Annotated in this window: 104 protein-coding genes and 1 CRISPR repeat array; of the genes, 60 read left to right on the top strand and 44 right to left on the bottom strand. The window is 73.6% G+C overall.

Annotated elements, in window-relative coordinates; genetic code table 11:
* Positions 1 to 70: 70 nt before the first annotated feature.
* Entirely contained in the window at positions 71 to 673 is a 603-nt protein-coding gene (locus tag BUE43_RS15970) for an AAA family ATPase (RefSeq protein WP_083959718.1), read from the bottom strand.
* Positions 674 to 1,015: 342 nt separating this feature from the next.
* Between BUE43_RS15970 and BUE43_RS15965 the strand changes: the two genes are divergently transcribed.
* Positions 1,016 to 1,240, top strand: coding sequence for a hypothetical protein (locus tag BUE43_RS15965; protein WP_143174183.1), 225 nt, complete (start codon positions 1,016 to 1,018; stop codon positions 1,238 to 1,240).
* 82 nt (positions 1,241 to 1,322) lie between these two features.
* Complete coding sequence (locus BUE43_RS15960) at positions 1,323 to 1,808, top strand: hypothetical protein (protein ID WP_143174182.1); 486 nt, start codon at positions 1,323 to 1,325, stop codon at positions 1,806 to 1,808.
* A gap of 496 nt (positions 1,809 to 2,304) precedes the next feature.
* Here the strand turns inward: BUE43_RS15960 and dapA are convergent, their stop codons facing one another.
* Complete coding sequence (dapA, locus tag BUE43_RS15950) at positions 2,305 to 3,213, bottom strand: 4-hydroxy-tetrahydrodipicolinate synthase (RefSeq protein ID WP_073483771.1); 909 nt, start codon at positions 3,211 to 3,213, stop codon at positions 2,305 to 2,307.
* A 73-nt stretch (positions 3,214 to 3,286) separates the two neighbouring features.
* Between dapA and BUE43_RS15945 the strand changes: the two genes are divergently transcribed.
* The 3 genes from BUE43_RS15945 (at position 3,287) to BUE43_RS15935 (ending at position 6,240) form a co-directional block, all read left to right on the top strand.
* Complete coding sequence (locus BUE43_RS15945; RefSeq protein WP_073483769.1) at positions 3,287 to 4,204, top strand: LysR family transcriptional regulator; 918 nt, start codon at positions 3,287 to 3,289, stop codon at positions 4,202 to 4,204.
* 377 nt (positions 4,205 to 4,581) lie between these two features.
* Positions 4,582 to 5,484 (top strand): universal stress protein, encoded by a 903-nt coding sequence (locus tag BUE43_RS15940; protein ID WP_073483767.1) that lies wholly within the window; start codon positions 4,582 to 4,584, stop codon positions 5,482 to 5,484.
* A gap of 150 nt (positions 5,485 to 5,634) precedes the next feature.
* A complete protein-coding gene (locus tag BUE43_RS15935) occupies positions 5,635 to 6,240 on the top strand; it encodes a PEP/pyruvate-binding domain-containing protein (RefSeq protein WP_073483765.1) in 606 nt (201 codons plus the stop codon).
* 108 nt (positions 6,241 to 6,348) lie between these two features.
* Here BUE43_RS15935 and BUE43_RS15930 read toward each other — a convergent pair whose 3' ends face one another.
* Positions 6,349 to 7,668, bottom strand: a complete 1,320-nt coding sequence (locus tag BUE43_RS15930) for a universal stress protein (RefSeq protein WP_073483763.1) — start codon at positions 7,666 to 7,668, stop codon at positions 6,349 to 6,351.
* A gap of 185 nt (positions 7,669 to 7,853) precedes the next feature.
* On the opposite strand from BUE43_RS15930, the gene BUE43_RS15925 reads away from it, so the two are divergent.
* Complete coding sequence (locus tag BUE43_RS15925) at positions 7,854 to 8,507, top strand: response regulator (protein WP_073483761.1); 654 nt, start codon at positions 7,854 to 7,856, stop codon at positions 8,505 to 8,507.
* An 11-nt stretch (positions 8,508 to 8,518) separates the two neighbouring features.
* Here the strand turns inward: BUE43_RS15925 and BUE43_RS15920 are convergent, their stop codons facing one another.
* Positions 8,519 to 10,243: a sensor histidine kinase gene (locus BUE43_RS15920; protein WP_073483759.1), complete on the bottom strand. Its 1,725-nt coding sequence runs from the start codon at positions 10,241 to 10,243 to the stop codon at positions 8,519 to 8,521.
* Positions 10,244 to 11,048: 805 nt separating this feature from the next.
* Here BUE43_RS15920 and BUE43_RS15915 point away from each other — a divergent pair.
* Positions 11,049 to 11,669, top strand: coding sequence for a CBS domain-containing protein (locus BUE43_RS15915; RefSeq protein WP_073483757.1), 621 nt, complete (start codon positions 11,049 to 11,051; stop codon positions 11,667 to 11,669).
* Positions 11,669 to 14,107, top strand: a complete 2,439-nt coding sequence (locus BUE43_RS15910) for a phosphoketolase family protein (protein ID WP_073483755.1) — start codon at positions 11,669 to 11,671, stop codon at positions 14,105 to 14,107. The genes BUE43_RS15915 and BUE43_RS15910 overlap by 1 nt, the downstream gene beginning before the upstream one ends.
* A gap of 91 nt (positions 14,108 to 14,198) precedes the next feature.
* Here the strand turns inward: BUE43_RS15910 and BUE43_RS15905 are convergent, their stop codons facing one another.
* The 4 genes from BUE43_RS15905 to BUE43_RS15890 are packed head-to-tail and all read right to left on the bottom strand — an operon-like array spanning position 14,199 to position 18,623.
* Positions 14,199 to 15,122, bottom strand: a complete 924-nt coding sequence (locus BUE43_RS15905) for a universal stress protein (protein WP_073483753.1) — start codon at positions 15,120 to 15,122, stop codon at positions 14,199 to 14,201.
* Positions 15,119 to 16,213, bottom strand: coding sequence for a galactose-1-phosphate uridylyltransferase (locus BUE43_RS15900; protein ID WP_073483751.1), 1,095 nt, complete (start codon positions 16,211 to 16,213; stop codon positions 15,119 to 15,121). The genes BUE43_RS15905 and BUE43_RS15900 overlap by 4 nt, the downstream gene beginning before the upstream one ends.
* A gap of 1 nt (position 16,214) precedes the next feature.
* Positions 16,215 to 17,633 (bottom strand): glycosyltransferase, encoded by a 1,419-nt coding sequence (locus BUE43_RS15895; protein ID WP_073483749.1) that lies wholly within the window; start codon positions 17,631 to 17,633, stop codon positions 16,215 to 16,217.
* An 18-nt stretch (positions 17,634 to 17,651) separates the two neighbouring features.
* Positions 17,652 to 18,623 (bottom strand): universal stress protein, encoded by a 972-nt coding sequence (locus BUE43_RS15890; protein WP_073483747.1) that lies wholly within the window; start codon positions 18,621 to 18,623, stop codon positions 17,652 to 17,654.
* Positions 18,624 to 18,811: 188 nt separating this feature from the next.
* On the opposite strand from BUE43_RS15890, the gene BUE43_RS15885 reads away from it, so the two are divergent.
* The 5 genes from BUE43_RS15885 to BUE43_RS35970 all read left to right on the top strand — a co-directional run bounded on the left by BUE43_RS15885 (position 18,812) and on the right by BUE43_RS35970 (position 24,292).
* A complete protein-coding gene (locus tag BUE43_RS15885; RefSeq protein ID WP_073483745.1) occupies positions 18,812 to 19,033 on the top strand; it encodes a DUF1918 domain-containing protein in 222 nt (73 codons plus the stop codon).
* Positions 19,034 to 19,120: 87 nt separating this feature from the next.
* Positions 19,121 to 20,170, top strand: a complete 1,050-nt coding sequence (locus tag BUE43_RS15880) for a P-type ATPase actuator domain-containing protein (protein ID WP_073483743.1) — start codon at positions 19,121 to 19,123, stop codon at positions 20,168 to 20,170.
* Positions 20,171 to 20,286: 116 nt separating this feature from the next.
* On the top strand, positions 20,287 to 22,962 hold the full coding sequence (locus BUE43_RS15875; RefSeq protein ID WP_073483741.1) for a cation-translocating P-type ATPase: 2,676 nt from the start codon (positions 20,287 to 20,289) through the stop codon (positions 22,960 to 22,962).
* A gap of 78 nt (positions 22,963 to 23,040) precedes the next feature.
* Positions 23,041 to 23,955, top strand: coding sequence for a universal stress protein (locus BUE43_RS15870; RefSeq protein WP_073483739.1), 915 nt, complete (start codon positions 23,041 to 23,043; stop codon positions 23,953 to 23,955).
* 148 nt (positions 23,956 to 24,103) lie between these two features.
* Positions 24,104 to 24,292, top strand: a complete 189-nt coding sequence (locus BUE43_RS35970; protein ID WP_200797553.1) for a transposase — start codon at positions 24,104 to 24,106, stop codon at positions 24,290 to 24,292.
* Between the two features lie 381 nt (positions 24,293 to 24,673).
* Here BUE43_RS35970 and BUE43_RS15860 read toward each other — a convergent pair whose 3' ends face one another.
* The 15 genes from BUE43_RS15860 to BUE43_RS15790 all read right to left on the bottom strand — a co-directional run bounded on the left by BUE43_RS15860 (position 24,674) and on the right by BUE43_RS15790 (position 41,142).
* Complete coding sequence (locus BUE43_RS15860; RefSeq protein WP_200797528.1) at positions 24,674 to 25,678, bottom strand: Acg family FMN-binding oxidoreductase; 1,005 nt, start codon at positions 25,676 to 25,678, stop codon at positions 24,674 to 24,676.
* Positions 25,679 to 25,827: 149 nt separating this feature from the next.
* Positions 25,828 to 26,736, bottom strand: coding sequence for a universal stress protein (locus tag BUE43_RS15855; RefSeq protein ID WP_073483737.1), 909 nt, complete (start codon positions 26,734 to 26,736; stop codon positions 25,828 to 25,830).
* Positions 26,737 to 26,822: 86 nt separating this feature from the next.
* Positions 26,823 to 27,296 carry a hydrogenase maturation protease gene (locus BUE43_RS15850; protein ID WP_073483735.1) on the bottom strand — a complete coding sequence of 158 codons (474 nt, stop codon included), beginning with the start codon at positions 27,294 to 27,296 and terminating at the stop codon, positions 26,823 to 26,825.
* Positions 27,293 to 28,588 carry a Ni/Fe hydrogenase subunit alpha gene (locus BUE43_RS15845; protein ID WP_073483733.1) on the bottom strand — a complete coding sequence of 432 codons (1,296 nt, stop codon included), beginning with the start codon at positions 28,586 to 28,588 and terminating at the stop codon, positions 27,293 to 27,295. Before BUE43_RS15845 ends, BUE43_RS15850 begins: the two co-directional genes overlap by 4 nt.
* A complete protein-coding gene (locus tag BUE43_RS15840) occupies positions 28,572 to 29,360 on the bottom strand; it encodes an NADH-quinone oxidoreductase subunit B family protein (protein WP_073483731.1) in 789 nt (262 codons plus the stop codon). Before BUE43_RS15840 ends, BUE43_RS15845 begins: the two co-directional genes overlap by 17 nt.
* Positions 29,360 to 30,220 (bottom strand): FAD/NAD(P)-binding protein, encoded by an 861-nt coding sequence (locus BUE43_RS15835; protein ID WP_073483729.1) that lies wholly within the window; start codon positions 30,218 to 30,220, stop codon positions 29,360 to 29,362. The genes BUE43_RS15840 and BUE43_RS15835 overlap by 1 nt, the downstream gene beginning before the upstream one ends.
* Positions 30,217 to 31,347 carry a 4Fe-4S dicluster domain-containing protein gene (locus BUE43_RS15830; protein WP_073483727.1) on the bottom strand — a complete coding sequence of 377 codons (1,131 nt, stop codon included), beginning with the start codon at positions 31,345 to 31,347 and terminating at the stop codon, positions 30,217 to 30,219. The genes BUE43_RS15835 and BUE43_RS15830 overlap by 4 nt, the downstream gene beginning before the upstream one ends.
* A gap of 75 nt (positions 31,348 to 31,422) precedes the next feature.
* Positions 31,423 to 32,472: a hydrogenase expression/formation protein HypE gene (hypE, locus tag BUE43_RS15825; RefSeq protein ID WP_073483725.1), complete on the bottom strand. Its 1,050-nt coding sequence runs from the start codon at positions 32,470 to 32,472 to the stop codon at positions 31,423 to 31,425.
* A 1-nt stretch (position 32,473) separates the two neighbouring features.
* Positions 32,474 to 33,589: a hydrogenase formation protein HypD gene (gene hypD, locus BUE43_RS15820; RefSeq protein ID WP_073483723.1), complete on the bottom strand. Its 1,116-nt coding sequence runs from the start codon at positions 33,587 to 33,589 to the stop codon at positions 32,474 to 32,476.
* Positions 33,586 to 33,864, bottom strand: a complete 279-nt coding sequence (locus BUE43_RS15815; RefSeq protein ID WP_073483721.1) for a HypC/HybG/HupF family hydrogenase formation chaperone — start codon at positions 33,862 to 33,864, stop codon at positions 33,586 to 33,588. The genes hypD and BUE43_RS15815 overlap by 4 nt, the downstream gene beginning before the upstream one ends.
* A gap of 5 nt (positions 33,865 to 33,869) precedes the next feature.
* Entirely contained in the window at positions 33,870 to 36,185 is a 2,316-nt protein-coding gene (gene hypF / locus BUE43_RS15810) for a carbamoyltransferase HypF (protein ID WP_073483719.1), read from the bottom strand.
* A 400-nt stretch (positions 36,186 to 36,585) separates the two neighbouring features.
* On the bottom strand, positions 36,586 to 37,488 hold the full coding sequence (locus tag BUE43_RS15805; RefSeq protein ID WP_073483952.1) for a carbamate kinase: 903 nt from the start codon (positions 37,486 to 37,488) through the stop codon (positions 36,586 to 36,588).
* Positions 37,485 to 38,429 (bottom strand): ornithine carbamoyltransferase, encoded by a 945-nt coding sequence (argF, locus tag BUE43_RS15800; RefSeq protein WP_073483717.1) that lies wholly within the window; start codon positions 38,427 to 38,429, stop codon positions 37,485 to 37,487. Before argF ends, BUE43_RS15805 begins: the two co-directional genes overlap by 4 nt.
* Positions 38,430 to 38,447: 18 nt before the next feature.
* Entirely contained in the window at positions 38,448 to 39,689 is a 1,242-nt protein-coding gene (locus BUE43_RS15795; protein WP_073483715.1) for an arginine deiminase, read from the bottom strand.
* A gap of 31 nt (positions 39,690 to 39,720) precedes the next feature.
* Positions 39,721 to 41,142 carry an amino acid permease gene (locus BUE43_RS15790; RefSeq protein WP_073483713.1) on the bottom strand — a complete coding sequence of 474 codons (1,422 nt, stop codon included), beginning with the start codon at positions 41,140 to 41,142 and terminating at the stop codon, positions 39,721 to 39,723.
* 314 nt (positions 41,143 to 41,456) lie between these two features.
* On the opposite strand from BUE43_RS15790, the gene BUE43_RS15785 reads away from it, so the two are divergent.
* From BUE43_RS15785 to BUE43_RS15695, 16 genes are all read left to right on the top strand, one after another.
* On the top strand, positions 41,457 to 41,696 hold the full coding sequence (locus BUE43_RS15785; RefSeq protein ID WP_073483711.1) for a hypothetical protein: 240 nt from the start codon (positions 41,457 to 41,459) through the stop codon (positions 41,694 to 41,696).
* A gap of 128 nt (positions 41,697 to 41,824) precedes the next feature.
* Entirely contained in the window at positions 41,825 to 44,938 is a 3,114-nt protein-coding gene (locus BUE43_RS15780) for a cation-translocating P-type ATPase (RefSeq protein ID WP_073483709.1), read from the top strand.
* On the top strand, positions 44,901 to 46,496 hold the full coding sequence (locus BUE43_RS32775; protein WP_083959716.1) for a universal stress protein: 1,596 nt from the start codon (positions 44,901 to 44,903) through the stop codon (positions 46,494 to 46,496). The genes BUE43_RS15780 and BUE43_RS32775 overlap by 38 nt, the downstream gene beginning before the upstream one ends.
* A 158-nt stretch (positions 46,497 to 46,654) precedes the next feature.
* Entirely contained in the window at positions 46,655 to 47,272 is a 618-nt protein-coding gene (locus tag BUE43_RS15755) for a CBS domain-containing protein (protein ID WP_073483707.1), read from the top strand.
* Between the two features lie 191 nt (positions 47,273 to 47,463).
* A complete protein-coding gene (locus tag BUE43_RS15750; RefSeq protein WP_073483704.1) occupies positions 47,464 to 48,465 on the top strand; it encodes an Acg family FMN-binding oxidoreductase in 1,002 nt (333 codons plus the stop codon).
* A 218-nt stretch (positions 48,466 to 48,683) separates the two neighbouring features.
* Complete coding sequence (locus tag BUE43_RS35770; RefSeq protein ID WP_073483702.1) at positions 48,684 to 49,082, top strand: hypothetical protein; 399 nt, start codon at positions 48,684 to 48,686, stop codon at positions 49,080 to 49,082.
* The gene (locus BUE43_RS15740; protein ID WP_073483700.1) at positions 49,079 to 51,775 is read left to right on the top strand and encodes a bifunctional acetate--CoA ligase family protein/GNAT family N-acetyltransferase; all 2,697 of its coding nucleotides are present in this window, start codon (positions 49,079 to 49,081) and stop codon (positions 51,773 to 51,775) included. The genes BUE43_RS35770 and BUE43_RS15740 overlap by 4 nt, the downstream gene beginning before the upstream one ends.
* Before the next feature lie 591 nt (positions 51,776 to 52,366).
* Positions 52,367 to 53,122, top strand: coding sequence for a CoA transferase subunit A (locus BUE43_RS15735; RefSeq protein ID WP_073483698.1), 756 nt, complete (start codon positions 52,367 to 52,369; stop codon positions 53,120 to 53,122).
* Positions 53,122 to 53,856 carry a CoA transferase subunit B gene (locus BUE43_RS15730; protein WP_083959715.1) on the top strand — a complete coding sequence of 245 codons (735 nt, stop codon included), beginning with the start codon at positions 53,122 to 53,124 and terminating at the stop codon, positions 53,854 to 53,856. The genes BUE43_RS15735 and BUE43_RS15730 overlap by 1 nt, the downstream gene beginning before the upstream one ends.
* The gene (locus tag BUE43_RS15725) at positions 53,856 to 55,046 is read left to right on the top strand and encodes a thiolase family protein (RefSeq protein ID WP_073483696.1); all 1,191 of its coding nucleotides are present in this window, start codon (positions 53,856 to 53,858) and stop codon (positions 55,044 to 55,046) included. Before BUE43_RS15730 ends, BUE43_RS15725 begins: the two co-directional genes overlap by 1 nt.
* Positions 55,047 to 55,077: 31 nt before the next feature.
* Positions 55,078 to 55,884, top strand: coding sequence for a protocatechuate 3,4-dioxygenase subunit beta (pcaH, locus tag BUE43_RS15720; RefSeq protein WP_073483694.1), 807 nt, complete (start codon positions 55,078 to 55,080; stop codon positions 55,882 to 55,884).
* Positions 55,881 to 56,477, top strand: a complete 597-nt coding sequence (pcaG, locus tag BUE43_RS15715) for a protocatechuate 3,4-dioxygenase subunit alpha (RefSeq protein ID WP_073483692.1) — start codon at positions 55,881 to 55,883, stop codon at positions 56,475 to 56,477. Before pcaH ends, pcaG begins: the two co-directional genes overlap by 4 nt.
* Positions 56,478 to 56,622: 145 nt before the next feature.
* Positions 56,623 to 58,041, top strand: coding sequence for a 3-carboxy-cis,cis-muconate cycloisomerase (gene pcaB / locus BUE43_RS15710; RefSeq protein WP_407697125.1), 1,419 nt, complete (start codon positions 56,623 to 56,625; stop codon positions 58,039 to 58,041).
* Positions 58,038 to 59,309: a bifunctional 3-oxoadipate enol-lactonase/4-carboxymuconolactone decarboxylase PcaDC gene (gene pcaDC / locus BUE43_RS36100; RefSeq protein ID WP_073483690.1), complete on the top strand. Its 1,272-nt coding sequence runs from the start codon at positions 58,038 to 58,040 to the stop codon at positions 59,307 to 59,309. The genes pcaB and pcaDC overlap by 4 nt, the downstream gene beginning before the upstream one ends.
* A complete protein-coding gene (locus tag BUE43_RS15700) occupies positions 59,306 to 60,493 on the top strand; it encodes a 4-hydroxybenzoate 3-monooxygenase (protein ID WP_073483688.1) in 1,188 nt (395 codons plus the stop codon). Before pcaDC ends, BUE43_RS15700 begins: the two co-directional genes overlap by 4 nt.
* Positions 60,494 to 61,112: 619 nt before the next feature.
* Positions 61,113 to 62,303 (top strand): S8 family peptidase, encoded by a 1,191-nt coding sequence (locus BUE43_RS15695; RefSeq protein WP_234995746.1) that lies wholly within the window; start codon positions 61,113 to 61,115, stop codon positions 62,301 to 62,303.
* A gap of 158 nt (positions 62,304 to 62,461) precedes the next feature.
* On the opposite strand, the gene BUE43_RS15690 is transcribed toward BUE43_RS15695, so the two are convergent.
* Both BUE43_RS15690 and BUE43_RS15685 read right to left on the bottom strand, forming a co-directional pair.
* Positions 62,462 to 62,779, bottom strand: coding sequence for a hypothetical protein (locus BUE43_RS15690; protein ID WP_073483684.1), 318 nt, complete (start codon positions 62,777 to 62,779; stop codon positions 62,462 to 62,464).
* A gap of 134 nt (positions 62,780 to 62,913) precedes the next feature.
* Complete coding sequence (locus tag BUE43_RS15685) at positions 62,914 to 63,573, bottom strand: response regulator (protein ID WP_073483682.1); 660 nt, start codon at positions 63,571 to 63,573, stop codon at positions 62,914 to 62,916.
* Between the two features lie 184 nt (positions 63,574 to 63,757).
* Between BUE43_RS15685 and BUE43_RS15680 the strand changes: the two genes are divergently transcribed.
* The 5 genes from BUE43_RS15680 (at position 63,758) to BUE43_RS15660 (ending at position 69,362) form a co-directional block, all read left to right on the top strand.
* Positions 63,758 to 64,729, top strand: a complete 972-nt coding sequence (locus tag BUE43_RS15680; protein WP_073483680.1) for an ABC transporter ATP-binding protein — start codon at positions 63,758 to 63,760, stop codon at positions 64,727 to 64,729.
* Between the two features lie 3 nt (positions 64,730 to 64,732).
* Positions 64,733 to 65,518, top strand: a complete 786-nt coding sequence (locus BUE43_RS15675) for an ABC transporter permease (RefSeq protein ID WP_073483678.1) — start codon at positions 64,733 to 64,735, stop codon at positions 65,516 to 65,518.
* A 210-nt stretch (positions 65,519 to 65,728) separates the two neighbouring features.
* Positions 65,729 to 67,351, top strand: a complete 1,623-nt coding sequence (locus tag BUE43_RS15670) for a sensor histidine kinase (protein ID WP_200797527.1) — start codon at positions 65,729 to 65,731, stop codon at positions 67,349 to 67,351.
* 142 nt (positions 67,352 to 67,493) lie between these two features.
* The gene (locus tag BUE43_RS15665) at positions 67,494 to 68,546 is read left to right on the top strand and encodes a helix-turn-helix transcriptional regulator (RefSeq protein ID WP_234995745.1); all 1,053 of its coding nucleotides are present in this window, start codon (positions 67,494 to 67,496) and stop codon (positions 68,544 to 68,546) included.
* A 63-nt stretch (positions 68,547 to 68,609) separates the two neighbouring features.
* The gene (locus tag BUE43_RS15660; protein ID WP_083959713.1) at positions 68,610 to 69,362 is read left to right on the top strand and encodes a hypothetical protein; all 753 of its coding nucleotides are present in this window, start codon (positions 68,610 to 68,612) and stop codon (positions 69,360 to 69,362) included.
* 9 nt (positions 69,363 to 69,371) lie between these two features.
* Here BUE43_RS15660 and BUE43_RS15655 read toward each other — a convergent pair whose 3' ends face one another.
* Positions 69,372 to 70,448 carry an NAD-dependent epimerase/dehydratase family protein gene (locus BUE43_RS15655; RefSeq protein WP_073483672.1) on the bottom strand — a complete coding sequence of 359 codons (1,077 nt, stop codon included), beginning with the start codon at positions 70,446 to 70,448 and terminating at the stop codon, positions 69,372 to 69,374.
* A 91-nt stretch (positions 70,449 to 70,539) separates the two neighbouring features.
* Positions 70,540 to 71,370: an oxygenase MpaB family protein gene (locus BUE43_RS15650; RefSeq protein WP_073483669.1), complete on the bottom strand. Its 831-nt coding sequence runs from the start codon at positions 71,368 to 71,370 to the stop codon at positions 70,540 to 70,542.
* A gap of 252 nt (positions 71,371 to 71,622) precedes the next feature.
* On the opposite strand from BUE43_RS15650, the gene BUE43_RS15645 reads away from it, so the two are divergent.
* Positions 71,623 to 72,507, top strand: a complete 885-nt coding sequence (locus BUE43_RS15645) for an NAD(P)-binding domain-containing protein (RefSeq protein ID WP_143174181.1) — start codon at positions 71,623 to 71,625, stop codon at positions 72,505 to 72,507.
* A 97-nt stretch (positions 72,508 to 72,604) separates the two neighbouring features.
* Here BUE43_RS15645 and BUE43_RS15640 read toward each other — a convergent pair whose 3' ends face one another.
* Positions 72,605 to 73,867 carry an MFS transporter gene (locus BUE43_RS15640; protein ID WP_073483666.1) on the bottom strand — a complete coding sequence of 421 codons (1,263 nt, stop codon included), beginning with the start codon at positions 73,865 to 73,867 and terminating at the stop codon, positions 72,605 to 72,607.
* A gap of 88 nt (positions 73,868 to 73,955) precedes the next feature.
* Here BUE43_RS15640 and BUE43_RS15635 point away from each other — a divergent pair, with 88 nt between their 5' ends.
* Positions 73,956 to 74,336 (top strand): ArsR/SmtB family transcription factor, encoded by a 381-nt coding sequence (locus BUE43_RS15635; RefSeq protein WP_073483664.1) that lies wholly within the window; start codon positions 73,956 to 73,958, stop codon positions 74,334 to 74,336.
* Between the two features lie 206 nt (positions 74,337 to 74,542).
* Here the strand turns inward: BUE43_RS15635 and BUE43_RS15630 are convergent, their stop codons facing one another.
* Complete coding sequence (locus tag BUE43_RS15630) at positions 74,543 to 74,962, bottom strand: HIT family protein (protein WP_200797526.1); 420 nt, start codon at positions 74,960 to 74,962, stop codon at positions 74,543 to 74,545.
* 215 nt (positions 74,963 to 75,177) lie between these two features.
* On the opposite strand from BUE43_RS15630, the gene BUE43_RS34220 reads away from it, so the two are divergent.
* The gene (locus BUE43_RS34220) at positions 75,178 to 75,354 is read left to right on the top strand and encodes a hypothetical protein (protein WP_159447741.1); all 177 of its coding nucleotides are present in this window, start codon (positions 75,178 to 75,180) and stop codon (positions 75,352 to 75,354) included.
* 155 nt (positions 75,355 to 75,509) lie between these two features.
* On the opposite strand, the gene BUE43_RS15625 is transcribed toward BUE43_RS34220, so the two are convergent.
* From BUE43_RS15625 to BUE43_RS15600, 6 genes are all read right to left on the bottom strand, one after another.
* Positions 75,510 to 76,040: a DUF6879 family protein gene (locus BUE43_RS15625; RefSeq protein WP_327083455.1), complete on the bottom strand. Its 531-nt coding sequence runs from the start codon at positions 76,038 to 76,040 to the stop codon at positions 75,510 to 75,512.
* Between the two features lie 8 nt (positions 76,041 to 76,048).
* Positions 76,049 to 76,201 (bottom strand): hypothetical protein, encoded by a 153-nt coding sequence (locus BUE43_RS35150; protein ID WP_234995743.1) that lies wholly within the window; start codon positions 76,199 to 76,201, stop codon positions 76,049 to 76,051.
* A gap of 258 nt (positions 76,202 to 76,459) precedes the next feature.
* On the bottom strand, positions 76,460 to 76,657 hold the full coding sequence (locus BUE43_RS15615; protein ID WP_073483658.1) for a DUF397 domain-containing protein: 198 nt from the start codon (positions 76,655 to 76,657) through the stop codon (positions 76,460 to 76,462).
* A gap of 162 nt (positions 76,658 to 76,819) precedes the next feature.
* On the bottom strand, positions 76,820 to 77,008 hold the full coding sequence (locus tag BUE43_RS15610; RefSeq protein WP_073483656.1) for a DUF397 domain-containing protein: 189 nt from the start codon (positions 77,006 to 77,008) through the stop codon (positions 76,820 to 76,822).
* 174 nt (positions 77,009 to 77,182) lie between these two features.
* Positions 77,183 to 77,383 (bottom strand): DUF397 domain-containing protein, encoded by a 201-nt coding sequence (locus BUE43_RS15605; RefSeq protein WP_073483654.1) that lies wholly within the window; start codon positions 77,381 to 77,383, stop codon positions 77,183 to 77,185.
* The gene (locus BUE43_RS15600) at positions 77,380 to 78,240 is read right to left on the bottom strand and encodes a helix-turn-helix domain-containing protein (protein ID WP_143174180.1); all 861 of its coding nucleotides are present in this window, start codon (positions 78,238 to 78,240) and stop codon (positions 77,380 to 77,382) included. Before BUE43_RS15600 ends, BUE43_RS15605 begins: the two co-directional genes overlap by 4 nt.
* Positions 78,241 to 78,674: 434 nt before the next feature.
* On the opposite strand from BUE43_RS15600, the gene BUE43_RS15595 reads away from it, so the two are divergent.
* The 6 genes from BUE43_RS15595 to BUE43_RS34210 all read left to right on the top strand — a co-directional run bounded on the left by BUE43_RS15595 (position 78,675) and on the right by BUE43_RS34210 (position 82,413).
* Complete coding sequence (locus BUE43_RS15595) at positions 78,675 to 78,884, top strand: hypothetical protein (RefSeq protein ID WP_073483650.1); 210 nt, start codon at positions 78,675 to 78,677, stop codon at positions 78,882 to 78,884.
* Positions 78,885 to 79,104: 220 nt separating this feature from the next.
* Positions 79,105 to 79,398, top strand: coding sequence for an HC3 family zinc finger protein (locus BUE43_RS15590; RefSeq protein ID WP_073483649.1), 294 nt, complete (start codon positions 79,105 to 79,107; stop codon positions 79,396 to 79,398).
* A 44-nt stretch (positions 79,399 to 79,442) separates the two neighbouring features.
* Positions 79,443 to 79,751, top strand: coding sequence for a hypothetical protein (locus tag BUE43_RS34215; RefSeq protein WP_159447740.1), 309 nt, complete (start codon positions 79,443 to 79,445; stop codon positions 79,749 to 79,751).
* On the top strand, positions 79,748 to 80,887 hold the full coding sequence (locus BUE43_RS15585) for a methyltransferase domain-containing protein (RefSeq protein WP_073483648.1): 1,140 nt from the start codon (positions 79,748 to 79,750) through the stop codon (positions 80,885 to 80,887). The genes BUE43_RS34215 and BUE43_RS15585 overlap by 4 nt, the downstream gene beginning before the upstream one ends.
* A 66-nt stretch (positions 80,888 to 80,953) precedes the next feature.
* Positions 80,954 to 82,246 (top strand): methyltransferase, FxLD system, encoded by a 1,293-nt coding sequence (gene fxlM, locus BUE43_RS15580; protein ID WP_073483647.1) that lies wholly within the window; start codon positions 80,954 to 80,956, stop codon positions 82,244 to 82,246.
* Positions 82,243 to 82,413 carry a hypothetical protein gene (locus BUE43_RS34210; RefSeq protein ID WP_159447739.1) on the top strand — a complete coding sequence of 57 codons (171 nt, stop codon included), beginning with the start codon at positions 82,243 to 82,245 and terminating at the stop codon, positions 82,411 to 82,413. The genes fxlM and BUE43_RS34210 overlap by 4 nt, the downstream gene beginning before the upstream one ends.
* A 293-nt stretch (positions 82,414 to 82,706) precedes the next feature.
* Positions 82,707 to 83,161: direct repeats of the CRISPR family, unit length 28 nt; unit sequence GAGCTACCCCCGCGTGCGCGGGGACGAC.
* Between the two features lie 173 nt (positions 83,162 to 83,334).
* Here the strand turns inward: BUE43_RS34210 and BUE43_RS15575 are convergent.
* Both BUE43_RS15575 and BUE43_RS15570 read right to left on the bottom strand, forming a co-directional pair.
* A complete protein-coding gene (locus tag BUE43_RS15575) occupies positions 83,335 to 85,017 on the bottom strand; it encodes a chitinase (protein ID WP_073483646.1) in 1,683 nt (560 codons plus the stop codon).
* Positions 85,018 to 85,206: 189 nt separating this feature from the next.
* Positions 85,207 to 86,757 (bottom strand): FAD-dependent monooxygenase, encoded by a 1,551-nt coding sequence (locus tag BUE43_RS15570; RefSeq protein WP_073483645.1) that lies wholly within the window; start codon positions 86,755 to 86,757, stop codon positions 85,207 to 85,209.
* 82 nt (positions 86,758 to 86,839) lie between these two features.
* On the opposite strand from BUE43_RS15570, the gene BUE43_RS15565 reads away from it, so the two are divergent.
* The 4 genes from BUE43_RS15565 to BUE43_RS15550 all read left to right on the top strand — a co-directional run bounded on the left by BUE43_RS15565 (position 86,840) and on the right by BUE43_RS15550 (position 91,217).
* A complete protein-coding gene (locus BUE43_RS15565; RefSeq protein ID WP_073483643.1) occupies positions 86,840 to 87,583 on the top strand; it encodes a TetR/AcrR family transcriptional regulator in 744 nt (247 codons plus the stop codon).
* Positions 87,584 to 87,619: 36 nt separating this feature from the next.
* The gene (locus BUE43_RS15560) at positions 87,620 to 88,477 is read left to right on the top strand and encodes a hypothetical protein (protein ID WP_073483641.1); all 858 of its coding nucleotides are present in this window, start codon (positions 87,620 to 87,622) and stop codon (positions 88,475 to 88,477) included.
* A 129-nt stretch (positions 88,478 to 88,606) separates the two neighbouring features.
* Positions 88,607 to 89,878, top strand: coding sequence for a serine hydrolase domain-containing protein (locus BUE43_RS15555; RefSeq protein WP_234995742.1), 1,272 nt, complete (start codon positions 88,607 to 88,609; stop codon positions 89,876 to 89,878).
* Positions 89,879 to 90,053: 175 nt separating this feature from the next.
* A complete protein-coding gene (locus tag BUE43_RS15550) occupies positions 90,054 to 91,217 on the top strand; it encodes a hypothetical protein (protein ID WP_143174178.1) in 1,164 nt (387 codons plus the stop codon).
* Between the two features lie 156 nt (positions 91,218 to 91,373).
* Here the strand turns inward: BUE43_RS15550 and BUE43_RS15545 are convergent, their stop codons facing one another.
* Entirely contained in the window at positions 91,374 to 92,564 is a 1,191-nt protein-coding gene (locus tag BUE43_RS15545) for an MFS transporter (RefSeq protein ID WP_073483634.1), read from the bottom strand.
* A gap of 134 nt (positions 92,565 to 92,698) precedes the next feature.
* Here BUE43_RS15545 and BUE43_RS15540 point away from each other — a divergent pair, with 134 nt between their 5' ends.
* Both BUE43_RS15540 and BUE43_RS15530 read left to right on the top strand, forming a co-directional pair.
* Positions 92,699 to 93,187 (top strand): MarR family winged helix-turn-helix transcriptional regulator, encoded by a 489-nt coding sequence (locus BUE43_RS15540; protein WP_073483632.1) that lies wholly within the window; start codon positions 92,699 to 92,701, stop codon positions 93,185 to 93,187.
* Positions 93,188 to 93,708: 521 nt separating this feature from the next.
* Positions 93,709 to 94,155, top strand: a complete 447-nt coding sequence (locus tag BUE43_RS15530) for a hypothetical protein (RefSeq protein WP_073483630.1) — start codon at positions 93,709 to 93,711, stop codon at positions 94,153 to 94,155.
* A gap of 15 nt (positions 94,156 to 94,170) precedes the next feature.
* On the opposite strand, the gene BUE43_RS15525 is transcribed toward BUE43_RS15530, so the two are convergent.
* Positions 94,171 to 94,785, bottom strand: coding sequence for a LysE family translocator (locus tag BUE43_RS15525; protein ID WP_073483628.1), 615 nt, complete (start codon positions 94,783 to 94,785; stop codon positions 94,171 to 94,173).
* Between the two features lie 112 nt (positions 94,786 to 94,897).
* On the opposite strand from BUE43_RS15525, the gene BUE43_RS15520 reads away from it, so the two are divergent.
* Positions 94,898 to 95,353 carry an Lrp/AsnC family transcriptional regulator gene (locus BUE43_RS15520; protein WP_073483626.1) on the top strand — a complete coding sequence of 152 codons (456 nt, stop codon included), beginning with the start codon at positions 94,898 to 94,900 and terminating at the stop codon, positions 95,351 to 95,353.
* A gap of 62 nt (positions 95,354 to 95,415) precedes the next feature.
* Positions 95,416 to 96,033, top strand: coding sequence for an SMI1/KNR4 family protein (locus BUE43_RS15515; protein WP_073483943.1), 618 nt, complete (start codon positions 95,416 to 95,418; stop codon positions 96,031 to 96,033).
* 45 nt (positions 96,034 to 96,078) lie between these two features.
* Here the strand turns inward: BUE43_RS15515 and BUE43_RS15510 are convergent, their stop codons facing one another.
* Positions 96,079 to 96,801 (bottom strand): helix-turn-helix domain-containing protein, encoded by a 723-nt coding sequence (locus tag BUE43_RS15510; protein WP_073483624.1) that lies wholly within the window; start codon positions 96,799 to 96,801, stop codon positions 96,079 to 96,081.
* Between the two features lie 558 nt (positions 96,802 to 97,359).
* Here BUE43_RS15510 and BUE43_RS15505 point away from each other — a divergent pair.
* Together BUE43_RS15505 and BUE43_RS15500 are read left to right on the top strand one after the other, a co-directional pair.
* Positions 97,360 to 97,812, top strand: a complete 453-nt coding sequence (locus tag BUE43_RS15505) for an NUDIX hydrolase (protein WP_073483622.1) — start codon at positions 97,360 to 97,362, stop codon at positions 97,810 to 97,812.
* Between the two features lie 370 nt (positions 97,813 to 98,182).
* On the top strand, positions 98,183 to 98,551 hold the full coding sequence (locus BUE43_RS15500; protein ID WP_234995741.1) for a hypothetical protein: 369 nt from the start codon (positions 98,183 to 98,185) through the stop codon (positions 98,549 to 98,551).
* On the opposite strand, the gene BUE43_RS15495 is transcribed toward BUE43_RS15500, so the two are convergent.
* On the bottom strand, positions 98,514 to 99,248 hold the full coding sequence (locus tag BUE43_RS15495; protein WP_073483618.1) for a sugar isomerase domain-containing protein: 735 nt from the start codon (positions 99,246 to 99,248) through the stop codon (positions 98,514 to 98,516). The genes BUE43_RS15500 and BUE43_RS15495 overlap by 38 nt on opposite strands.
* A 111-nt stretch (positions 99,249 to 99,359) precedes the next feature.
* Here BUE43_RS15495 and BUE43_RS15490 point away from each other — a divergent pair, with 111 nt between their 5' ends.
* The 4 genes from BUE43_RS15490 (at position 99,360) to BUE43_RS15475 (ending at position 103,002) form a co-directional block, all read left to right on the top strand.
* Complete coding sequence (locus BUE43_RS15490; protein WP_143174177.1) at positions 99,360 to 99,815, top strand: GNAT family N-acetyltransferase; 456 nt, start codon at positions 99,360 to 99,362, stop codon at positions 99,813 to 99,815.
* Between the two features lie 62 nt (positions 99,816 to 99,877).
* Entirely contained in the window at positions 99,878 to 100,633 is a 756-nt protein-coding gene (locus BUE43_RS15485) for a DeoR/GlpR family DNA-binding transcription regulator (RefSeq protein ID WP_073483616.1), read from the top strand.
* Entirely contained in the window at positions 100,626 to 101,804 is a 1,179-nt protein-coding gene (locus BUE43_RS15480) for an MFS transporter (protein WP_234995740.1), read from the top strand. Before BUE43_RS15485 ends, BUE43_RS15480 begins: the two co-directional genes overlap by 8 nt.
* Before the next feature lie 274 nt (positions 101,805 to 102,078).
* Complete coding sequence (locus tag BUE43_RS15475) at positions 102,079 to 103,002, top strand: phosphatidylinositol mannoside acyltransferase (RefSeq protein ID WP_073483614.1); 924 nt, start codon at positions 102,079 to 102,081, stop codon at positions 103,000 to 103,002.
* A gap of 770 nt (positions 103,003 to 103,772) precedes the next feature.
* Here the strand turns inward: BUE43_RS15475 and BUE43_RS15470 are convergent.
* Positions 103,773 to 105,887 (bottom strand): phosphocholine-specific phospholipase C, encoded by a 2,115-nt coding sequence (locus BUE43_RS15470; RefSeq protein ID WP_073483612.1) that lies wholly within the window; start codon positions 105,885 to 105,887, stop codon positions 103,773 to 103,775.
* Between the two features lie 247 nt (positions 105,888 to 106,134).
* Here BUE43_RS15470 and BUE43_RS15465 point away from each other — a divergent pair, with 247 nt between their 5' ends.
* The 3 genes from BUE43_RS15465 to BUE43_RS15455 all read left to right on the top strand — a co-directional run bounded on the left by BUE43_RS15465 (position 106,135) and on the right by BUE43_RS15455 (position 108,890).
* Complete coding sequence (locus tag BUE43_RS15465) at positions 106,135 to 106,878, top strand: class I SAM-dependent methyltransferase (RefSeq protein WP_200797525.1); 744 nt, start codon at positions 106,135 to 106,137, stop codon at positions 106,876 to 106,878.
* 94 nt (positions 106,879 to 106,972) lie between these two features.
* Positions 106,973 to 107,545, top strand: a complete 573-nt coding sequence (locus tag BUE43_RS15460; protein ID WP_073483607.1) for a TetR/AcrR family transcriptional regulator — start codon at positions 106,973 to 106,975, stop codon at positions 107,543 to 107,545.
* A 121-nt stretch (positions 107,546 to 107,666) separates the two neighbouring features.
* On the top strand, positions 107,667 to 108,890 hold the full coding sequence (locus BUE43_RS15455) for a Cmx/CmrA family chloramphenicol efflux MFS transporter (RefSeq protein WP_073483605.1): 1,224 nt from the start codon (positions 107,667 to 107,669) through the stop codon (positions 108,888 to 108,890).
* Here the strand turns inward: BUE43_RS15455 and BUE43_RS15450 are convergent.
* Positions 108,880 to 109,293 carry a ribonuclease domain-containing protein gene (locus tag BUE43_RS15450; protein WP_073483603.1) on the bottom strand — a complete coding sequence of 138 codons (414 nt, stop codon included), beginning with the start codon at positions 109,291 to 109,293 and terminating at the stop codon, positions 108,880 to 108,882. The two genes, BUE43_RS15455 and BUE43_RS15450, sit on opposite strands and share 11 nt — an antisense overlap.
* Positions 109,294 to 109,537: 244 nt before the next feature.
* Positions 109,538 to 109,696: a hypothetical protein gene (locus BUE43_RS34205; RefSeq protein ID WP_159447738.1), complete on the bottom strand. Its 159-nt coding sequence runs from the start codon at positions 109,694 to 109,696 to the stop codon at positions 109,538 to 109,540.
* Positions 109,697 to 109,824: the final 128 nt, after the last annotated feature.

The following is a 109,824-nucleotide window of genomic DNA, read 5'->3' as shown; positions in this document are numbered from 1 at the left end:
TCGGCGGCGTGATGGGCGTCAGACGGCCTGACGACGGCCTGAGGAGATCAACAAGATGCAAACGGCCTGGTCAGGGGTAGAGCGTGAACCAGATCTTCAGGTAGTGGTCGTGCTTGAACGGGACTTTCCCCCGGTCCGGGTCCTGGAGGTCAGTCCACATGCGCTCGGCCATGGGGAGCACGATCTGGGCGAGCTGGTCGTGCTCGTGTTCCTCGCTGATGCCCTTGGGCCAGGGCACGTGCTGGTGGGTGAGGACGTCGTCGGCGGAGTAGCAGTACTGCTGCACCGTGTCCCGGGCGATCGAGCACAGCGTGGGGGGATGCAGCTTGCGGGCGCCGATCGTCACGCGCATGTCGATTTTCAGCAGCTGCGCCAGCTTCGCGGTGGCCATGCGCGGACGGTCCATCCGGTCCTGGAAGCGGTGGCCGACGGCTTGGAACGCCAGGCTGTGTGCGGTCGAGCAGACGACGTTGCCCGGGAACCTGCGCTGTGCTTCCTGGGCGATCGACTTGTTGAACGCCAGATACCGGCCCCGTCGGCGGGACGCCGCGGCCAGCATCGTCAGTGTTGTGGTCTTCCCGGTCCCCGCGCCCGCTTGCAGGACGAGATCGTCGCCGCGGCGGAACGCCTCCACCGCAGCATCCTGTTCGGGGGTTGGGCGACGTAGGGGCATCGGCTCTCCTGCGAGGTAACCAACGGGTCGTCACACAATCACACAGAGGAACAACATCTCGCGGGATTTCGGTGAACGACCCACCGCTGTCGCTGGCACGTGTACGTGTCAGCGACTCCGCCCGCTGGAGGGTGTACTTGGCGGCTGCCAGCCGAAAGGGGTCCGCCTTCTGGTCGAATCCAGAAGGAGGATCATCGGCAGGACCGGTTGATCAGCCCGGTAAGTCCTGCTGGGGCGCGGCCAAGTAGTGGTGGGTTCGGGTCGACCTTGCCGCACGCTTCGTACACCACGAACAACCAGATTCACACGCGCGTTGAGTCCTTCCGCAACGGCACCACGATCGTGAACAACACGATTACCGACAAGAGCTACCGTTCGCGCTGGTACGGAGGGGAACACCAGAAGACCAGGACCGAGGGCCCCAAGACCGCCCGGAGAGTGCGGGTCACGGTGGACGTGGGCTGCGGGTACGGCACGTGGCACCGGTGGCGCACCGAGGGGTTCGGCGGCGGCATCCTCGACGGGCGGTCCGTGAGGTCCTGGGCCGTTCGGATCGACAGGGGGTGAGGACCTGATGTCGCTGGAGATCGCATCATGGTTGGCGCGAGTGACCCGCAGCTCGGTCAGCGCGACCGCGAGGTGCGATGTGGTGGGGGAGGACGGCTCCGTGCGGGAGCGGTCCGAGCACGTGCTGGAAGCCGACGACCTGCTGCGCTGGTCCTACACGGCACGCGGAGGTGGGGACGAACTGCTCCAGTCCTGCGACGGCGAGGAACTGGTGCACTCCGAGCACGGCCGCACGACCCGAACGCCGCTACCAACCCCGAGCGCCTCCCCGGACGATCCGCTGTACTTCTACTCCTGGCCGGGCGTGGTCGACGCCTGGCTGGTGGAGATGGTGCGCCCGGTCGATCTGCTCGCCCGTGTGACGGTGTCCAGCATCTCTGGTGACACACCGGTGCGAATCACCGCGCGGCCCCTGGGCAACGAGCGCTCCCCCTACAACGGGTTCTCGGTCCCGGACGGGCGCCTGCTGGCCATGGTGCTCGACGTCGAGCGCGGCTGCTTCACCGACGTCACCGTCACCCGTCCCGGCCACGACATGCTGACCTTCACGTTGACCCGCCTGCCGTAACCCGCGCAGCACTTCCTCGCAGGGGCGTCCTCGGCTGTGGTCGTGGTGATATTCGCGGGGGTGTGGGTATCTGCGAGACACCACCGAGGGGAGGACCCGCCCTGGGGTGGGTGGAAGCACCCGGAGTGCGAAGTCCGGGCGGGTGCGCTCAACCACGCCGATCTGGACCCGGTGCTCGATCAGGTCGGCCGGATTCCGTGGCGCTGCCCCCGCGCCGTTCAGGTCTTCCTGATGGACCAGGAGCAGATGTTCTTCCGGCTGTGGATGTTCCGTGATGGACGCCTGCGGCAGTACGCGCCGACCTCACCCACTGAGAGCGATCCGGACTTCGACCCGCCCGACCTGTGACAGGAGGTCCTGCCTGGTGCGTCCGCAGAAACATATGGGCGCACCAAGTGCGAATCACATGTCTAACGACCGATCGTGTGCATTGTCCACAGATTCTGCTCGCGTGAATGGCGAACCGGTCTCGCGCACATACGCGGCGTGAGGGGCGTCAGGCTGGCACGGTGAGGGTGGTCAGGGCGTTGGTGAGCTGCTGACGGTGGTGGTGCGGCGCTTCGAGGAGCGGGAGGCGCACCGTCGCGTGGGGGATGATCCCGAGTTCGGCCAGGGCGGCCTTGGCCATGACGGCCGCGGGGGAGGTTCGCATGACGGCTTCCACCAGGGGGATCAGTGAGACGTGGATCGACCGCGCCGTGTCGAGATCGCCGTCGCGGACCGCGTGGATCAGCGCGGCGTTGCGGTCGGCGACGATGTTGCCCACGGCGCTGACCACGCCGGTGGCGCCGGAGGCGAGGTAGGGCAGGTTGAGCTCGTCGATGCCGCAGTAGTAGGCCAGGGACGTGCTGGCCATGACCGACATCGCTTCGAACAGGTCGCCCTTGGCGTCCTTGACCGCCCGGATGCGCGGGTGGTCGGCGAGTTCGACCAGGGTCGGCGCTTCCATGGCGATGCCCGCGCGTGCGGGGATGTCGTAGAGCATCACGGGCAGCTCGGTGGCGTCGGCCACCGCCAGGCAGTGCGCCACCACTCCGGCCTGGGTCGGCTTGGAGTAGTAGGGGCAGACCAGCAGCAGGGCGTCCGCTCCCGCGGCCTCGACCTGGCGGGCGCGGCGGATGCTGGCGGCGGTGTCGTAGGTGCCGACACCGGCGATCACCCGGGCTCGGCCCTGTACCTGGGTTGCCACCGCGCGGACCAGGCGGGTCAGCTCGGCGTCGGTCAGGGTGGGCGCCTCGCCGGTGGTGCCCCCGACGACGATGCCGTCGCACCCCCTGGCCAGCAGGTGGTCGACGAGGCTGACGAGCCCGGGCTCGCTGATCGCGCCGTCGGGCTGCAGGGGGGTCACCATGGCGACCAGGTTGGAGCCGAAGAGGAGCTCGGCCGGGTGCTGCGGATCGGTCATGAAGTGATCGTGTCCGGTGCCGACCGGTGTGGTCCAGCGATGCTTTTTCACCGGTATTGCATAGTCTGGCTTCATGGTCGAGATCGGGGCTCTGCGGGCGTTGCGGTCGGTGGCCGCGCTGGGGACGTTGGCGCGGGCGGCCGAGGAGCTCGGGTTCACGCCCTCGGCGGTGTCGCAGCAGATCAAACGGTTGGAGCGCCAGATCGGGGTGCCCGTGCTCGCGCCGGCGGGGCGCGGGGTGGTGCTCACCCCGGCCGGGCAGGCCATCGTGGACGCGGCGCCCGAGGTGTTCCAGGCGCTGGAGCGCTGCGCCGAGGCGGCCCGGTCGGTCGCGGAGGGCGCTCCGCGCGGCACGCTCCGCGTGGTCGCCTTCTCGACAGGGATTCGCGGGCTGCTCGCGCCGATGATCCCGCGACTGTCGGCGCGCTGTCCTGACCTGCGGCTGCACATCACGGAGCAGGACCCCGAGCAGGCCCTGCACAGCATCCACAGCGGCGCGGCCGATCTCGCGCTCGTCCACGACGCCGACGGGCTGCCGGCCCCGCTGCCCGTGCCCCTGGCCCAGCACCACGTCCACACCGACATCGGCGACGTCGTGATGCGGCGAACCCATCCGCTCGCGCGGCTCGACCGGCCGTTGACCAGCGCCGACCTCGCCGGCCAGACGTGGGTGACCAGCCCGCCCGGCACGGTGTGCCACCAGTGGTTCCGGCGGCTGGTCGCCGACGTGCCCGACGACCCCGACGTGCGCCACCTGGTCGACGACTTCTCCACCCAGTTGTCACTGGTGCGCGCGAACCAGGTCATCGCCCTGGTTCCCCGCCTCGCCCGCCCGCCCCTGGGGGAGGGGCTCGTCTCCCGACCGCTGGGGCGACCGCCGAAACGCGAGATCCACGCGGCGTGGCGGCGCAGCGCCGACGCCAGCCCCGCGATCCAGGCGGTGCTCGCCGAACTGGGCCGCACGGACACCCCGACGTCATCACCTGACTGAACACTCGCCGCTCGACACGTCGTTCTCCCAGGGCCGCCGAGCTGATGGAGACCCGTGCCCAGCGCCTCGCCCGCTGTGTCGTCCGCGTAGCGTTCCCAGCTCAGCACACCGCCCCAGATTCCCGGCGCCCTGCGCTCCGCCAGTCCCGTCAACCTGCGGAAACGGCGTCCGGCGGCGCGCCCTCGCGGCGGCTGGGACGCGGGGTCCTTCGTCCCTGGGGGTTGCTGACTTTCGCCGGCGTTTGTCCGGTGGGGACGCGCCTACCGTGCTGGTTAGTGACGTAGTGGTCTGATGACACGTTGTCGGCCCGCCCATCCATCCGGGGCACGCCACCGTCCATTTCGGACTCAAGAAGCGCCAATTCCCTGGAGGACGCCATGAACGAGCAGTACGACGGCGCGGTGGTCGCGGGAATCTCCGGTGTCGGGGACGACGACGCGAAGGTGGTGGCGTGGGCCGCCGCGGAGGCGGCGCGCCGGCAGGTTCGCTTGTGCCTGCTGCACGCCTACGTGCCCATGCCCTACGAGATCCCGTTGACCCTGGGCGGTTATGTTCCGCCCGCCAACGACCTGTCGGTGCGCGCGGCCGGGCGGGCCGCGCTCGACGCGGCGGCCGCTCAGGCCCGCGCGGCCCACCCGGACCTGGCCGTGAACACCGTTCTGGCCACCGGCCGCCCCGACCTCGTGTTGGGGACGGCGTCCCGGCACGCGGCGTTGTTGGTTCTCGGCAGCAGTCCGCACAGCGCGTTCGCGGAGACGGTCCTCGGTTGTCTGGCCACGGAGATGAGCGTCGCCGCGACCTGCCCGGTCGTGGCGGTGCCCCTGGGTGACACCCCGGTCCGGCCGGGCGGCCCGGTGACGGTGGGGATCGACGACGACGCCGCGGCCCCGGCGGTGCTGGAGTTCGCCTTCGCCGAGGCGGAGCGTCGGCAGGCCCCGTTGCACGTGGTGCACTGCTGGCCGCGTCGGGACGCGGGCGGGGACTGGGACGGCCAGCGGGCGGCCCAGCACCACCTCAACCAGGTCGCCGTCGACGTGTCCCTCCGGTGGCCCCAGGTGTCGATGTGGGTGTCGATCGTCGCGGCGGACGCCCTCACCGAGCTGCGGCGTCGCGCCGAGACGTCCGCGCTGCTGGTCGTGGGCACCCACGGGCGGCGCCGGCTGGGCGCGCTGGTGCTCGGCTCGGTGAGTCGGGCGCTGCTGCGCTCGGCCGCGTGCCCGGTGGCCGTCGTGCGGCCCGCCACGGCGATGGTCCCGGCCACTCCGGTCGGCCAGAACTGAGGGCTTTCGGCCCAGCGCGGGCGCAGCTCACGGGGCCGGCGTCGCGGGCCTGCCCGTCGACCGCGTCCCGGGCGCCCGCGCTGGGCCACAGCCCGGATCTGTTCCACCGTCCAGCGCCGCGTGCGCGGCGATGTCGCAAGGGAGTGCGAGATGAGCTTCGTCCGGCGGTTCGACCAGCTCTGTCCGACCGAAGAGGGCAACATCGGGAGCACCGCGGTGTGGTTGGCGCACCTGGCCTCGGCCGGGGCGCGATTACCGACCGGTTTCGTCGTGTCGGGAGAGGCGTACCTGCGGTCGATGAGTGATGCCGGAGTGCGTGACGAGTTGCGGCGCACCGTGCACGACGCGCTCACGCTCGTCGACCACTCCGAGCAGCTCGCCCTGCACTGCCGGCAGTTGCGCGAGCTGGTCCACGCGGCAGGCGTCGCTCCCGCCGTCGAAGCGGCGGCGCGACAGGCCTATCGGGAGATGGACTGGCGCGGGTCGGCGCTCGTCCTGGCCTCGACGACGGATGGGGACACCAGCGCGGTGGGCGCCCTGGTGGTGGTGTCGGACGAAACCGAGCTGGAGTGGGCGCTGTCCGCGGCCTGGGCCGGCCTGTTCACTCCACGCAACCTCGCCGAGCGCGCCCTCCGCGACGTTCGGGGGGAGCCGGTGCTGGCTGCCGTCGTGCTCGCGGTGGGACGGCCCGGGAAACCGGCCGCAACCGGCGACACGAGCCACTTCCGCGCGGACCACCTGGTCACGGCCGGCTGAACCCGTCCAGGGTCCGACCCCTGATCGACAGGCGAAACGCCCTCACCCCGGTCGAGTCCCTTCGACCGGGGTGAGGGCGTGGAATCGCTCGTAGCTCCGGGGCGTCACCTAGACGGACGCGGAGGGTGGGACCACGACGACGGGGCAGTGGGCGTGCCGCACGCTGTAGTCGCTGGTGGAGCCCAGCAGAGCCGACATCACGCGCCCGTGGCCGTGGCTGCCCACCACCAGCATCGCGGCGTCCTCGGCGAGCGCGCACAGCACCGGGCCGGGCTCGCCGTGGGCCACGACCTGGTCGGGGGAAACCCGTCGGGCCACATCTCCCGCCTGCTCGACGGCGGAGGCGAGCACGGTGTGGTGTCGCTCGTCCAGCGCGTTGTCGGTGCTGGTCACGGGCAGGGGGACGGACGAGGGGAGCACGGGCGAGACCGGGCAGACCGAGACCACGCGGACCTGCGCGCCGGTCCGCTCCGCGTGGTGCAACGTCCAGCGCAGGGCGGCGAGGCCGCAGGGGGAGTCGTCGACCCCCACGACCAGCGTCCTGCGCCGCGTGGCGTTCCGCCGGCGCGTGCTCGGGCCGGGTTCGGCGGACCCCGCCGGCGGGTGGGCGAGCAGGGCCAGCACGTCGGCGGTGGTCAGGATGCCCACGACCTGGTCGCCGTCGGTGACGAGCAGGCCGTCGCCGTCGGTGTCGCGCATCTGGCTCGCGGCCTGGCCCAGCGTGGAGTTCGCGGGGACGTGGGGGAGTGGGCGCTGGGCCACCTGCGCGGCCGTGGCGGTGGGGCCGGAGAGCGAGCGGTCCGCGGTGAGCCGCCACAGCGCGTCCGCCTCGGACAGCAGGCCGGTGCACACGCCCTCGTCGACGACCGGCAGGTGCCGGACCGCGCACGACGCCATGAGACGCAGCGCGTCGGGCAGGGGCGTGTCGGGCCGCACGGCGAGCACGAACCGGCTCATGACCGCCGACACGGCGGTGTCCTGGACCGGTGGCGTCGAGGGCGCGGCAGGGGACTCGACGGCGGAGGTGGTGGCGGTGGCGGGTTCGGGCTGGGGTGGCACTACCGCGACGGGGCAGGCCGCCTCGCGCAGGCAGTGGGCGGTGACCGACGTGGTCCACCGCCGCTGGGGGTGGCCGCCCAGGACGAGCAGGCGGGCCGAGCGGGCCTGCTCGACCAGCTCCACCGCCGGGCGCCCGGCCAGCACGACGTGGCTGACCCGGGCCGTGAGCACCTCGGGCGGGAGGGCGGCGGTGGCGCGGGACAGCCGCTCGGCGCCCTGCCGCGTCGCCTCCCGCCCGTCCTCGGGGTGGACGAGGACCGCGCGGAGCGGGGCGTCCAGCGACTCGGCCTCCCGCGCCGCCCACGTCAGCGCGGCAACACTGGGCGGGGACCCGTCGACACCGACAACGACCAGCTCTGACCTGTTCATGACCTACCGCCTCCGGCTCTCCTGGGCAACCAGCATCGCCCCGGAGCGCCGCCCGCGGCAGGGCATGACGACCCGGCCACCCAGGAGGGAGGACCCTGTCCCGCCGGAGGCCCCGACAGGGACTTTCGGCCCGGGTCAGCAGGAGTGCGAACGCGTAGGTTCTGACAGGAGAAGGGTGGTGGCGGATGGGCATCCGAGTGTTCCTGGTCGACGACCACGAGATCGTGCGGCGCGGGATCGCCGATCTCCTCGATTCGGATGCGGGTCTCGCCGTGGCCGGAGAAGCCGCTTCGGTGGCGGAGGCGTTGGCCCGGGTGCCGGCGACGCGGCCGGATGTGGCCGTGCTCGACGTGCGGCTGCCGGACGGCAACGGGGTGGAGTTGTGCCGGGAGCTGCGGTCGCAGCTTCCGGAGCTGCGGTGTCTGATGTTGACGTCGTTCGCCGACGACGAAGCTCTGCTGGACGCGATCATGGCTGGCGCGTCGGGTTTCGTGCTCAAGCAGGTGTTGGGCGGCGACCTGGTGGCGGCGATCCGCACCGTCGGGGCCGGGCAGTCCCTGCTGGACACCCGGACGACCTCGGCGTTGCTGGCCCGGCTGCGTCGCGACCAGGAGCGCGCGGACCCGTTGCGGGAGCTGACCGAGCAGGAGCGGACGGTCCTGGATCTGATCGGTGAGGGGCTGACGAACCGGCAGATCGCGGAGCGGATGTTCCTGGCGGAGAAGACGGTGAAGAACTACGTGTCGCACCTGTTGGCGAAGCTGGGGATGCAGCGCCGGACGCAGGTCGCGGTGCTGGCCACCGAGATGCGTCGGGAAAGCTCAGGCCGACGGCGGTGAACCCGTCGCCGTCATCGACCCGACGTGAGCGGTGCGCGCCAGCGCAGGACGGTGCCTCCGCCGGGTTCGGCCTGGACGACGAGGGACCCGCCGACCTCGTTCGCGCGGTTCTCCAGGTTCCGCAGACCGCTGCGGGCCACCTCGGGGTCGATGCCCACGCCGTCGTCGGCGACCTCCAGCACGAGGTCGTTGGCCGCGTCGACGGTCACGACCACCTGGCTGCCGCCGGAGTGGCGGACGGCGTTGCTGACCGCCTCGCGCAGCACCGCCACCGTGTGTTCGGCCAGCTCGGCCTCGACCAGCGTGTCGATCGGGCCGGACAGCCGCACGGAGGAGGACAGCGCGGTGTTCGCGGTGGCTTCGGCGACGATGTCCAGCAGCCTCCGCCGCAGTTCGGAGTTGACCTCCTCCTCGTGGGTGTGCAGGTCGAAGATCGAGGTGCGGATCTCGCGCACGGTCTGGTCCAGTTGTTCGACCGCGTCGCGGACCCGCCGGCGGATCTCCCCGTCGGTGGTGCGGTGCATGGTGCTCTGCAGGCCCAGGCCGGTGGCGAACAGTCGCTGGATGACGTGGTCGTGCAGGTCGCGGGCGATGCGGTCACGGTCGGTGAAGACGGCGAGTTGGCGTTGCGCCTGGTTCTTGGCCGCGAGTTCGAGCGCGAGCGCGGCCTGGTCGGCGAAGGAGGACAACAGGGGAACCTCGTGGGGCAGGAAGGGCTCGGCGCCCTTGCCGCGCAGGGCGAGCACGACGCCCGTGGTGCGGTCGCCCGCGCGGAGCGGGACCGCGACGAGCGGGCCGACCTCCGGCAACGTGCGTCGGATCTCCCCGATCTCCTCGTCGCCCCGCCCGGCGGCCAGCACCGGCGCGCCCTGCCGCAGGGCCTGCCCCACCACCGGCTCCTCCGCGGTCAGCCGGAGGCCCTGCGCCGCCGCGGCCTGCCCGGCCGCCGCGGAGACCACGAGGTCAGGGCCGTCGGAGTCGACGCGGAGCACGATCAGCGCGCCGTCGGCCTCGGCCAGTTCCAGTGACCGCTGGGCGATCAGCCGCAGCGCGTCGGCGGAGCCCGCGCCGGACAGCAGCTCGGTGGTGATCTCCCCGGCCGCCTCCAGCCAGCGTTGCCGCAGCTTGGCCTGCTCGAACAGCCGGGCGTTGTCCACCGCGATGCCGGCGGCGGCGGCCAGGGCCTGGATGACGACCTCGTCGTCGGCGGTGAAGGTCCCGCCGTCCCGCTTCTCGCTCAGGTAGAGGTTGCCGAACACCTCGTCGCGCACCCGGACCGGGACGCCGAGGAAGGTGCGCATCGGCGGGTGGTTCGCGGGGAAGCCGACCGACGCCGGGTGCTGGGTCAGGTCCTCCAGGCGCAGGGGGTGGGGATCGCGGATCAGCTGGCCGAGCAGGCCCCTGCCCTCGGGCAGGTGGCCCATGCGGGCCCTGGTCTCGGCGTCGATGCCCACGTACACGAACCGGGACAGCGTCGGGCCGCTGCCCAGGACACCCAGGGCGGCGTAGCGGGCGTCGGCGAGGTCGGCCGCGGCGGTGGCGATCCGCTGCAGGGTGGTGTCCAGGTCCAGCCCGGTGGCCACGGCGAGGATCGCGTCGAGCAGGCCCTGGAGCCGGTCCCGGGTGCGCACGATCTCGCTCAGCCGCTCCTGGACCTGGCCGAGCAGCTCGTCCAGCCGCAGCCCGGACAACGAGATTCCCACGCCGGCGGGTGCGCCCCGGCTCTCTTCCGCCATGCGTGCCTCTCCCTCCGGCTGGAGTGCTTTCAGGCTGTCATCGCCGGGTCATCGGAGGCAACGGCCGACACGGTGGAGCGGCAGTGCCCGGCCGGATGGGGACTTTCGCCCGTGGGCCGGGCCCCGGACCAGGGGCGACGCTGGATCGTACAACGTTCGGCACCCCATCCGGCCTGCTCGTCAAGCAGGAGTGAGGTTCGCCATGAGGGCGGTTCCCGAGGTGCAGGGGCTGCGGCCCGGCCGGGTCGAGGCGGCGTTCGCGGCCGTCGGGGCGGCCTCCGCCATCCACAGCGCCCCACCCCGGCGGTCCCGGGTCAGGGCTGAGGGCTCCGCGCCGCCCGCTGGCCGGACGCGCCCGCTGCCGGCGACCGATCGGGAGGACCGGGAGCTGTGGCCGACCCACCGGCTCCCGTTTCTCGAACAGCCCGTAACTCCTGGCCACCGCCAGGCGTTGGTGCGGACCGCGCGGGCGGAGCGGTCCTGGCCGCACGTGGTGGACGGTCCGGAGGCAGCGGGCTCGGTTGCGGGTGTTGGCGACCTGGGGCCACGAGGCCCTGTGCTCCGAACCGGGATGTCGAGGTGCCGAGACGTCCGGTCGCCGACCCGCTGGTGCGGTACAGCACGGTCGGCTGAGCCGGACACCGGGGCGGGAGCGTGAACCACCCCTGCCGCTCCCGCCCCTCCCCACCTCCTAGACCACCGCTCCCACATCACCGCCTGTCACGCCGGGCAGTGCCGGGGCCACGGACAGCACGGCCGACAGCGGGCACGCGCTGACAGGACCACCGACAACCAGGAGAACAGGATGCGCGCCAAGGACGTCATGACCAGTCCAGTCATCACCGTGAGCCCGGCGACACCCGTCAAGGCCGCGGCCGCGCTGCTCGCCGCACACGGCCTCACCGCGCTGCCCGTCGTGGACGACGACGAGCGCCTCGTCGGCATCGTCAGCGAGGCCGACGTGGTCCGCGACCGGATCCCGCCCGACCCCCGGACCCGCCTGTACCGCGACACGTCGCCGAGCTCGCCGGCCCCGCCCACGGTCGGCGAGGTCATGACCACCCCGGTCTCGGCCGTGCCCGCGGGGGCCGACCTCGCCGACGTCGCGTCGATGATGCTGAGCGAGGGCATCCGCAGCGTTCCCGTCGTCGGGGGCCCGCGCCTCGTGGGCATTGTCACCCGCCGGGACCTGGTGCGGGTCCTGGCCAGGGACGACGCCGCGATCGCCGCTGACGTGCGCCACAGGCTGGAGATTTACGGTGGTTTCGACCGGTGGACCGTGCGGGTCGAGCACGGTGTGGTCACCATCGAGGACGAGTTCGACGACCCCTCCGACCAGCGGGTGGCCCGGACGCTGGCGCTGGCCGTCCCCGGGGCGCAGGACGTGCGGACGCCGGCGCGGCAGCTCGCGGAGGGACGGAGCTGATGGAGACCACGACGAACACCGACAGGACCGCCCACACCACCCCCTCGGCCGGGGCGGCCCCCGTTGCCCGTGAGGACGAGTTGCGGCAGGTGGACGCCTACTGGCGGGCGGCGAACTACCTCTCGGTCGGTCAGATCTACCTCATGGACAACCCGCTGCTCACCGAGCCGTTGCGCGTCGAGCACGTCAAGCCGCGCCTGCTCGGCCACTGGGGGACCACTCCCGGTCTCAACCTCGTGCTCGCCCATCTCAACCGGGTGATCAATGCCAGGGGCGCCGAGGTGCTCTACGTCCTCGGGCCGGGCCACGGCGGGCCGGCCGCGCTGGCCACCGCCTGGCTGGACGGCACCTACGGCGAGGTGTACCCGGCGGTGGGGCAGGACCTCGACGGCATGCGGACGCTGTTCCGCCAGTTCTCCTTCCCCGGAGGGGTGCCCAGCCACGTCGCCCCCGAGACGCCCGGCTCGATCCACGAGGGCGGCGAGCTGGGGTACGCGCTGACCCACGCCTACGGCGCCGCCTTCGACAACCCCGACCTCGTGGTGGCCTGCGTCATCGGGGACGGCGAGGCCGAGACCGGGCCGCTGGCGGCGAGCTGGCACGCCAACAAGGTGCTCGACCCGGTCAGGGACGGCGCCGTGCTGCCGATCCTGCACCTCAACGGGTACAAGATCGCCAACCCGGCCGTGTTGGCCCGCGTCCCCGAGTCCGAGCTGGTCGACCTGCTGCGCGGCTACGGCCACGACCCGCTGTTCGTCTCCGGCGACGACCCGGCCGTGGTGCACCGGCGGATGGCCGAGGTCATGGACACCGCCTTCGACCGGATCGGCGAGATCCAGCGCGCCGCCCGCGAGGACGGCGCCCGGCGGCGCCCGCGCTGGCCGGTGGTCGTGCTGCGCACGCCCAAGGGCTGGACCGGGCCGCACGTGGTGGACGGCGTCCCGGTCGAGGGCACCTGGCGGGCGCACCAGGTGCCGCTGCACCAGGTGCGGGAGGACCCGGAGCACCTGGCGATGCTGGAGTCCTGGATGCGCGGCTACCGGCCCGAGGAGCTGTTCGACGCGACCGGCCGGCCGCGCGAGCTCGTGACCGCCCTGGCGCCGCGGGGGACCGCCCGGATGAGCGCCTCTCCCCACGCCAACGGCGGTCTCCTCCTGCGCGACCTGCGGCTGCCCGACTTCCGCGACTTCGCCGTCGACGTGCCCGAGCCGGCGGTGGGCCGGAGCGAGCCGACCCGGGTGCTGGGCGGCTGGCTGCGCGAGGTGATGCGGGCCAACCAGGACAACTTCCGGCTGTTCGGCCCGGACGAGACGGCCTCCAACCGGCTCGACGCGGTCTTCGAGGTGACCGACCGGGCGTGGACCGCCGCGGTGCTGCCCACCGACGAGCACCTGTCCCCGGACGGCCGGGTGGTGGAGGTGCTGTCGGAGCACCTGTGCCAGGGATGGCTGGAGGGCTACCTGTTGACCGGCCGGCACGGCCTGTTCAACTGCTACGAGGCGTTCATCCACATCATCGACGCGATGTTCAACCAGCACGCCAAGTGGCTGAAGGTGGCGCGCCAGCTCCCGTGGCGCCGCCCGATCGCCTCCCTCAACTACCTGCTGACCTCGCACGTGTGGCGGCAGGACCACAACGGCTTCTCCCACCAGGACCCCGGTTTCCTCGACCACGTCGTGAACAAGAAGGCCGAGGTCGTCCGGGTGTACCTGCCGCCGGACGCGAACACCCTGCTGTCCACAGTGGACCACTGCCTGCGGTCGCGGGACTACGTCAACGTCGTCGTGGCCGGCAAGCAACCCACGCTCAACCTGTTCCCGATGCCCCAGGCGATCCGGCACTGCACCAGGGGCGCCGGAATCCTGGAGTGGGCCAGCGGCGACCAGGGCCGGGAGCCCGACGTCGTTTTGGCCTGCGCCGGCGACGTGCCCACCCTGGAGGTGCTGGCCGCGGCGGCGATCCTGCGGGAGGAGCTGCCCGAACTGGCGGTGCGGGTGGTCAACGTGGTCGACCTGATGCGGCTGCAACCACCCACCGAGCACCCGCACGGCATGACCGACGCCGAGTTCGACGCCCTGTTCACCGTGGACCGGCCCGTCATCTTCGCGTTCCACGGCTACCCGTGGCTGATCCACCGGCTGGCCTACCGCCGGCACGGCCACCCGAACCTGCACGTGCGCGGGTACAAGGAGGAGGGCACCACCACCACGCCGTTCGACATGGTCATGCTCAACGACCTCGACCGGTTCCGGCTGGTGGTCGACGCGATCGACCGGGTGCCCGGGCTGCCCGGGCGTGCGGCGCACCTGCGCCAGCGGATGCTCGACGAGCGCCTGCGCTGCCGGGCGTACACGCGTGAGCACGGGGAGGACCCGTCCGACATCCGCGACTGGCGGTGGCCGCACGCCGCCGGTGTCCCCGCCGAGCCATCGGCGTGATCGACTCCTCCGACTCCTCTCGGCACGGCTGCGGGGGACGACAGGTCCAGGACTGTCGTCCCCCGCAGCCGAGGATCGCCCGGTCGAGCGCTCAGGTCGTCGCGGGCGGCGGAGCCACCACGACCGGGCATCCCGGGCGCGCGAGGAGCAGGTCGACCAGGTGCAGCGGCCACGAGGGGTGGCGTGGGCGGCCGAGCACCAGCAGCCGGGCGCCGAGGGCGGCCTGCCGCAGCACCTCGGGCAGCGGACCCCGGAACGCGGCCCGGCGGACGGGCACCTCCGGGTACCGGTGCCGGCCCGGTTCGACGGCCGCCTGGAGCAGGGCGTGGTCGGCAGGGAACGGGACGACGCCGACCTCCAGGGTCCGCTCGTCCACCGTCACCCCCTCGACCTCCCCGTGCTCGCGCTGGACGTGCACCACGGCGAGAGGGCAGTCGTGGACGGCGGCCTCCGCGTAGGCCAGCTCGACGACGCCGGCGCTGGCCGCACCGGTGTCCACGGCGGCGACGACGTGCCCGGCGAACGGCCCCCTCCCCGTGTCCGCCGCGCCCGGCCCGAGCGCGGCCACCGCGCACGGCGCGTGCGCCAGCAGAAAGCTGGACGTGGAGCCGAGAAGTCGCGCGGCGACCCGGTGTCTGCTGTGCGGCGCGAGCACCAGGAGGTCGCCGGGGAGGGCGGCCGCGCTCAGCGCTGGGCCGGGCTGGCCCCGGAGCAACTCACCCCGCACCGTCAACCCGGGATGTGACGACTCGACCTCGCCCACGAGCGCCTTCAGCATCGCCTCGGCGGTGGGGGAGGGCCGCTGTTCGGGCCGCTGTTCGGCGGTGGCGACGGGAAGCACGGCCCCGTCCGGCGCGCAGGACACCTCGGGTGTGCCCCGCACACAGTGGCGCACGACCAGCGGGACGCGGTGGGCCGCTGCCTCCTCGGTCGCCCAGTCCAGCGCACGCCTGTCGTCGACACCACCCACACCGACCACCACGCGGTCGACGGGCTTCGGGCCGTCGGGGCTCATCGCGGTGCTCCCGTGGGTCTCGGGGCGGCGAGCGCGTCGCGCGGGCCGGTGCGCGCAGGCGTGGGCGCGGGTGGTGCCGCGGCGCGGAGTCGGGTCACCGCCTCCTCCGGGGAGAGGGTGAGGACCGGCACGCCGGTGGCCAGCTCGAAGCCCGCGAGGGTGGTCAGTCGGGGCACGATCCGGATCTGCCAGGACAGGTAGTCCGCCCCCTCCCAGCCGCGGGGGGCGGTGTCCACGACCAGGTTGTAGGGCGGGTCGTCGAACGCCGTGCGCAGTGCCGCGAGCGCCTGGCGCAGGCACGCCGCGATGTCGGCGAGCTCGCTGTCCGGGACGGTGGTGACGTCGGCCCGGGGAGTTCGCGGTTGGAGCCACAGCTCGGCGTTGGACGTGCCGGCGAAGGGCGCCAGGACGACGACGTCGGGGGTCTCCAGCAGGATTCGCCGTCCGTCGGCCAGCTCGCGGTCCAGGACGTCGGAGCCGAGCGGGCGGCCGGTGCGGCGGTGATGCTCGCGGGCGGCGTGGATTCGCCGCCGCGTGTGGGCCGGCAGGACGGGCAGGGACACGACCTGCGAGTGCGGGTGGCTCAACGAGGTGCCGGAGGCGGCGCCGTGGTTGCGGAACAGCACGACCTGGGCGGAGCGGGCGCGCAGGGCACGCGCCCGCTCGCGCCACGTCAGCAGGACGTCGAGGACCTCGTCGTCGCCGGCCGTGGCGAGGTCCCAGTCGTGGCGCGGCGACTCGATCACCACCTCGTGGTGGCCGCGCCCGGCGCGTCGGCGGAAGCCGCCGTGCCCCGACGACAGCAGCGGCGGCGGCGTCGTCGTCGGCGGCGGTGGCGTTGTCGTCGCGTCGGGTGCCGCGATGGGGTAGCGGTTCGGGACGACCCGCACGCGCCAGCCCTGCCCGTCCGACAGCCGCCAGATCTCGGCGGGGGTGTCCTCGGTGGGGCCCGGGCAGAAGGGGCAGCCCGCCCCGCCCGCGTCGTGGGGGCGGCGGGTGCGGTCGGCGGCGACCACCACCCAGTCCCGGCGCGCGGGGTCCCAGCGCAGTTCGGCGCCGGACGCCGGGCCGGAGGTCGTCGCGGGGTCCACGTCAGCCGACCTTCCGCGGCGACGTGGCGGTCCCGACCGAGGCGTCCCGGCACTGCCGTGAGCAGAAGCGGCGGTGGTGGCCGTCGACGTCGGCGGTGAGGGCGGGCAGGCCGGCGGGCAGGCTGATCCCGCAGCACGGGTCCTGGTCGACCCGCTGGTCCGCGGGGCCGCCGTTGACCAGCTCGTCCAGCATCGTCAGCTCGTCCAGCAGGAGCCGGGGGAGCAGGAAGTGCCGGCGCACCCGCTCCTGGCCGGCGGCGCCGAGGGCGCGCGCCCGGTCCGGGTCGGCCAGCAGCGCGACCATGCCGGCGGCGCACTCCTCGACCGAGTCGACCAGGAGCCCGCCCGCGCCGTCGGCCATCTGCAGGGGGATGCCGCCGGCGCGTCCCGCCACCACCGGCGTCCCCTTCCACAGCGACTCCGACACGACCAGGCCGAACCCCTCCCGCAGCGACTTCTGCACCATGACGCCGGAGAGCCGTTGGAAGGCGTTGACCTCCACGTTGCCCACGCCGGTGAGGTTGGTGAACACGTGGACGTCGGGGTCGTTGTCGCTGACGGCGGTGATCTCGCGGTAGATCTCCCACGCCTCGGGGTCGTCCAGCGCCATCGAGCCGACCAGGGCGAGCTGGAGGCCGGGAACCTCGGCCCTGGCCAGCCGGTAGGCGCGGATGACCCCGAGCGGGTCCTTCCACGGGTCGAACCGCGACACCTGGGTGACCAGCGGTCGGTCCGCTTCGATGCCGATCCAGTTCAGCACCGAGGCCGCCGTCGCGCGGTCCAGGGGCATGTTCTTCGGGCTCAACGGGTCGATGGCCGGCGGCATGATCCGCACGCGCTCCGCCGGCAGGTCCGGCGGGACGAACTCGGCCGAGGTGAAGACCGTCCTGTCGTGGCGCAGGACGAAGTCGCGGAGGTAGGACCAGGTGTGCGGGTCGGGCTCGGCGGTGTCGATGTGGCAGCGCCAGACCCAGCGCGCGGGGGAGCTGTCCACGAACGACCTGATCGCGCTCGGTTGGGGGTCGTGCGCGACCACGACGTCGAAGTCGTCGAAGTCCGCGTCCGCGCCCAGCATCGCGGCGTTGCGCCGCGAGGTGTCCTCGTACACCCGGCGTTCGGCGGGGGTCGGGGTCGACGCCGCACCCTGCAGCGCGTTGTGCATCTTCTTGGTGACGGTGAAGAACGCCTCGTTCCCCGCGATGATCTTCCAGCGGGTGGGGATGTCGAGGTCGTTGCAGAGGGGCACCGCCGAGCGCAGCAGCTCGGACACCCCGCCGCCGTACGGGGTGGCGTTGAGGTGCAGCACGCGCAGCCCCCGGAGTCGGGCCGCCACCGCGGCGAGCGCGTCGAGCACCTCCTCCGGCGCCACCCCTCGATAGCTGGCCAGGGAGAACTCACCGACATCGACCGTATGCAGCACAGCTCCTCCTGGTCCGGCTCAGTGGTGCTCGACGGGCGGGACGCCGGGAACGCCAGGAACGCCGGGAACGCCGGTGCCGTGCGGGGTCGACGGCGGCGACGGGGCCACCGCGACCGGGCAACCGGCCCTGCCCAGCACGAGGTCGACCACCCGGACCGGGAGCCACGGGTGGCGGGGACGGCCGAGCACGACCAGGCGCGCTCCCGCGGTGCTGTCGGCGAGCACGTCCGGCACCGCGCCGCGCAGCGCGGCCTGGCGCACCGCGACGTCGGGGTAGCGCTCCCGCCACGGGGCGAGCGCGTCGCGCAGCAGCGGGTAGTCGTTGGGGAACGGGACGACCTCGGCCTCCTGACGCGGCTCGCGGCGGGTGGCGCCGATGACGTCGCTGCCGAGGCGTTCGACGTGGACCACGGCCAGCGGCCAGTGGTGGGTGGCGGCCTCGGCGAACCCCAGCCCGAGCGCGGGCGCCGAGTGGGCGCTGCCGTTGACCGCCACCACCACGTGGCCGGTGAACGGGCCGTCCCCGACCGGGATGCGCGGGGGAACGGCGACGACCGCGCAGGGCGCGTGGGTGAGGAGGTCGCTCGCCGTCGAGCCGAGGAACCGGGCGGCCACCCGGTTGCGCTCGCGCAACCCCAGCACCAGCACGTCGCCCGGTCGGGCCACGGCGCGCAGCGCGGCGGCCGGGAAGCCCTCAAGCAGGTGCGCCGCACGGGGGATGTCGGGCCGTTCCGCCTCGACCACGCGGAGCGCCTCGGTCAGCACGGCCACGGCGGCCCGGCTCGGCGCGACCGGGCTGGCGGCGACGGGCAGCACCGCCCCGCCCGGCGACGAGTAGGCGCGGGGCGCCGGTCGCCAGCAGTGGTAGATCCGCAACGTCCTGCCGTGGGCGGCGGCCTCCTCGGCCGCCCACCGCACCGCCGGCCAACCGGCCTCGGTGCCGTCCACCCCGACCACGATGCGTCCCGGTCCCGCGTCGTCCACGTCCATCGCCGGCCCTTCCGGTTGGCGTCGGCCTATCCTGAGGTTCCCCGCTGGGTGCGTGGTTCATCAGGGGCTTTCGGCCCGGTCCACGACGTCTGTTGGACGGTGTCGGCGCCCCGTGCCGGCGACCTAGCGTCAGGACGTGATCAGCGGGTCCGCCGTCGGCGGCCCCGCGCGTCCCGAAGGAGCTCGACATGCGAGCACGTGTCGGAAACTGGCTGGTCGTCGAGGGAACCCGGGTCGACGACGGTCGCAGGGAGGGCCAGATCATCGAGCTGCGCCACTCCGACGGCTCCCCGCCGTACGTGGTGCGGTGGCTGGACAACGGCCACGTGAGCCTGGTGTTCCCCGGGCCGGACGCCCGGGTGGTCGAGGGGCCGCCCCACGCCGTGTCCCACGCCGACCGCGCCGGATGACCGCTCCGGGCGTGGCGACAGCCGAGGTGAGCAGCGATCGAGGCTTGACCGCGCGCCCTTGACGCGCGGTCGGGGCGGAGGTGTCCCGTGAACGCCATCAACGCCGCGCGGCGACGGACGTCGGGCCGACGGCCTGTCCGACGCGACCGGCTCGGACTGGCCGCCGCGGTCGTGCTCGGCCTGCCCGCTCTGGGTCTGGCCGCGGTGGCGGGCGGGGCGCCGCTGTTCGCCGTGGCCGGCCTCGTGCTCGTCGGCGGTCTCGCGCTCGGGGAGGCGGCTCGCCGCTGGGCGGAGCAGGACCTGCGCCGGGTGTGGAGGGCCGCGCCGCGATGGGCGAACCAGCGGATGACCCGCGGGGTGCGCACCGTTCCCGCCGCGCGGGTCGGGCCGGGCGACCTGGTGGTGGTCCGGCAGGGCGAGATGGTCCCGGTCGACGGGCGGATCGCCGGCGTGGGGCTGTTCGACGAGTCGGCGCTCGGCGCGGGAACCCGGCCCCGGTGGCGCTCACCCGGGGGCGCTGTCCTGGCCGGCGCCACCAATCTCGGTCCCGACGTCGAGCTGTGGGCCACCACGGGCGCCGACGACAGCGCCCACGCGGCCCTGCGGAACGCGGTCGTCGCGTTGCGGGTGGCCGAGGAAGCGCTGGTCAACGCCCTGCGTCGGCTCGGGTTCGGGCTCGGCGTCGCGGGCCTGCTGGCCGCCGCGGTCGTCTGGGCGCTGACCGGGGAGCCGGCGCGGGCCGCGTCGGTGCTGCTGGTCGCGACGCCGCTCCCGCTGCTGACGGCCTCGGTGGTGGCGATGACCGCCGGAGCGTCCCGGGCGGCCCGACGCGGGGTTCTCCGGGACACCGCGAACCCGCTGGCCGGCGCCGTCGCCCGACGCGCCAGGCGGTGCGCGGTCGGCGCCGGCTGCCTGGCGCTCGTGCCGGGCCTGGCGGGTGTCGCCGCGGCCTTCGGCCACCTCGCGCCGATGACCGCGTTGCTCGTGCGCGCCGTCGTCGACGCGACCGCTCTCGGTGTCGCGCTCCTGGCGCTGTTCCCGCCGCTGTGCCCGTCGCTGCGGGGGCGGGCGCGGGGGAGCGAGCGCCACGACGGTCCCGGGACGTCTCTCAACGCGCTTCTGGGTCTGCCCGGCTGAGGGCTCGCCGCCGTCGCGTCCGCCGCGACGCCGACCGCCGCAACCCCTCGGGCCGTGTGGGCTCTGACCACAACCTGTGCCGCGTCGGCGGCGAGCCGGACGGAAGGTGATGGCACATGAGCGTGGTGGGGTCCACCCCCGACCAGCGGGAGGCCACCGACGAACAGCTCGGCCTGACCTCCGCCGAGGCCAGGCGACGGTTGGGGCGGGACGGGCCCAACGTGCTGCCCGCGGCGCGGCGTCCGCACCCGGTGCTGATGCTGGCCGCGCAGCTCGTGCACTTCTTCGCCCTCATGCTCTGGGCGGCGGCCGGGCTCGCCCTGCTGGCCGGGATGCCGGCGCTGGCCGTCGCGATCGCCGTGGTCGTCCTGCTCAACGGCGTGTTCGCGTTCGTCCAGGAGTACCGGGCCGACCTCGCCGCCCAACGCCTGCGCGAGCTGTTGCCGAGTCGGGTGACGGTCCGGCGCGACGGGCGCGCGGTCGTCGTCGACGCGGCCGACCTGGTCACCGGCGACGTCGTGCTGCTGGATGCCGGCGACCGGGTCTGCGCCGACCTCTCGCTGCTGCGCGCCCACCGCCTGGCCGTCGACGAGTCGCTGCTGACCGGGGAGAGCGTCCCGGTCCGCCCCGAACCCGGCGCCACCCTGCACGCCGGCACCCACGTCGTGGAGGGGCAGGCGGTCGGGCTGGTGTCCGCCACCGGCTCCGGGACCCGCCTGGCCGGCATCGCCGTGGTCACCCAGCGCGCCCACCGGCCCCGCAGCCCCCTGTCCGCCCAGCTCCACCGCGTGGTCACCGTCGTCGGCGCGATCGCGGTGGGCGTGGGCGTCCTCTTCTTCGGCGTGGCGGTCGCGCTCGGGTTCGACGCCACCTCGGGTTTCCTGTTCGCCATCGGGGTGACCGTCGCGCTGGTCCCGGAAGGGCTGCTGCCCACCGTGACGTTGTCGCTGGCCCGCGCGGCCCAGCGGATGGCCGGGCGCAACGCGCTCGTGCGGCGGCTGGAGTCGGTGGAGACCCTGGGCGCGACGACCTTCATCTGCAGCGACAAGACCGGCACGCTCACCCGCAACGAGATGACCGTGGTCCGGGTGTGGACCCCGCGGGGCGAGGCCCGGGTCAGGGGAGAGGGCTACGACCCGGACGGCGAGGTCCTCGCGTCGGAGGCCGTGCGCGAGGCGGTCCGCGCGGTGGCCGACAGCGCCGCGCGCTGCTCCCCCGACGCGCACGCCGTGCGGAAGCAGGACGCGTGGCGTCCCGTCGGCGACCCGATGGAGGTGGCGCTGCACGTCCTGGCCGCGCGCGCCGGCGTGCCCGAGCCACCCCGCGCCCGGGAACGCCACCCGTTCGACCCCCGGCGTCGCCGCTCCTCGGTCGTCGACGTCGACGGCGTGCACGTCACCGGGGCCATGGACTCGGTGCTGCCGCGCTGCGCCGCCCCACCCGAGGCCGCCGAGGACGCCGAGGCCGCCGCCCTGCGGATGAGCCGAACCGGGCTGCGCGTGCTGGCCGTCGCGCGTCGGCGCGCCCCCGTCCCGGCCGCGGCCGACGACCCCGAGCACGACCTGGAGTTGCTGGGGCTGGTCGGGCTGGAGGACCCGCCCCGACCCGACGTCGCCGCTGCCATCGCCTCCTGCCGCCGCGCCGGCATCCGGGTCGCGATGATCACCGGCGACCACCCGGCCACCGCCGCCGCCATCGCCCGCGAGGTGGGCCTGCTCGGCCAGGACGAGCTGGTGGTGGCGGGCGGGGACCTGCCACCCGACGAGGCCGCCCTGGGGCGCCTGCTGGACCGCGACGGCGTGGTGGTCGCCCGGGTCACGCCCGAGGACAAGCTCCGCATCGCGCGGGCGCTCCAGGCCAGGGGGCACGTCGTGGCGATGACCGGGGACGGGGTCAACGACGGCCCCGCCCTGCGCGCCGCCGACATCGGCGTCGCCATGGGGGCCTCCGGGACCGACGTGGCCAGGGAGGCGGCCGACCTGGTGCTGCTGGACGACCACTTCGCCACGATCGTCGGCGCGGTGGAGCTGGGCAGGGCCACCTTCGCCAACATCCGACGCTTCCTGACCTACCACCTGACCGACAACGTGGCCGAGCTGGCGCCGTTCGTCGTGTGGGCGCTCTCGGGCGGGTCCGTCCCGCTGGCGCTGTCGGTCCTGCAGATCCTCGCCCTGGACATCGGCACCGACCTGCTGCCCGCCCTCGCGCTCGGCGCCGAGCCGCCGCACTCCCGCACGATGGCCGGGCCGGCCCGTCGCGGCCGCCTGATCGACGGGGGCGTGGTGCGCCGCGCCTTCGCCGTCCTCGGCCCGACCGAGGCCCTGGTCGCGGTGGGCGCGTTCGTGCTGGTGCTGCTCGGCGGCGGGTGGCGGCTGGGGCAGGACGCCCCGGCCGGCCTGCTCGCCACGGCCTCCGGCACCGCCTTCGCCGCGGTCGTGTTCGGCCAGCTCGCCAACGCCTTCGCCTGCCGCAGCGAGACCCGCTGGGTCGGGCGGGTGGGCCTGCGGGGCAACACCCTGCTGTGGTTCGCGGTGGTGTTCGAACTGGCCGTGTTGCTGGCGGTGCTGTCCGCGCCGTACGTGCCCGCCCTGCTGGGCGGCACCACGCCGAGCCCGTGGGGTTGGGCGCTGGCGCTGTGCGCGGTTCCCGCCGTCCTGCTCGCGGACGGCGCCGACAAGGCCGTGCGGGCGCTCTCGACGCGGCGACGGACAGCGGGCGCCAGCTCGGGGCGAGCGCCTCGCCGGCGGCCGGCGGCCCGGCCCGTCCCGGCGCCGGAAGAGCGGGACGCCTGAAGGGCGGGGGACCTTCTGCCCTGCCGACCTGGACGGGGTCGCCGCATGCTGGGCACGTCGAGACGGAGGAGGCGGGCCATGCGCGCGGTGGGACCGGTCGTGGTCGGGGTGGACGGTTCGACGAGCGCGCAGCGGGCGGCGCGGTGGGCGGCCCGAGAGGCGGGCCGCCGGAAGGCCCCGCTGGACGTGGTGCACGCGTCGCTGTGGCCGGTGGTGCGCACTCCCGGTGGCTGGCTGGTCCAGGGCGGCCACCAGGCCCTGCGGGACGCGGCGAACGCCGTGCTGGCCGAGGCCGTGGCGACGTGCCGGGCGGAGGAGCCGTCCGTCGAGGTGCGGGGCCACCTGGTGACCGCGTCGCCGACGGCGGTGCTCATCGACCGGTCCCGGGAGGCGCGGCTCGTGGTGGTGGGCAGTCGGGGGCTGGGTGGCTTCACGGGCCTGATGGTGGGGTCGGTGGGAGTGGCTCTGGCGTCGGCGGGGCACTGCCCGGTGGTCGTGGTGCGCACGGGCGCGGACGCCACGGCATCGTTGACGGAGGGGGCGCCGGCGGAGGGGCCGGTGATGGTGGGGGTGGACCTCTCACCCCTGAGCGACGCGGCGGTGGACTTCGCCCTGCGCGCCGCGACCGACCGGAACGTGCCGCTCCTGGCCGTCCACGCCTGGCACAACCCGGTGGACAGCGACTTCCTCACGCACCTGCTGACCGCCGACGTCGGCTGGGACGAGCAGCGCCACCGCGCCGAACAGGCCCTGCTGGACCGGCTGGTGCGGTGGCGCGAGGAGTATCCCGAGGTCCCCGTCGAGGTGCGGGTGGTGCCGGAACGGCCCGCCAGGGCGCTGTTGACGACGGCTGGGAGCGAGCACGCCCAGCTCCTGGTCCTCGGAGCCCGCGGCCGGGGCAGCGTCACCGGCATGCTGCTCGGCTCGACCAGCCACGCGGCCCTGCACCACGCGCCCTGCCCGGTGGCGGTGGTGCGCAACCCGGTCGGCTGAACCCCGCGCTCCGCGTGGTTTCTCGACGCGGACTCGGCGAGTCGTCATGGAAAGCCGGACCACTCACGCCTGTGAGGGCTTGGGCGGTGTCCTGTGAGTCGGAGATCGGGGTGTCTGGTGGTTCTGGCGCACGGTTGGGCGTGGTGAGCTGACCGATCGGGCGTGGGCGGCGGTCGAGCCGCTGTTACCGGTGTCGGGGTGTGGTCGCGGGTGGCGGGATCACCGCCAGGTGATCAACGCGATCCTGTGGTGGCTGCGCCCCGGCGCTCCGTGGTGGGACCTGCCCGACCGGTGCGAACCGTGGAAGGTTGCGCACGAGCGGCCCGGGGCGGACTGAGCACCAAGATCCACCTCGTGGTCGACGGACGCGCCTCTGCCGTTGCGCATCCTGATCACACCCGGTCAGGCCGGGGACAACCCGCAACCGCTGCCACTGCTCGACGGCATCCGTGTTGCCCGCCCCCGGGCCGGGACCCCCGCGTCCGGCCCGAGGCGGTGATCGCGGACAAGGCGTACTCGCACCGGTCAACCCGCACAGCGCTGCGCACCCGGCGCATCGCGTTCACCTGACCGGAACGCGACGACCAGATCGCCCACCGCGCGAGCCTGGGTCGCGTGGCGGGCGGCCACCGACCTTCGACGTCGTGGCCCCCTCGCCGACAGTCCCCGGCGCGCCACGAGCCGGGCTCGTCCGGCGCGTCGAAGCCGGTCACCGCGGTCACCAGGGAGGGGGCACGGAGACCGTCTCGGCGAGGGGGCGCCGGGCGGTGGCGGGGATGCCCAGGGGGTCGCCGGCCGGCCAGCCCAGCCGCAGGACGATCTGGGGTTGGCCGGAGCCACCCAGGGCCGCCGTCCGGACCAGGTCCCGAGCCGGCTCGACCTCGGGCACCTGGCTGAGGGGGCAGGTGGCCAACCCGCTGTCGGTCGCGGCCAGCAGGACGGCGCTGAGGGACTCCCCGGCGGCCAGCCAGGAGCCCTGGTCGTCGCCGTCGGTGGCCAGCACGCCCAGCGCCGCGCCGTCGTCGACGGCGTGGGGCGCCGCCAGCGAACCGAGCCCGGCCTGCTGGAAGTCCCGGGCGGGCATGCCCCGGTCCCCTGGCCGCCGGTCCGGGAGGTTGGCGGCGGGCACGCCCTCGTCGGCCACGCCGGAGCGGCCGGCCCACGCGGCGAGTTCGGTGCGGTAGGCGGGATCGGCCCGCTGGGTGGCGTCGGCGTGGCCGATGGCGACCACGAGCTCGCGACGCGCGGTGGGTTGGTCGACGACGACCCACCGCGCGCCCTGTTCGGCGGCGGCGCTCGTCAACCGGTCCAGCACCGGACGCGGGACGGCGTCGGGCAGGAACGGCCGCCGGTCGGTGTGGCGCCGGGAGGCGGCCAACGCCAACGCCACCTCGTCCGGGTCGATCTCGGGGTGGCGGACGAACTCCAGGGTGGCCAGGTGGTCCGGCTGGTCGGGGCGGGGCAGTCGGTGCGCCGTCACGCGCCAGCCCAGCGCGGCGAAGGCGACCCGGGCGTGGTGGAGGGCGGCCCCGCAACTGATGACGAGCTGCCGCCCGGCGGGGTCGGTCGCGGGGAGCTGCCGGGACCGGTCGGCGTGCAGGCGCACCGAGTGCGCGTCGACCTCCCACCGCCAGGGCTGGGTGTTGTGCAGCGAGGGCGCCCGGCCGGCGACGGCCAACGCCGAGTGGATGGTGCGACGGTCCGGTGTGCTCCTACCGGTCATGGCTGCTCCCTGTGGAGTGCGGTCGTCTCTCGACTGTGGCCCGCGCGGCGCGGGCCGGCCCAGGGCACAACGGCACGGTGGGCGAGGCCGTTCAGCCCGTTCAGTCCGTTCCGCGTCGCCGCGTGCGGTCCGCCGCGGTCGTGGCGCGGTCACGGCTCCGACCGCGCGTGCGGTCGCACGACCGCCACGGGGCACGGCGCGTACCGGAGCAGGGTGTGGCTGACCGAGCCCAGCAGGACCCGGCGGACCGCACCGCGGCCGTGGCTGCCCACCACGACGAGGTCGGCGTCCTGGGCCTCCCGCAGCAGCGCCTCGGCGGGCCGCTGCTCGCCGACCACCCGCCGCACCTCGACGTCGGGGTGGCGGTCGGACCAGCCGGCCAGCGAGCGGGACAGGGTGTCCTGGGCCTCCTCCCGCAGCGCCGCCCAGTCGACGCCCCAGGCGCGGGCGGGGTCGAGCGCGTCGAAGGGGAGCGTGGGCCAGGCGTGCACCGCGACGAGTCCGGCGCGGTGGCGGGCGCAGAACTCCACCGCGAACCCGACGGCCTCGACGCTGGTCGGGGAGCCGTCGACGCCGACGACGACCCGACCGGCCGCCACCGGCCGCTCCCGCGGCTCGCCCCGCACGAGCACCATCGGCGTGACGACGCGTCGCGCCAGGTCGGTGGCGGTCGAGCCGACCAGCATCGTGACGGCCGAGTTCACCTCCGAGGCCCCCAGCACGAGGAGCTCGGCGTCACCCGCCACGGCGTCCAGCGCCGCCACCGGTTCGCCCGAGACGACCTCGGTGCGCACCCGCAGCCCGGGCACGGCGAGCCGGCACTGCTCGGCGACGTCGTCGAGTTCGGCCGCCATCGCCCTGCGCAGCGGCTCCTCCGACACCGCCGAGACCGGCAGCCGGAGCCAGGCCAGCTCCGCCAGCGGCCAGCGGAAGGCGTGCGCCACCAGCAGCGGCCTGCCCCGGCTCCCCGCCTCCGCCGCGGCCCAGCGAGCCGCCCGGCGGGCGGACTCCGACCCGTCGAACCCCACCACGACGGCGCCGTGCGACCTGGCGGTCATTCCGCATCACGCTCCCTGACGGGTCCTCGTGCGGCACGCCTCGTCCGGGCCCGGCCTGGACGGTGGCGCGGTGCTCAGCGCCGTGCTCAGCGCGGTGCCCCGTCGCCCGCCGTGGCGGCCCCGACCTCGCGCAGCACCGTCTCGGCGACCTCCGGCACCGCCCGGGCGACCGGAGGGGACAGGCCGAGGCCGAAGCCCACGTCAGCGACCTCGATGGTGAGCACGACCAGCCGCTCCGGCAACCCGTCCAGCGCCCTGGCCAGCTCCACCGCCTCCGGCAGCCCCATCCCGTGCGAGCTGGTGGGGCCGCCGGGCAGCCGGTTCACCGCGCTGTGGTGCACCCGGCCCGGGCGAGCGGGTTCGGCGGTGGCGGCGTCGACCACGACCGCCAGCCGCACGCCCCGCCACGCGTCCAGCAGCCGGGAGGGCTCGCCGTCGGTGCCCACCACCCGCACCCCCCGGGGCAGGAGCGGGCGCACCCGGGAGACGACGGCGAGGCCGACCCCGTCGTCGCGGCGGAACTCGTTGCCCACCCCGATCACGACCGCCCAGTCGCTCACGCCCGCTCCACGGTGAGGTCGAGGAAGTGCGCCGAGCAGGAGATGCACGGATCGTGGTTGCGGATCGCGCGCTCGCACAGTTTCGTCAGCTCGCCGTCGTCCAGGTCCAGGTTGTCCTGCACCACGCGGCGGAGGTCGTCCTCGATGGCCAACTGGTTCTGCGCCGTGGGCGGCACCATGTCGACGGAGTCGAGCAGGCCCGCGTCGTTCAGCACGTACCGGTGGTAGAGCACCCCGCGCGGTGCCTCGGTGGCGCCGTGCCCGACCGCGGCGCGGGCCGGCACCGGGACGTGCGGCGCGGCGGGCGGTTGGTAGTGGTCCAGGACGTGCAGCGCCTCCTCGACGGCGTGGACGACCTCCACCGCCCGCACGACGATGCTGCGGAACGGGTTGCGGCACGGGCCGTCCAGGCCGGCCGCCCTCGCCGCCTCCGCCGCGGCCGGTCGCAGCCACTGCGCGTTGAGCGCGTACCGGGCGAGCGGGCCGGTCAGGTGGCGACGTCCGTCCAAAGTGGACTGAAGTGCGGTGGAGTGCGCGACCTGCCGCTCCACGACGTGGTCGAGGAACTCCTCGACGGGGAACTCCAGCCCGCCGCTGGTGCGCAGGACACCGCGGTCGACGGCGTACTCGCCCGGCTCGTGCAGCGCCAGCAGCTCGTGGTCGGTCTCCACGTCGGGGAAGTCGAACGTGGCGACCCAGGCCGCGGTGGCGACCGCGTCGTCGAGGGCCTGCCGGAGCTGCTCGCGCAGCCGGCGGAGGTCGGCGGGGTCGGGCAGCCGGTAGAAGCCGCCGAGACGCACGTTGATCGGGTGGATGGCGCGCCCGCCGAGCAGCTCCATCACCGCGTTGCCGGCCCGCTTGAGCGCGAGACCGCGCTCCACCACCGCCCGGTCGCGCCGGGCCAGCGTGATGGCGTCGGGAACGCCGAGGAAGTCCGGCGCGTGCAGGAGGTGGATGTGCAGGGTGTGGCTCTCGATCCACTCCCCGCAGTACAACAGCCGGCGCAGGTCGGCGACCCCGGCGGCCACCCGCACCCCGCAGGCGCGCTCGATCGCCTGGCAGGCGCTCATCTGGTAGGCGACCGGGCAGATGCCGCAGACGCGCGCGGTGATGTCCGGGGGCTCGGTGTGCGCCCGCCCGCGCAGGAACGCCTCGAAGAAGCGGGGCGGCTCGTAGATGCGGAGCTGGACCTCCTCGACCCGCCCGTCGCGGACGCGCACCCGCAGGGCGCCCTCGCCCTCCACGCGGGACAGCGCGCCCACCCGCAGGTGCCGGCTACTGCGATGGCTCATCGGTCTCTCCCCTGGCGGAGGCGAATCCCGGCGCGGCGGCGTTGAAGGTGTGGAAGACCCGGTCCAGCTCGGCGTCGCCCATCCCGCAGACGCGGAGCTGGCGGATGAGGGACCTGGTGTTGGGCGCGCGGACCGGCCCGAAGCAGCCGTAGCAGCCCCGGCGGTAGGTGGGGCACAGCGCGCCGCACCCGGCGTGGGTGACCGGGCCGAGGCAGGGCGTGCCGTCGGCCACCATCACGCAGGTGTTGCCGCGGCGCTTGCACTCGGTGCACACGCTGTCGTCGGGCAGGTCGGGTTCGCGCCCGGCGAGGAAGGCGGACAGCACCGCGACGAGCTGTCGGCGGTCGATGGGGCAGCCCCGCAGCTCGTAGTCGACGCGGACGTGCGCCGCGATCGGGGTCGACGTCGCCAGGGTGTCCACATAGGACGGTGTGGCGTAGACGACCGAGCGGAACTCCTCGACGTCGGCGAAGTTGCGCAGCGCCTGCACCCCGCCGGCCGTGGCGCACGCGCCGATGGTCACCAGCACGCGGGACCACTCGCGCACCTGCCTGATCAGCCGCTCCTGCTCGGCCGTGGTGATCGACCCCTCGACCAGGGAGACGTCGTACGGTCCGGGGTCGGCGCGGCTCGACGCCTCCAGGAAGTGCCGGATCTCGACCTGCCCGGTGAGGGCGAGCAGGTCCTCCTCGCAGTCCAGCAGGGTCAGCTGACAGCCGTCGCAGGAGGTGAACTTCCAGACGGCCAGCGTGGGCGTGCTCCGCTCGGCCATCACAGCTCCCGCACGGCCAGCTGGGGAGCGGCCGCGGAGTACGGCACGACCGGCCCGTCCCGGCACAGCAGCAGCGGCCCGAGCTGGCAGTGTCCACAGTGGCCTATTCCGCACTTCATGTTGCGCTCCAACGACACCCGCACCCGCGTGGCGGGCACTCCTCGGTCAAGCAGCAGCGCCGCGCAGCGGCGGATCATCACCTCGGGGCCGCACAGCAGGGCCACGGTGCGCGCGGGCTCCAGCGCGGTCTCGGCGAGCGGCGCGGTGACCAGGTCGACCCGGCCCGGCCAGTCCGGGCCCGCCCGGTCCACGGTGACGTGGACCTCGACGTCGGCGCGACGCCGCCACCGCGCCATCTGGTCGGCGAACACCAGGTTCTCCGGGTCGCGCGCGCCGAGGACGGCCACCACCCGGCGGTAGTGGGCGCGGTGCGCGAGCGCCTCCAACAGCGCGGGGCGGAGCGGGGCTAGCCCGCACCCGCCGCCGACGAGCACCAGGTCGCCGCCCCGGGCCGAGGGGACGTCCCACTCGGTGCCGTAGGGGCCGCGAGCCCCGACGACCCCGCCCACCGGGGTCCCGGTCAGCGCCCTGGTGACCGCGCCGACCACCCGGATCGTCTGCTCCAGGACGCCGTCGGTGGCGGTCGGGTCCCCGCTGACCGAGATGGGCACCTCGCCGACGCCGGGGGCGAGCAGCATGGTGAACTGCCCCGGCCGGAACGGGGGCAGGGCGCTCCCCGTGGGGGCCAGGCGCAGGGTCACGGTGTCGTGGGTCTCCCGCCGTCGTTCGATCACGCGGTGGGGGACCGGCGTCATGGGGTCGGGACGTCGGGCGTGGGTGGGGGCTGCCGCGGTCGTCATGTCCCGACCTCCCGGGAGGCGAGGGCGGTGAGGCTGGCCGCCTCCTCGGTGATGTCGATGCCCACCGGGCACCACACGATGCAGCGCCCGCACCCCACGCACCCGGAGCTGCCGAACTGGTCGTACCAGGTGCTCAGCTTGTGGGTCATCCACTGCCGGTAGCGGCTCTGCCTGCTGGTGCGCACCTCGCCGCCGTGCAGGTAGGAGAAGTCCAGGTCGAAGCAGGAGGACCAGCGCTGCCACCGCTCGCCGTGCTCGCCGGTGAGGTCGGTGACCTCCTCGGTGGTGGTGCAGAAGCAGGTCGGGCACACCATCGTGCAGTTGCCGCAGGCCAGGCACCGGGAGGCGACCTCGGCCCAGTGCGGGGACTCCCGGCTGTCCACCAGCAGCGCCCGCAGGTCGACCTCGGGCATGGCGCGTCCCATGTGCTCGGCGGCGTCGGCCAGGTCGTCGTCGGCCACGCGCAGGTCGGCGTCGGTGGCGGCCCGGTGCGGCAGGGCCGCCAGGAGCTCCTCGCCGGCGGCGCTGCCGACCTCGACGAGGAACCGGTGGCCGGCGTCGTCCACCCGCTCGGTCAACGCCAGGTCGAATCCGGCGGGGGCGCGGGGTCCGCCGCCCATGGACACGCAGAAGCAGGTCGCGCCGGGCTCGGTGCAGTTGGCCACGATGACCAGGACGCCGTCCCGCCGGGCGGTGTAGCCGGGGTCCGGGTACCGGCCACCGGCCAGGACCCGGTCCAGCACGCCGATGGCGACCAGGTCGCAGGGCCGCACACCCAGGAACGCCATGCGGCGCGACGGCTCCGGCTCGGGCTCCACGGTGAGGTCTCCGTCGGAGGTGTCGGTCGACAGCAGCCGCCGCCGCGCCGGGTGCAGGAACGACTTCCACGACTGCGGCCCGGCGGAGTGCGCGAACACCGCGTCGTCCGCGCGCCGCACCACCCGGTAGCGCCCGGCCTCGGTGTCCACTCCCCAGCCGGAGACCAGGTCGTCGCCGTCGTCGAGTTCGGCGAGCACGATCGCGTTCTCGCGCAGGGTGGGACCCACCACCACGTAGCCCTCGGCGTGGAGCAGCCCCACCAGCTCGACCAGGGCCGAGTGGTCGATCACCGCGACACGGTCCGTCATGTGTCGACCCTGCTCTCTGCGCGCCAACCCGGCCAGGGCCCTCCGGCCCGGTTCGCCGGGCCGGAGGGCACCGGTTCAGCAGATACGGGGAAGCTGCTCGCCGACGAGCACGTCGACGACGCGGTGCGACCCGACGAGGGTCCGGGCGCGCACCCGGTGCGCCGGGTCGTCGACGACCCGGCCGACGACCACGGCCGAGGCGCCCTCCGGCCGCGCCCGCATCGCGTCCAGGACGGCCGGCGCGACCGCCGGGTCGACCACCGCCACCAGGCAGCCCTCGTTGGCCACCTGCAGCGGGTCGAGGCCGAGCAGGTCGCAGGCGGCGGCCACCGGCGGGGGCACCGGGAGGTCGGCCTCGACGAGCTCGACGCCCACCGCCGAGGCCGCGGCGATCTCGGTGAGGGCGCTGGCCAGCCCGCCGCGGGTGGGGTCGCGCAGGGCGTGCACCCCCCGGCCGCCGGCGGCGAGCATGGCCGCCACCAGCCGGTGCAGCGGCCGGGTGTCGGAGGCGATCTCCGCCTCGAAGCCCAGCCCCTCGCGGGCGGACAGGATCGCCGTGCCGTGCAGGCCGATCGGGCCGGACAGCAGGACCAGGTCGCCGGGGCGGGCGCCCCGCGCCGACGGATCGGCGTCGGCCGTCGGGACGCCGAGTCCGGTGGTGGTCAGGTAGATCCCGTCGGCTCCGCCGCGCTCCACCACCTTGGTGTCCCCGGTGACCACCGGGACGCCGGCGGCGCGGGAGGCGTCGGCGACCGAGGTGGTGATCCTGCGCAGTTCCTCGATCGGCAGCCCCTCCTCCAGCACGTAGGCCAGGCACAGCGCCACCGGGCGCGCGCCCCGCATGGCCAGGTCGTTGATGGTGCCGTGCACGGCGAGCGCGCCGATGTCCCCGCCGGGGAAGAACCGGGGGGTGACGACGAAGCTGTCGGTGGTCAGCACCACGCGGGCCGGGCCGAGGTCCAGCGCGGCGGCGTCCTCCACCAACTCCGCGCCGCCCAGGGCCGGGGCGATGACCTCACGCAGCAGCTCGGCCATCAGCTGACCGCCGGACCCGTGCCCGAGTCGCACGTGTTCGGTCTCCGGCTGGCTCGTGGGGCAGCTCGTCGTCAGGGCGGAGGTGCTCATCTCACTCTCCTGCTCGCGCGGGGGCGGGCTCGGGGCGACGCCCGGCGTTGTGGAAGGCCGCGCAGGTGCCCTCGCTGGACACCATCGGCGCCCCCAGCGGGGTGCGCGGGGTGCAGCGCGTGCCGTAGGCGGCGCACTGGGTGGGCAGCACGGTGCCGAGCAGGATCTCCCCGGCGATGCAGTCCGGGTTCTCGCGGGTGGTCAGCCCGGCGGGGGCGAAGCGCCGCTGGGCGTCGAAGGCCGCGTACTCGTCGGTCAGCGTCAGACCGCTGCCGGGAATGGAGCCGATGCCCCGCCAGTCCCGGTCGGTGACCCGGAAGACCCGGCGCACGGCCCGCTGCGCCTCGGTGTTGCCGGTGCGGCGCACCGAGCGGACGTACTGGTTCTCGACCTCCGCGCGGCCCCGCTCCAACTGCCGGGTGGCCATGAGGATGCCCTCCAGCAGGTCGAGGGGCTCGAACCCGGTGACCACGATCGGCACCCGGTAGGCGGCCGCGATGGGCTCGTACTCGGTCCAGCCCATCACCGTGCACACGTGGCCCGCCGCCAGGAACGCCTGCACCTGGTTGTCCGGGGAGTCCAGGATCGCGGTGATCGCCGGGGGCACGAGGACGTGGCTGACCAGCACGCTGAAGTTGTCGATGCCGGCGGCCGCCGCGCGCAGGACGGCCATGGCGTTGGCCGGCGCGGTCGTCTCGAACCCCACGGCGAAGAAGACCACCTGCCGGTCGGGGTGCCGCTCGGCGACGCGCACCGCGTCCAGCGGGGTGTAGACGACCCGGACGTCGCCGCCGCGGGCGCGGACCCCGAGCAGGTCGCCGTGGGTGCCCGGGACCCGCAGCATGTCGCCGTAGCTGGTGAGGACCACCCCGGGCCGCGCGGCGATGTCGACGGCCCGGTCGACCATCGCCAGCGGGGTGACGCACACCGGGCAGCCCGGCCCGTGGATCATGCGCATCCCGGCGGGCAGCAGCTCGTCGATGCCCTGCCGCACGAGGGTGTGGGTCTGCCCGCCGCAGACCTCCATGATCGCCCAGGGCCGGGTCGCGGTGGCCGCCAGCTCGGCGAGCAGCCGGCGGGCCAGCACCGGGTCGCGGTACTCCGCCAGGTACCTCATGTTCCGCCCTCCTCGGGTTCCGGGCCCAGTTCGGCGTCCAGGGCGTCGGGCATCGCGCGGAGCACGGCCAGGGTGCGGGCGGCCTCGGCCTCGTCCACCCGGCTGATCGCGAACCCGACGTGGACGATCACGTGGTCGCCGACCTCCGCCTCCGGTGTGTAGGCCAGGCAGACCGCTCTGCGCACACCCCCGAAGTCGACCGTCCCCGTGCGCAGGTCGGGACGGTCCGGCGGGGCGTCGACGGTCACGATCCGTCCGGGCACGCCCAGGCACATGCGCCTCACCCTCCCGTGAGCACGGCCGCCGCCACGGCCGCCTGGCCGAAGCTGAGCCCGCCGTCGTTGGTCGGCACCTGCCCCGGCAGGTGGGTGGTCAGGTCGAGGGCGGCGAGGCGGTCCAGCACCAGCCGGGTCAGCCGCTGGTTCTGGAACACCCCGCCGCCCAGGCACACCGTCCGCACGCCCGTCGCGGCGGCGGCCTGCTCCACCAGGGCCGCGGTCGCCTCGGCGACCGCGGTGTGGAAGCGCGCGGCCACCTCGGCCACCGGCGCCTCCCGGGACGCCGTCAGCACGTCGCGCAGGGTCGGCAGCGGGTCGTACACCCACAGCCCGTCCCGCCGGACCAGGCGCCAGGCCAACGCGCGGAGATCGCCGCGCCCGTGGGCGGCGGCCTCCAGCCGGACCGCGGCCTCGCCCTCGTAGCTGACCGCGCCGCCCAGGCCGAGCAGGCAGGCCACGGCGTCGAACAGCCGTCCGGCGCTGGAGGCCGGTGGGCAGTTGACCCCTCGGTCGATCATGCGCCGGACCAGCTCGACCTCGCCGCGGGGCAGGCGGCCCAGCGGCCCGTCGGCCGGGAGCTCCGGAGCCGGCGAGCCCAGCGGCTCGGCGCCGAGGAGGTAGCCCAGCGCCGTCCGGGCCGGGCGGCGGACCGCCGCCTCGCCGCCCGGCAGCGGGGCCCGGCCGAACCGGCCCACGCGCCGGTAGCCGGTGAGCGAGGCGAGCAGGATCTCCCCGCCCCACAGGGTGCCGTCGTCGCCGAGCCCCAGGCCGTCGTAGGCGACGCCGAGGAAGGGGCCGCGCAGGCCGTGCTCGGCCGCCGTGGCCGCGACGTGGGCGTGGTGGTGCTGGACGGCGAGGCGTCGCGACGCGGGGCGGCGGCGGGCGTACTGGCTGGACAGGTAGCCCGGGTGCGCGTCGTGGACGACGACGTCGGGGTCCACCGCGTGCAGCCGGGTGAGCTGGCGGATCGTCTCGTGGAAGGCGTCGAGGGTGTCGGCGTCGGCGAGGTCGCCGACGTGGGGTCCCAACACCGCGTGGTCGCCGTCGACCAGGGTGACCGTGTTCTTGAGGTGCCCGCCGACGGCCAACAACGGCCGCGGGCTGGGGACGGGCAGGGTGCGGGGCGCCGGCGCGTAGCCGCGCGCCCGCCGCACCGTCGTGGGCCGGCCGGCCACCACCCGGCACACCGAGTCGTCGTAGCGGGCGGTGATCGGGCGGTCGTGGGCCAGGACTCCGTCGGTGAGCGGCCCGAGCCGGGTCAGCGCCGGCCGGTCCTCGGTCGCGATCGGCTCACCGGACCGGTTGCCGCTGGTCACGACCAGCGGGCGGGCGAGGTCGGCCAGCAGCAGGTGGTGCAGGGGGCTGTAGGGCAGGAAGACGCCGAGGACGGGCAGATTGGGCGCGACCGCGGCGGCGACCGGCGCGTGGTCCCGCCGGGGGAGCAGCACCACCGGCCGGGCCGGCGAGCCCAGCAGCGCCGCGGCCTCCTCGTCGAGCGGCACGAGCCGGTCGGCGGCCCGGAGGTCGCCCACCATGATCGCGAACGGTTTGCCGGGCCGGTGCTTGGCGGCGCGCAACCGGGTGAGCGCCGCCTCGGCGGACGCGTCGCACACGAGCTGGTAGCCGCCGATGCCCTTGACCGCGACCAGCCCGCCGCGGGCGATGGCGTCCTCGGCGGCGGCCAGCGCGTCGACGCCGACGTCCGCGGGCTCGTCGGCCCCCGCCGGGTGCCACGCCAGGCGCGGCCCGCAGTCGGCGCAGGCGATCGGCTCGGCGTGGAACCGCCGGTTGGCCGGATCGAGGTACTCGGCTCGGCAGGCCGAGCACATCGGGAACCGGCTCATCGTGGTGCGGGCCCGGTCGTAGGGCAGGTCCTCGATGACGGTCGCCCGGGGCCCGCAGTCGGCGCAGTTGAGGAACGGGTAGCGGTGCCTGCGGTCGGCGGGGTCGAACAGCTCCCGCACGCAGGCCGCGCAGGTCGCCAGGTCCGGGGGGACCTCGGGGACCGCTCCGGTCGCCGCGCCGCTGGCGACGACCCGGAAGCCGGCCTCGGGCACCGTCGTGGCCGGCAGGTCGGTGACGAGGAGCCGGCTGATCCTGGCCGCCGGCGGCGCTTCGGCGACCAGCCGGTCGGACAGCGCCGCCAGCTCGGGGTCGGCGCCCCTGACCCGGATCTCCACGTGGCCGCCCGCGTTGCGGACGTCCCCGGCCAGGCCCATGGCGGTCGCGAGGCGGTAGACGAACGGTCGGAACCCCACGCCCTGCACCGTGCCGTGCACCTCGATGCGGGCCGCCCGCGAGGTCGTGGCGGTCGCCATGGGCTGACCGTTCCACCGCCCAGGAGATCTCGCCATGCCCGCAGGTTTCCGTTCACCGCTTCGAGTAGCCAGGGGCCAAGGTCCCTTGCCGCGCGGGGTCGGCGGCGCGCGGTGCGGTCGGCTTCGGCGACGAGGACGGGAGATCGAGCCCCGGGCCCGGCCCCCTGCGAGGCGGCGGCGCAGGTCGGCGGAAGCCGCCTCGCGGTGGGCGGTCCGGGTGCTCCCTCCGCCGGTGTTGGGCCACTCCGAGCGGCCAGACCGGCGGCCCCGCACGACGCGTGGTGACCGGGCGGGCGGATCACCGTCGGGTGGGTGCGCGGCGCAGCGACCGAGTGCCGTGTGGGCCGCCGGCGGCTGGGGGGTCGCCCGGCTCCGGCGTGGTGAACGCCGTCGCCGGATGTCATCCGGTCACCCGGGTGCCGGCACGGCCGGCGAGGACGTCCCGCGCTCGGGTCAACTGGCCGATCGCGGCGAGGCCGCCCGTCCGGGCGAACCGGGCGCACGCCTCGACCTTGGGGCCCATGGAGCCGGCGGGCAGGTCCAGCTCGGCCAGCTCGGCCGCCGACGCGCGGGCGACCAGCTCCGGTGCGGGGGAGCCGAAGCCCCGCAGGACGCCGGGGACGTCGGTCAGCAGGAGCAGCGCGTCGGCGTCGAGCTGGGTGGCGAGCAACGCGGCCACCAGGTCCTTGTCCACGACCGCCTCCACCCCGCGCGGTCGGCCCTCCGCGTCGAGGGCGACGGGTGTGCCTCCGCCCCCTCCGGTGACCACCAGGCACCCGTCGGCCAGCAACCGGCGCAGGACGGCGGTCTCGGGGATGCCGGTGGGTTCCGGCGACGGCACGACCCGGCGCCAGGCGCGCCCGTCCGGTCGCAGCTCCCACCCGCGGTCGGCGGCCAGCCGCTCGGCCTCCGCCCGCGGGTACTGGGGCCCGATGAACTTGGTCGGGTGGGCGAACGCCCGGTCGTCGGGGTCGACCGCGGTGCGGCTGAGCACCGCCACCACCTCGCGGTCCGGCAGCTCCGCGTGCAGCGCGTTGACCAGCCAGTAGCCGATCATGCCCTGGGTCTCGGCCACCAGGACGTCCAACGGGTAGGGGCGCTCCAGGTCCCGGTCCGCCGCGCTCTCCAGCGCGAGCATGCCGACCTGGGGGCCGTTGCCGTGCACCACGAGCACCTCGTGCTCCCGGGCGAGCCCGGCCAGGGCCGCCGCCGCGGCCCGGACGTTCTCCATCTGCACGGCGTGGTCGGGGCGCTGGCCCCGCCGCAACAACGCGTTCCCGCCGAGGGCGGCGACGACCCTCACCAGCCACGCTCCGCGCCGCGCAGCGTCCGGCACAACAGGGCGTACAGCACCGCCTGGGCGACCGGGCGCCGGTTGGCGGCCTGGCGGAACACCACCGAGTTCGGCCCGTCCATCACCTCGTCGGTCACCTCGATCCCGCGGTGGGCCGGCAGGCAGTGCAGGAACACCGCCTCCGGCCGGGCCAGCGCCATGAGGTCCGCGTCCACGCGGAAGGCCGACAACGCGGCCCGCCGCGCCCCGGCCTCCTCCGGCGCGTCGCCCATCGACAGCCAGACGTCGGTGTAGACCGCGCTGGCGCCGCGCGCCGCGGCCCGGGGGTCGTTCACGAGCTCCACCGCGCTGCCGGTCATGGCCGCGATCTTCTCCGCCGCCATCAGCTCCAGCGGGTCGGGCGGGTAGTTCTCCGGGGTGGCGAGGGTGATGTCCACTCCGGACAGCGCCGCCGCCTGCGCGAGGCTGACGGCGACGTTGTTGCCCGCGCCGACGTAGGCGACCCGCCGCCCCCGCAGGTCGGAGAACACCTGGTGGAGGGTGAACAGGTCGGTCAGGCTCTGCAGGGGGTGCTGGCCGTTGGTGAGCGCGTTGACCACCGGAACCGTGGCGGCGTCGGCGAACTGGGCGAGCTGCTCGTCCGACGAGCCGCGGACCACGATCGCGGCCACGTAGCCGGACAACACCCGCGCGGTGTCCTCCAGGGACTCGCCGCGCGAGAGCTGGAGCTCGCCGGGGCTGATCGTCAGCGGGGTGCCGCCGAGTCGGGCGACCGCGGCCTCGGTGGACACCCTGGTCCGGGTGGAGGGCCTGGTGAAGTACAGCGCGACCACCTGGTTGTGCAGGAAGGCGGGGTGGTGGTCGGGGTCCTCGGCGAACAGCGCGGCCAGCCGCATCAGCTCGCGCACGTCGTCGGGCGTGAGGTCGGCGGTGGTGAGCAGGTCCTTCACGGGGATCGTCTCCTGGTCTCAGAGGGAGTCGCGGTGGACGGGGCAGCTCATGCAGCGGGGGCCGCCGCGACCCCTGCCGAGCTCGCCGCTGGGAATGGTGATCACTTCGATGCCGTGCCTGCGGAGCATCGTGTTGGTCGTGACGTTGCGCTCGTAGGCGACGACGACGCCGGGGGCGATCGCGAGCACGTTGTTGCCGTCGTCCCACTGCTCCCGCTCGGCCGCCCGCACGTCCTGCTCGGCCTGGAGCACGCGCACGCCGCCGAGGCCGAGCCACGCGCCGACGGCGGCGAACAGGTCGTCGTTCTCCCGGACCTCCGGGCGGGCCGCGCCGGCGCCGCGGCTGGGGCGGAGGGTGAACGAGCGCAGCCGCCCCAGGCCGGGGTACACGGCGAAGGCGTCGGTGTCGACCATGGTCATCACGGTGTCCAGGTGCATGAACGCCCTCGTCCTGGGCAGCCGCACCGCGATGACCGCGCGGGCGGCCCCGCTGTCGAACAACCGCTCGGCCAGCAGCTCGACGGCCTCCGCCGTGGTGCGCTCGCTCAGCCCGACCATCACCACGCCCTGGCCGAGCACGTGCACGTCGCCCCCTTCGAGGCTGGGCGCGCCGTTGTCCGGGGTGAGCCACCGCGGCGCGTCCGAGGCGGCGAACAACGGGTGGAACCGGTACACGGCCTCCACGTGGGTGGACTCCCTGCGCCGGGCGGGTTTCGCCATCGGGTTGAGGGTCACCCCGCCCAGCAGCCAGCAGGACGGGTCGCGGGTGAACAGGTGGTTGGGCAGCGGGGGGAGCAGGAACTCGTCCGGGCCGGTGCTGGCCGCCTGCAGGCTCGACCCGTCCGGCACGCCGAGCTCGCGCCGGGTGATCCCGCCGACCAGGGTGTCCACAAGGGACACCGGGTCCATCGCCGCGCAGGCCTCGCGCAGCGCGGGGCCGACGCCCCGGGAGGAGAACACCCGGTCGAACACCCACTCCCTGGCCTCGTCCTGCTTCAGCGTCTCCGCGAGCAGGTCGCCGAACAGGTGCACGAGGACACCGCGTTCCCGCAGGGTGTCGGTGAACACGTCGTGCTCCTGCCTCGCCCGGCGCGTCCACAGGACGTCGTCGAACAGCAGTCCGTCCTTGTTGGACGGTGTGAGCCGGAGGAGTTCCAGTCCGGGGCGGTGCAGGATGACGCGCCGCAGGCGCCCCACCTCGTTGTCCACTGTGGAGCGCGGCGCCGCGCCTCCGTCGTTGTCGGCCGTCGTCGGCTTCATCGCACGTCCTCCGTCGTCGGGTCGGGGTTGGTCACGCGGTCAGCGCGGAGTCGCGGGGGCGGCTGCTCTCGACGGGCGCGTCCGGCTCGCTCCGCGCGCACGACGGCGGGGTTTCGGCGGGGCCACGCCGTTCGCGTCGGCGGTGGTGGAGCCAGACGTAGACCGGCATGCCCGCCAGGAGCAGGAGCGTGCCCCGGAACACGACGTCCCGCCCGGCCCCGGCGATCGCCCACAGCGAGTAGCCGAACGCCAGCAACGCGACCGCTCCTCGCGCGACGCGGCGCCGGGGGACCCCGGGCTCCCCCTCGGTGGCCAGCAGCATCAGGTCCGCCATGGCCGAGTAGGCGTAGGGGACCAACGTGGTGAACGTGGCCAGCAGGATCACGAAGCTGAACTGGTCCACCAGGCTCGCCGTGTAGTTCGTCAGCACCAGCAGGGTGACCAGGACGCTGGAGAGCACCAGGCCGAACACCGGCGTGCCGTCGCGGCTGGTGCGGGCGAACACGGCGGGGAACAGGCCGTCCCTGGCCGCGGCCATCGGCACCTGGCCCTGGAGCAGCACCCAGCCGTTGAGCGCGCCGAACGCCGCCACCGCGGCCCCGGCGGCGACCACCGAGCCGGCCCAGCCGCCGAACAGCGCCGCGGCGGCGTCCGCGAACGGCGCCGTCGAGGCGGACAGCCTCTCGCGGGGGACCACGCCGAGCACGCCCACCGTGCCCAGCACGTAGATCAGCGCGGTCACGACGGTGCCGACCACGGTCGCCCGGGGAATCGTCCGGGCCGCGTCCCGCACGTCGCCGGCGGGCACGGTGGCCGACTCGATGCCGATGAACGCCCACAGGGTGAGCGCGGCCGTGGCCGCCACCGCCCCGACCCCGCTGTCCCCACTGGCGTTGAACGGCGTGAAGTGGGCGGGTTCGAGCAGGAACGGCCCGACGACCGCGACCGCGAGGAGGGGCGCCAGCTTGAGCGCGGTGGTGACGAGCTGCACCACGCCGCCCTGGCGGGTGCCGAGCGCGTTGACGGCCGTGACCCCCCAGATCGCGGCGAGGGCGGTGAGCGCGGCCAGCGGCCGGTCGGTGGCCAGCGCGGGCCAGAAGTGGGCGAGGGAGCCCACCAGCGCCACGGCGATCGCCGCGTTGCCGGCCCAGACCGCGATCCAGTACCCCCACGCCGTCTGGAACCCGAGGAAGTCGCCGAAGGCGCGCCGGGTGTAGGCGTAGGGGCCGCCCACGTCGGGGTGGGACCGGCCGAGGCTGGCGAACACCAGGGCCAGCAGCACCGCGCCGGTCGCGGTCGCCAACCAGCCGACGACGCTGATCCCGCCGTAGGCGGCCAGCGCGCTGGGCAGGAGGAAGACCCCGGAGCCCACCATGTTGCCGACCACGAGCGCGGTCGCCGCCCACGGCCCCAACGCGCGACCCGGTGTCGGGGACGCCTGGTTCGCTGCCATTGCGTTCCTTTCGACGGTGCCGTCGGACTCGGGAGCCGAGGACACGGCTGGCTGCGGCACGACGGGGTTCAGCACAGCCGAGGAGGAGCACGGGCCACCCGGGGCGCAGGTACCGAGCCGGCCGGGTCGAAGGTCCCCGTCGCCGACGGGGCGGGGGCCACCCGCGGAAGCGGGTGGCCGGGTGCGACGTCGGGGCCGCTCGCCCCGGTCGTCTCGGGACGTTCGCGATCCGCGGTGGGACCTTGGTCCGTGTCGTGGCCGGGCGGCGCTTCCTAGCGTGGGAGGGGACAGGAACCGGCTCCGAGGAGGCCGTCATGCGCACCGGGCCAGCGACGCCGCCGGGGGAGTACCCGGGTGTGGCCGTCCAACGGCAGCTCGACGACTACGCCGGGCCGCGCCACTGGGCGGCCCACGTGTCGGGTGGACGCGTCACCGTGCGCGGGAGCTTCGCCGACGAGGCGGAGCGCCGGGTCGTGGTGGCGCTGGTGCGCGCCGTGCCCGGCGCCGAGTCGGCTGAGGTCGTGCTCGTGCCCGACTCCGACCCGACGCGGTGACCACGGCCCTGGCCTGACTATTAGCCCATACTGGCCTGACTATTAGTCCATAGTGGACGGTTCGGTGCGACCAGGGCTCGTCGCCGTGGCGGTCTCCTGGCCTCGGCGCCAACCGGTAGGAGGAGCTCGTGTGGCAGCGGACCACCCCCGCGACGGGGCCGGCGGAGACGGCGCCGCCTCCGCACCACCTGACGCCGCCCGAACTGGCCCGACAACTGGCGACCTCGCCGGAGGCCGGGCTGACCGAGGCGGAGGCCGCGCGCCGGCGGGAGCGCCTCGGGCCCAACGCCCTGACCGCCTCCGACCACGACGGCCCGCTGCGCCGCCTCGGCCAGCAGTTCACCAGCCCGCTGATCCTCGTGCTGCTGGCGTCCGCCGCGATCACCGGCGCGCTCGGCCAACTCGTCGACGCGGCGGTCGTTCTCGGCGTCGTCCTGCTCAACGCCGTCATCGGCTTCCTCCAGGAGTCCCGGGCCCAGCGCGCGCTGGACGCCCTGGCCCGCATGGCCCGCACCGAGGCCAAGGTGCTGCGCGACGGCGTCGCGCGCCGGGTGGCCGCCGAGGACCTCGTCCCCGGCGACCTCGTCCTGCTCGACGCCGGCGACCGGATCCCGGCCGACGTGCGGTGGACCCGGGTGAGCGCGGCGGAGGTCGACGAGTCCGCGTTGACCGGGGAGTCGGCGCCGGTGGGCAAGGACGTCGCGCCGCTGCCCGTGGCCACCGAACTGCCGGACCGGACCAACATGGGGTACTCCGGCACCGTCGTGACCAGGGGCGGCGGCCGGGCGGTCGTGGTCGCCACCGGCGCGAGCACCGAACTGGGCCGCATCCACCGGCTGGTGGCCAGGGCGAGCCCGACCCAGACCCCGTTGACCAGGAAGCTGGTCGGTTTCAGCCGGCAGCTCACCGCGGTCATCGTGGCGCTGGCCGCCCTGGCGGTCGCGGTGGGCGTCTGGCGGGGCAGCCCGTGGGGCGAGATGGTCACCGCTGCCGTCGCCCTCGCCGTCGGCGCCATCCCCGAGGGCCTGCCGGCCGCGGTGACGATCGTGCTCGCGATCGGCGTGGTGCGGATGGCCCGGCGCAACGCGGTGGTCCGCCACCTGCCCGCCGTGGAGACCCTGGGCAGCACCACGGTGATCTGCACCGACAAGACCGGAACCCTGACCACCGGCGCGATGACGGTGACCGGGGTGCTCGCCGGCGGCCGCCGCTACGACGTCGACGGGAGCGGCTACGAGCCGCGGGGCGAGGTGCGCACCGGCGGGCGGGTCGTCAGCGCCGACGGCGAACCCGCGTTGCGGGAGTGCCTGCTGGCCGGAGTGCTGTGCAACGACGCGCGACTGCAGTCCACAGTGGACGGATGGCGGCACGTCGGCGACCCCACCGAGGTCGCCCTGCTCGCCGCGGCCGTCAAGGCCGGGCTCGACCTGGCGGCGGTCCGGTCGTCGGCGCCCAGGGCGGACGTGCTGCCGTTCGAGTCCGACCGCCGCTACATGGCCACCGTCCACAGTGGGCGGAACGGGCTGGCGGCGGGGTACGTCAAGGGGGCCGTCGAGCGCGTGCTGGCCCGCTGCGACGACGAACTCGGGCCGGACGGGGCGGTCGGCGTCCTGGACCGGGCGCGGGTGCGCGCGGACGCCGACCGGCTGGCGGAGCGGGGCCTGCGCGTGCTGGCCCTGGCGCGGTTCGACGTTCCCCCCGGCTTCGGGGCGCTGACCGAGGACACCCTGCCCCGCCTGACCCTGGTCGGGCTCCAGGCGATGCACGACCCACCCCGCCCGGCGGCGGGGGCGGCGGTGTCGGCCTGCCGCGACGCCGGCGTCGAGGTCAAGATGATCACGGGTGACCACCCGGGCACCGCCCGCGCCGTCGCCGCCGAACTCGGCCTCCACCCGCGCTCCGACGCCGAGGCGTCGCCGGTGCTGACCGGAGCGCACCTGGCGCGGTGCGCGGACGACGAGCTGGCCGAGGCCGTCGAGGCCACGACGGTGTTCGCGCGGGTGTCGCCGGAGCAGAAACTGCGCCTGGTGGAGTCGCTGCAACGCCGCGGCCACGTCGTCGCGATGACCGGGGACGGCGTCAACGACGCGCCCGCCCTGCGTCGGGCCGACATCGGCATCGCGATGGGCCGGGACGGCACCGAGGCGGCCAAGGACGCGGCGGACATGGTGCTCACCGACGACGACTTCGCCACGATCGAGGCGGCCGTGGAGGAGGGGCGCGGGGTCTTCGACAACCTGCGCAAGTTCATCGCGTGGACGCTGCCGACCAACATCGGCGAGGGGCTGGTGATCCTGGTCGCCGTCCTGCTCGGCGCGACCCTGCCGATCCTGCCCGCGCAGATCCTGTGGATCAACATGACGACCGCGGTCCTGCTCGGCCTGACGCTGGCGTTCGAGCCGAAGGAGCCGCACGTCATGCGGCGCCCGCCGCGCGACCCGGACCAGCCGTTGCTGACCGCCGACCTGGTGCGCCGGGTCCTGCTGGTCTCCCTGGTCCTCGTGGCCGGGTCGTTCGCCGCGGTCGAGTGGGAGCTGGCCGCCGGGGCCGACCTGGCCACCGCGCGGACGGTCGCGGTCAACGTCTTCGTCGCCGTGCAGGTCGCCTACCTGCTCAACTGCCGTTCGCTGGAGCGGTTCGCGCCGATCCGCCGACGGGGCCGCAACCCCTGGATCGCCGCGGGGGTGGTCGCCATGGCGGGCCTGCAACTGCTGATGACCTACACGCCGGCGATGAACCACGTGTTCCACACCGCCCCGCTGGGCGCGGGGGCGTGGGCGCGCGTGCTGGGCGTCGCGGCGCTGGCGTTCGTCGTGGTCGAGGTCGACAAGCTCGTCTGGCGAGGCCGGGACCTCCGGGCCGGGCGCCGCACACCCCCCGCTGTCCGCACGCCGGCGGCCCGCCGCGGTGACGGCGCGCCCGGCCAGGTCATCCGCGCGGCCGGGGTGTCACACCCCGGCCGGGCCCCCGACGGCGACCCCCACCGGGAAGAGGCGGTGTCGCCCTGGCTCCCGGTGTCTCCGTCCGGTCGGGTCGACCTCCGGTGGCGGACGCGTTCCCCGCGCCGGCCAGGGGTACTCAGCCGGCCAGACAGGCACTCCGAACCCGCCGAACGCCGGACGTTCCGGTCGCTGTCCCTGGTCCGCCGACGGCGGCCGAAGGGCAACCCGCGCTGTTCCGGACAGACACCCATCGGAGGAACCGATGCCAGTACCCACCGTCGCCTCGGTGATGACGCGTGACGTGGTCACCATCAGCGAGGACACGCGCTTCAAGGACATCGTGGCGTTGCTGACCGACCGGGGGATCAGCGCGGTCCCGGTGACCGACAGCGACGGCCAGCTCGTCGGTGTCGTGTCCGAGGCCGACCTGCTCGCCAAGGAGGAGTACCGGGCCGGGCTCGACCGCGCGCCGACGCTGCTGCCCACGCCCGACCCGGAGGAGGGCTCCCGCAGGGCGGAGGGGCTCACGGCCGGCGACGTGATGACCCGCGGCGCCGCCTGCGTCCGGCCGGACGACCCGGTCGTGGCGGTGGCCCGTCGCCTCGCCCAGGCCAACGTGCGCCGGATGTTCGTCCTGGACGAGACCGGTCAGCTCGTCGGGGTGGTCGCCCGTCGCGACCTGCTCCGCCTCTACCTGCGCCCGGACGAGCGGGTTCGCGACGACGTGTGCGAGCTGCTCGGCGAGGTCGTGGGGGGCGACGCGACCGGGATCGAGGTCCGCGTCGACCACGGTGTCGTGACCCTCCGCGGCTCGATGCCGACACACGCCCAGGGAGAACGGGTGACGCGCGCTGTTCGCGCCCTTCCCGGCGTGGTGGGGGTGGAGGACGGGCTCACCCGGAGTGACGCGGAGGCGCCCGTGTCACCCGCTGGCGGTGGTGCCGCCCTGTCCGAGGAGCGCCAGGCGGGCGGACGGGGCCGGGACGCGGAGCATCCGACGCCGCCGGTGGTCGTGGGTGTCTCGGGGATCGAGGAGGAGGACGCCCCGGTGGTGGCGTGGGCGGCCGAGGAGGCGGCCCGCCGCGGCGCCGCGCTGCGGCTGGTCCACGTGTACGTTGCCCTGCCCTACACCACCCCGGTCATGCTCAACGGGCCGATCCCGCCCCTGGACGACGAGGCCGTGCGCGAGGCGGGCCGCGCCGCCCTCGACCGGGCGGCGAACCAGGTCCGGGCCACCCACCCGGCGCTGGACCTGGGCACGGAGCTGACCGGCGGGCAACCCGAGCTGGCCCTCCGGACGGAGTCGGCCACGGCGTCGCTGCTCGTCCTCGGCGCCCACCACCACGGGCCGCTCGCCGAGGCGGTGCTCGGCTCGACGGCCGGCGCCATGAGCGTGACCTCGGCCTGCCCGGTGGTCGCCGTCCCCGTCGACCGGCAGCCGTCCGCGCCGGACGGGCCGGTCGTCGTCGGGGTCGACGACCCCGGAACCGCGCGGGCGGCCGTGGAGTTCGCCGTCGCCGAGGCGTCCCGGCGGGGTGTGGACCTGCACGCCGTGCACTGCTGGGCCGGGCAGGCGGCGCTGGGCGGGGAGGTCCCGGACGAGCCGGAGCGCCACGAGCAGGTGCTCGCCGAGGCGACCGCGGAGCTGGCCGAACGGTGGCCGGACGTCCGCCTGCACACCACCTCGGTGCGCGGGGACGCGTTGTCCGAGCTCCTGCGGCGCTCGGACGACGCGGCGCTGCTGGTGGTGGGCACGCACGGACGGCACCGCCTCGGCGCGGTCGTCCTCGGCTCGGTGAGCCGGGCGCTGTTGCGCTCCGCCCGCTGCCCGGTGGCGGTGGTGCGGCCGCGGGGTTGACCCGCCGCGCGGCGGCGGCCGGGATGCGGCGGGCCCGGGCCGAGCGGCCGGATCGGCAGGGCTGAAAGTCCTCGTCAGGTGGGGTCCGAAGCGCGCGGCCCCACCGGTTCCGCGGGCTTAGCGTCGGTGGTGCTGGGGGACGACGGAAGGAACCAGTCATGCGAGTTCAGGACATCATGACCCGTCCCGTCACGACGGTTCGCCCGGAGACGACGGTGCGGGAGGCGGCCACCCTGCTGGCCGTGAACGGGTTCACCGCGCTGCCGGTGGTGACCGACGAGGACGAGGTCGTGGGCATCCTCACCGAGATGGACGTGATGCGGAACCGCATCCAACGCGACCCCCGCAGCCAGTTGCTGCGCGAGCCGTCGCCGGACCAGCCGCCCCCGGCGACCGTCGGGGACGTCATGAGCAGCCCGGCCCTCACCATGCCGCGGTGGGCCGACGTGGCCGAGATCGTCAAGGTCATGATCGACCGGGGTGTCCGCAGCATCCCGGTCACCGACGGCGCCCGGCTGGTCGGCATCGTCACCCGGCGGGACGTCGTGCGCACCCTCACCCGGGACGACGCCACGATCGAGGCCGACGTGCGGCACCGCCTGGAGATCTACGGCGGCTTCGACCGGTGGTCCGTGCGGGTCCGCCAGGGCGTGGTGACCATCGGCGACGTCTTCGACGACCCCACCGACGAGCACGTGGCCCGGGTCCTCGCCCAGGCCGTACCGGGCGTGACCCACGTCGAGATCCACCGCCCGCAGGTGGGCCAACAGGCCTGACGGCCCACCGGCCGACCGCACGACACCAGCGGGGTCGGGCGTGACCGGCGAGGATGGAGGACGAGCTGGTCCGCCACCGCCCCGGCCGCCGGCGACCGGGAGGCCACACCCCGACCGGTGACGACGCGGAAACCGGGTGCCGTCGCGGAAACACCAGCGGAAGCGGCACCCCGACGGGAGGGAGGCCCGCCATGACCGCGCTTCCCGAGGCCCTGGGCCTGAGCCCCGACCAGGTCGAGGCGGTGCTCGTCGCCGCGGCGTCCGCGCCCTCCGTGCACAACACCCAGCCGTGGCGGTTCCGCCTGAGCGACGACAGCGTCGAGGTGCACGCCGACCCGGAGCGCCGGTTGCCAGTGGTGGATCCCGACGACCGCGAGCTGCGCCTGTCGTGCGGCGCGGCCCTGTTCAACCTGCGGCTGGCCGTCGAGTCCCACGGCGTGCGACCACTGGTCAGCCTGGTGCCCGACCACGCGCGCCCGAGCCTGGTGGCGGTGGTCCGCCGGGGCGGCCCGGCGCGGCCGAGGCGGGAGCTGGACGAGCTGGTGCGCGCGATCCCGCTGCGCCGCACGAACCGGCTGCCGTTCCTGGACCAGCCCGTGCCCGAAGGGCATCGGCGGCCGCTGGTGGAGGCGGCCGAGGCGGAACGGGCGTGGCTGCACGTCGTCCGCGACCGGGAGCAGCGCGCGGAGTTGCGGGCGATGGTGGTCCGGGCCACCGAGCTGTTGCACGCCGACCCCGAGTACCGGGCGGAACTGGCCCGGTGGACCGGTCGGGAGCCGAACCGGACCGACGGTGTGCCGTCCTCCGCCGGCGGCCCGCGCCGGGAGCCGCAGGACGAGTGGGTGCTGCGGGACTTCACCGGCGGTCAGGCCCGCCCCCGGCTGACCGGCAAGGACTTCGAGGACGACCCGCTGCTCGTGGTGCTCTGCTCCCACTACGAGGGCCGCGTCGCCGAGGTCCAGACCGGCCAGGCGATGGAACACGTGCTGCTCACCGCCACCGCGCTGGGCCTGGCGGTGTCGTTCCTGTCCCAGGTGATCGAAGTGCCCTCGGTGCGCGACGAGCTCCGCCGGATGGTCGGCGGGGGGCTGGAGCCGCAGACGGTGCTGCGGATCGGGTTCGGGTCCCCGGTGCCGGCGGTGCCCCGCCGCCCGGTGGCCGAACTCCTCGTGCGGGACAGCGCGGCCGGCTGACCACCGGAGGGAACCCCGCACCGGTGCGACGCGGACCCGGGGAACCAGGAAGGCCGAGGAGGCCGAGATGCGTGCCAGGGACCTCATGACCCGCCCGGTCATCACAGTCACGCCCGACACCCCGGTCAGGGCCGCCGCCGCGCGCCCACGGCTTCCGCGCCCTGCCGGCGGTCGACGGTGACGAGCGGCTCGTCGGCATCGCGACCCGCAGGGATCTCGTGCGGGCCCTGGTGAGGGAGGACGTGACCACCGAGGCGGAGGTGCGCCACCGGCTGGCGGTCTACGGCGGCTTCGACCGGTGGACCGTGCGGGTCGACCAGGGCGCGGTCACGGTCGACGACGAGCTCGACGACCCCGTCGACCGGAACGTCACCACCGCGCTCGCCCTGGCCGTGCCCGGCGTGCGGGAGGTGCGGGTGCGGGGAACCGAGCGGGCCGGGGGCGGGGCTGACGTGCCGGCGGCCACCACCAGGCCCAGCGACAGACCGCGGTCCGCGGGAGACGACCCCGGCGGGGTCGGGCCGATGGTCCCGTCGAGTGAGGACCAAAGCGGGCAGGACGCGAGGTCGCCGACGCCTAGCGTCGGCGACAGCGACGATGAGGGAGTACCGCCATGACGGCTCTCGCCACCACCCCACCCACCGCCGTGCGCGCCGTCCTCGCCGACGGCCGCGTGGTCGACGTCCGCGGGCTGGGACCGGCCGACCAGGACGACCTGGCCCGCCTGCACGCCGAACTGCCCGAGCGGGACCAGTTCCTGCGGTTCTTCACCCCGCGCCCGGTCGGCCTGGACGCCCTGTTCGCCCGCCTGGTCCAGACCGAGGACGCGCACCGCCTCGCCCTGGGCGCCCACCTGGGCGGCCGGCTCGTCGGGGTGGCGCACTGCGAGGTGCTCGCCGACCCCGCCGAGGCCGAGGTCGCGCTGGTCGTGGACCACCGGCAGCAGGCCCACGGCGTGGGCACCCTCCTGCTGGAGCACCTGGCCTCGGCCGCCAGGGAACGCGGTGTCCGGCGGTTCGTGGCCGAGGTGCTGGCGGAGAACGCGCGGATGCTGCGCGTGTTCACCGACGCCGGCCTGCCGCTGTCGGTGCGCCGGGAGGCCGGGACGCTGCACGTGACCCTGCTGCTGGACCCGGTCGAGGGCTACCTGGAGGCCGTCGGGGAACGGGAGCGGAACGCGGACGTGGCCAGCCTGCGGGGCCTGCTGCGACCGCGCTCGGTCGCGGTGGTGGGCGCGAGCCGGCGTCGTGACTCCATCGGCAACGCGGTCCTGCGCGGCCTCCTCGCCGGCGGGTTCACCGGGGCCTGCCACGTCGTGAACCCGCACGCCTCCGAGGTCGAGGGCGTGCCCTCGGTGCCCTCGGTCCGGGACCTGCCCGAGGGCGTGGACCTCGCCGTGCTGTGCGTGCCGGCGCACGCGGTGCCCGAGGTGGCCGAGGAGTGCGGGCAGCGCGGGGTGCGGGCGTTGGTGGTCATCACCGCCGGGCTCACCCAGCGCGGTGACCTCGCGGACGGGCTGCTGGCCGCGGTGCGCCGGCACGGGATGCGGCTGGTGGGGCCGAACTGCCTGGGCGTGGTGAACACCGACCCGCTGGTCCGGATGAGCGCGACCTTCGCCCGTGGCCCGGCCCCGGCCGGCCGGGTGGGGGTGGTGACCCAGTCCGGTGGGATGGGCATCGCCCTGCTGGACCAGCTCGCCGCCGTCGGCCTCGGGGTGTCCACCCTCGTCTCCACCGGCGACAAGTACGACGTCAGCGGCAACGACCTGCTCATGTGGTGGCAGCACGACGACGACACCCGGGTCGCCGTGCTCTACCTGGAGTCCTTCGGCAACCCCCGCAAGTTCGCCCGGCTGGCCCGCCGGCTGGCCGCCCGCAAACCGGTCGTGGCGGTGCGGGTGGGCACCAGCGAGGTGGCGCGCCGGGCGGCCGCCTCGCACACCGCCGCGGCCGCCACCCCGGCCGCCACCAGGGACGCCCTGTACGAGCAGGCCGGGGTGATCGCGGTGGACGACCTCAGCGAGGTGCTGGCGGTGACCTGTCTGCTGAGCTGGCAGCCGCTGCCGGCCGGCTCCCGGGTCGGGGTGATCAGCAACGCGGGCGGGGCGGGTGTGCTGGCGGCGGACGCGTGCGCCCGGTACGGGCTGGTGCTGCCGGAACTGGACGAGCGAACCCGCGCCGGGTTGGCCGAGGCGCTGCCCGAGCACGCGGGCGTGGCCAATCCGGTCGACACCACCGGCGGGGCGAGCGCGGAGGTCTTCGCCCGGTGCCTGCGGCTGGTGTGCGCCGACCCGAACGTGGACGCCGTGCTCGTGTTGGCCGCGCCCACCGCGGTCGCCACGCCGATCGACGCGGTGGCCCCCGCTGTCGCCGAGGCGGGGCCGGACCTGGGGAAACCGGTGCTCGCGGTGCACGTCGGCCAGCTCGACGTGGTGCGCCCGCTGCCGGTCGCCGCGACCGGCGGGACCGTGCCCGCGTTCGCCGATCCCGCGCTGGCCGCGCGGTCGCTGGCCGCCGTGGCCCACTACGCCGCCTGGCGGGAACGCCCGGCCGGCGCCGTGCCGGACCTGGCCGGCATCGACGTGGACGCCGCACGCGCCCTCGTCGCCGACCACCTCGCGACCAACCCCGAGGGCGGGTGGTTGGACCCCGCCGCGACCCTGCGGCTGCTCGGCCACTTCGGCATGCCGATGGTGCCCGCCACGGTGGCCCGCGACGCCGACGCGGCGGTCGCCGCAGCACGCGACTGCGTCGGCCCGGTCGCCGTCAAGGCCGTCGCCACCAACCTGCTGCACAAGAGCCGGGGCGGCGGTGTCCTGCTCGGTCTCCGCGACGACCGCGAGGTCCGCGCCGCCGTGGCCCGGCTGGGCGACCGGTTCGGCGACGACCTGACCGGCGTGCTGGTGCAACCCATGGCCGAACCCGGCCGGGAACTGCTGGTCGGGGTGAGCAACGACGGCGTGTTCGGGCCGCTGGTCGTCCTCGGCCTCGGCGGGGTCGACACCGACCTGGTGGCCGACCGCGTCTGTCGGCTGGTCCCGCTCACCGATCGCGACGCGGTCGAGATGGTGGGCCGGCTGCGGGCGGCGCCCGCCCTGCTGGCCGACCACGCGGCGGGCCGCTTCGATTTGGCCGCCGTGACCGACGTGCTGCTGCGCGTGGGACGGTTGGCGGAGCTGGTGCCGGAGGTCGCCGAGCTGGACCTGAACCCGCTCGTGGTGCGCTGGCGCGGAGCCCAGGGCGTGGACGCCCGGGTGCGGCTGCGACCCCGGGAGGCCACCGACCCGTTCCTGCGCCGCCTCCGCGCGTGAATCTGCTCCAGCGGCGGACGCGCCCCGGCTGCTGCGCGCCAGCCGGGGCGCGTGCCGGCTGTGCGGGATGGGCTCGCCAGGAACGGGCGCCCCGCCAGGGCGGAATCCGTCGGTAGCCGGCCGGCCCGGTGGTGGTCCCGATGCCCAGCTCGGCGTGAGGGCGGCGCGGGGTGTCAACCGGATCTGTCATCCGGGGAACGCGTTCGACTGTCTGACTGCTGTCCGGATGCGCTGAGCCCCGGGGGTTCCGCGCTGAACTGGCGCTCGAACAGGCATCTCTGCGTTTCGCATCCCCGCACGCGGTGTGCCTGCCGCCTTCACCAGGTCCGTCCGGGCGTGCCCGGAGTGCGCCCGCACGGCCCATAACGAGGTGGTGGGGGCTGGTGGCGGGTGGGTGGGCGTCCCGGCACGACCAAGACTGACCGGTGCCGGGGCGGACGAGCGCGACCTGCTGGAACGCGGGGGTGCGAACGGGACCGTTGACAGCGATCGGCCGGGGGACCAGACTCGGCGGGGCCAATTGTGAACGAAAGTTCACTGGGCGAACACCCGGTGGCGCCGTCCACCCCGGACTGATCGGAGCGCGTGCGGATGGACAAGGTGGTGGCCACCGCGGCCGAGGCGGTCGCCGACGTGTGGGACGGCGCGTCCTTCGCCGTCGGGGGCTTCGGGCTCAGCGGGGTGCCCACCGTGCTGGTGCGCGCCCTGTACGAGACCGGGGTGCGGCGGATCAGCGTGGTGTCCAACAACTGCGGCGTCGACGGCGCGGGCCTCGGCGTCCTGCTGGCGGCCGGCCGCATCGCCAGGGTCACCGCCTCCTACATCGGGGAGAACAAGGAGTTCGCCCGGCAGTACCTCGGCGGTGAGCTGGAGGTCGAGCTGGTGCCGCAGGGCACGCTCGCCGAGCGGCTGCGGGCCGGCGGCTGCGGCATTCCGGCCTTCTTCACCCCGGCCGGGGTCGGCACGGCGGTGGCCGAGGGCGGCCTGCCCTGGCGCTACGCCGCCGACGGGTCCGTCGCCGTGGCCTCCCCGGCCAAGGAGGTCCGCGCGTTCGACGGGACCGACTACGTCATGGAACGCGGCATCACCACCGACTTCGCGCTGGTCAGGGCCGCGCGCGGCGACCGGCACGGCAACCTCGTGTTCAACCGGTCCGCGCGGAACTTCAACCCGCTGGCCGCGATGGCCGGCCGGATCGCGGTGGCCGAGGTCGAGGAACTGGTCGAGCCGGGGGAGCTGGGCCCCGACGAGATCCACCTGCCCGGGGTGTTCGTCCAGCGCGTGCTGCCGCTGACCCCCGAGCAGGCGGCCGACAAGCAGGTCGAGAAGAGGACGGTGCGCGGCTGATGGCCTGGAACCGGGAACAGATCGCCGCGCGCGCGGCCGCCGAGCTCACCGACGGCTCCTACGTCAACCTCGGCATCGGGCTGCCGACCCTGGTGTCCAACCACCTGCCCGCCGGCGTGCACGTCGTGTTGCAGTCGGAGAACGGCATCCTGGGCGTGGGCCCCTACCCGCACGAGCACGAGGTCGACCCCGACCTGATCAACGCGGGCAAGGAGACGGTCACCGTGCTGCCCGGCGCGGCCTTCTTCGACTCCGCCCTGTCGTTCGGCATGATCCGCGGCGGCCACGTCGACACCGCGATCCTGGGCGCGATGCAGGTCTCGGCCGCCGGCGACCTGGCGAACTGGATGGTGCCCGGCAAGCTGGTCAAGGGCATGGGCGGCGCGATGGACCTGGTCCACGGCGTCCGCCGGCTGATCGTGGTCATGGAGCACACCGCCAAGGACGGCACGCCGAAGATCGTCGAGGAGTGCGCGCTGCCGCTGACCGGCCGGCGCTGCGTCCACCGGATCATCACCAACCTCGGCGTCCTGGACGTCACCGCCGACGGGCTCGTCCTCGTGGAGACCGCCGAGGGGGTCAGCGCCGAGGAGGTCCTGGCCCGCACCGCCGCCCCGGTGCGGCTCGCGCCCGAGCTCAACGCCGCTGCCGCCGGTGTCGCCGGTGTCGTCAACGCCGCCGGTGTCGCTGGTGTCGCCGCGTCCGCCACGGCCCACGAGAGCAGGGAGCACTGATGATCGAGCGCCCACGCGACGTCTACGTCGTCGACGCCGTCCGCACGCCCATCGGCCGCTACAACGGCATGCTCGCCTCGGTGCGCCCCGACGACCTCGCCGCCGGGGTGCTGCGCGCGCTGCTCGACCGCTCGCCCGACCTGGACCCCGCGCGGATCGGCGACGTCGTCTTCGGCAACGCCAACGGCGCCGGCGAGGAGAACCGGAACGTGGCGCGCATGGCCGTGCTGCTGGCCGGACTGCCCGCCACCGTGCCCGGCGTGACCGTCAACCGGCTGTGCGGCTCCGGCATGGAGGCCGTCATCCAGGCCGCCCGCGCCGTCGCGCTGGGCGACGCCTCGATCGTGGTCGCCGGCGGCGTGGAGTCGATGACCCGCGCCCCCTGGGTGCTGCCCAAGCCCGAGCGGGCGTTCCCTGCCGGCGACCAGCGGCTGGTGTCCACGACCCTGGGCTGGCGGCTGGTCAACCCGCGCATGCCGGCCGAGTGGACCGTCGCCCTCGGCGAGGGCGCCGAGCTCATCGCCGACAAGTACGGCATCACGCGTGAGGCCCAGGACGAGTTCGCGTTGCACAGCCACCGCCGCGCGGCCGTGGCCTGGCGCGAGGGCCAGTACGACGCCGAGGTGGTCCCCGTCGACGGCGTCGAGGCCAGCCGCGACGAGTGCATCCGCGACGACACCTCGTTGGAGGCCCTGGCCAGGCTCAGGACGGTGTTCCGCGCCGACGGCACCGTCACCGCGGGCAACTCCTCCCCGCTCAACGACGGCGCCGCCGCCCTGCTGCTCGCCGACGAGGAGGGCGTGCGCGCCCTGGGCCGCGAGCCGCTGGCCCGTGTGGTCACCAGCGCGGTCACCGGCATCGAGCCGCAGCACTTCGGCCTCGGCCCGGTCGAGGCCAGCCGTCGCGCCCTGGCCAGGGCCGGCCGTTCGTTCGACGACCTCGCCGTGGTCGAGCTCAACGAGGCGTTCGCCGCCCAGGCGCTGGGCTGCCTGACCGCGCTGCCCGAACTCGACCCCGGCATCGTCAACCCGCGCGGCGGGGCGGTGGCGCTGGGCCACCCGCTGGGCGCCTCCGGCGCCCGCCTCGCCGGCGCGGTCGCCCACCAGCTCGCGCAGGCCGGGTCCGGCACCGGCCTGGCCACGTTGTGCATCGGCGTGGGCCAGGGCCTCGCGCTGGTGCTCGAACGCTGACCCCCGCCCGTTTTCGTCGAGGAGCCGTCCGATGAGCACGCCCCCGTCCCCACCGCCGGGGTCCTCCCCGGCCCTGGCCAGCCAGGCGGAGATCGACCGGGAGATCGCCGCGCAGTACCAGTCCTATGTGGACAGTCGTGCGGCCGGCGCGCCCGCGCGGCAGCACCCCGACCGGGACTACCCGCCCTACCGCAGCAGCGCGCTGCGCCACCCCAAGCAGCCCCTGGTGTCGGTGGGCGACCCGGAGGACGTGGAGCTCAGCGGCCCGGTCTTCGGCGTCACCGACGTGACCGCCCTGGACTCCGACCTGACCCGGCAGCACACCGGCGAGCCGCTGGGGGAGCGCCTCACGGTCACCGGGCGCGTCCTGGACCGCGACGGCCGCCCGGTGCGCGGGCAGCTCGTCGAGGTCTGGCAGGCCAACGCCGCCGGCCGCTACGCGCACCAGCGCGACGACCACCCCGCCCCGCTGGACCCCAACTTCACCGGCGTCGGCCGCTGCCTCACCGACGACGAGGGCCGCTACCGGTTCACCACGATCAAGCCGGGCCCCTACCCGTGGCGCAACCACCGCAACGCCTGGCGGCCGGCGCACATCCACTTCTCGCTGTTCGGCACGGCCTTCACGCAGCGCCTGGTCACCCAGATGTACTTCCCCGGCGACCCGCTCTTCCCGTACGACCCGATCCTGCAGTCGGTGACCGACGACGCCGCCCGGCAGCGGCTGGTCGCCAGCTACGACCACGACCTGTCGGTGCCCGAGTGGTCCCTGGGCTACCGCTGGGACATCGTCCTGGACGGCCCCGCCGCCACCTGGATGGAGGAAGGACGCCTGTGAGCCCGCTGCCGCCCACCCCGTCGCAGACGGTCGGCCCGTTCTACGGCTACGCGCTGCCCTTCCCGACCGGCGGGGAGATCGCCCCCGCCGGCCACCCCGACACGATCACCGTCCGGGGCGTGGTCCTGGACGGCGCCGGCCAGCCGATCCCGGACGCGCTGCTGGAGATCTGGCAGGCCGGACCGGACGGCGACCTGACCGGCCGGCCCGGCTCGATGCGCAGGGACCCCGTCACCGGGGGCTTCCTCGGCCGCGACGGCGTGGACTTCACCGGCTTCGGCCGGGTCGCCACCGACGCCGACGGCGGCTGGGTGGTGCGCACCCTCCCGCCCGGCCCGCACCGGCCCGGCGCCGCGCCCTACCTGTCGGTGTGCGTGTTCGCCCGCGGCCTGCTGCACCACCTGTTCACCCGGATCTACCTGCCCGAGCACGCCGACGCGCTGGCCGCCGACCCGGTGCTGGGCGCCCTGCCGCCCGAGCGCCGCGCGACCCTGCTCGCCGAGCGGGACCATGACCGCACGTACCGGTTCGACATCCGTCTCCAGGGCGGGGACGGAGGGCACGAGGAGACGGTCTTCCTTGCCTTCGCCTGACGAGCCTTCGCCTGACGAGCCTTCGCCTGACGAGCCTTCGCCTGACGAGCCTTCGCCTGACGAGCCTTCGCCTGACGAGCCTTCGCGTGACGGGCCTGCGCCTGACGTGCCTTCGCGGGAGGACGCGGCGGGCCACCCCGGCGACCTGCCGCCGGGTGCGGACCTCGGCCTGCTCTCGCCCATGCGGGCCGGGTCGGCGGTCGAGGCCGAGACCGGCGACGTCGCCTTCCTCCAGGCGATGCTGGACGCCGAGCTGGCGCTGACCCGGGCGCAGGCCCGGCTGGGGCTCGTCCCCGACTCGGCCGTGACCGCCGTCCAGTCCGCCGCCCGGGCCGAGATCTACGACCTGCGGGCGCTGGCCGTGCGCGCCCGCGCCGGCGGCAACCCGGTCATCCCGCTGGTCGCGGACCTCACCGCGGCGGTGAAGTGGCGCGACCCCGACGCCGCCGGCTCCGTCCACCTGGGCGCGACCAGCCAGGACATCCTGGACACCGCGGCGATGCTCGTGGCGCGCCGCGCCCTCGGGGTGGTCGTGGCGGACCTGGACCGCGTCGCCGCGGACCTCGCCGGGCTCGCCGCCGCCCACCGGGACACCGTCCTGCCCGGCCGCACCCTCACCCAGCACGCCGTGCCCACCACCTTCGGCCTCAAGGCCGTCGGGTGGCGGTCGCTGGTCCTGGACGCCCGCCGCCGGCTCGCCGCCACCCGGGACGCGCTGCCCGCGCAGCTCGGCGGGGCCGGCGGCACCCTCGCCGCGTTCCACGTGCTGGGGGAGGGGCACGGCGACGACCTCGGGCTGCGGCTGCTGGCCGCCTACGCCGAGGAGACCGGGCTCGCCGAACCCGCCCTGCCCTGGCACACCCTGCGCACGCCGGTCGCCGACCTCGGCGCGGCGCTCGCCCTGACCGCCGGCGCGCTCGGCAAGATCGCCGCCGACGTGCTGGTGCTCTCCCGCACCGAACTCGGCGAGGTCGCCGAGGGCGGTGGCGGCGGGTCCTCGGCGATGCCGCACAAGAGCAACCCGGTGCGCGCCACGCTGATCGCCGCGACCGCCCGGCAGGTCCCCGCCCTGGCCGCCGTGCTGCTCGGCGCGCTCGCCGCCGAGGACGAGCGGCCCGCCGGGGCCTGGCACGCCGAGTGGCAGACGCTGCGGGAGGCGTTGCGGCTCACCGGCGGGGCCGCCCGCGACGCCGCCGAGCTGGTCGCGGGGCTGGTGGTGCGCGCCGAACCCATGCGCGCCCACCTCGACCTCACCCAGGGGTTGATCGTCTCCGAGCGGGTGCGCCTCGCGCTGGCCCCCCTCGTCGGCGCCGCCAGGGCCAAGAAGCTGGTCACCGACGCCTCGCGCCGGGCGGCCAGCGAGGGCATCGGCCTGGCCGAGGCGTTGGCGGACGAGCCGGAGCTGGCCGCGCTGCCCCCGGGGCGGCTCGCCGACCTCACCGACCCCACCGCCTACCTCGGCTCGGCCCGTGCCCTGGTCGACCGCGCCCTGCTCGACGGCGCTCTGGTCGATCGGGCCCTCGCCGAGGAGCCGCAGTCCACCGCACGCCGGGAGAACTCGTGACCGCACTGCTCCACCACCGCCTCGACGGCCGGGAGGACGCCCCGCCCCTGATCCTCGGCCCGTCGCTGGGGACCTCCCTGGCCGTGTGGGAACCGCAGGTCGCCGCGCTCGCCCGACACCACCGCGTGCTGCGCTACGACCTGCCGGGCCACGGCTCCTCGCCGACCGCCGTGCTGCCCCGCCCCGAACCCGGGCGCACGACCGTCGCGGACCTGGCGCGGCTCGTCCTCGACCTCGCCGACCACCACGGCTGGGAGCGGTTCCACTACGTCGGGATCTCCCTCGGCGGCGGGATCGGCGCCCACCTCGCCGCGTACCACTCCGAGCGGGTCGCCTCGCTGGCGCTGGTCTGCTCCTCCGCCTGGTTCGGCGAGCCCACCGCGTGGCACGAGCGGGCGGCGTTGGTGCGTGGTGAGGGCGTCGAGTCGCTGGTGGCCTCCGCGCCCGCCCGCTGGTTCGCCGACCCCGCCACGGCCCGCGCGCCGCGGGGAGCCGCGCTGCTGGCCGACCTGGCCGCCGTCGACCCGGCCGGCTACGCCGCCTGCTGCGACGCGCTGGCCGGGTTCGACCTGCGGGCGGAGCTGGGCCGGATCGGCTGTCCGACCCTCGTCGTCGGCGGCCGCCGCGACGCGGCCACCCCGTCCGCGCACGCCCGAGAGCTGGCCGACGGCATCCCCACCGCCACCCTGACCGAGCTCGCCGGAGCGGCGCACCTCGCCGGGGTCGAACGCCCCGCCGCCCTCACCTCGGCCCTGCTCGCGCACCTGGACACCACCGACTCCAGCGACACCGACTCCAGCGACACCGGCACCACCGACGCGGACGCCACCAACACCGACGCGACCACCGACGCGGACCGGCACGCCGCCGGGATGCGGGTGCGGCGCGCGGTCCTCGGCGACGCCCACGTGGACGCCGCCGTCGCCCGCACCACCCCCTTCACCGCCGACTTCCAGGACCTCATCACCCGCTACGCCTGGGGCGAGATCTGGACCCGGCCCGGACTGGACCGGCGGGCCCGCAGCTGCGTCACCCTCACCGCGATGGTCGCCCACGGCCACCACGAGGAGCTGGCCATGCACGTGCGGGCCGCGCTGACCAACGGGCTCACCCGTGACGAGATCAAGGAAGTGCTGCTGCAGACCGCCGTCTACTGCGGGGTGCCGGCGGCCAACTCCGCGTTCGCCGTCGCCCAGCGCGTCCTCGCCGAGCTCGACGCCGCGTCGGCCGACCGAACCGTCACTGTCCACAAAGGAGTAACAGCATGACGCGTCCCCACCGGACCCGCGTCGGCGTCATCGGCGCCGGCCCCGCCGGTCTCCTCCTCGGCCACCTGCTGCACCGCGCGGGCATCGACACCGTCGTGCTGGAGGCGCGCACGCGCGACTACGTCGAACGTCGACAGCGGGCCGGCATCCTGGAGCAGGGGACGATCGACATCCTGCGTGCCTGCGGCGCCGGTGACCGGATGGACCGGGAGGGGCTGCGGCACGACGGCATCGAGCTGCGGTTCGACCGGCAGGCCCACCGGATCGACTTCCCCTCGCTCACCGGCGGCAGAGGGGTGATGGTCTACGCCCAGACCGAGGTCGTGAAGGACCTCATCGCGCTGCGCCTGGAGTCCGGCGCCCCGCTGCTGTTCGAGGCCGAGGCGGTGGCCGTGGAGGACTTCGACACCACCAGCCCGCGCGTCCGGTACCGGCACGAGGGCGACGAGCACGTCCTGGAGTGCGACGTGGTGGTCGCCTGCGACGGCTTCCACGGCATCGGCCGGCGGTCGCTGCCCGCCCACGCGCTCCAGGTCTTCGAGCGCGTCTACCCGTTCGCCTGGCTGGGCATCCTCGCCAGCGTGCCGCCCTCCTGCGAGGAGCTGATCTACGCCCACCACGAGCGCGGGTTCGCGCTGCACAGCATGCGCTCCCCGGAGGTCAGCCGGCTGTACCTGCAGGTCGCCCCGGACGAGGACGTCGACGCCTGGTCCGACGCCCGGATCTGGGACGAGCTGGCCACCCGCTTCGCCGTCGACGGCGACTGGGAGTTGGCCACCGGCCCGATCACCGACAAGGGCATCACCCCGATGCGCAGCTTCGTCGCCGAGCCGCTGCGCCACGGCCGGCTGTTCCTGGCCGGGGACGCCGCCCACATCGTCCCGCCCACCGGGGCCAAGGGCCTCAACCTGGCCGTCGCCGACGTCGCGCTGCTCGCCGAGCTGCTGCTGCGCTGGTTCTCCGAGGGCGACGAGGCCGCGCTCGACTCCTACTCGCGGCAGGCGCTGCGCCGGGTGTGGCGCGCCGAGCACTTCTCCTACCTGATGACCACGATGCTGCACCGCGACCCGGGGCAGGACTCCTTCGCGCACCGCCTCCAGCTCTCCCAGCTCCACTACACCGTCAGCTCCACGGCGGCGGCCACCACCCTGGCCGAGAACTACGTGGGCCTGCCCACCGTCTGATCGCTTCCCCCGCCCCGCCCCGTCCCGCCACTGTCCACAAAGGACAGTGGCGGGGCGCTTTCTCCCGCCAGGCGACTCCGCCGGCGAAATCGGCGCCCGCGTCCCCCGGGCGGGCTGGGTGGCGATGACGACGCCGCGTGGGCGTATTGTCGGTTTCCGTTCCCGGCCGTTGTTTCCGTCGTGAGGCTCCCCGTTCGGCGCGCTGTTGTTCCCGCGCCGGCAGATCAACGGCAGAAGGAACACCTCGACGTGTTCGCCGCCCGACGCTGGCCGTGGTGCGACTGTGTCTGGGCGCGGTGACAGGGAATGCGAACACACAGGTCGTGGTGGGCGCAGACGCGGTGGGGCCCGTTGTCGGGTTGATCGGCCAGCCCCTGATCACGAGGTGATCGCCGCGCCGCGCATCGCGCTTCCCCGGCCCCTCGTTTCTTTGCGTATCCCTAGTTAATTCGGATACCGATGTCCCGCATCGCCCTGTCGAGGACAGTCTGCCGGCGTGACCTTCCCCTGCAACTGCCCGGGTCACGCGCCGAGCGGACCGCTTTCGCCGGCGGGGCAAAAAGATGAGGGAGTTCGCTGCATGCATTCCTCGCGCAGTTCAACACGGAGGGCCTCGGCCGTGGGCGTGACGGCCGCGCTGGCCGCGCTCGCGTTCGGGGTGGCCTTCCCGTCCAGCGCCGCCGCGGCCGAGGGGCAGATCCGCGAGGCGAACGCGGCCGACTCGGTCGCGGGCAGCTACATCGTGCACTTCCGGGACTCCGCCGTCCTCGGGGCCGACCAGGTCGCCCAGAGCGCCCAGCGGATCGTGGCGCGGCACGGCGGAACGGTGTCGCACGTCTACGACGCGGTGGGCGGTTTCGCCCTGGAGGCCGACGAGGCCGCGGCCAAGCGGATCGCGGCCGAGCCCTCGGTCGAGTTCGTGGAGCAGGACAAGATCGTCAAGGCCACTGACGTCCAGAACAACCCGGTCTGGGGTCTGGACCGGATCGACCAGCGGAACCTGCCGCTGGACAAGAAGTACAACTACCCCGGCAGCGCCGGCGCCGGCGTCACCGTGTACGTCGTGGACACCGGCGTGGACGTCAACCACTCGGAGTTCCGCGGCCGCGCGAAGCACGGCTACGACTTCATCGACAACGACTCCGTCGCCCAGGACTGCAACGGGCACGGCACGCACGTCGCCGGCACGATCGCCGGGTCGACCTACGGTGTCGCGAAGAAGGCCAAGGTCGTCGGCGTGCGGGTGCTGGACTGCTCGGGCTACAGCCGCGGCAGTTCTATCGTGTCGGGCCTGAACTGGGTGGCGAGGAACGCCCAGAAGCCGGCCGTGGTCAACATGAGCCTGGCCGGCTCGGCCAGCGACTCGATGGACCGCGCCACCCGCGCCGTCATCAACGCCGGGGTCACCGTCGCGGTCGCGGCGGGCAACGACAACCGGGACGCCTGCAACGTCTCGCCGGCGCGGGTGCGGGAGGCGATCACGGTCGCGGCCAGCGACTCCGCCGACAAGCGGTCGATCTGGCGGGCGCCGAACGTGGCGTCCAACTACGGCCGGTGCGTCGACCTGTTCGCGCCGGGCAGCAACGTCCTCTCCGCCAAGCCCGGTGGCGGCACCGCGACGATGGGCGGCACCTCGATGGCCAGCCCGCACGTGGCCGGCGCCGCCGCCCTGTACCTGGGCCTGTCCGGCAACGCGGGCAAGTCCCCGGCGCAGGTGGCCGACGCCATCCTCGCCGACACGACCCCCAACAAGATCAGTGACGTGAAGGGCTCGCCGAACAAGCTGCTCCACGTCGGCTCCCGCCGCTGAGGCTCCCGCCGCTGACGGGAAGGACGCCGTTGGGATGCCTCCGCGTCGGCATCCCGACGGTTTCCGTCGTGTCCGTCCTCGGCGCGGAGGCCGCGCCCACCTCCCGGATCAGTCCACTGTGGACCAGTCGGGAGGTGGGCGCGCGCCCGGGTCGGGGCTCAGGCGGTCAGGGCCGTCGCCAGCCAGCCCAACGACGCCCCGAACTCCTGGATCTCGCTGGGGTGGTGCGGCTGGCACGCCCACGTGATCAGGTCCCGGTCCGCCACCAGGTCCGCCGCGCGCCGGCGGGCTTCCTCCTGGTCGGGCGGTGACGCCCGCAGCGCGTCGCGGAGGCGGATGACGGGCTCGACCAGGGGGATGAGCTCAGCCGGCGGGCGGTTGCCCGGGGTGAAGACCCGCTGAGCGCTCTTGAGCACCATCATCGCGGCCAGCCACGAGCTCTCCCAGGTGCCGGTCTCGTCGTTCGGCGGTCGCATGAGGCCAGCCTAGAGATCGACCGCCATCCCGACAGGCACAAGCGCACAACCCGCTCTCCGACAGGGGAGACAGGGGGAGAGGGGAGCGGGCGCGTCAGCGGCGCTGGCCCGTCGTGCTGGCCCGTCGTGCTGGTTCAGGCGAGGCCGTCGACCAGTCCCGCCTCGTGGGCGACGATCGCCGCCTGGACCCGGTTGCGCACGCCGAGCCGGCTCAGGATCGTGCTGACGTGGGCCTTGACGGTCCCCTCCACGAGGTGCAGCCGCCGCGCGATCTGCCCGTTGGACATGCCGGAGCCGAGCAGCACCAGCACCTCGCGCTCCCGGTCGGTGAGCTGGTCGACGGGATGCCGGCTGGGAGTGCCCGCGCCCATCCGCCCGGCCCGCAGGCCCGCGATCACCCGCGCCGCCACCCGGGGGGAGAGGTACGCCCCGCCGCCGGCCACGGCCCGCACCCCGGCCTTGAGGTCGTCGGGGTCGTCGGACTTGAGCAGGAAGCCGTCGGCGCCCTCGTGCAGGGCGCGCGCGATGAACTCGTCCTCGCCGAAGGTGGTCAGCATGATCACCCCGGTCCCGGGCCGGGTGCGGTGGATCTCGGCCGCCGTGGTGAGACCGTCCACCGCGGGCATCTGGATGTCCAGCAGGGCGACGTCCGGGCGGTGCTGGTGGACCCCCTCGACCGCCTCCCTGCCGTTGGCGGCCTCGGCCACGACCTCGATCCCGGGGTCGCTGGCCAGGATGGCGCGCACCCCCGCGCGGATCATGGCCTCGTCGTCGGCCAGCAGCACCCGGATCACCGCGGTCCCCCTCCGTCCACTGTGGTTCGCGACCCGAGCCTAGGTCAGCGCCGCGCGGGGACCCGCCACCCGTCGTGCGGGCGACCTGACGAAGGTCAGGGTGGTCCCTGGCGATCGACCGATGTGGGCGGACCCCCGGTCTCCCTAGCGTGACGACCACTGCGGGACCGACGAGAGGCGTCACATGATCACCTTGCGGGGGCTGACGAAGCGCTACGGCGACACCGTCGCCGTCGACAACCTCACACTCGACGTCCGGGAGGGTCGGGTCACCGGTTTCCTCGGCCCGAACGGCGCCGGCAAGTCCACGACCATGCGGATGATCCTGGGCCTGGACCGGCCGTCGCGGGGCGAGGCGCTGATCGGCGGCCGGCCCTACGCGGCGCTGCGGCACCCGGTGCGCGAGGTCGGCGCGCTGCTGGACGCGAAGGCGCTGCACCCGGCGCGGTCGGCGCGCGACCACCTCCTGGCGATGGCGCGCAGCAACGGCATCCCGGCGCGTCGGGTCGACGAGGTGCTGGAGACCGTCGGCCTGGCCAAGGTCGCGCGCAGGCGGGCCGGCGGCTTCTCGCTGGGCATGTACCAGCGCCTCGGCGTGGCCGGCGCGCTGCTCGGCGACCCCCGGGTGCTGATCTTCGACGAGCCGGTCAACGGGCTCGACCCGGACGGCGTCCGGTGGATCAGGGAGCTCACCAGGAACCTGGCCGACGAGGGGCGGACGGTCTTCCTGTCCAGCCACCTCATGAGCGAGATGCAGCTGACGGCGGACCAGCTCGTCATCATCGGCCGCGGCACGCTGCTCGCCAACACCTCGATGAGCGAGTTCCTCGCCAACAGCGCGGCCACGGCGGTCCGGGTGCGCGGGCCGGAACCGGGAAGCATCGCGATGTTGCGCCACCGCCTCGAAAGCCACAGCGCCGACCCGGCGGTGCGGGTGGATGTCGTCTCCGACACCGAGTTGGTGGTTCGCGGCACGACCGTCGAGTTCGTGGGCGATGTGGCGCATGCCCTCGCCGTGCGCCTGCACGAACTCCGCACCATGTCGGCCTCGCTGGAGCAGGCCTACATGGAACTGACCGCCGAGAGCGTCGAGTACGCCGTGCCCGGCTCCACGGCCGGCGCGAACCCCTCGCCGCGACAGGAAGCGCAGGTGTGACCGATGAGCACGATCACAAGTCCACAGAGGACACTGGGCAGGCCCCGCGGCGGCGGGCTGGCCGGCGCGGTCGCGTCGGAGTGGACCAAGCTGTGGTCGGTGCGCAACCCCTGGGGCTGCGTCGTCGCCGGTCTCGGCCTGATGAGCGTCTTCACCTACTACTACGCCGCGATCGCGCGCATCAACCACAAACCGATCCAACCGGTGGCCAACGCGCCGGTCACGGCGGTGATCCTGGTCCAGTTCGTCGTCGTCGCGCTCGCCATGACGATGGTGACCAACGAGTACGCCAACGGCAGCGTGCGCGCCACGCTGCTGTGGGTGCCGGTGCGGGCGCGCATGCTGCTCGCCAAGACCCTGGTCGCCGGGGGAGTGTCGTTCGTCCTCGGGCTCGTGCTGGGCGTCCTCGGGGTGGCGATCGCCTGGCCGGCCTTCGGCGGGCACGCGACGTTCGGGCTCGGCGAGGTGGCGTCCCAACTGCTGAAGATGAGCGCGTACCTGGCGTTGGTCGCGGTGCTCACCGTGGGCACGGCGGTGGCGTTGCGCTCGGAGGCCAGCACGTTCGCCGCGGTCTTCTTCCTGCTCGCCGCGCTGCCGACCGTGCTCGTCGGCATCGGTGGGGAGTTCCTGACCACGGTCAACGACGCTCTGCCGCAGAGCGCCGGCAACCACTTCGCGTTGGGGCACACCGATCCCTACCCGCCGGAGGTCGGCTTCTGCGTCGTCCTGGGCTGGGCGGTCCTGGCGCACGTCGTCGGCTTGACCGTGCTGCGACGGCGCGACGCCTGATCCCGGGACGACGTCGCGTTGGCGGAGGGCGCCGCCCACACGGCGTGTGGCGCCCTCCGCCTGTCCGAAGGGTGCTCGCCGTCGCTCCACACAGGACAGTCCCGGAAAGCGGGGCCGCGCGGCACATGTTGGGTTCGCCGCAGTGAAATGCCAGGTCACCAGTGGTGGAGTCGGGGAGTGGGCATGCCGGGACTCTGTACTGTCCCCAAGGTGAACCCTTCGGCGAACGCGCCCGGCCCGCCGGGAGAATCCCGCCGTCACCGGGTGCGGGACGCGGTCCTGTGGCTGGTGTTCGTCGCCGTCGGCGTGCTGTGGTACCGGGACGCCCACGACTCCTCGCTGTGGCTCGACCTCGTGCTCCCGGTGACCGTCCTGGCGGTCGCGGTGCCGGTCAGCAGGCGCGCGCCGGTCGTCGCGTTGGGACTGGCGACCCTGGTGACCGCGCTCGGCCTGTCGCACCCGGTCAGCCCCGCCACCCCGTACGTTCTCGCGCTGGCCGCGATGAGTTACCTGCTGGGCGCGAGATCGGCCGACCACCGGCGGGCGCTCGTCGCGATCGCCGCCTGTGTCGCCTTCGCCCTGGTGCTCTGCGCGCTGCTCCGGGTCAGCATCCTGGCGTGGTTCTTCATGACCGCGGTGCTGCCGGTGGCGTTGGTTCTGCCGTGGTTGGTCGGCCGGTACCGCCGCGCCCAGCGGGAGCTGGTGCGGGGTGGTTGGGAGCGCGCGGAGAGCCTGGAGGCGCGGCAGCGCGAGGCCGAGGAGCAGGCCCGGCTCCGGGAGCGCACCCGCATCGCGGCGGACATGCACGACTCGCTGGGGCACGCGCTGAGCCTGATCGCGCTGCGGGCCGGCGCGCTCCAGGTCTCACCGGCGCTCACCCCCGAGGACAGGGCGAAAGCGCGGGAGCTGCGCGCCGCCGCCTCCGACGCCGTCGAACACCTGCGGCAGACGATCAGCGTGCTGCGCGACGGCGCGGAGCCGGACTCCGGCGTCCCCGCCGACGAGACGGTGGAAGCGCTGGTCGACCGCGCCCGGGCCTCCGCCGTCGAGGTGGAGTTGCGCCGCGTCGGCGAGGTGCCCGAACTCGCTGCCCAGGTCGACCGCGCCGTCTACCGGATCGTCCAGGAAGGACTCACCAACGCCACCAAGCACGCGCCGGGGGCGCCGGTGACCGTCGAGATCATCCACTCACCGGACGCTCCCGGCGAGACGACCGTCCGAGTGGTCAACGCGGCGCCTGCCGAAGGGCCGCTGACCGGCCTCGTTCCCGGCAACCACGGCCTGGTCGGGCTGCGGGAACGGGTCGACCTGGTCGGCGGAGCCCTGCGGGCCGGCGCGCACGCGGGCGGCTTCGAGCTGGTCGCCACGCTGCCGAACCAGCCGGTGTTCCCCAGCCAGAAGGCCGGGGACGCCCGGGGCCGCGCCCTGCCTTCCGAATCCACGCGCCAACTCGCCCGCGCGCGCCGTCGGGTCCAGCTCAGGTTCGTGCTGGCGTTCGCTGCCCCGGTGGTCACCGGCGGGGTCATGGCCGTCTCCGCCGTGTTCTTCGCCTACCAGATGCTCACCTGCGTGCTGCGGCCCGCCGACTACGAGGCCGTGGGAGTGGGGCAGGAGCGCGCGGAGTTCGCGGCGGTGCTGCCTGCCCAGCAGTTCCGGTACGTCCGCCAGGACATGCGGTCGGCCCCCGCCCCGACGGGTTCGGCCTGCGAGTACTACCGCTCGAACGGCAATCCCTTCGAGGAAGTCGACGTGTACCGCCTGTGCTTCGTGGACTCCCGCCTGGTGGCCAAGGACGTGCTGTCCGCCGGGAGCCCTGACCGCTCACCGCGTTGACGTCCTTCTTCGCTCGGTCAACGGAAATCGTTGGAAGGATGATTTCAGTGCCGATCGAAACAATCTTCTTTTCGCCCGGCGGAAGCGCGTTGGGGAGGGGCGTTGTGGCGGCTGGTGAGGGCCGACCAGACTGGAGCGTGTGGTGCGGTCGGCGGATCGGTTGCTGCGTGACCTGACGGTGGCTGCCCGGCAGGGGGCGAGTTCGGGGGAGTTGGGCGAGGCGGTCTCGCGGGCGGTCGCCCCCGTGGTGGCGCACGACGCCCTGCGGCTGGTGGGGACCAGCCCGGCCGCCGGTTTCGGGCCGGCGTCGTTCAGCTTCTGGCACGGCTACGAGCCGGATTTCGGCCGGGCGTTGATGCGCAACTGCTACCTGGGCAACGACCCGTGCCTGGTGGAGGACCTGGTCCTGCGGCCGGTGCCGGCGGGCGTGGTGGGTGGCCGGGGGCGTGACGGACAGCGGGACCGGTTGGCGCGGCGGCTGTTCGCCCACCACGGCGTGGGCGGTGAGTTGCGCCTGGTGTTGCGGGACCACGTGGGTGTGTGGGGGACGCTCGGCCTGTTGCGGGCGCAGGGCGGCAGGCCGTTCGATGGCGACGACGTGGCCCGGGCGGCGCGTCTGGGGCCGACGCTCATGGCGGTGCTGCGGGGCTACGTCACCTCGGCTCCGCTCACGTCGCCTCTGCCGACGCTGTCGCCGGGGGTGCTCGTGGTCGGCCCCGACCACCTGATCCGGGCGGCCACGCCGGAGGCGCACCGGTGGCGGGACCAGCTCCAGGACCACCAGCGGGCGCCGGGGTTCACCGGCGAGGTGTTCTTCGCCGGCATGTCGGCGCAGGCCCGCAAGCACGCGCGGGACCCGCGCGCGCAACCCGCCTTGGTGGTGGGGCCCGCCGCGAGCTACGGCCGTTGGATCGCCTGCCACGGGCAGCCGTTGGGCGATGCCACCACGGGGGACGTCGCGGTCGTGATCCAGGCCGCGACCGTCGAGCAGCGCCTGCCGTCCTTCTGCGACTGGTACGGCATCACCGCGCGCGAACGTCAGGTCATGGCGTTCCTCTGCGACGGCTCCGCCCCGAAGCAGATCGCCCGTGGTCTCGATCTGTCGCTGCACACGGTGAACGGCCACCTGCGGGCCCTGTTCCGCAAGACCGGGGCCAGCGGCCGGGACGAACTGCTCGTCGCCGTGACCGGCTGAGCACGGCGGAGCGTGTCCACAGAGGACTGATTAGGGCGCGGCGGGCCGGGAAACCCGTCCGGCGTGACTGACGAGTCGTCGACGGGGAAAGCCCGTGTCCTGCGGCCCTCCTGGTGGGTCGCGGGCGCGTTCGACGTCCTGGCGCGCCTGCGGCGTGCCCGCGCGTTCCACCCGCGCGGGCTGTTCCTCGCCGGCGAACTGACCGTGGAGGAGGGCGCGGGGCTGGCGCTGCCCGCCGGAACCCGACCGGTGATCGCCCGCATGTCCAAGGGGGTCGGCACTCCCGGGGGCCGGCCGGACGTGTTGGGCCTGGCCGTGCGCGTCCCACCCTGGGCGGGGCAGGAGCGCCCCTGGGATCTCCTCCTGTCCAGCACCGGAGCGGGGCAGCGCTCCCGGCTCCTGCCGATCCCGGCCCGGAGCTGGGGCAGCGCCCGTTACGGCAGCCTCGCCCCCTACCTGCTGGACGGGCGTCGGGTGTGGGTGCTCGCCGTGGCGCGGGATCTGGAGGTGGGGGAGCCGGCCTCCCTGGAGTGGCTGGAGCGGCGGGTGGCTGCCGCGCCTGTGCGGTTCACGCTGCACGTCGTGTGTCCCGGGCTCCCAGCTCGTCAGGTCGCCAGCCTGACGTTGCGCGTGGTCCCGTCTGGTCTGGCGGAGCACGAGGTGCGCTTCGACCCGGTCGTCAACTGCCTGCCGGACCTGCCGATGGTCCCGCGCTGGCTGCGGTGGGTGCGGCGGTTCGCCTACCAGGGGAGTCGGCGGGGTCACCGCGCCCCCGCCGACTCGCTGCGACGCGTCCCGCCAGGGCCAGGGGAGTGACCTGGTCGGTCAGGGGCGCTTGCCCACCCCGGTCACCAGCTCCTGCACCCGGCCGCCGGGCACTTCGGGCACCAGCGGCGGGGTGGGCATGCCCGCCTGGTTCCGCAGACCGTTCAGGAACTCCTCGATCGCCTCGCGGGCGCTGTGCCGGGGCATCCACCCCAGGTCCCGGCGCGCCCGGCCGGTGTCCATGATCGGCAGGCGCAGCACCGCGTCGAGCAGTTGGGGCGAGGCGGGGAGCAGGTGGAGGTGCCAGGCGGCGGACACGGCCGCGCGCAGGAACGGCGTGGGCACCCGCACGGTCCGGGCGTGCAGGATGTCGGCCAGCAGCTTGGGGTCGACCACGGGTTCGGCGGCGAGGTTGAAGGCCCCGCGCACCGGCTTGAGCGCGGCCAGCCGGTAGGCCTCGGCGACGTCGGCGGTGTGCATGGCCTGGAACCGCAGCCCGGGGAGGTTGGGCACCACCGGCACGTTGGCGGCGCGGACGAGGCGGTTGGGCAGCAGCGGCCCCGCGAACAGGCGGCGTTGTTCGCTGGCGGACTCGCGTTTGAAGATGAAGCCCGGGCGCAGCCGCACCAGGCGGGTGTCGGGGTTGGCGAGCTCGAAGACGTCGAGCACGCGTTCCAGGTAGGCCTTCTCGCGGGTGTAGCCGGCGGTGGGCCAGCCGTGGGTCGGCCACGTCTCGTCGACCGCCCGGTCCTTGGGGCCGGGGGAGTAGGCGCCGACGGAGGAGGCGTGGACCAGCGCGGGCACGTCGGCCCGGGTGACGGCCTCGAAGACGCGGATGCCGCCGTGCACGTTGACCCGCCAGGTGGTGACCGGGTCGTGGGTGGGCTGGAACAGCCAGGCCAGGTGGATGACGACGTCGGCGCCGCGGAACAGGGGGACCAGGTCGTCCTTGCTGATGTCGGCCCGCGCCCACTCGGTCTTGGGGGCCTCCCACTCGGGCAGGCGGCGGGCGAGGCCGAGGACGGACTTCACCGCCGGGTCGCGGCCGAGCGCGCTGACGACGCTGGTCCCGACGTTGCCGGTGGCGCCGACCACCACGACCCTGATGCCGCCGACGCGACCCTGCTCGGTTGCCATCCTGTGCCTCCTCCGCGCCGACGGGACGTCTGCCACGGGGCCGGAGTACCCGAGGAACGGCGTGGTGACTCCTCGCGGTCGGGCGGCGGGGTCAGGGCTTGCGCGCCGCGTCGCCCGGTTCGGGCGGCAGGCCGTGGCCGGTGTCGGAGATCGTCCGCACGCGGGGGCGCAGTGTCCGCTGGAGGAGCGCGGCGGCGCGCAGGGCCGCGTGCAGGCCGAGTTCGGTGACGCGCGGGACGGGGCCGCCGCCCACGGCCGTGCGCAGCGGCGGGTCCAGCAGCGCGGGCCCCACGCGGCGCATTACCGGCCGCAGCGGACGGGGAACCCTGTCCTCCAACAACCGCTGGGAGGCGCGCATCAACTGCCGGGCTTCGGGTGTGGGGGCGAAGTGCACGGTTTGGTAGGCGTCGAACCACTTTCCGAAAGACGCGTAGGAGTCCGGGATATCGCGCAGCCTCATGAGATGCCCGAGCCGGGTGTGGAAGCGGTGCGCCGCCCGGATCTCGACGTCGGTGAGGTCCCGCCAGCCGTAACGGGAAATCCAGCGCAGCGGAACGAGGAGTGTGGCGCCGAGAACGAAGAGGTGGTCGTTGTGGGTGGCCGGCAGGGCGTGGTGCGCCCGGTTGAGGCGGCGCAGCGCCGCGCGTCCGGCCGGGTGGTCGAAGCCGTGCTCGATGAGCGTGAACATGACGGCCCCGGTGGCCTTGGCGCGCTGCCGGGTGTGGTGGGTGATCTGGCCGGTCCCGGCGAGGATCGCGGCGACGCGCGGGATGCCGTAGGTCTGGTAGAAGGCCAGGTTGAGGCCGAGGCGCGCCTGCCAGGGGAACTCGGTCAGCATCGTGGCCCGGTAGATGGCGTGGTACTCCCGGTCGGGGTCCAGCCGTGCCAGGTGGCGGAGGTCGCGGTAGCGGTCGGTGCGCACGTGTCTCCCCGGTCGGTCGCCTGCCGTGCGGCAGTGTTCGGGGAGGAGGCGGCCGCGTCAATCCCGGTTCACGGAGCAACTCCGGAGCACTGGCGGAATGCGAAGGACACGGCACCCCTTGTGACCTGCTCACGATCCTGGAAGTAAGTGCTTACCTGATTGTGCGTGGTTGACGCTTCCACCACCTGCCCCAAAACTGGGAACAGGCCGGCCCGGAACCATTCAGGAAACACTCTCTGACAGGAGAAACACGTGAGCAGTCAGGCACCGGTGACCGTGCTCGGCCTCGGCGCGATGGGTCGCGCGCTGGCCCTGGCCTTCCTGGCCGCCGGCCAGCCGACCACCGTGTGGAACCGCACCGCCGCCAAGGCCCAGGACCTGACGGCGCACGGCGCGGTCGCCGCCGGTTCGGTCGCCGAGGCGGTGACCGCGAACCAGATCGTGGTGGTCTGCCTGCTGGACTACGGCACGGTCCGGGAGACCCTGGAGCCGGTGGCGGCGGAGCTGCGCGGCCGGACCGTCGTCAACCTCACCAACGGCACCCCGGCGCAGGCCGACGAGATGGCCGCGTGGATCACCGGCCTGGGCGCGGAGTACCTGGACGGCGGCATCATGGCCATCCCGGCGACCGTGGCCACCCCGGAGGCCTTCGTCCTCTACAGCGGCCCGGAGTCGGTCTTCCAGGAGCACCGGGCGGCGCTGGAGGCGCCCGCCGCGGCCAAGTACCTCGGTGAGGACTTCGGCCTGGCCTCCCTCTACGACCTGGCGCTGCTCAGCGGCCACATGCAGATGCTCGACGGGTTCCTGCACGGCGCCGCCATGGCCACCTCGCGCGAGGGCGGCACGGCCACCGGCTACGCCGAGCTGCTCGTCTCCTGGCTGAAGAGCATGATCGCGGTGATCCCGGCCATCGCCGCCGACATCGACGCCGACCGGAAGTCGGGGACGCCGCCCCAGATCGCGCAGGGGCTCGACGTCCAGCTCGCCGGTGTGGGCAACATCCTCACCGCCTCCCGCGAGGCCGGCGTGGACACCGCCCCGCTGGACCCGTACATGGCCGGTGTCGAGGGCCTCGCGGCCGCGGGGCAGGACCTGTGGAGCGGCCCGGCTCGGGTGCGTCAGCTCAAGGGCGAGTGACGCACCCTTCGCCGGGTGACGGTGCTGGCACAGCCTTGGGCGAGGTCCTGTGCCAGCACCGTGTTCCTCGTTCTTCCCGTTCGGTGCTGGGCCGGGTTCAGGCGGGTTCGGCCAGTCGGCGGCGGGCGGCGAGGACCACGACGCCGCCCGTGGCCGCCAGCAACGCGAGGAACACGCCGAAGGTCGTCGCCCCGGCCGTCAGGCCCACGGCGTCGCTGAGGTAGCCGGCCGCCACCGGCAGCGCGCCCGCCGGCACGTACCCGCAGACGTTGAGCGCGGCGTTGGCCTCGGCCAGCCGGCGTGGCGGGACCGCGGAGTTGAGCAGGGACAGGCCGCCGAGCTGGCCCATGCCCTGGCCCGCGCCGGCGAGCACCGCGGCGGCGACCAGGACCGGGACCGACAGGGTGTGCACCGCGACGACGAGCACGACCATGCTGGCGGTGGTGCCCACCGCGCCCGCGACGAGGATCGTGGGCCGGCGAAGGCCCCGCACCGCGAACTGGGCGAGCGCGGCGGAGGCGAACGCCACGAAGGCCAGCGACCCCGAGGCCACGCGGCTGGTGGAGCCCAGCAGGCTGGCCAGCAGGGACGGGCCGAGCGAGACCACGAAGGACGTCGCGGTGAGGCCCGGGGCGAACACGGCGACGCCGAGCGCGAGACGCGCGCCCGTGCCGCGCGGCACTCGCGGAACGCGCACCCAGGCGCCGGAGGCGGGCGCGGCGGGCCGCCGCAGCGGCAGGGCCAGGGTCGTGAGCAGCGCGGTCACCAGCAACCCCGCCTCGACGACGAACACCGTGACGGTGGGCGCCGGCAGCGCCTCGGACAGGACTCCGGCGAGGAGCGGCCCCGTGCCGGCGCCGAGCACGGTCCCGGTCGAGGCCAGCAGGGCGGCCAGCCGCGCGCGGCCCGGTCCGGCCACGTCCGAGACCGCCGCCATGCCGCCGGAGACGACCGCGCCGATGGCGACGCCGGTGAGCAGCCGGGCCGCGACCAGCGCGGCGACCGACGACGCCGTCGCGTAGATCACGCAGGTCGCCAGGGCCAGGGCGATCGCGGGCAGCAGCACGGGCCGGCGGCCCCACCGGTCGGCGGCGACGCCGGACACCAGCAGGGACGCCAGCAGCCCGACCATGTAGCTGGCGAAGATGACCGTCAGCGTGCCCTTCGAGAAGCCGATCTCGCGCTGCCAGAGCACGTACAGCGGTGTGGCCGCGTTGGACAGGACGAACACCGCGACGACCGGCCACGCCGCCAGCCACACCCACCGCGTCGGGGCCGGGGGAGTGGACGCGGTCGCGTCGCCGTCGTCCCGTGGTCGCTCCGCGCGTGGTTGCGCCAGCGCTGTCGTGCTCTTCGCCATGGCTCCCCCAGTGAGCTCTTGTACGAGTTTTTTCGAACTTAGCACCTAGTACGATGAAACTCGTACAAGAGGACCGGGAGGAGTCGACATGCCCTCGACCACGCGGCAGCGGTTCGTCATCCGGGAGGTGCCGGAGCCGGCGGGAGCTCCGGCCCCGCTGCCCGAGCCGGCGGTCGCCGACCTGCGACTGGAAACGGTGATGGCGGCGCTGAGCGACCCCCTGCGCCTCCAGGTCGTGCGCAAGCTCCTCCTGGACCGCGAGGAGTTCGACCACCCCTGCGGCTGGTTCGGGTTCGACCGCCCGAAGTCCTCGCTCACCCACCACTTCCGGGCACTGCGCGAGGCCGGTCTCATCCGCCAGCGCCAGTACGGCCTGGAGCGCCGCAGCCACGTCCGCGTCGAGGACCTCAACGCGCGCTTCCCCGGCCTGCTAGAACTGGTCATGGCCTGGACGCCCGACCAGGACTGAACTTCCCGCCTCCTCTGTCCTCTGAGGACTGTCCTCAGAGGACACCTTGCGCTGCCGTCGCCATCGAAGTCGTTGCCGCGAAGGCTTCAGTGCTGACTAAAACAAATCACCCCAGATGGACCGGCACCTACCCCGAAAATCCATGCGCCTCACGGCGCATCCAGCAGGGACACTGCCCGGCGCGGGTTGCAGCAGCAGGAGACTTGTCACGCGCCGAACAGGGCGCGAACGCGCTCGGCGACCTCCCGCATCTCCTCCTCGGGGCGCGGCGGGAAGTCCTTGCTGGACTGCATGATCGCGCCGCTGTCCAGCCTCGTCTCGACCACCTCGCCCCGGATCATGTGGTCGTTGAGCGGCCCGCCCCGGTGGTGCGGGGCCAGGTGCACGTGCAGGTGGTCGAACGACCCGCCGAAGACGTACACGTACACCAGCTCGGCCTCCGCCGCCTCCCTGACCGCCCGCGAGCACTCCGCGAGCACGGCCCCGAAGGTCACCGCCTCCGCGCCGTCGAGCTCGTGCACGTACCGGATGTGCCGCTTCGGCTCCAGATAAGAGAACCCGGGCACCTCACCCACGACCGCCGTCGTCAAGCGCCACAACGAGTCCTCCCAGACCTGCACCCGCATCAGCTCCGAATCCGCCTCAACCCCACGGCAGAGCAGACAACTCGACATCCGCACCAGCTCCTCATCCGATTCCCCTGGGTAGGGGTTCCGGTAGTTTTCGCGCTGTAGGCAACGTTTTGCGGTCTGACCTGCGGTGATGCGTTCCCGGTGCTGGGCCGGTTGATCGACTGGGGATGATGTTGCTCGTCAGCGTCCTGGAGTGTTCGGGGTGATGGGTGGCGACGCAGTTCTTCTCCCCGGCGGAGATCCGCAAGCTGGAGTCCTGGCCGGTGGAGTCCGGCCGTGACGAGCTGGTCCAGCACTTCACGCTGACCCCGGAGGAGCCGGTGTGCGTTGATGCACAGCAGCAATGCCTCCTCGACCACTCGCACCACGGCTTCGATCTGGGTTGAGCAGCGGTCGATGGCTTGTTGTGCTCCTGCCAGCTCGCGGGTGATGCGTTCCTGCTCGGACTTCAGCACGTCGAGCGGGGCGGTCGTTCCGTCGTGGGCGCCTGCGGTGGGCGCGCCGGAGTCGCTTGCCGAGGGTGTTGCGGGCCTCGTGGACGTTAGAGGCGCCCGAGGTGTTGTTCGGCGGCAAAGTCATCCCGTCGTACGGCGTGATGCCAGGCGGCGTCACGCCAGTAGTTGTGCTTCACGATCTCGGCTGCGTCCTCGATGATCTCGCCACCCAAGAAGGCGTCGTTATCGTCGAAGTGCATCCGTACCAACTTGCGTGAGTCGAACAGCCAGTAATCGTGGTCGGGTAGTCCAGCAGCTTCGGCCTTGTCGCGCGTGAGGTAGCGGATGTCTTCGCCTGCGCCGTTGGTGAACTGGGCGCACCACACACCGAAGCGGCTGTAGTCGGTGAGCGGCAGTGTCACCACGCGGACACGAGCGAAGCGCCGCCCCTTGGCTGTGGCCTCGCGCAACATGTCGAGCCAGCTCTGCATCCAAGGCAGGTCATCCGGTTCGTCCGCGAGGAACTTGCGCAGCGACTCGTTCTCGTAGCTGGCGTCGTACTGGTCGCGGGCTTCCAGCCGGTAGGCGGTGTGCTCGAAGGAGTGGAAGAGCTGCCGGAACTCCGGGCCAGGTTGGATGAGGGAAGTCAGCTCTGCCCCTCCTGCTCCTGATAGCGGCGCACGTACATCTTGAGCACGTCCTCGGGGATCTCGATCAGGGTCTCGTGGTCGGGCACCGGGCCGATGTCCGCGAGCGCCTGCGGGTCAGTGACCTTCCAGCCCTGGGCGATGTAGGTCACCCGGTCGGTGCGGTCGGTGGCGAACAGCGTGGGCGAGTTGTCTACCTGCGAGTTTGGGTCTTTGCCGAGAACCGGGCACGCATCTGACCTCCTGATGATCTTGCGAGAAACTTGGCGAACCGTTCTAGTCCATCGTGGCTGAGGTGCGGTCAGGGTGGCTGAGGTGCGGTCAGGCGTCAACCAGCTAGCCCGGGCAGCTTCACCACGGTGCGCGTTACAAGCAGTCAATAGAAACCGCTGTTACATGCAGTCACACTTTTAGATGTGGACAACGAATACAGATTTCTCCAGGGATTCGGCCGCGATGAACGCGCTGAACGCCGACACTGCGGGTGCCAGTTGGCCACCGGTCCGGTTCTTGCTGTCCCGGATCGCGACAGTGTCCGGGCCGCTGCCGATCTCGACGCACTGGCCGCCGTGGTTAGCGCTGTGGCTGGACGTCCGCCACTTCGTCATGAGGTCACCTCCATTGGCTGGAGCCTTGTCCCCCGAGGGTGCGGGGGACAAGGCTCCAATTGGGAGAACACCGCGTGCGCTGCGTCCGCGGGTCAGTCGACCTCGGCAAGATGGGGTGTCAGGTAGTGGGTCCCCGAGCGTTAGGGCCGCTCGGGGACTCTGCTACCGCCTCCCGATCCTGTCGGCCTTCACTGCGGCGATGAACGCGGTGAAGGTCGCGCGGTCAGCGGTCAGGGTGCCGCCGGCCGGGTTCTTGCTGTCTCGCATACCCACGTGCTCGCCGGCGAACAGTGCGGTCTCGACGCAGTCCCCGTTGTCCGTGCTACGGCTGGATTTCCGCCACTTCGTCATGGGATCACCTCTCGGAAGCCGGTGTTCACGGCGGGAGCCTTGTCCCCCGAGGGTGCGGGGGACAAGGCTCCAATTGGGAGAACACCGCGGGCGGTGCGCCCGCGGGTCAGTCGACCTCGGCAAGATGGGGTGTCAGGTAGTGGGTCCCCGGGCGATAGCGCCGCTCGGGGGCTACTACCTCATCCCTGGCCGGTCAAGCTCTCCGCGCTGCGCGGCCGCGATGAACGCGCTGAACGCGGGCACCGCGGGTGTGAGCTGGCCACCGGTCCGGTTCTTGCTGTCCCGGATCGCGACAGTGTCCGGTCCGCCGCCGATCTCGACGCACTGGCCGCCGTGGTTAGCGCTGCGGCTGGACGTCCTCCACGTGTTGATCATCTGGTCACCTCCTTCCGTACCCGCTCAATGAACACCATGGACTCAGCCGGGTTCAAGCTCGTAACGCGCAGGGCGTTGAGCACGTCGACAAGACGCTCAACCTCCTCGGGCTCATCGACGAACGTCGCCCGCACGACGCTCTCCAGGTAGCCGATGCCAATCAAAGTCGTGGTGAACCCGAATACCGAGAACGACCCGTGCATCCCTGCGTGTGCGCCAGTCTCCGCTGGAGTCACCTGAATCCGCACCTCGGGCTGACGTCCGATCTCGATCAGGTGATCAAGTTGTTCGGCCATGACCTGTGTCCCGCCGACCATGCAGCGCAACGCGCCCTCCGTCACGATGGACCACACCCTCGGCGGATCGGCCCGCTTGAACACCGCCTGTCGCTCCATGCGCTGCGCGACGAAGTCCTCGATCTCCTCCACGGACAACGCGGGAGCGGAAGCGGCCAGGACCGCCCGTGCGTACGCCGGTGTCTGAAACAACCCCGGCACAGCTACGGCGTCGAACGACTCGATGGTGGTCGCGCTCTGTTCCAAGCCCACGAACAGGTTGAAGTCCTTGATGTTGCTCTCGATGTGTGCCCAGGGATCGGCGACCTTCGCGGCCTCGACCAGCTGACAGAGATCCCGAATCTTCTCGGGTGCGCCGTAGAACGTCAGCAGCCGCTCTACGATCGCCGGCTTCGGCAGGTGTTTCGCCGTCTCCAGTTGCGCGAGGTTCGCGCGCGTGACGCCGGTGGCCGCCTGCACCTCACCCTGACTCACGCCCAGGTTCTTGCGGAACCGGACGAGTTGCAGCGCGATGTAGCGCTTGATCAGGGGCGGGCTGATGCGCATCCAAGGCTTGGTCATGCGGAAGAGCCTCCAGCTCCGAGGAAGTACGAACACGTCTCACATGTGAGATCCACTCGAATGGGGCATGGTCGCCATGTGGCAACGGATCTACAGTCGTCTCACAAGTGAGATAGTGACTCAGCGCACAAGATCGGCAACTGAGGCAACCATAGCGGCCCGGCTCGCGCGCCCGAACACCACCCCAGGAAGCGCGCCATGCCTGTGGTCTCTCGTCGGCGGATCGCCTCGCGCTACGTACGCGATGGGGCCTTGCCAAACAGTCCCGCAACACCACGGGTGAGTCCCCATTCCCACCTGGTGTCCACGGGTCCGCCCCGCAATCGAGGGAGGGGAACATGACGACCAGTTGGAACACGCCAGCCTCCTCCGCGTCTGCTGAGGAGACTTCCGAAGCGCCCGCACCCCCGACACCGGTCGAGACGACGACTGTCATGGCGGCGCTCGTTTCCGCTCGCCCCACCAGGAGGGCGGCCGTCTGGCCCTCTGGTGAGCGGTTACCACTGTCCACACGGGACATCGCCTACGTCTACGGCCGTCGGGTCCTGGAGATCCAGGACCACATCGAGGCCCTGATCGCGGGCCTGCGGCGCATCACCGCCGCGCCCGCCCCAGACCCCGGGTCAGTGCGCAACCCGCGCTGACCCGGCTTCCACCGGTGGTGCCCCGGGGCGCTGCGGGGGTGCCCCCCGACTTCGCCCGCCGCAACCAATCCCGGATGCGCGCCACCACGGGCGTGGCCCTGCCCGCACCCTCCCAACCCCGCCGCCACCTCCTCCCCGGCGGGGAGGGCAGGGCCACGCCCACCCCAGCAACCCCCTGTGCCGCAACGGAAAGCCGGATGCACCTCGAACGGGAGGAACCGTGGGAAACGGATTCGACACCACCTCCCACACCTGGCAGCCGGCCGAAATCGACGGCAGGGGCCTGCGCCACGTCTACCTGGGACCGGCGCGGCGCGGTGACTGGCCCGTCACCCTGCTGTGCGGGCCGACCATCGATGACGAGACCTGCGCCGATCACAACGACGCCTGGCTGTGGCCCACGTGCGCGACCTGCGACGCCAAGCTCCGCGAGGCACTGGGTCTGCCCTTCCCATCCCCACCGGAGCACCCCTGCCGCCGGAAGCTCCTGCGCCCGGAGACCGAGTCCCGCTGATCGGCGTCGCGCTCGGCCTTCCCGACACCCCTCGGAGATCGCTCATGTCTTCCACTGCCGCCGCTGTCGCTGTTCGCCCCGGCGACCTGAAACACGCCGTCGACGGCTGGTTGCCCGGGCTCGGACACGACACGCTGCACCTTCCCCGCGTGTACAAGGGGTTCCTGCTGCCCTCCCCGATCCAGCCCGAGCAGGGCACCTACCGGGCGGTGTGCGGCATGAGCTGTCAGGACCGCCCGGCCGCAACTCTGGCCCAGGGCAAGAACCTTCCGCCCTGGACGTGTCCCTCCTGTCAGGAGCGCGGCACCGCCCAAACCGCCCCCGAGTCCGTGAATCCCGGAGAGTCCCGATGACGACGACCAACACCGACTGGACCGCCCACGCCAAACGGCTCGCCGACCAGCTCGCGGAGTCCGGCGACCTGACCGACCCCGCGTGGCGCGCCGCGATCAGCGCCGTGCCCCGCCACCTGTTGGTGCCGCGCGCCTACACCCAAGCCCACGACGGGTCGTGGTCGGAGATCGACCTCAGCACCCCCGAGGGGATGCAGCGGGTGTACTCGACCACCACGCTGGTGACCGCGATCGACGGCCGAGGCCACCCGGTCTCCTCCAGCACCAAGCCGGACCTGATGGTGCGGATGCTCGAACTCCTGTGCTTCCACTACGGGGACCGGGTGTTGGAGATCGGCACCGGCACCGGCTACAACGCCGGGCTGTTGTCCCAACGGCTCGGTGAGGACAACGTGTTCTCGATCGACGTCGACCCCGAGCTGGTCACGCTCGCCCGCCAACGGCTCGGCGGACTCGGCTTCCTGCCCCGCCTGGCCGCCCGGGACGGGGTCGGGGGATGGCCCGAGCACGGCCCCTACGACAAGATCATCGCCACCTGTTCGGTGCCCCGCATCCCGCAGGCGTGGGCCGACCAGCTCGCCCCGGACGGCCGGCTGCTCGCCGACCTCAAGATCGGACTCGACGCCGGCAACCTCGTGCTGCTCACCAAGCACGGCAACCGGTTGAAAGGCTCGTTCACCGCGCGTTGGGCGTCGTTCATGCCCGCGCGCCACGCCCGCGATGACGGGCAGGCCCCGGCCCGGGTCGAGCGAGCCGAGCAGGAACGGAAGTTCGCGACCACCGCGCCACCGGAGCCGTGGAACACCCACCGCGAGGTGTGGATGCTGGCCAGTCCACTGCTGCCCCCGGGCACCACCTACGGCTACCGGCTGGACCCCGGCACCAGGACTCCCACGGCCGCCACCCTCACCGCGTCGGACGGGTCGTGGTGCGCCGTCGACCTGTCCAAGAAGCGGCCGCGCGTGGTGACCGAGGGCGGGCCGACCCCGCTGTGGGAGTCGGTCGAGCGCGCCTACGAGCAGTGGTACGGCCTCGGCGAACCCCCATGGGCGAAGTTCCACCTGGAGGTCCGGCCCAACGGCGACCACGAGATCACCATCGCGGACCGCCCAGGCTGGCGCCTGTTCCTGCCATAGGAGGCCAGCTCGTTGATCTTGGACAAGGCAAGCGATCGAGAACCTCTCTTCTGAAAGAGTAACCAGGTGAACACTCTCCGTCGTGACGACGCCAGTGCCGCGGAGTTCCGCGATGCTCTGGTGGACCAGCTCCTGACCAACGGCATGATCACCTCGCCCGTCGTGGAACGGGCCTTCCGCACGGTGCCCCGGCACCTGTTCGTCGCCGAGGGCACTCCGCTGGAGGCCACCTACACCCTCGACCAGTCGGTGCCGATCAAGCGGGACCCCGGCGGTGTGGTCATCTCCTCGACCAGCGCGGCCTACATCCAGGCCCGGATGATCGAGCAGGCCGAGCTCGGCCCGGGCATGAGCGTGCTGGAGATCGGCTCCGGCGGGTACAACGCCGCGCTGCTGGCCGAAGTCGTCGGTGAGGGTGGCCGGGTGGTCAGCGTGGACATCGACCCGGAGGTGACCGACCGCGCCCGCGAGCTGCTGGAGGCGACCGGATACGGCAGCCGGGTCACGGTGGTGCTCGCCGACGCCGGGAACCCGCTGCCTGGGCTTCACGAGCCGTTCGACGCGATCCTGGTGACGGTCGGGGCCTGGGACCTCGCGCCGGCCTGGCTGGAGCACCTGTCCGAGGGCGGCAGGATCGTCGTTCCGTTGCGGATGAACGGGATCACCCGCGTCATCGGCTTCCGCCGGCAGGGCGACCACTTGCTGAGCACGTCGGCGGAGGTGGCCGGGTTCGTCCCGATGCAGGGCGGGGGCGCCCACGACGAGCGGGTCTTCCTGCTGCCCGACCGCAACGGCCACCACGTCAAGCTGCGCTTCGACGACGGCGCGCCGGCCGAGATGAACCTGTTGGACGGGGTGCTGGCGACCGACCGCACCGAGGTCTGGTCCGGCGTCACGATCAAGCACGGCGTGTCCTTCGCCGACCTGCACCTGTGGTTCGCCGCGTTCCTGCCCGGCTTCTGCAAGCTGGCCGTGGACGAGGGCACCGACATGGCCGCCGAACGCAAGACCTGGTTCCCGTTCGGTGTCGTGCGCGGCGACTCCTTCGCCTACCTGGCCGTCCGCCCGGTTCCCGAGGGCGGCGGGGTGGAGTTCGGCGCGCGCGCCTACGGCCCGCACGGCGAGGCCGCCGCCACCGCGATGGTCGAGCAGATCCGGGCGTGGGACCGCCGGGCCCGCCACCTGGAGCCGGCCTTCGCCTACTGGCCGACCGGCTCGCAGCGTCCCGAGTTCGGCGAGGACACGGCCGTGCTGACCAAGACGCATGGCCTGGTCACGATCTCCTGGCCACCGGCGGCGGACGCCGTGACTGGCCAGGGTGCCCCGCACAACCCCACCACGGCGCACACGCCAGCGTGACCGCTGAGCAGCGCGCGGCACTCACCACCCTGATGAACGCCTCCGGCCTGAGAATCGGGACACTGCCGGAACCGTTCCGGCAGAGCCTGCTCGACTCGGCACAGGCCGCAACCCAGGCGCTGCGCCTGACGCTCGGGCAGCCCGAGCAGCCAACCACGCGAGTCTGACCAAGGCGGCCCGGCTGCGTTCGAGATCCCCGACCGGGGCCGAGCATGGAACAGCGGCCGATTCCACAGCGCTCACCCGGCGACGGAGACGTTTCCGTCTCAGTGATTCGTGGTGTGATCACAGCGGAAGCGACGGGATGGGGGCGCGATCCCACGCGAGCGAATCTTCGTGCGTCGTGGGCAAGCGGAGTCTGATCACCGCACCGCGGACCTGGGATGACCGGCAGGTCACCCGCGCGGGCTCGCCGAGGTGCGGGAGCCGAACGCTTGCTGCTCATTCGCCGAATTCCGCAGAGCTACCCCCGCGTGCGCGGGGACGACGTGTGCTCTGCGTCACCGTGCCATGCACTTAACGAGCTACCCCCGCGTGCGCGGGGACGACGCTAGACGTCCGATCGGGTGGTCTGGTCCGCCAGAGCTACCCCCGCGTGCGCGGGGACGACGTGGGGCAGATGCGTCGCAGGTGCCCCAGGACGGAGCTACCCCCGCGTGCGCGGGGACGACATGAGGCAGCTAGGCGCGCCGTTCCACGAGTACGAGCTACCCCCGCGTGCGCGGGGACGACTGCTGAGCCGAGATCCCCGCCGCGAACCAACGCGAGCTACCCCCGCGTGCGCGGGGACGACCGCGCTGTCCAACGTGCCCATTTCCGAGGGAGAGAGCTACCCCCGCGTGCGCGGGGACGACCGCGTACGTGCCCGAAAAGCACGGTATGGGCGAGAGCTACCCCCGCGTGCGCGGGGACGACACTTGCTGACCTGGCACTTTATCGCGCGTTGGGGCCTGTTTTGACCATTTGTTTTCGCACAGGGTGTCTGGGCTGGTTCCTGGGTCCGTAGATCATCCTCGTCCGGAGGTTGTCAGGACACCAGAAGCGCCCTGGCGGTCAGCGGTTCGCTGACCGCCAGGGTAGATGTTCGGTTACGGGAGGGCGTTGAGGAACGGGCGGTGGCTGTTCTGGAACTCCCACTTGTAGTAGCGGTCCCAGTTGATCGACCAGGTCATGAGGCCGCGGATGGCGGGGGAGGCTCCGCCGCGCAGTGTGTAGCTTCCGCAGTTCTGGTTGCGGGCCAGGCAGTTCAGGGCCTGGTGGACGGCGGGCGGGGCGGTGTGGCCGTTGCCGGCGCTGACGGCGGCCGGCAGGCCGAAGGCGATCTGGTCCTCGCGCAGGCCGGGGAAGGTGTGGCCGGTGTTGGCGACGCGGAAGCCGGCCTTGAGCATGTCGGTCATCGCGATGTGGAAGTCGGCGTTGCCCATGTTGTGGTACTGGTTGTCCAGGCCCATGACGGGGCCGGAGTTGTAGTCCTGCACGTGCAGCACGGTGAGCGCGTCGCGCAGCGCGTGGATGACGGGCAGGTAGGAGCCGGTGCGGTTGTCGCCGCCGCCCGCGCCGCCGTAGAACTGGTGGCCGACCTGGACGAAGAACGTCTCCGGGGCCATGGTGAGCACGAACTTGGTGCCGTAGCGGGACTTCAGGGTGCGCAGCGCGGAGATGAGGTTCACGATCACCGGCGTCGTCGGGTTGCGGAAGTCGGTGTCGCCGGCGTTGAGGTACAGCGAGTGGCCCTCGAAGTCGATGTCCAGGCCGTCGAGGCCGTACTTGTCGATGATGGCCGAGACCGACTGGACGAACTTGTCGCGGGCGGCGGTGGTCGTGAGCTGGACCTGGCCGTTCGCGCCGCCGATCGAGATGAGGACCTTCTTGCCCTGCGCCTGTTTCGCGCGGATCGCCGCGATGAACTCGGCCTCGGACTCGACGTTCGGGCACTCCGAGGCCGGGCACAGCGTGAAGCGGATGTCGCCGGAGGTCACCGAGGTCGGCTCGCCGAAGGCGAGGTTGATGACGTCCCAGGCGGCCGGGACGTCGGCCATGCGCAGGTAGCCGGAGCCGTTGGCGAAGCTCGCGTGCAGGTAGCCGATCAGCGCGTGGCGGGGTAGGCCGGTCTGCTGGCAGCCGGTGGTCGTCGCGGTCACCGGCACGCTGTGGGCGGATTCTCCGACCGTGTTGTACGTGGCGACGGTGTAGGTGCGGCTTGTGCAGGCGGGCAGGTCGGTGAAGGTGGCCGTGGTGTCGGTGACGGTGGTGCGGAGCGCGGTGCCCTCGTAGACGCGGTAGCCGGTGGCCCCGGGGACGGCGTCCCAGCTGATGGTGACGCTGTCGGCGGTGGCTCCGGTGACGCGGACGTTGGCCGGGGCCGCCGGCAGGCCGGGGGTTGCGCCGCCGCAGTCGGCGCCGTTGACCCGACAGTTCTGTGGGGAGCCGGCGCCGCTGGCGACGAACCCGAAGCTGACGCTCGCGCCCGGGGCGATGGTGCCGTTGTACTCGCGGTTGGCGAACGTGTGGTGGTTGCCGTTCTTGGTGAGCAGGGCGTCCCAGTAGCTGCCGAGCGTGGTGCCGGCCGGCAGGTCGAACTCGACGCGCCAGGTGGAGATCGCGCTGGTGCCGGTGTTGGTGATCGTGTACTTGCCCTCCCAGCTGGAACCCCAGTCGGAGACCTTGGCGAAGGTCGCGGTCTCGCCGGCGGCGAGCGCGGGTGTGCTGGGCAGGAGCACACCGGCCAGGGCGAGGAGGAACGCGGACAGGACGGTGGACAGGCGTCGCATGACAACCTCCGAACCGCGCGGCGAGCAGGGGAGGGGCCGCGCGGGGTGGCTACTTGTCTAGACCAATGGCGTGATGTTGTCCAGGTCTCACCGGAGCAACCCGGGGGCCGGGCTCGCGCCGGTCACGCGACGCCGTGGTGGGTCGGCGGTGCCGAGGCCGGCCGACCCACCACCTGAGCACCCCCGCGGTTATCGCGCGATCGCGCCGACCGTCGCCCTGGGCGTGCCGTGCAGCGCGGTCCAGTACTCCACCACCTGCTCGACCGAGCCGGGGTGGGCCACCAGCCCCACGTAGCCGTCGGGGCGGACCAGCACCAGGGTGCCGTCGTGCGCGTCGTACCCGGCCCGCGCGTGTCCGTCGCTGTCGACCAGCGCGTGCTCGTCGGCCGGCACGCCCGGCCGGACCACGGTGTGGGCGCGCAGGGCGGGACCGAACCGGTCGCCCAAGGTCGCGGCCGTGGGGGTGTGCTCCGCGCCGAAGATCAGAAGTGTCCACTGTGGACCGTGGAACAGGTCGAACAGCCGGGTCGGCCGGCCGGCGACGGTCACGGGCGCGTCCGGCGCCCGGTCGCCGGCCCGCAGCGCGCCGGGCTCGGCGCGCTCGTCGCGGGAGAGCGGACCGGTGCGGTAGTTCAGCGTGAGCCCGTGGACCTCCGGGCCGCGCACGTGGGCGTCGTCGTCGCCCCGCCGGTGCTTCTCCAACAGCGCGGTGCTGATGTCCAGCGCCGCGCGCGCGGCGGCCATCCGCTCCGGTTCGTAGCTGTCCAGCAGGACGTCGGCGGCGCCGGCCAGCGTGGCGGCGAGTTTCCAACCCAGGTTGTAGCCGTCCTGGATGCCGGTGTTCATGCCCTGGCCGCCGGTGGGCGGGTGCACGTGCCCGGCGTCGCCGGCCAGGAAGACCCGGCCGACGCGGAAGCGCTCGGCCAGCCGGGTGTTGGCCCGCCAGACGGTGTGCCAGGTCACCTCGCGCACGGCGATGTCGTCGCGGCCGGACGCCTCGGTGATCTGTCGTTGCAGGTGCTCACCGACCGGCTCGTCCGGGTTGTCCGGCGTCGGCGCCGTGACGACGAACAGGTCGGTCCCGGTCAGCGGCACCACCGAGACCATGCTGTCGCCGGCCGGCCAGATCCGGCCGTGGTCGCGGCTGACCCCGTCCACCCGCGCGTCGGCGAACAGCATCGTGGTGCTCTCGTCGGTCTCGCCGGGGAAGGCGATGCCCAGCCGCTTACGCACCGTGCTGCGCCCGCCGTCCGCGCCCACCAGGTACCGGGCCCGCACGGTCTCGGTCGCGCCGTGGGCGACCAGCGTCGCGGCCACGCCGTCGGCGTCCTGGGTGAAGTCGACCAGCTCGGTCGAGCGCTCCACGCGCACACCCAGCTCGGCGAGCCGCTGGCGGAGGATCTCCTCGGTGCGGAACTGCGGCACGAGCCAGATGTTCGGGTACGGCACGGACGGGGTCGGTGCGACCGGCTCGGTCATCCGCCCCTCCCAGACGACCTCCCCGCCCCGGTAGGCGCGCAGCACGGTGCCGAGGTCGCCGCTGGCCAGGATCGGGTCGAGGACACCGAGGTCGGCGAAGACCTCCAGGGTTCTCGGCTGGATGCTGTCGGCCCGCGATCCACCGAAGAAGCGGTCCGCCCGGTCGACCACGCGGCACCGCACGCCGCGTGCCGCGAGTGCGCAGGCCACGGTGAGTCCGGTCGGGCCGGCCCCGACCACCACGACGTCGACATCCCCCACGAGGTCCTCCCAGATCGCTTGTTCGTATCGCGTACCAAGCTTTGGTACGGCGTACCAACAACGCTAGCGGTACTGTGTACGAATGGCAAGGGACGAGGAGTCGGCGCTGATCTGGACCCGGCCGGAACCCCGCACCCGCCGGCCGAAGTTCACCCGCGAGCAGATCGCCTCGGCCGCGCTGGCGATCGCCGACGCCGAGGGCTTCGCCGCGGTCTCGATGCGCCGGATCGCCAGCGAGCTGGGCGCCGGCACCATGACGCTCTACTACTACGTCCGCACCAAGGACGAGCTGGTCGCGCTCATGGACGACGCGCTCATGGGGGAGGTGCTCGTCCCCGCCGAGGAGTTCCCGACCCACTGGTACGACGCGCTCACCGCCGTCGCGACGCGCACCTGGGACGTGCTGATCCGCCACCCCTGGGCCCTGCACTCGCTGCAGAGCGCGCCACTGGGTCCCAACAACATGCGCCACTTCGAGCAGTCACTCGCCGCCGTCGCCGACACCGGTCTGGACGCGGCCGACAAGTTCGCGTTGCTCGGCATCGTCGACGACTACGTGCACGGCAGCGTGCTGCGCGCCTGCGCTCCCACCGTGTCCGGCGAGACGGTGGAGGAGGCCTTGCGCTACGCCGAAAACCTGGTCGCCACCGGCGAGTTCCCGCAGATCCAGGCGCTGTTCGGCGGCGACGTCCCCCGGGAGGACTCCCGGCACGCCTACGCCCAGGCCGTCGACGTGGCCTCCGCGCGCGACCGGTTCCTGCGCGGTCTGTCCGCGCTGTTGGACGGTGTGGCCGCGAGGATGAACCTCAGCCTGCCCCCGTCGTGACGGCCCCGCGCCGCGGGCGCGCGGTAGGTTGCGGGCATGCCCAAAGATGATCTTCCCGTCGAGGTCGGGCGGAGCGCGGAGCTGTTCCTGGCGGCCGCGGACGAGCTGGCTCCGGGTCTGGTCACCGGCTTCTCTCTGGTCGGATCGGTGGCGCTGGGCGACTTCCGCCCCCGGGGCGCCGGCCGGGGCCCGCTCAGCACGGCCAGCGACATCGACTTCGTCGCGGTGACCGACCACCGACTGGAGCCGGAATCCCCGGAAATGCGGGCGGTGGCACAGGCCCACGCCCGCACCGTCGCCCGCTTTCCCCGGCCCTACTTCGACGGCATGGTGCTCACCCGCGCGGATGTGGCGGCCGGGCCACAGGACTGCCCCGACGTCCCCTGCGCCCAGCAGAGCCGTTTCACCCCGGCCGGGCGCTCCGCCCTCAACCCGGTCACGTTCTGCGAGCTGGCCCGGCACGGGATCGCGGTGCGCGGGCCACAACCGGCCGAGCTGGACGTGTGGGACGACCAGAACGCCCTGCGCGCCTTCACCCTCGACAACCTGCGCACCTACTGGCGACCGTGGTGGCGGCGGAACACGCAGTCGCACCCCCTGGCACTGGCCATCGGGCTCACTCCGTGGTTCCCGGTGTGGGCGGTGCTCGGCGTGAGTCGACTGCACCACCTCCTCGCCACCGGAGCCATGACGTCCAAGACCGGCGCCGGCCGGTACGCGCAGGAAACGTTCGACCCGCGCTGGCGGCGCATCATCGACGAAAGCCTGTTCCTGCGCACCGAAGGCGCCGAAGGCCGCCGCGGCTACCGCAACCCGCTGGCGCGCCGCCGTGACACGCTCGACTTCCTGGACGCCGTCATCGACGACGCCCTCGCGCTGCCCGCGGTGCCCTGACGCGAGATACGTCAGGTTCCCGAATGATCCTGGCGTCTGGTCATCCCCGCGGTTGATGTGGCGCGCCAACGGTGTCTGGAGGATGGGGCGGGTCCCGAGCGGAACTTCTCGTTACTGGGAGGGGATTTCGTGAGACTGGGCATGCGCCGGTTCACCACCGCCGTCGTCGCCGCCACGGTGGCGGTGGGATTGTTCGGCCCGACAGCGCTCGCCGCGCCGGAGACCGCCACCGCGCCAGAGGTGCGGGCGCAGCACGATCAGGACCGTGCCGCGTTACGGAAGGCCATGAGCGAGCTGGTCTCCTCCGGCGCCGCCGGCGTGCAGGTGCGGGTGCACGACGAGCAGGGCGACTGGACCGGCAGCTCCGGGGTGAGGGAGCTGCCGACCGACGAGAGGGTGCCGACCAACGGGCGGTTCCGGATCGGCAGCATCACCAAGACCTTCGTGTCCACTGTGGTCCTCCAGCTCGTGGGCGAGGGCCGGATCGGGCTGGACGACCCGGTGGCCCGGCACCTGCCGCGGTTCGGCCTGGACCAGCGGATCACGGTGCGGATGCTCCTGCAGCACACCAGCGGCCTGTTCAACTACACCGGCGATCGCACCGCGGACGGGAAGTTCGATCCGGGGATTCCCCTGCTGGGCAAGGAGTTCCTCAACTGGCGCTACCACACCTACCAGCCGGACGAGCTGGTGCGGTTCGCGCTGTCCAAGCCGGCCCGGTTCGAGCCGGGCGCGCGTTGGCAGTACTCCAACACCAACTACGCGCTGGCCGGCCTGTTGATCGAGAAGATCACGGGGACGCCGTACGCGCGGCAGGTGGAACGCCGCATCCTGCGGCCGCTGCGGTTGTGGGAGACCAGCCTGCCCGGCACGGCGGTCGACATCCCCGGTCCGCACGCGCACGGCTACTTCCCCTACACGGAGAACGGGAAGGTCCACGCGGTCGACATCACCCGGCACAACGTCTCCTGGGCCAACGCCGCCGGCGAGATCATCTCCACCACCAGGGACCTGGACCGGTTCGTCTCCGCGCTGCTGGGCGGCACGCTGCTCAGGCCGGAGCTGCTGGCCGTCATGCGCGAGACCCGTCCGATCGGCGACGAGATGGGGTACGGACTGGGACTGATGACGCTGGACAAGGGGCCCGCCTGCGGCGGCACGATGTTCGGTCATGACGGGGGCGTTCCCGGCTACCGCTCCTACCTGCTCAGCAACGCCGACCGCAGCAAGCGGTTGGAGTTGTCCGTGACGGTCGGGGCGGTGAACGTGGACGACCTCGACGCCGCCATGAAGTTCGGGAACGCCATCGTGGCCGTGGTCGTCACCGCCTTGTGCGGCGGGCCGGCCCCGAGCACCCACACGGCCTCTCCGCTGGCCGCTCTCCCGTCGATGCGTTTCTGACCCTCACCGGGCCATCCGCATTCGCGGCGAGACCAACGCCGGTGCGATGACCAGCCGACGCCGAATGACGGAAAGTCGTTGGGACACAAGGTGGTTGGTCGCCCCGCGCGACCGGTGCGACGGTGGGCCGAGGTCGAGCCGGACCGCCGGCTCATGGGGGAGAGGGGCCCCGAACGTGACGAAGAACCTCCGAAGACCTCGCTGGCTCACCGCCGTGGTGGGCGCCACGCTGGCCCTGGCCGTGACCGGCGCTCCCGCCGTCGCCGGCGAGCCCGACGGGCAGACCCCGCCGGTCGAGTGCCAGGCGGGCTGGTGTCCCGAGACCCTGCCGGCCGATCCGCTGCCGCTGGGCATCTCCGAGCTGGCCGCGGTCCACGGCGGGGAGACGTGGGCGGTCGGCCACGCCCGGGGCTCGGCCCCGCTGGCCCTGCGGTGGGACGGGCGGTCGTGGCAGGCCACCACTCCGCCGAAGGCGGAGCAGGTCGACCTCAACGGCGTGGCCGGGTGGTCGAAGAACGACGTGTGGGCCGTGGGCACGCGGGGCGACCTGTCGACCGGGACGCACACGCACGTCCAGCACTGGGACGGTCGCGAGTGGACAGTCGTGCCCAGTCCCAGTCCCAGTCCGGGGCCCGCCGTCTCCCGCGACCAACTCCACGCGGTGGCCGTCGCCGGCCCGCACGACGTGTGGGCGGTGGGGGAGATCGACAACCTCGGGCCGGGCAACCGGCCGCTCCTGCTGCACTGGGACGGCAGGGCGTGGTCGGTGGTGCCGACCCCGCTGTCCGACCTCCCCGGCGCCTTCCGGACCGTCACCGTCCGCTCGCCCCACGACGTCTGGGTGGGCGCCCTGGTCGGCGACGACCTGCGCACCCGCGTCCCGGTCACCCTGCGCTGGGACGGCCGGAGCTGGCAGCGGATCGACGTCCCGGACCCGGACCCGGCCTCCACGATCGGCATGGGAGCCGACCTGAACGGCCAACCGCTGCTGGTGGTGAGCAAGACCGTCGGCAAGTACCGCGACCACAGCCGGGTGTGGCACTGGACCGGCACGGCGTGGAGCCGGTTGTCGGTGCCGGTGGTCGACGGGGAGAACCTGGCGCTGGCGTCGATGACCGCCGACCGCACCGGGCGGGTCTGGCTGGCCGGCCGCACCGGCGGCGGCGCCGGGATGGTCGTCACCTGGGACGGCACTCGGTGGACCAGCACGCTGCTCGGGTTCGGTGGTCGGGGCTCGGTCAACGGGCTGGCGGCGTCGCCGAGCGGCAAGGAGGTCTGGGCGGGCGGCTCCTTCCGGGCGGGAGGGCGCGGCCGTGGCGTGATCTTCGCCCAGCGCTAGCCCAGCGATAGCCCTGCGCCCAGCGATAGCCCTCGACGATCACGCGGGCCGGCCGCGATCGGCGAACGAGAAGGTCGGCGAACGAGAAGCGAGAGCGGTCCCCGGCGTGAGAGGAACGTCGTCTCACGCCGGGGACCGCCTGTTGCTCGTCGAGCGTCACACGAGGACACGCTCGTGGTCGGCGTCCACCCGGGGTGCGCCGGCGTCGCGTCGCTCCAGCGCGGCCGAGAGGATCGCGAGCAGGAGCGCGGAGGCGGCGAGTGCGGCCCCGACCCAGTTGGGCGCGGTGTAGCCGAGGCCGGCGGCGATCACCAGGCCGCCGAGCCAGGCCGCGAGCGCGTTGCCGAGGTTGAACGCCCCGATGTTGAGGGCGGAGGCGAGGGTGGGGGCGCCCGCGGCCTGGTCCAGGACGCGCTTCTGCAGCGGCGGGACCGTCGCGAAGCCCAGGGCGCCGATGAGCGCGACGGACACCGCCGCGGCGATCTTGCTGTGCGCGCTCACCGTGAACAGCGCCAGGACGACGGCCAGCCCGCCCAGCGACACGTACAGCATGGGCATCAGGGCGCGGTCGGCGAACCGGCCGCCCACCAGGTTGCCGGCGACCATGCCCAGGCCGAACAGGACCAGCAGCCAGGTGACGGAGGAGCCGGCGAACCCGGCGACGGTCGTCATCATCGGCGCGATGTAGGTGATGGCGGCGAAGACCCCGCCGAAGCCGAGGACGGTCATCGCCATCGCGAGCAGGACCTGGCCGTTGCGGAGGGCGGCCAGCTCGTGGCGCACCCGCGCGCCCTCGGGCCGGGGCTGCTCGGGCACGAGCCGGAGGATGCCGAGCAGGCCCAGCACGCCGAGCCCGGCGACGACCAGGAAGGTGACGCGCCAGCCGAGGGTCTGGCCGACCAGGGTGCCCAGCGGGACGCCGACGACGTTGGCGACGGTGAGGCCGGTGAACATCATCGCGATCGCCCCGGCCTGCTTGTGGGGCGCGACCAGGCTGGCCGCGACCACCGAGCCGATGCCGAAGAAGGCGCCGTGCGCCAGCGAGGCGACGAGCCGGCCGGCCAGCATCACGCCGAAGGCCGGCGCGAGCGCCGAGAGCGCGTTGCCCACGGTGAACAGGACCATGAGCAGGGCCAACATGCGTTTCCGCGTGACGCGGGTGCCGAGGATCGTCATCAGCGGGGCGCCGCCGACGACCCCGAGGGCGTAGCCGGTGACCAGGTACCCGGCGGTGGGGATGGAGACGCCGTAGTCGGCGGCCACCTCGGGGAGGAGGCCCATGATCACGAACTCGGTGGTGCCGATTCCGAAGGCGCCGACCGCCAGGGCCAACAGCGCGAGAGGCATGAGGGGACTTTCTGGGAGAGAGCGGGTTACGTGCGTCCACAATAGTTGCAGACGCGCGATAGCTGCAAACGCCGGATGTCGCGATCGTGTCCTATCCTGGGTCGCGTACCCACTCCCCGCGCAGGAGGACCGCGATGAGCGCCATGGACGCCGTGCCCACCGGCCTCGCCCAGGGCTGGTGCGCCCTGTCGCTGCTGCACAACAGGATCGAGGCGCACGTCGAGCGCGCCCTGCAGGCCGGCCACGACCTCAGCGTCCGCGAGTACTCCCTGCTCAACGTGCTCAGCCGCCAGCACTCCGGTGACGATGGCCACCTCCGCATGTCCCAGGTCGCCGACGCGGTCGTGCTCAGCCAGAGCGCGACCACCCGGCTGGTCTCCCGCCTGGAGGACCGGGGGCTGCTCGCCCGCTACCTGTGCCCGACCGACCGACGCGGCATCTACACCGACGTCACCGAGGCCGGACTCGCGCTGCTCGCCGAGGCCCGCCCCACCAACGAGGCCGCGGTGCGCGAAGCCCTCGACCAGGCCGCCCGCGACCCCGAGCTCGCCCCGCTGGTCACCGCGGTCAAGTCGCTGTCCACCGCGCCCCGCCCCGCTCCGGTGCCGGCCGACCACCGGTGAAAAGCCGCGTGACCAGCGCGCGACCCGCCGTGGACACTGGCCGGTGATCCAGCACCGCGAGGCCCTTCGCCCACTCTGGAGCCGCGTCCGGGCGCATCTCGCCGCCGCCGAGGCGCGTCTGGCCAGCACCCTGGAGTCGACCTGACCGACACCCACGAGTTCGGCGCACCACAACGAACTGGAGCTGGCCCTCGACTGCCTGGTCCACCTCGGTCTCGACCACGACCTGCCGCTGCCCTTCTGGCGGGACCTCGACCAGGCGGCACGAGAGATGGGGCTGCACACCGCTGCTCTCGACGCTCCGCACCTGACAGCGGCTGATCTCTGCCAGCGCCGTCTCGCTGCCGCGTCCGAGATACCGACTGAACCGGACGGCGAACATTCCTGACCCCAACACCGGGGCCGCGCCCCGCCGGGTGCTGGCGGTGGGCACACCGTGTGGTCTTCTTGCGGGTGACACTGCTGGCGCGTCGGGTCGGCGGGCACGGACCAGGCGCGGGCGCCGGAGAGGTGCGAGAAGCATGAAGTACGTGCGGCTGGAACCGCTCATCGACCCCGAGGACTACCTGGACAAGCTCGGTGCGGTGGCCGACGCGCTGCCGCCGGGCGCGCGGGAGTTCGCCACCGACCCCGGGCACTACGACTTCGGCAGCGACCGCTGCGTCAAGGACCTGACCGTCGAGGCGCTCGGCTACGACGACGACCACGACCGCATCGCGCTGGAGATCGTGTTCGGGCCCAACCCGTGGAAGCACACCGAGCGGCTCACGGTGCGCTACCGGGGCGTGGTCGACCTCTCCCTCCAGGTCGGACCGAAACCGCTCGCGGGGCGCCGGCTCGGCAGCGTGGTCCTGGACGAGATCCTGCCGCACGAGCAGGGCTGCCGACACGAGATCGCCCTGCACGCCGGGTCCATCGTGGTCGTCGCCGCCGACCTCACGGCGGTCTGGTCGGCGCCCACGCCCTGAGGGCGTGCTGTCGTCCTAAGTGGACAGACGCTCGGCGAGGAGAACCACGCCGACCACGACCATCGCGGCGCCGGAGACGCGGGAGACCACGCGCGACGCCGCCGGACGGGCGCGGAGCAGGCGGTGCGCGAAGCCGGCCACGCCGAGGCAGACCACCCCGCAGGTGACGGTGAAGGCCATGCCGAGCACCGCCATCTGCACGGGCAGCGGCCAGCTCGCCCCGGGGTCGGTGAACTGGGGGAGCAGGGCGACGAAGATCAGCAGCCCCTTGGGGTTGAGGCCGCTGACGGCCATGCCCCGCGCCAGCGTGGCCGGCCGCCGGCCCGCGGGCGCTGGCGACGCGCCCAGCGGCTCCGCGGGGGAGCGCAGGACCGCGAACCCCAGCCACACCAGGTAGAGGCCCCCGGCGAGGGTCAGCGCGGTCAGCGCCACCGGGGTCGAGGCGATCAGGACACCCACACCCGCGGCGACCACGGCCGTCACGGCGGTGTAGCCGAGCACGATCCCGCCGGCGGCGGGCACGACGTGGCCGCGGAGCCCGGCGCTGACGGCGAAGGCCCAGTCCGGGCCGGGCACCGCGATGAGCAGGGCGGCCACGCCCCAGAAGGCGAGAACGGAACTGACCGGCACGGACCACGTCCTTCGCTGGAGGGCGGAGATCCCGGAAGGCTATGCGCGTCCTGCCCAAAAGGGGTTCCAACTGTTACCCCGGAATCCGCCGGGGAGGAGAAGGATCTTCCCCATGGACGCTGTCGACAGGAAGATCCTTGCCGTGCTCCAGGAGGAGGGGCGGCTGACCCTCACCGAACTGGCGGAGCGGGTGCGGTTGAGCGTCTCGCCGTGCCACCGACGCCTGCGGGCGCTGGAGCGCGACGGCACGATCCAGGGCTACCGGGCGGTGGTCGACCCGGCCGCGCTCGGGCTGACCTTCGAGGCCCTGGTGTTCGTGACGATGCGCCAGGAGGACCGCGACACCCTGCTCGGGTTCGAGGAGGCCGTCGCCGGCATCCCCAACGTCCTGCTGGCCCAACGCCTGTTCGGCGACCCCGACTACCTGCTCCGCATCGTGACCGCCGACCTCGCCGCGTACCAGCGACTTGAGGACGACGTCCTGGCCGCCCTGCCCGGCGTGCAGCGCCTCAACTCCACCCTGGTCATGAAGCGCGTCGTCGACGACCGTCCACTCCCGACCCGGTAGCGCCGGTGAGGCGTTCCACCATTCGGGTGAGCTTGGTGTGGTGGAAGGACCAGGGTGACGCGGTGATCACGGGGGAGGGGACCCGCCTGGGGGTGGCGGCGGCGCGGCGGCTGGCCGAGTTGGACCGCCCCGAGATCGGGCCCGGGTTGACCGAGGCGGAGTTCGACCGCGTCGAGCGCGAGTTCGGGTTCCGGTTCGCCGACGACCACCGGGCTTTCCTGTCGGTCGGGCTGCCGCTCAACGGCCCCGTGGCCGAGGGGCAGGCCGGGGAGCGGCCCTGGCCGGACTGGCGCGACGGCGATCGCGACGAGCTCCGCGAGCACCTGGACTGGCCGGTGGACTGCCTGTTGTGGGACGTCCGGCACGGGCACTGGCGGGAGAGCTGGGGCGAGCGGCCGGAGGACACCGAGGCCGCCGTGGCTGCGGCCCGGCTGTGCCTGGCGGAGGCGCCCCGGATGACGCCGGTGTACGCGCACCGGTTCCTGCCGGCGGGGGCGGGCACCTGCGGTCACCCGGTCCTGTCGATGCGGGGAGGCGACATCATCTACTGCGGCGTCGACCTGCTCGACTACGTCAACCAGGAGTTCGCGGAGCCCCGGCCCGACCGTCCGGCGGGCTGGCCCCCGCACCTCACCGTGCCCTTCTGGAGCGACTACCTGCGTCCGCGCTACCGCTCCTGAGGCGGCAGGGCTCCCTTCCGGTGAGCAGAAGACGACGTGTCGCGGCTACTCGCGGCTCGGCGTCGCGCGCCAGCGCTCGGCCGTGCGGACCATCATGCGGACCATGTCGTCATGGACGAGGCGGAGGAACTGCTCCAGCTCGGCCATCCGGGCGCCGGCCGGAGTGGCGGCGCCCAGCCTCGCGCGCGCCTCGGTGGCGGCTTCCACCCACATCGCCGCGATCCGCGTCCTCGCCGTCCAGATCCGGTGGTGGGCGTCCGGGGCGAGGAGGTACCGCTCCCGACGGCAGTGGGGGAGGCGTTCGCGGTGGAGGAGTTGTTGGCGTTCCAGCTCGCGGACGGCCTTGGAGATCGACGCGGGGCTGACCCGTAACCGGCGGCCGAGGACGTCGGCGGTGAGCCCGGTGGTGTCGCTGGTGACCAGGTGGGCGAGCACCCCGGCCACGACACGGGGGAACCCCGCCTGGACCAGCAACGTGGTGAACCGGCGCGCCACCGCGCGGAGCGCGTCGAGGTCGTTCCCGCCGGTGGCGGACTCGTCCGGGGACCCAGCTGGCGGGCCGGGCCGCCGACGGCCGGCACGGACCATCGCCGAGTGCTGCGCCTGGTCGGCCTGGTAGCCGGCGCGTCCGCCGTTGCGGCTGACCTCCCGGCTCACGGTCGAGGTCGGCCGCCCCAGCCGCCGCGCGATCTCGGCGTACCCGTGTCCGGCGGCCAGACCCGACGCGATGACGTGCCTGTCCCGCAGGGACAACCGGACTCCCGCCATCCGGGTTCGCCTCCCACCTGGCTGTGCTGTTGTCGGATCCCGGGAAAAGGCGGTCAGCGTGTCGCCGAGGTGGTCGGGGGAGCGGGCCTCACCCGCCCCCGCCGATGGTCCTTTTCCGGTCGCTGCTCGGAGAGGTGGAGAAGCCACCTGCAGGGTCCATCGTGGGCGACCCGGCGGCTGGCGGGACAGTCCGGGAAATCCGCTACCGCGGCGGCTGACGACACGCGGTGGGCGAGGCCACCGGTGTCCGCACCCACGGAGCCGCCCGCTCTGTCGCAGCTCTAAGCCCTAACATTTCAGTGCTTACTAAATAGTTCTCCCCTCCATCGAACCCGAAGGCAAGTACGGAAAAACCCTCAAGAAAAAGCAGCAGGGAGAGGAGGCGCCGTTCCGGCCCGTTCCTCGTGTTCGCCGCGTGGTCGAGAGACGCGCCGGCGCCCACTCAAGATCCGTATCCGGCGTGACGATGACCCACACGCCGACGCCCCATCGACGTGGTCGTCGTGGTCCTCACTCTTCGCCGCTGTTTCGTCAGCGCTGTTTCGCCAGGGAGCCGCTGTGCCGCGTGACCTCACTCCCGAACTCCGCTGCATCGCCTCGCGCGACGCCGCCGACGGTGTCGAACGCGCCGTCGTCGGAGCCGTGATCAGCGACCGGGGCGCCGTCCTGGTCCTCCAACGCCGCCTCGACGAGGAGTTCCTGCCAGGGTTGTGGGAACTGCCCTCGGGTCGGGTCGAGGCGGGGGAGGACCTGGTCACCGCCCTCCGGCGCGAGGTCGCCGAGGAGACCGGCCTGGACGTCGACGTCGTCACCGGCTACCTGGGGTCCTTCGACTACGTCTCGGCCGGCGGCGCCCGCACCCGGCAGCACACCTTCGCCGTGACCGTGGTCGAGCCCGAACCCCTCCACCTCACCGAGCACGCCGACCACGCGTGGATCACCGCCCCCGACGAGCGTCCCGTCAGCCGCAACGTCGCGGTGCTCCTCGCGAAGCACCTCACCGCCGCGTAGCCCCGACCACTCGTGGGGGCCGGGCTGCCCCGCGTGGTCTCCTGCCCGGTGGTTCGACCAGTGGTGATCTCTGGCCCTGTGATTTCAGTGCAGACCAAAACTAACAATCTCCAGCAACACGAACGCCAGCCCCCTGAACGAAAACCAGCAAGGAGGGACAGAAGGCAGCCCCATAGCGTCCACAGTGGACTGAGTTGGGGATGGTCAGGGAAGGTTCAGGGGCGGACCCGGGGGCGCCCCCGCTGTTCGCGCGGGTGACCGCCCGCCACGCTGATCATCGTGTCGACCAGTCCTCGTCCCGCCCTGTCCCGTCGTTCGGTCAAACTCGCCCGGTACGCGACCCCGGTGCTGGCGGTCGCCGCGCGCGCTGGTGCCGTGGTTGGTGGTGCTCGCGGCGACGCTGCCGTCCACCACCGTCGTGCGGCACTGGGACGTGGCGTGGGTGGGGCTGGACTGCGCGCTGGGCCTCGGGCTGGGCGCGACGGCCTGGTGGTGGCGTCGGCGGGACCATCGGACGAGTCTGGCCGCGGTGGCGACGGCGACCCTGGCGGGTGCGGACGCCTGGTTCGACGTGTGCACCTCGCCGGGCGCGGGAGAGGCGGTGCTGGCGGTGGCCCTGGCCGTGTTCGTGGAGTTGCCGGTGGCGGTGTTGTGCGTGGCGGTGGCCGCGGCGTCGTTGCCGCGGCCGGTCGCCGGTCAGCTCACAGCTGGGGCACCCGGTGGTGGTAGCGCTCGATGAGGGAGGCGTTCCAGGCGTCGTTGCCGTCCACGTTGGAGCTGCGCCACAGCGGGAGTTCCACGGCCTCGTCGGCGGCGTGCTCGGCCAGTCGGACGAGCAGGCAGTTCCACAGGAACATCACCGCCAGCGACGACAGGGGCGCGGTGGTGGGGGCGTCGGCGGGGTGGGTGACGTCGCCGGGCGGGACGAGGGTGTCCAGGACGAGGGTGGCCTGTTCGGCCAGGGTGGTGGCGGCGCGGCGGGGCGCGCCGGCGGTGGAGGCCGGGGAGGTCACGGCGATGACGGGCAGTCCGGCCTGGCGGGCGTGGAGGGCGAGCTCCACCGGGTAGGGGTTGACGCCGCTGGTGGAGAAGACGACGGCGACGTCGTGGGGGCCGGGGTTGGCCTCGGTGAACACCTGTTCGGCCAGGCCGGCGCGGCGTTCGGCGACGGTGCTGTCCCCGGCGCCGTGGAGGGGGAGCAGCTGGGGGTGGTAGAGCGGGCGGACGCAGGCGAGGCCGCCGGCGCGGAAGAAGGTCTCGGCGACGGCGGCCAGGGAGTGCCCGGCGCCGGCGGTGAGCACGACGCCGCCGCCGCGGACGCAGTCCAGCAGGAGTCGGGCCGCCTTGTCGAGGGCGTCGGCGTTGTGCTCCTCGAGGCGGGCCAGGTGCGTGCGCACCGCCTCGCCGTAGCCGGTGCTGGGGGTGCTGGACGGCATGGGTGCCTAACCTCCTGCGGCGCGGGGCCTGTGGTCCATACCACTGTGCCTGGGGCGTCAACCCCCGCGCGTGGGGGCGCTGTGTCGGGGGTGGGTCCTAGGGTGATCTCCGTGCGAGAGGTGCGCATCAGGCCGGCGACGGCGGGGGACGCGGAGCGCCTGACGGCGTTGATGCTCGCCTCCAGCGCCTACCGGGGTGTCTACGCGTCGATTCTGGCTGGCTACCGGCTCACTCCTGAGTACGTGGAGGGGCATCCGACGTTCGTGGCCGAGGCCGGTGGTCGGGTGGTGGGCTTCTACGGCCTGGTCGTGGAGCCGGCGGAGCTGGATCTGTTGTTCGTCTCCGACGACGCGCAGGGCCTGGGGGTGGGGCGGGCGTTGGTGGCGCACCTGTTGGCGGAGGCGCGGCGGCGGGGGATCGCCAGCGTGCGGGTGGTGTCGCATCCGCAGGCCGAGGGTTTCTACCGGCGGATGGGCGCGCGGCCGGTCGGGGTGGTGCCGCCGTCGCCGCCTCGGGTGACCTGGGAGCGGCCGGAGTTGGTGTTCGACGTGCCGGGGACGGACTGAGGCGGGTCGCGGGGCCGCGCACGTCCTTGCCGTTCGAACATTGATCATGTTCGAATGAACAGGTGGAGAGTTCGGATCGGCAGGAGATGATCCTGCGCGCCCTACGCGAGGCGGACCGGGTGAGCGTGACCGAGCTGGCGGCGCTGACCGGGTGCTCGGAGATGACGATCCGGCGGGACCTGGACGCCCTGGAGCGCGACGGTCTGCTGCGGCGCGTGCGGGGCGGCGCGGTGAGCGCGTTGACCGGGGAGGAGACGCCGTTCCCGGTGCGGGGCCGGCAGCACGTGGCCGCCAAGCGGCGGATCGCGGCGGCGGTGGCCGAGCTGGTGGACGACGGCGAGTCGCTGGTGCTCGACAGCGGCACCACGGCGGTGGAGGTGGCGCGGCTGCTGCGGGACCGCCGGCTCACGGTGCTGCCGTTGTGCCTGCACTCCGCGACGGTGTTGGCCGGGGCGGAGCGGGTGCGGTTGCTGTTGCCCGGCGGGGACGTGCGTCCCACGGAGTTGGCGTTCACCGGGCCGTTGACCGAGCACGCGTTCCGGCAGTTGCGGTTCGACACGCTGGTGCTGGGGTGCTGCGGGATCACCGCGCGGGACGGGGTGACCGCCCACGACCTGGCCGAGGGGCAGGTCAAGCGGGCGGCGGTGGCGGCGAGTTCCCGGGTGATCGCGGTCGCCGACGGCAGCAAGTTGGGCCGGACCAGTTTCGGTCGGGTCTGCGGGCTGGAGGAGGTCGATCTGGTGGTGACCGACGTCGACGCGCCGGCGGAGCAGGTCGAGGCGCTGCGGGCGGCGGGGGTGGAGGTGCTGTGTGTCTGAGGTGAACGCGCCCGTGGGCGCCGCGCGTCCGCTCGATCCGCCGCGGGCGGCGCGGTGGGCTACGGCGGTGGTGTTCGGGCTGCACGCGGCGGTCTTCGCGTCGTGGACGCCGCACGTCCCCGAGGTCAAGGACCAGTTGGGGTTGCACGAGGGCACGTTGGGCGCCACGTTGCTGGGCGCTCCGCTGGGCTCGGTGTTGGCGATGCTGGTGACCAGTCCGGCGTTGGCCCGGTGGGGCAGTCGGCGGGTGACCGGGGTGGCGTTGGTGGGGTACGCGCTGGCGGCTCCGCTGTTGGGGTTGGCGGGTTCGGCGGTGGCGTTGTTCGCGGCGCTGACGGTGTGGGGCGCGTTCCAGGGCGCGTTGGACGTGGCGATGAACGCGCAGGCGGTGGCGGTCGAGCGGGGGTACGGGCGGCCGTTGATGTCGGGGTTCCACGCGTACTGGAGCCTGGGGTCGGTGGCCGGGATCGGGCTGGGGATGGCGGGGCTGTCCCTGGGGGTGTCGTTGGCCGCGCAGCTGGCGGCGGTCGGCGCGGTGGCGGTGGTGGCCGCGCCGGTGCTGGTGCGGCCGATGCGGGCCGACGAGGTCGCGGGTGATGACCAGCACCGGTTCGTGGCGCCGTGGCGGCAGCGGGGGTTGTTGCCGTTGGCGGGGATCGTCTTCGCCGCGTTGTTGTGCGAGGGGGCCGCGGGGGACTGGACCGCGGTGTACCTGCGGGACAACGTGGGCGCGCCGGCCGCGTTGGCCGGGGTGGGCTACGGCGCGTTCGCGACGGCGATGTTCGTCGGCCGGTGGATGGGGGACCGGTGGGTGGCGCGGCACGGCCGGGTGCGGGTGGTCGCGGTGCTGTCGGCGACGGCGGCGGTGGGGACCGCGGTGACGTTGGCGGTGGGGCATCCGTGGGTGGCCCTGGTGGGTTTCGCCGCGTTGGGGTTGGGGCTGTCGTGTCTGGTGCCGGTGGTGTTCAGCGCGGCCGGGTCGTTGCCGGGCAGTCACCCCGGGCAGGCGCTGGCGGCGGTGGCCTCGGCGGGGTGGATCGGGTTCCTGCTCGGTCCGCCGGCGATCGGGGGGTTGGCGCACCTGTCGTCGTTGCCGTTGGCGTTGACGGTGTTGCCGGTGTTGGCCGCGGCGATCGCGGTGGGCGCGCGGTCGTTGCGGGACCGGTCCTGACCTGCGGTGATCACCCAACCCACACCCTCCAGTGGAGGTTGAGACGGTATGTCTCAACCTCCACTGGAGGGGTGGTCAACCTTGGGTTGAGGGTGAGAGTTCAGGGGTGGGAGGGGGCGGGGGTGGGTCACCGGTCGTCGCGGTCGCCGGCGCGGTGCGCCCGATGAGGTGAACTCCGCGTCCGGGGTTCGGGTGTCCCCGTCACGGGGCAGTACTGGAGCGTCCTGGTCTGGCCGGCGACGGCGGGCGACCGCATCGAAAACGGGGTGCCGAGATGGACGTGCGGGCGAGGATGGTGGAGGCGGCCCACGCCGCGGGCTGGCAGGTGGCGGGGGCGCTGCCCGAGGGCCTGGCGCAGCGGATCTTCCAGGGCGCGGGCGCCCTGGCGGCCCGGGTGGGCGGCCGGGGAGTCCGGCAGCTGCGGCGCAACCTCGCCCGGGTGCGCCCCACGGCCACCGCCGACGCGATGGACGAGCTGGTGGCCGCGGCGATGCGCTCCTACGGCCGCTACTGGTGCGAGGTGTTCCGGCTGCCCTCGGAAGACCGGAGTCGGCTGTGCGAGGCCGTGGCCGCGCGGGTGGTGGGGCGGGAGCACCTGGACGTCGCCCTGGCCCGGGGCGCGGGCGCGGTGCTGGCGTTGCCGCACATGGGCAACTGGGACGTGGCCGGGGTCTGGCTGGCGGCGCGCCTGGGCGGGTTCACCACCGTGGTGGAGCGGCTGCGCCCGGAGGCGGTGTACCAGCGGTTCGTCGACCACCGGCGGTCGTGGGGGTTCGAGGTGGTGCCGCTGACCGGCGGGGAGTCCGCGGCGGTGCTGGCGGCGCGGCGGCTGCGGGAGAACCGGGTCGTGTGCCTGCTGGCCGACCGCGACCTGGCCGGCGACGGGGTGGAGGTGTCCTTCTTCGGGGAACCCGCGCACCTGCCGGCCGGTCCCGCGCGGCTGGCGGCGGCCACCGGCGCGGCCCTGATCGCGACCGCGGTGTCCTTCACCGACGACGGCGGCTGGACGGTCACCTTCTCCCCGCCGGTGCCGGTGTGCGGCCGGCAGGACGTGGTGCCCGCGACGCAGGCGCTGGCCGACACCTTCTCCGCCGCGATCGCGCAGCGACCCCAGGACTGGCACATGCTCCAGCCGGTGTGGGACGTCGACCGGGTGGGGGAGACGGCATCCGCCGGGACGGCGCCGGCACTCCGATAACCCCTCGTCCCACTGTTCCCCGGGGAACCCGGGCACGGCCGGAACACGCCGGAAGGCTGCCACGAGCCCGTGTCACTGCTGGTTACCACCGGCAGGCACCACACCGGTGCCGGATTCGGGTGGCCAGGGTGCGGCCGTCGCGCCGGTGAGCATGTGGGGTGTTCTGGACGGGGTCGGTCGACCGCCGGTCGGCGCGTGCCTCTAGTAGAAGAGCAACCCCGCACTGACGGGCGACCGAGCTGAGCTGGACAACGCCGTGGCGCTGGCCCGGGAGATAGAGCGCCTGCGGTGTCGCAGCTCCCTCGTCGTCCATGAGCGCCAACGCCTCGGCCGCGGTTGACGCTGGTCACGCCGGACGAGCAACCGAGGACCTCCGACATCGGCTCGGACTTCCCGGCCGGCGAACTCCGAGCCGCGACTCGACCTGGAGGGGCACGAGTCCACCCACAACCGGGGGCACCGCCGCGCGACTGGCCCTCATCCAAGGCACAAGAAGGGCCGTACCCCTCAGCGCGCGGTGGGCGGTGCCGAGGGGGCGGCACGGGTTCCGGCGTGCCATATGCCCCAGCGTTCGCCTCCGGGGTTGGTCCCACGGCCTCGCATGGGGCTGCCATGGTCCATGGGCGGCGCGCCGTGGTGGACGCGCGGCGGCTCGGGTTCGGGGCGTCCACCGGCCGGTTGCGCTCGGGCGCGGTGGTGCCCGGAGTTGTCCGGGTCGTGCGGGGACTACCGCCGACCCGACCCCCGAGGGGCGGGCGGCGCGCCGCGGGTCAGCCTGGTTGGCCGTTCTCGACCCGTCCGGCGAACCGCTGGCGGAACCCCTTGTCCTCGGCCAGGTGGATCTCCAGGTCGTACCAGCCTCGGGTGCCGTTGGTCGGCCAGGACACGTCGCGTCGCTGGCCGGCGTGCACGCGCACCGCGCGGGGCCCGAGGGCCAGGGTCTGGTCGGCGGTGTCCTCGGCGGCGCGCAGCTCGAAGGTCACCGGCGAGGTTCCCCTGTTGGTGAGGCTGAAGACCAGTCGGCGTTCGTGCCGTTCGGCGCGGGCGCGCACCTCGGCGTCCGCGCCGACGCCGGAGGTCGGCCCGGCGAACTCCCGGCGGAAGCCGTTGGGGCCGAGCACCGCCAGGTGGTAGCGGTCGCCCCGGAGCGGCACCGTCTCGGTGTGCCCGCCCCGCACGTCCCGGTGGCGCGGGTGGTCGAACTCGCCGGCGTAGGGGTAGATCGCCAGGTGCGCGCTGGACTCGCCGTCATTGGTCATGTCCACGACCAGCGTGTGCTCCGAGGCCTCCAGGCGGCACCAGGCGTTGGGCTGGTAGGGCAGGGGGCGGGCCGGCCGGGTGCCCGGCTCCTGGACCGGCATGTGCTGCTCGGCGGGGGGTGAGGGGCGCCAGCGGGGTGTCGCCGGCGGGGTGGCCTCCGGTTGGTCGAGGGCGGGTTGCCGCTGGTGTCGTTCGAAGTCGAAGGCGCCGGTCAGGTCGCCCACCACGGTGCGGCGCCACGCGCTGATGTTGTCCTCGCGCACGCCCAGCCACCGCTCCAGGAACCGCAGCACCGAGGTGTGGTCGAAGACCTCCGAGCAGACCCAGCCGCCGACGGTCCACGGGGACACCACGATCATCGGCACGCGGAAGCCCAGGCCGATCGGCAGGCCGTCGACGAACTCGTCGGCGGTGCCGTCGGGCGGCACCGGGGGCGGCACGTGGTCGAAGTAGCCGTCGTTCTCGTCGTAGTTGATCAGCAGCGCGGTGCGGGACCAGACCTCGGGGTGGGCGGCCAGCGCGTCCAGCACCTGGTAGGTGATCGTGGCGCTGGCGGCGGGCGAGGACGCGCCGGGGTGCTCGGAGTCCGCGGCGGAGGGCACGAGGTAGGAGACCGCGGGCAGCGCGCCGGAGGCCACGTCGGCCCGGAACCGCGCGGCGAGCTGCCCGGAGGGCACCCGGCGCAGCCCGCGCTCGTAGAGGCGGCGATCGGCCGGGTCCAGCCGCGCGACGCCCTCCTCCAGGGCCGCGAGCATCCGCTGTTGTTCGGCGGGGGAGGCGGCGCGCAGCGTGCCGTAGAAGGTGTCCAGGCTGCGGTGCCCGCCGGCCGGGACCAGGGCCTGGCGCGCGATCTCCTTGAACCGGACGAAGAACTCCAGCGCGTTGTCCTGGAAGTTGTCCCACTCCTGGTAGACCCGCCAGCTCACGCCGGCCCGCTCCAGGCGCTCGGGGTAGGTGGTCCAGGCGTAGCCGGCGTGCCGGTCCTCGGCGTAGGCGTCGTTCTCCACGGCCCGCTTGCGGTGGTGGGGCGCCGGCTCGTACCCGACGGTGCCGGTCATCAGGTACATCCGGTTGGGGTTGGTCGCCCCCATCACCGAGCAGTGGTAGGCGTCGCAGAGGGTGAAGGTGTCGGCCAGCTCGTGGTGGAACGGCAGGTCACGCCGGTCGTAGTAGGCCATGGTCGCGGCGGTCTTGGCGTTGACCCAGTTGTCCAGCCAGCCCTTCGACCACGCCCGGTGGCCGCCGGCCCAACTGTGGTCCAGGTCCCCGATGTAGTGGATGGCGCCCTCGGGGCGGTCGCTGTCCCTGGCCGCCTGGCGCACCGGGAAGGGCAGCACCGACCCGCCGGCCGTGCGGGGCTGCTGGAACACCGGCTGCCCGTTCGGCAGGGTGAGGGCGTTGCGGTCGCCGAAGCCGCGCACCCCGCGCAGCGTTCCGAAGTAGTGGTCGAACGAGCGGTTCTCCTGCATCAGCACGACCACGTGTTCGATCGCGCGCAGGCCGCCGGGGCGGACGGGCATGGCCAGCGCCCGGTGGACCGAGGGTGGCAGCAGCGAGCCGGCGGCGGCCGCGCCGACCACGCCGGCGCCCATCCCGAGGAAGCGGCGACGCGAGGTCTGGGACATGGCTGCCAGGAAAGTCGACCTCGCTGACGCGCGACAGGTGTGAACGGTCGCAAGTAAATGAACAGGACGTGACGGGAACCTGGCCGACCCTGCGCCAGAAGGGGTGACGTGCCGCGTGGTCGCCCGTCGGCTCCGGCGAGAGGAGCCGGGCGGAGACGCCCGGCTGGGCTGGCCGGTTCGCGGCCGTTCGCGTCACCGCTGGTGTGCCGGGAGGAGGTGGGCAGGCCGCGGTGCCACGATGGGGCGCATGCCTTCTGTTCCCGAGGAAGACTCCCAGGCGGCGCGGCGAGGCTACGACTACGACAGCTTCGCCGAGGCGTACTCGGCCGAGAACGAGACCAGCCTCCTGAACGCGTACTACGAGCGGCCCGCGACGCTGGAGCTCGCCGGGGACGTGCGCGGCCGGCGGATTCTCGACGCCGGCTGCGGCTCGGGCCCGCTGTTTCAGGCGCTGCGCGAGCGGGGCGCGGCGGTGACCGGCGTCGACGCGAGTCCCCGGATGTTGGAGCTGGCGCGGCGGCGGCTGGGCGCCGAGGCGGACCTGCGGGTCGTCGACCTGGCCGACCCGCTGCCCTTCCCCGACGGCGCGTTCGACGACGTGGTGTCGTCCCTGGTGCTGCACTACCTGCGGGACTGGGGTCCGACGCTGGCCGAGCTGCGGCGCGTGCTGCGGACCGGCGGTCGGCTCATCGCCTCGGTCTGCCATCCCCTGGCCGAGTACTGCGTCGCGCGGCTGGCCGGGCGCCGGCCCGACTACTTCGCGACCGCCGTCGTGACCGAGGAGTGGTCCATGAGCGGCCAGGTCGCCCCGGTGACCTACTGGCACCGGCCGCTGCACGCGATGACCGACGCCTTCACCGCGGCCGGCTTCCGGGTCTCGGTCATCGGCGAGCCCCAGCCCGTGCCGGCCGCCCGCGAGCTGTTCCCCGACGAGTTCCCCCTGCTCGCGACCGCCCCGTCCTTCCTGTTCTTCGTCCTGCGCGCCGACTAGCCGCCGGCGCGGTCGGCTCGGACGGCAGCACGTCCTCCGGCGCCCACCCCCCGGGTATTGCACTGACTGATCCAAAACGGTTAGAGTACGGATCATGGCGCGACCGAGGACCTTCGACGAGGAGCGAGCGGTGGAGGCGGCCATGCGCGCCTTCTGGGCCGCCGGCTACGAGGCGACCTCGACCCAGGACCTGTGCGCGGCCACCGGCCTGGGGCGCAGCAGCGTCTACAACACCTTCGCCAGCAAGCACGACCTGTTCGAGAAGGCCCTGGTCCGCTACATGGAGACCAAGTCCACGGCGGCGGAGGCGGTGCTGGCGAGCGCGCGGCCGGTGCGGGAGAAGGTGCGCGTCCTGCTGTGGCGGGCCGTGGACGGCGAGCCGGAGGACCCGGTGGGCTGTCTGGTGGTCAACGCGATGGTCGAGCTGGCGCCGAAGGACTCCCGGATCGCCGCGCTGCTGGCCAGGGACTACGACCGGCGGTTGGAGGCGCTGCGGGTGGCGTTGGAGGCCGGCCGCCGCGCCGGGGAGATCGCCGCCGACCGGGACCCGCGCCAGCTCGCGCACTTCGTGATCTCCTCGATCACCGGGCTGGTCGTGCTGGCCCGCTCGGGCGCGGACCGGTCCGCCCTGGAGGCGGTGGCCACCTCCGTGCTCGCCGCGCTCTGAGGCGGGGCGCCCGAAGGCGCCGATGACCGTGTCCTGACCTCGTCGATCCCTTCTGGTCTGTCTGTCTGAGTTTTTCTGCCCGAATTTTGAACTGATCTATCCAAAACAAGGAGTTGACCCGATGCCCCTGGCCGTCTACGTCCTGGGCCTGTCGATCTTCGCCCAGGGCACCTCCGAGCTCATGCTCGCCGGCCTGCTCCCCCAACTGGCCACCGACCTGGGCGTGTCCATCCCCGACGCGGGCCTGCTGATCTCCGCCTTCGCCATGGGCATGCTGGTGGGCGCCCCGGTGCTGGCCATGGTGACCCTGCGCTGGCCCCGGCGCACCGCGCTGCTGACCTTCCTCGCGATCTTCATCGCCGCGCACGTCGCCGGCGCGCTGACCCCCGACTACGCCACGCTGTTCGTCACCAGGGCGGTGGGCGCCTTCGTCTACGCCGGGTTCTGGGCGGTGGCCACCGTCACCGCGATCGGCCTGGTCCCCGACAACGCGCGCGGCAAGGCGATGGGCATCGTGGCCGGCGGCCTGACCGTGGCCACCATCCTCGGCCTGCCGGCCGGCACCGTCATCGGCCAGCACCTGGGCTGGCGGGGCGCGTTCTGGGCCGTGGCCATCCTCTCGGCCCTGGCCATGGTCGGCGTGCTGACCACCATCCCCGGCGGCCGCCCCGCGGCCGAGGACACCCCCCGGGTGCGCACCGAACTGCGCGCCCTGGCCAACCCCCGGCTGTGGCTGTCCTACGCCATGACCGCCCTGGCCACCGGCGGCCTGCTGGTCACCTTCAGCTACCTCGCCCCGCTGCTGACCGACACCGCCGGCCTGCCCGAGAGCTGGGTGCCCGCGGTGCTGGGGCTCTACGGCGTCGGCGCGTTCCTCGGCATCAGCGTGGGCGCCCGCAACGCCGACGCCCGCCCCTTCGGCACCCTCTACGTGGGCGTGGTGGGCCTGGTCGTCATCTCGGTGGCGCTGGCGCTGGGCGCCCACCAGCCGGTGCTGGTCGTCGTGCTGGCCTTCCTGCTCGGCGCGTTCGGCTTCGCCACCAACCCCGTGTTCAACAGCCGGGTGTTCAGCCTGGCCGGCTCCGCGCGGACCCTGGCCACGGGCGTGAACGTCTCCGCGTTCAACGTGGGCATCACCGCAGGGCCGTGGCTGGGCGGGCTGGCCATCGACGGCGGCCTGGGCTACCCGTCGGTGGCCTGGATCGGCGCCGCCCTGGGCGCGGCGACCCTCGTCGCGGTCGTGCTGGCCGCCGCCACGCGCGGCCGCCGGTCCCCGGCGGCCGGGACCGCGCCCGCGGTCGAGCCCGCGGCCGAGCCGGCCGGCGCGGGGGTGGTCACGGGGTGAAGGCCGCGAAGGTGCGGTAGTGGTCGGCGGTGTAGTAGCCCAGCGGTGGGGACTGCCGGAAGTCGACCACGATGCGCCGCGGCCCCCGGTTGGGCGGCACCCGCGGATGGCACAGCACGTCGTACTCGACGTAGTCGCCATCCGCGGGAAGCCGCTGTTCCCGGTTGCCGAACCTGCCCCCAGCGAAGCACTTCCGGCCCTCGACGTCGTACCAGCCGCGGTCCCTCGGCCAGCCCCGCGCCCGCCAGCGGGCGTAGGCGTCGTAGGCCTCCTGAGGCACCGCCAGAACGGCCGTCGCCGAGGCCGGGGGACAGGCCACGGCCGGGGCGGCGCACCAGCACACCGCGCCGACCACGATCGCGGCCAGGGTCCGAGCCTGTCGATACCGCCACCACGTCCTCATGCGTGTCCGTCCCCTCGCCGACCCGCCCCCGGCCCGGCCTTCCCGGGCGGGGCACTCGGATTGTCGGGGCGCGGGGACAGCGTGATCGAGCGCCGGGACGGTGACAGACCGTCACGACCGGGTGATCACCGGACGGGGCGGGACCGCCACGACCAGGACCGACCCACCCCGCTGACCCACCCGGCGGCGCGTTCCCCGGCCCGGCCACCACCCGGTGGCCGGGCCACGGCGCGTCCCGGGGACCTCAGCCCTCGACGTCGCCCTGGTCCTCCTCGGCGGGGCGGCCCTCCTCGGGCTCGGTGTAGGGCTCCCAGCCGCGCTCGGTGTTCTCGCCCGCCCGGTCGGTGTCGGACTCGTCCAGGTCAGGGCGGGTGAGGTCGTGGTCGTCACGGGGACGGGACATGGCTACCCCCTGATGGGGATCGGCGGGTGACCGGTCACGGGCGGCGTGGCGGCCACCCGAGGGTGGTCGAGTGGCCTCGCGGCCGGCTCGGGGAAAGCCCCCACCGCTCCAGTGCAGCACCGACGCCC

Source organism: Streptoalloteichus hindustanus, from assembly GCF_900129375.1.
Taxonomy (GTDB): Bacteria; Actinomycetota; Actinomycetes; order Mycobacteriales; family Pseudonocardiaceae; genus Streptoalloteichus; species Streptoalloteichus hindustanus.
This window is presented reverse-complemented; position numbering and strand designations above follow the sequence as displayed.

Bases quoted from the DNA above. Each gene is read 5' to 3' on its own strand.
- BUE43_RS15910 (WP_073483755.1), top strand. From the start codon at position 11,669: ATGGAGACCACGACGAACACCGACAGGACCGCCCACACCACCCCCTCG.
- BUE43_RS15690 (WP_073483684.1), bottom strand. From the start codon at position 62,779: ATGCGACCGCCGAACGACGAGACCGGCACCTGGGAGAGCTCGTGGCTG.
- BUE43_RS15840 (WP_073483731.1), bottom strand. From the start codon at position 29,360: ATGGCCGAGCGGAGCACGCCCACGCTGGCCGTCTGGAAGTTCACCTCC.
- BUE43_RS15495 (WP_073483618.1), bottom strand. From the start codon at position 99,248: ATGCCGTCCAGCACCCCCAGCACCGGCTACGGCGAGGCGGTGCGCACG.
- BUE43_RS15545 (WP_073483634.1), bottom strand. From the start codon at position 92,564: ATGCCTCTCGCGCTGTTGGCCCTGGCGGTCGGCGCCTTCGGAATCGGC.
- BUE43_RS15790 (WP_073483713.1), bottom strand. From the start codon at position 41,142: ATGGCAGCGAACCAGGCGTCCCCGACACCGGGTCGCGCGTTGGGGCCG.
- BUE43_RS15855 (WP_073483737.1), bottom strand. From the start codon at position 26,736: ATGACCGCCAGGTCGCACGGCGCCGTCGTGGTGGGGTTCGACGGGTCG.
- hypF (WP_073483719.1), bottom strand. From the start codon at position 36,185: ATGGCGACCGCCACGACCTCGCGGGCGGCCCGCATCGAGGTGCACGGC.
- BUE43_RS15940 (WP_073483767.1), top strand. From the start codon at position 4,582: ATGAACGAGCAGTACGACGGCGCGGTGGTCGCGGGAATCTCCGGTGTC.
- BUE43_RS15725 (WP_073483696.1), top strand. From the start codon at position 53,856: ATGATCGAGCGCCCACGCGACGTCTACGTCGTCGACGCCGTCCGCACG.
- BUE43_RS15530 (WP_073483630.1), top strand. From the start codon at position 93,709: ATGAAGTACGTGCGGCTGGAACCGCTCATCGACCCCGAGGACTACCTG.
- BUE43_RS15890 (WP_073483747.1), bottom strand. From the start codon at position 18,623: ATGGACGTGGACGACGCGGGACCGGGACGCATCGTGGTCGGGGTGGAC.
- BUE43_RS15560 (WP_073483641.1), top strand. From the start codon at position 87,620: ATGCCCAAAGATGATCTTCCCGTCGAGGTCGGGCGGAGCGCGGAGCTG.
- BUE43_RS15605 (WP_073483654.1), bottom strand. From the start codon at position 77,383: ATGATCAACACGTGGAGGACGTCCAGCCGCAGCGCTAACCACGGCGGC.
- BUE43_RS15510 (WP_073483624.1), bottom strand. From the start codon at position 96,801: ATGGCGGGAGTCCGGTTGTCCCTGCGGGACAGGCACGTCATCGCGTCG.
- BUE43_RS34205 (WP_159447738.1), bottom strand. From the start codon at position 109,696: ATGTCCCGTCCCCGTGACGACCACGACCTCACCCGCCCTGACCTGGAC.
- BUE43_RS15520 (WP_073483626.1), top strand. From the start codon at position 94,898: ATGGACGCTGTCGACAGGAAGATCCTTGCCGTGCTCCAGGAGGAGGGG.
- BUE43_RS15930 (WP_073483763.1), bottom strand. From the start codon at position 7,668: ATGAACAGGTCAGAGCTGGTCGTTGTCGGTGTCGACGGGTCCCCGCCC.
- BUE43_RS15920 (WP_073483759.1), bottom strand. From the start codon at position 10,243: ATGGCGGAAGAGAGCCGGGGCGCACCCGCCGGCGTGGGAATCTCGTTG.
- BUE43_RS15680 (WP_073483680.1), top strand. From the start codon at position 63,758: ATGATCACCTTGCGGGGGCTGACGAAGCGCTACGGCGACACCGTCGCC.
- BUE43_RS15640 (WP_073483666.1), bottom strand. From the start codon at position 73,867: ATGGCGAAGAGCACGACAGCGCTGGCGCAACCACGCGCGGAGCGACCA.
- BUE43_RS15450 (WP_073483603.1), bottom strand. From the start codon at position 109,293: ATGAGGACGTGGTGGCGGTATCGACAGGCTCGGACCCTGGCCGCGATC.
- BUE43_RS15475 (WP_073483614.1), top strand. From the start codon at position 102,079: ATGGACGTGCGGGCGAGGATGGTGGAGGCGGCCCACGCCGCGGGCTGG.
- BUE43_RS15885 (WP_073483745.1), top strand. From the start codon at position 18,812: ATGCGAGCACGTGTCGGAAACTGGCTGGTCGTCGAGGGAACCCGGGTC.
- BUE43_RS15845 (WP_073483733.1), bottom strand. From the start codon at position 28,588: ATGAGCCATCGCAGTAGCCGGCACCTGCGGGTGGGCGCGCTGTCCCGC.
- BUE43_RS15795 (WP_073483715.1), bottom strand. From the start codon at position 39,689: ATGAAGCCGACGACGGCCGACAACGACGGAGGCGCGGCGCCGCGCTCC.
- BUE43_RS15815 (WP_073483721.1), bottom strand. From the start codon at position 33,864: ATGTGCCTGGGCGTGCCCGGACGGATCGTGACCGTCGACGCCCCGCCG.
- dapA (WP_073483771.1), bottom strand. From the start codon at position 3,213: ATGACCGATCCGCAGCACCCGGCCGAGCTCCTCTTCGGCTCCAACCTG.
- hypE (WP_073483725.1), bottom strand. From the start codon at position 32,472: ATGAGCACCTCCGCCCTGACGACGAGCTGCCCCACGAGCCAGCCGGAG.
- BUE43_RS15540 (WP_073483632.1), top strand. From the start codon at position 92,699: ATGAGCGCCATGGACGCCGTGCCCACCGGCCTCGCCCAGGGCTGGTGC.
- BUE43_RS32775 (WP_083959716.1), top strand. From the start codon at position 44,901: ATGCCAGTACCCACCGTCGCCTCGGTGATGACGCGTGACGTGGTCACC.
- hypD (WP_073483723.1), bottom strand. From the start codon at position 33,589: ATGAGGTACCTGGCGGAGTACCGCGACCCGGTGCTGGCCCGCCGGCTG.
- BUE43_RS15755 (WP_073483707.1), top strand. From the start codon at position 46,655: ATGCGAGTTCAGGACATCATGACCCGTCCCGTCACGACGGTTCGCCCG.
- BUE43_RS15860 (WP_200797528.1), bottom strand. From the start codon at position 25,678: ATGACCGGTAGGAGCACACCGGACCGTCGCACCATCCACTCGGCGTTG.
- pcaH (WP_073483694.1), top strand. From the start codon at position 55,078: ATGAGCACGCCCCCGTCCCCACCGCCGGGGTCCTCCCCGGCCCTGGCC.
- BUE43_RS15675 (WP_073483678.1), top strand. From the start codon at position 64,733: ATGAGCACGATCACAAGTCCACAGAGGACACTGGGCAGGCCCCGCGGC.
- BUE43_RS15470 (WP_073483612.1), bottom strand. From the start codon at position 105,887: ATGTCCCAGACCTCGCGTCGCCGCTTCCTCGGGATGGGCGCCGGCGTG.
- BUE43_RS15970 (WP_083959718.1), bottom strand. From the start codon at position 673: ATGCCCCTACGTCGCCCAACCCCCGAACAGGATGCTGCGGTGGAGGCG.
- BUE43_RS15905 (WP_073483753.1), bottom strand. From the start codon at position 15,122: ATGAGCCCCGACGGCCCGAAGCCCGTCGACCGCGTGGTGGTCGGTGTG.
- BUE43_RS15585 (WP_073483648.1), top strand. From the start codon at position 79,748: ATGACGACGACCAACACCGACTGGACCGCCCACGCCAAACGGCTCGCC.
- BUE43_RS15915 (WP_073483757.1), top strand. From the start codon at position 11,049: ATGCGCGCCAAGGACGTCATGACCAGTCCAGTCATCACCGTGAGCCCG.
- BUE43_RS15925 (WP_073483761.1), top strand. From the start codon at position 7,854: ATGGGCATCCGAGTGTTCCTGGTCGACGACCACGAGATCGTGCGGCGC.
- BUE43_RS15455 (WP_073483605.1), top strand. From the start codon at position 107,667: ATGCCCCTGGCCGTCTACGTCCTGGGCCTGTCGATCTTCGCCCAGGGC.
- BUE43_RS15945 (WP_073483769.1), top strand. From the start codon at position 3,287: ATGGTCGAGATCGGGGCTCTGCGGGCGTTGCGGTCGGTGGCCGCGCTG.
- BUE43_RS15735 (WP_073483698.1), top strand. From the start codon at position 52,367: ATGGACAAGGTGGTGGCCACCGCGGCCGAGGCGGTCGCCGACGTGTGG.
- BUE43_RS15565 (WP_073483643.1), top strand. From the start codon at position 86,840: ATGGCAAGGGACGAGGAGTCGGCGCTGATCTGGACCCGGCCGGAACCC.
- BUE43_RS15740 (WP_073483700.1), top strand. From the start codon at position 49,079: ATGACGGCTCTCGCCACCACCCCACCCACCGCCGTGCGCGCCGTCCTC.
- BUE43_RS15730 (WP_083959715.1), top strand. From the start codon at position 53,122: ATGGCCTGGAACCGGGAACAGATCGCCGCGCGCGCGGCCGCCGAGCTC.
- BUE43_RS15875 (WP_073483741.1), top strand. From the start codon at position 20,287: ATGAGCGTGGTGGGGTCCACCCCCGACCAGCGGGAGGCCACCGACGAA.
- BUE43_RS34215 (WP_159447740.1), top strand. From the start codon at position 79,443: ATGTCTTCCACTGCCGCCGCTGTCGCTGTTCGCCCCGGCGACCTGAAA.
- BUE43_RS15835 (WP_073483729.1), bottom strand. From the start codon at position 30,220: ATGACGACCGCGGCAGCCCCCACCCACGCCCGACGTCCCGACCCCATG.
- BUE43_RS15870 (WP_073483739.1), top strand. From the start codon at position 23,041: ATGCGCGCGGTGGGACCGGTCGTGGTCGGGGTGGACGGTTCGACGAGC.
- BUE43_RS15575 (WP_073483646.1), bottom strand. From the start codon at position 85,017: ATGCGACGCCTGTCCACCGTCCTGTCCGCGTTCCTCCTCGCCCTGGCC.
- BUE43_RS15465 (WP_200797525.1), top strand. From the start codon at position 106,135: ATGCCTTCTGTTCCCGAGGAAGACTCCCAGGCGGCGCGGCGAGGCTAC.
- BUE43_RS15635 (WP_073483664.1), top strand. From the start codon at position 73,956: ATGCCCTCGACCACGCGGCAGCGGTTCGTCATCCGGGAGGTGCCGGAG.
- BUE43_RS15830 (WP_073483727.1), bottom strand. From the start codon at position 31,347: ATGACGGACCGTGTCGCGGTGATCGACCACTCGGCCCTGGTCGAGCTG.
- BUE43_RS15750 (WP_073483704.1), top strand. From the start codon at position 47,464: ATGACCGCGCTTCCCGAGGCCCTGGGCCTGAGCCCCGACCAGGTCGAG.
- BUE43_RS15655 (WP_073483672.1), bottom strand. From the start codon at position 70,448: ATGGCAACCGAGCAGGGTCGCGTCGGCGGCATCAGGGTCGTGGTGGTC.
- BUE43_RS15700 (WP_073483688.1), top strand. From the start codon at position 59,306: ATGACGCGTCCCCACCGGACCCGCGTCGGCGTCATCGGCGCCGGCCCC.
- BUE43_RS15595 (WP_073483650.1), top strand. From the start codon at position 78,675: ATGGCGGCGCTCGTTTCCGCTCGCCCCACCAGGAGGGCGGCCGTCTGG.
- BUE43_RS15615 (WP_073483658.1), bottom strand. From the start codon at position 76,657: ATGACGAAGTGGCGGACGTCCAGCCACAGCGCTAACCACGGCGGCCAG.
- BUE43_RS15610 (WP_073483656.1), bottom strand. From the start codon at position 77,008: ATGACGAAGTGGCGGAAATCCAGCCGTAGCACGGACAACGGGGACTGC.
- BUE43_RS15630 (WP_200797526.1), bottom strand. From the start codon at position 74,962: ATGCGGGTGCAGGTCTGGGAGGACTCGTTGTGGCGCTTGACGACGGCG.
- BUE43_RS15785 (WP_073483711.1), top strand. From the start codon at position 41,457: ATGCGCACCGGGCCAGCGACGCCGCCGGGGGAGTACCCGGGTGTGGCC.
- BUE43_RS15600 (WP_143174180.1), bottom strand. From the start codon at position 78,240: ATGACCAAGCCTTGGATGCGCATCAGCCCGCCCCTGATCAAGCGCTAC.
- BUE43_RS15460 (WP_073483607.1), top strand. From the start codon at position 106,973: ATGGCGCGACCGAGGACCTTCGACGAGGAGCGAGCGGTGGAGGCGGCC.
- BUE43_RS15935 (WP_073483765.1), top strand. From the start codon at position 5,635: ATGAGCTTCGTCCGGCGGTTCGACCAGCTCTGTCCGACCGAAGAGGGC.